This window comes from Serratia sp. AKBS12, from assembly GCF_024793895.1.
In the GTDB taxonomy this organism is placed as follows: domain Bacteria; phylum Pseudomonadota; class Gammaproteobacteria; order Enterobacterales; family Enterobacteriaceae; genus Serratia_F.
Window position 1 is genome coordinate 1,891,629 of the sequence record NZ_JANUSB010000015.1, and the last position, 115,343, is coordinate 2,006,971.

Sequence of the window (115,343 nt, forward strand, 5' to 3'; positions counted from 1 at the left end):
ACGTCGGGGCGATCGAGATAATAGGTAATGTGTCGGAAGCCTTCGGCTTCACACTGGGTACACAAGGCCTCACCAGACAGATACAACCCTTCCAGCGCGCTGTTTTTTGCCGGATGAATATCGTTGACGATAGTCATGGTGAATTGCTCTGGAAGCTCGTCAATATGCAGTTGGTTATCCTGAATGCGGTAGGCGCTCCACGGCTGCCCATCGATCTGCAGGCTCACCAGCGTCAGATCTTCCCCGTCCAGTACCAGTGACGCACCGGCCGCACCCTGGCGCTTGAGCTGACTAACGGCGGTCACGCGCGTGGTTTCCGCATGCAGTTCAAAGTCCAGATCAATGTCGGTAATGGTGTAATCCGGCGCGCGATAATCGTGGCGATACTTCGCCTGTGGCTGTTGTGTCATACAAACCCTTTGACGTCTCAGTGAGTTACAGGTGGCGGGCCGACGCCTGGCCGCTCGGCGTGGCGGCAGCGGCGTACGGGAGCCCCGCGGGCCCGATTGTGAATAAACTGTATCACAGCCACAAAAAAAACCCAGAGACGACCCGCGGTGGCAAGCAGAAATTAGAAGCGGATCATCATTCATCATCCGCCAGCCAGCGGTGTCATCGGCACTCTGCGCAATATGCAGCATTTAATGTCGCAATGATGACGGTGCCAGAGCCCCCCGCAACGGCATGGCAGCGATGTTGCGTCTCAGCACAAAAAATGCCGCGCCGGTAAGGCGGATAAAATCAGTTGTTTAAAATAATTAACCTTATAATTTCTATCGCTAATTCGACTAAGTTCCTCACTTTATTGGTTTATCTGGCTTTTACTTTTGCTGCTGCGGCGGCGTGCCCGGCAAGCGCACGTTTAATCCTCGACCCTGTGCGGTAATTTATGGTGTGATGGCGCTTCAATAACAGGATAATCCGGGTATACTCCTCGCTCTTTTGTGAGCATACCCCATGACGCAAGCAGCTTCGCGACAGCGGGCGGATCCTCAAAGGCACGGCTCAGGCCGTGACCAGGGTAAACGCAGCGATCGCCTCTCTTCTCTATATAGAGAGATAGCGTTTGAAACATGATGGGTATATCCAGATTTGGACACGCGCCTGACGAGGATGCTGTAACGCGCTATGACTCAATACGCCTCCCCGATTTTGACATCACTGCTTGATACTGATGCCTACAAGCTTCATATGCAGCAAGCAGTGTTCCATCGCTATCCCGCGATCACCGTCGCGGCGGAGTTCCGCTGCCGCGGAGACGAGCTGCTGGGTGAATATGCCGACGAGATCCGTGCGCAAGTCGCGCTGATGAGCCAGTTGGCACTGACCGATGCCGAATACCAGTATCTGTCCGGTTTGCCGTTTTTCCGCCAGGATTATCTAAACTGGCTGCGCAACTTCCGCTATGACCCGCAGCAGGTCAGCATTGATGACCGCGATGGACACCTGCAAATCCGTATTGCCGGGCCATGGCGTGAAGTGATCATGTGGGAAGTTCCCTTGCTGGCGGTAATAAGCGAAGTAGTGCATCGTCACCGCTCCCCGCAGGTGACGCCGGACGAGGCGGTCGTGCAATTGCGTGCCAAGCTGGCACAGTTCAAGCAGCTGGCCGGTGATCTGGACATCTCCCGGTTCAAACTGATGGACTTTGGTACCCGCCGGCGCTTCTCGCAAGAGGTACAGCAGACGATCGTCAGTACGTTAAAACAGGAATTTCCTTATCTCGTCGGCACCAGTAACTACGATTTGGCGCACCGGCTAGACCTGACGCCGGTCGGTACCCAGGCGCACGAATGGTTCCAGGCGCATCAGCAGATCAGCCCGGTGCTGGCCAATAGCCAACGCGCTGCGCTGCAAGCCTGGCTGGATGAATACCCGGATCAGCTGGGCGTTGCGCTCACCGACTGCATCACCATGGACGCTTTCCTGCGCGATTTCGGTCCGCAGTTTGCCGAACGCTATCAGGGGCTGCGCCACGACTCGGGCGATCCGTTTGAATGGGGCGAAAAAGCCATCGCCCATTACCAGAAGCTCGGCATCGATCCGATGCGTAAAACGCTGGTGTTTTCCGATAATCTGGATTTGAACAAAGCGCTGGCGCTGTATCGCCACTTTTATCAGCGCATCAATCTGGTGTTCGGCATCGGCACCCGCCTCACCTGCGATATTCCCGACGTCAAGCCGTTGAATATCGTCATCAAACTGGTGGAGTGTAAAGGCAAACCGGTCGCCAAGCTGTCTGACAGCCCGGGCAAGACCATTTGCCAGGACCAGGCGTTTGTCAAGGCACTGCGCAAGGCCTTTGACTTGCCGCTGGTGAAAAAGGCCAGTTGAAGTACCGCCGGCTGACCCCGTCACGCCGGCTTTTTCCTGCTTCTTTAGTCACTGCATCAACGCCATCGCCGAAGTGCAAGAAATGTTGCACCAATCTGGTGATTTCTGCTTGTGCTCTGCACCGCGGCAAGTAACATAGTCTCATCCCCATTTTCTTGGGTGGTAAGCTATTTCTTCATCAAATCAATTAAAGAGAGAAATCTATGAGCGTAGTGCCTGTATGCGACGTGCTGCAAGGGCGTGCTGCGGTTGACAGTGAAGTCACCGTGCGCGGCTGGGTACGTACCCGGAGAGATTCTAAAGCTGGTATCTCCTTCCTCGCCGTTTATGACGGCTCCTGCTTTGATCCGTTACAGGCCGTCGTTAATAATTCTCTGCCGAATTATCAGGATGAAGTGTTGCACCTGACGACCGGTTGTTCGGTTGAAGTGACCGGCAAGGTAGTGGCCTCCCCTGGCGAAGGCCAGAGCTTTGAGCTGCAAGCGACCGCCATCAAGGTGGTCGGCTGGGTGGACGATCCGGATACCTATCCAATGGCTGCCAAGCGTCACAGCATTGAGTATCTGCGCGAAGTGGCCCACCTGCGCCCACGCACCAACCTGATCGGCGCAGTCGCACGCGTACGCCATACGCTGGCGCAGGCGATCCATCGTTTCTTCCATGAAAACGGCTATTTTTGGGTATCCACGCCGCTGATTACCGCGTCCGATACCGAAGGTGCCGGCGAAATGTTCCGCGTCTCCACGCTGGATCTGGAAAACCTGCCGCGCGACGATAAGGGCGCTGTCGACTTCAGCCAGGACTTCTTCGGTAAAGAGGCCTTCCTGACCGTTTCCGGCCAGTTGAACGGCGAAACCTACGCCTGTGCGTTGTCAAAAGTTTACACTTTCGGCCCAACTTTCCGTGCGGAAAACTCCAACACCAGCCGTCACCTGGCCGAGTTCTGGATGATTGAACCGGAAGTGGCCTTCGCCTCGCTGGATGACGTCGCCGGCCTGGCGGAAAGCATGCTGAAGTATGTCTTCCAGGCCGTGCTTGATGAACGTGCCGATGATATGCAGTTCTTTGCAGAGCGGGTAGATAAAGACGCGGTTGAACGTCTGAAACGCTTTGTTACCTCTGATTTTGCCCAGGTTGATTACACCGACGCCGTCGAGATCCTGCTGGCGTCCGGTCAAACCTTTGAAAACCCGGTGTCCTGGGGCATTGATCTGTCATCTGAACACGAGCGTTATCTGGCCGAGAAACACTTCAAGGCACCGGTAGTGGTCAAGAATTATCCGAAGGACATCAAGGCCTTCTATATGCGTATGAACGAAGACGGCAAAACCGTCGCGGCGATGGATGTTCTGGCACCGGGAATCGGCGAAATCATCGGCGGATCGCAGCGTGAAGAACGCCTTGACGTGCTCGATCAGCGTCTGGAAGAGATGGGTCTGAACAAGGAAGACTACTGGTGGTATCGCGATCTCCGCCGTTACGGCACCGTTCCGCACTCCGGTTTCGGCCTCGGTTTTGAACGTTTAATCGCCTATGTGACCGGCGTGCAGAACGTTCGTGATGTGATTCCATTCCCGCGCACGCCACGAAACGCCAGCTTCTAATTAACGACGCTAAACAGTTTCGACACCATTTTGTTACAAAACAAAGGCCAGCATCGCTGGCCTTTCGCATTTTTTATTATTGACCTGCGTCACAAAGTTCCCTTTCATTAATATTTAGTTACACATTGTTTCCCATTGAAACCTGATTACGATATTAGTAGCATTTTCGTTCTAGATTAACCCGACGGTGAATGGAACACTGCGTGCAGACACAGGACGACACCAATCTATCAACAATAGTTCCAAAAGAATTATTGGCGGCAGTGGCAAGGTGTCCGAATAACACCAATGAGGGTAATAATGATGAAGCGCAACATTCTTGCAGTGGTAATTCCAGCTCTGTTGGCTGCTGGTGCAGCAAACGCAGCTGAGATCTATAACAAAGACGGCAACAAGCTGGATCTGTACGGTAAAGTTGACGGCCTGCACTACTTCTCTGACAGCAAAGGCGACGACGGCGACCAATCTTACGTTCGTTTCGGCTTCAAAGGTGAAACCCAGATTACTGACCAACTGACCGGTTACGGCCAGTGGGAATACAACGTGCAAGCTAACCACGCTGAATCTCAAGGCACCGAAGGCACCAAGACTCGTCTGGGCTTCGCAGGTCTGAAATTCGCTGATTACGGTTCATTCGATTACGGCCGTAACTACGGCGTTCTGTATGACGTAGAAGGCTGGACCGATATGCTGCCAGAGTTCGGCGGCGATACTTACACCGTTACCGACAACTTTATGACCGGCCGTACCAACGGCGTTGCGACTTATCGTAACAACAACTTCTTCGGTCTGGTTGACGGCTTGAACTTTGCTGCTCAGTACCAGGGCAAAAACGAAAACGACGGTCGCGCGCTGAAGAAACAAAACGGCGACGGTTGGGGCCTGTCTTCTACCTATGACATCCTGGATTCCGGCGTGAGCGTGGGTGCGGCATACGCATCTTCCGACCGTACCGATGCCCAGACCCGCAACTCTACCGCTGGCGGCGACAAGGCTGATGCATGGACCGTGGGCGCGAAATACGACGCCAACAACGTGTACCTGGCAGCCATGTACTCTGAAACCCGTAACATGACTCCTTACGGCGAAGCGTCCAACGCCATCGCTAACAAAACCCAGAACTTCGAAGTCACCGCACAGTACCAGTTCGACTTCGGTCTGCGTCCAGAAGTGTCTTACCTGCAGTCCAAAGGCAAGCAACTGGCTGGCCGTTCTGCTAACAACGCAACCTTCAATGGCGGCGATGCGGATCTGGTTAAATACGTTTCTGTAGGTACCACCTACTACTTCAACAAAAACATGTCTACCTACGTTGATTACAAAATCAACCTGCTGGACGACAACGAATTCACCAAAGCCAACGCCATCTCTACCGACGACGTTGTTGCTGTTGGTCTGGTTTACCAGTTCTAATTCGTTACTCGCTTAACGGCGGTTCGCTGCCGGACAAGTTAATAAAACAGGGCTTCGGCCCTGTTTTTGTTTTCCGCCCTCCGGTTAAATTTTTATCCTGCCTGAAAGCCTTTTTGCGTCATTTTTTGTGCTGAATATGCGCCCATCACAAGATCGAGGTGTTTTTCTCGCAAACGGTTGGCAAAGCGCATAACTGGCGCTACCCTGATGCCTCTGACTGCTTAACTCTAAGCCATGGAAGCATCTGACATGTTTGAAAAGATCACCGCTGCACCAGCCGATCCCATTCTGGGTTTGACCGATATTTTCCGCGCGGACGCCCGTCCGAACAAAATCAACCTGGGTATCGGCGTCTATAAAGATGAAACTGGTAAAACGCCAGTGCTGACCAGCGTGAAAAAAGCCGAGCAATACCTGCTGGAAAACGAAACCACCAAGAATTATCTCGGCATTGAAGGTATCCCGGCGTTCGCCACCTGCACGCAGGAACTGCTGTTCGGCAAAGGCAGCGCCATCATCACCGACAAGCGTGCGCGCACCGCGCAAACGCCAGGCGGCACCGGTGGTCTGCGCGTTGCCGGTGACTTTATCGCCAACCAGACCAGCGCCAAGCGCGTCTGGATCAGCAACCCAAGCTGGCCAAACCACAAAAACGTATTCAGCGCTGCCGGTCTGGAAGTGCTGGAATATGATTATTATGATGCCGACAACCATGCGCTGAACTTTGACGGTCTGGTCAATAGCCTGAAACAGGCACAGGCCGGTGACGTCGTGGTGTTCCACGGCTGCTGTCACAACCCGACCGGCATCGATCCAACGCCGGAACAATGGAGCCAGTTGGCCGAGCTTTCCGCCGCCAATGGCTGGCTGCCGCTGTTCGACTTCGCCTACCAGGGCTTTGCCAACGGGTTGGAAGAAGACGCCCAGGGCCTGCGTATTTTTGCGGCCAAGCATCAGGAACTGATCGTCGCCAGCTCTTACTCTAAGAACTTCGGCCTGTATAACGAACGCGTAGGCGCCTGCACCGTCGTCGCTGCGGATGCCGACACCGCCGATCGTGCCTTTAGCCAGGTGAAAGCGGCAATTCGCGCCAACTACTCCAACCCGCCGTCACACGGCGCTGCGGTGGTGGCGACCATCCTGAGCAATGAGGCACTGCGCGCCATCTGGGAGCAGGAACTGACCGACATGCGTCAACGCATCCATCGCATGCGCCAGCTGTTCGTCAATACCCTGCAGGAAAAAGGCGCAGAGCAGGATTTCAGCTTTATCATCAACCAGAACGGCATGTTCTCGTTCAGCGGCCTGACCAAAGAACAGGTGCTACGTTTGCGCGATGAGTTTGGCGTGTACGCGGTAAACTCCGGTCGCGTCAACGTGGCGGGCATGACGCCAGACAACATGGCGCCACTGTGTGAAGCCATCGTCGCCGTGCTGTAATCGCCGGCCGACAACTAAAAAGGGGCGCAAATGCGCCCCTTTGGTTTTTCTGCCGCTAGCAGATTACCAGACTGCCGGTTCCTCACGCAGGAACGGGTTATGCAGACGCTCCTGACCGAAGGTCGACATGGGTCCATGGCCGGGAATAAACGCCATGTCGTCGCCCTGCGGCAGTAATTTGTCATGGATGGCGTTGATCAGTGCCTGGTGGTCGCCACGAGGGAAATCCGTGCGCCCCACTCCGCCGTTGAACAGCACATCGCCCACCAGCGCCAGACGAGTGCGATCGTTGATGAAAACGATATGCCCCGGCGTATGCCCCGGGCAATGCAGTACCTTCAGCGTCATTGCACCGACCTGCACCGTATCGCCTTCCGCCAGCCAGCGGGTTGGCGTAAGCGGCGCACACTCTTCCAGCCCAAACATGCGGCTTTGCGCCGGCAAGCCGTCGAGCCAGAAGGCGTCTTCCTTGTCAGGGCCGTAGATCGGCACCTGATAGTGCTCGGCCAGCTCCGCCGCAGCGCCAACGTGGTCAAGATGGCCATGGGTCAGCAGAATTTGCGTCAGCGTCACGCCGGCTTCCGCCACCGCCGCCTGCAGTTTTTCCGCTTCGCCGCCGGGATCGACCAGCGCTGCCTGACGTGTCTCATCACACCAGATCAGCGTACAGTTCTGGCTAAATGCGGTAACGGGAATAATTTTATAGTTCATAAAGCTCCAACAACCACGGCGCCGAACCTGCCGGCCGGCGCGTCAATCAGCGTACTGAATGATTACCAGGTCCGAGCCGGGCCGGTATCAATGTGTACAAAGTTGCTACGTGGGTAATATCCTACACCACCCGCACGCATTTTTAACGCGGCTTTGCGGATATTACTCAGTTGGATGCCTTCGATATGGAAATCCATCGCCTGCCCTTTGGTATGGTAGCTGTGCTTGGCCACACCGCGGCTGTGCGAACGCAGTTCGTTATTGGTACCGAGCGAACGGTAACCGGAGACCAACTGAACCGGTTTGCTGGTGCCGAGCAGGCCCTGCAAACGATATAAATGATCGAACAGACGCGGGTCTATCGATTTCACTTTATTTGCACGGTAATCGCGGAAAAGATGATTTAGACGAGCCAGCTCTTCTTTATTATAACCTTTGCCATCAAAGAATTCGGCTTTAAGCGATTCTCCGGTATGCAGGTTATTTACTACCAGAATACGTGGGCGAGAAGTTGAAAGACTGGCAAATGCTTGCCCTGGGAGCAGCGCTATGCCCATGGCAGCCGTACCTAACGTTAACCACTTACGGCGGTGATGATCTATTTTGTCCATGTTTCTGTCAAACCCGGCAAGAATATCAAAAAAATATGCACAAAAAAGCGCACTGCCCGAACCATAACCGGCTACGCAGGCTGAGTCAACCCGTGATGTCCCGCGGTTTACCGGCGCCCAGGGATTGGGCGCCGGCCATATGGCCCGATATTCTGACCGTTATTTATTTATAATTACTGCATTTATTGCATTAATTTTTCGGCCTGAGCCAAAATTTGTGCGCCGGATCTCACGGTATTATCGTAATTGTAAATATCTGTACGGAATTGTGGCTTTCCATCATCAGAAACCCAGGCAGTTAAATAATACAATTTCACCGGGATATGCTGACGTACATTGACATAAGTAGTATTTCCCTGTTTCAGGGTTGAGGAAACACGACTATTGTTCCAACCGGCATCCTGCAACAGCATATTGGCCAGGTCAGAAGCCTTATTAACCCGCACACACCCCGAACTGAGCGCCCGGATATCCTTTTGGAACAGATTATGATTCGGCGTATCGTGCAGATAGATGGCATCCGAGCTGGGCATATTGAATTTGAAGCGCCCCAACGAGTTGGTAGCCCCTGGTGCCTGACGGATGCGATACGGGAAGTTGCGCGCTGAGACCATATTCCAGTCAATCATTGACGGATCAATCACTTCGGCATCGTTGCTCCAGCCGGAAAGCACGGTATAACCATGTTTGCGGAAATAGTTGGCGTCTCGCATCGCTTTCGGCACGATGTCTTCACGCACCAGCGTGGTCGGCACGTTCCACGGCGGGTTAACCACCACGTTGTTCAAAGCGCTGCTCATCATCGGTGTCTTGCGGCTGGGGCGGCCAACGATAACCCGCGACGACAGCACTTCATTGCCATTCTGGTAATAGGTCAGTGAATAATTGGGAATATTGACCATAATGCCGTTACTGACGCGCCCCGGCAGGATGCGCAGCCGCTGAATGTTCAATGCCAGCAGTGACGCTCGCATTTGCGGCGACACGTTCAGCCATTCGCGCGTTCGCACGCCGATGATCCCGTCGGCACTCAACCCCTGCCATTTCTGAAAGCGCTTCACCCCCTCGACCAGCTCGCCGGAATACAGGTTGTCAGCCATCGATGCCGCTGCGGGCGGTGGCTGCAATAGTGCGCTGTCAGTTGGCGTGGTGATATTGTCCACCGGGGCCGCCGATGGGCTGACCACCGTGCCGCGGTTCTCGCGCAGCGCTTCCTCATCAACGGATAAATCGTCATTCACCACCGGAGCGGCGGCGCGATTAACCACCGCCGGCTCCTGCGCAGGTAGACTGGCGGCCGGAACATCTATCATCATGCCGGTCCGCTGCAGGATTTCACGCAGCGCAGGGATATCGTTGCTGATCTCGCCCGGGCGCAGGCTCGGCCCATTGGCCAGTCGCGGCCAGGGGCGGTTATCGGCCAGCATGTCGCGCAGCGCTTGATGCATTTTGGCATATTGCGGGTGCTGTGGCGCCAGCGACTCAACGTACGCCTGTGCCTTGCCCTGCCGCACCGCTAACTGCCACTGGTTGATGACGGTACCCGGCGGTGTGGTCAGTTTGTACGGAATGTTACTGTATAACCAGTTGTTGCCGTTGGCGCCGATTGACGACACAAACTGCAGATAACCAAGCATGGCGTCAGACAGGATGATGTCCCGGCCCATATCGCTGATGGCCGGATCGGTCAATTGCCTGACCCATTGGGTAAACTGCGGCTGTATGCCAGAAATGGCCAGTTCCGCCAATTGCTGCTGAAACTGCTGCACCGCCTCGCGATCCTGCCACATTGGCTGCATCTGGTTGGCCGCATACAACGGCGCCAGGGTTGAAAGGTAGTGCGGCGTCACGCCGCCAGGCAACGCCGCAACCAGTTCGGAACGGCTTTGCGCGACCGACATGCTGGAGGACGCGGCGGACAACGCCGGCACAGTGGCCCATGCGGGTAACGACGCGGCAAAACTACCTGCAATTGCGCAACTCAGTGCCAGACGTCGTATTGTGCTTCCTTTTATAAGCAACATCCCTTGCCCCCTGTATGCTCACAAAAATACATCAAAGTTTACTGCTTAATCCAAGTATACAAACAGAAAGGCTGCTTTGCTCTCAGACAGCACAGAATTACTGTTTATTTCATTAAGCTAGCCGATGGTTGTCGGCGGCTAAAAACGCACTATCATCCTCGTACCGAAAAAAAATAGCCACCCCAAGGCGGCTATTTTCAGAGTTTTAAGGACGCTTTTGGCTTATGCCTGCGGCGCTGGTGCCGGGTTGGTCTCCACCGCCAGCGGTTCTGCGGCAAAGCCGCGCAAGCCAACCACGTGGACATGTTCCTGATTCTGGAACACCTTACGCACCAGTTTATAAGTGGTGCCTTTTTCCGGGCTGATATTTTCCGGCGCAGCGATAATCAGCTGCATTTCCAGGCGATCGCACAGCTCGAACAGCGTAGCAATGGATTTGGCATCCAGACGCGCGGCTTCATCCAGGAACAGCAAACGGCACGGCGAAATATCCTTGCCGCGCAGACGGCGTGATTCTTCTTCCCAGCTCTGAACCACCATCACCAGGATCGACATGCCGGTACCGATCGCTTCACCGGTAGACAAGGCGCCGCTTTCGGCCCGCAGCCAACCGTCGGAACCACGGAATACTTCGACTTCCAGCTCCAGGTAGTTACGGTAATCCAGCAGCTCTTCGCCGATGGTTTGCGGCGTGCGCTGGCCCATATCAATTTGCGGGTTCAGGCGCTGATACAGCTTGGCCAGCGCTTCGGAGAAGGTCAGCCGGTTGCTGTTGAACAGATCCTGGTGCTGTTCCTGCTGCTCGGACAGCACGTCCAGCAGCGTGGCGTGGGCTTCGCGCACGTTGACATTCAAACGTACGCTCTTCACCTGACCAAAGGATACCGCCTGCAAGCCCTGGTTGAGCATGCGGATGCGGTTCTGTTCACGCTGAATGGTTTTGCGAATGATGTTCGCCACGCTCTTGGAACTGATCGCCAGTTTTTGCTCGCGTGCCGTCAACTCTTCGGTCAGACGGCCCAGTTCGATTTCCATCTGTTCGATGGCTTCGACCGGATCGTCGGTACGGATGATGTCCTGACGAATACGCTCACGCAGGTGCTGATACACCGCGATGTAGAACTGGATTTTACGCTCCGGCCGCTTTGGATCTTCCGACAGACGCAGCACGTCGCGCAGATGTTCGTTGTCCGCAACCGCCAGACGCAGCGCACCCAGCGCCTTATCCGACATCGAGCGCAGTTCGTCGCCGTCCATGTAGGCCAGTTCACGGCGGTGCAGACGACGCTCAACGCCGTTGTCTTTCACCATGCGCATCACTGCGCACCAGCCGGCCTTGGCGGTCACCACCTGCTCACGCAACTGATGATAGTCGCGTTCCAGCTTGCGCAGTTTCTTCTGCAGACTGTCCATTTCCGCTTCACAGAAGGTCAGCTGTTTTTCCAGCTGGTTGCGACGTGCGCGGTTATTGCTCAGCGCAGCATGCAGCTCGTCGCGGCGCTGGCGCGCACGTGCTTCGGCGTTGGCATCGGCCTGTACGCCGATGTCGACCAGTTCCTGGCTCAGCTCTTTCAGCATGTCGCGTTTGGCGTCGTAGGAGCTTTTCAGCGACGCCAGTACCTGGCTGTACTGGGTAAACTGAGTCTGGTACTGGCGTAGTCGATCGCGGGCACGACTGCGCTCCGCCTCTGCCTGCTCCAGCCGCTGACGCAACTTGTCGTTAAGATCGTTGTTGGCATTCTGCATACCGGCCGAATCGGTGTAGCTGAAGTGCGCACGACGCTGAACCACTTCAGTCAGGGAAAACGCCTGCTGCTTGGCCTGACGCTGTACGCTTTGCGCCTGCTGGTAATCCTGCTGCAGCTGCTCGTGCTGTTCGGGATCGCTCTGCAATACCGACACCAGCGGTTCCAGCCTGGTCAGCGATACGCCATGCTGTTGCAGAAAACGCGCGGCGTCCTGCGCCTCCTCCAGCTCTTCGTGCAGCTCTTCCACCCGATCCTGCAAGGTGTCGTCATTAAGCAAGGAAACCAGTGGCGTCAGACGGTTCAACGCCGAAATGCCTTCTTTTGCCTGATCGTATTGCTGGCGCTGCTGCTGGTTCTGCGCTTCATGATTATTCAGCGCACGTTCGATTTCGTTGCGACGGCCGTTCAGCGTGCGTATTTCTGCTTCCGGATCGGCGTCAAACGCCACCGCCAGATGTGTGCCGATAAACCGGCTAAATGCCTGGTGAGAACGCTGGGTTTTCTGCACGTCGAATGACAGGTTGGCGTAACGCTCAGCCAACGATTCGCGCTCTGCGTGCAATACTTCCAGGCGCTGCTCACGCGCCGCGCGGCCAAACAAAGGCACTTCAGGGAAGCGGGAATAACGCCATTGGCGGTCGGCGATTTTCACCACCACCGCTTTTTCCTGTTCTTCAACGGCGAACACGCTGTCATCGAACGACTGTGGATCCCCCTCGATCAGATAGAGATCTTCCGGGCAATCCTCCAGCCCCTCCAGCATTTCGCGCACCAGCGACAGGTCCGGTACCACGATCGCGTGGCGTGACGGGCCGTATAGCGCCGAGAAGTACGGCGCATCGTCGATGGTCACATCGTCATAAATTTCAGACAGCAATACGCCGCCGAAGCGTTCTGCCAGGGTCACCAGACGCTGGTCTTCCGCGCCGCTCGGCTGACTGAGTCGTTCGATTTGCGCGTCGATCTCGCGTTTGCGGGCAGCCACTTCATCACGCTCAACCGTGGTTTCACGTTCGCGTTCCAGCAACTGCTGCATGTACTCGGTAACCTGCTGGCTGCTTTCCAGCGGCTCACCGCTCTGCTCGCTCAACTGACCCAGTGAATCCTGCGCCGCCAGCCATATCGGCGCGCGCGCGGTCAATTCTTTGATACGCTGTTGGATCTGCTCCAGTTCCTGGCGCATTTCCATCCGCCGTTCGCCGGCTTCGCTGACGTTCAGCGACAGCGACTCCAGTCGCTTTTCCAGCTCTTGCTGCAAGGCGTCAAGCTCGTCCGGCTGGTAATCCCGCCCCTGGCGCTTGCAGAACTCCTGCAACAAGCGTTCGGCGTCCTGCTGCGAACGCAGGCGCTGCTCCAGTTCGCTCAGGCGCAGGCGCAGCGGTTGTACCCGTTCCGCCTGATGCTGCTGCGAAGGCCAGTCGCGCAACAGCTCGCGCGCGGTTTGCCAGGCTTCGCTGCGGCTGACTTCACCGGCGATCTTGCACACCAGTTGATAGGCCTGCTCGAACTGGCTGTGGGCGGCATCGGCCACGCTCAGCTTCTGCTCCAGCTTCAGCAAGGCGTCGGTTGCCTCCTGCTCGCGCGCCTGGAAGGTTTCCAGCCACTGCTCGGCGTTTTCAGCGCTCAGTTCCGGCAACTGGCACAGCGCACGTGCGCGCTCCAGCGCCTGTAACGCCTGCTGGTACTGGATGGCACGCGTTTGCTGCACGTCCAGTGCCTGCTGGTAATCGGCCAGTTGACTCTTCAGTTCGTCCACTTCCAGCTCGGCCGCTTCGGCCCGCGCTTCGTTTTCTGCCTGCTGTTCGCTGGCTTCCGCCACCACTTCGTTCTGTTCTTCCAGCCGGTAGGTCAGTTCTTCCAGATCGGCCTCGTAACGCGCGATCTTTTCCTGCTGGCGCATGGCGGTCTGCACCAGGTTCAGGTGATCGCTGGCTGCCTGATAGTCGGTTTCCAGATCCGATTCGGCACCGCTTTGCTCAGCCAGCTCCCGTGCCATTTCCACGTGGCGATACTGCTCGGCAGCCAGCTGCTTGCGGCTACCGAACAAATCGTTGCGCAGCACCAACGCGCCATCCAGATGGATGCGTCGTTCATTGGCGTGACGCATATAGTCCGCCGCCACGTAGGATGTCGCTTCTGAAATCAGGTGCTTAAACAGGTCACGGTCGGACTGGGTGACGCGAATCGCTTCCAGCGTCATGCGGTTTTCACGCAATGCGGCTTCCATATCCTGAAACGCCTTGCGCACGCCGCTGTTTTCCGGCAACAGATAATCACGCAGCGAGCGGGTAATGGCGCTGGAAATCCCGCCATACAGCGAGGCTTCGATCAGACGATAGAATTTGCTGCGGTCCGCCGAGGAACGCAGACGTTTCGGGATCACGCCCAGGTCAAACATCAGCGAGTGATAGTCGGTGATCGAGTTGAACTGTTTGAACTGCACCCCTTCCATCTCTTCGACGCGTTCTTTCAACTCTTGCAGTGACAGCACTCGCGCCTGACGCTCACCCACCGTCTGGGTCAGAATTTCGGTCGGCTGGACCGCCGTCGGCAGGCCCTGGATGGTGAACGGTTTGATGTCGACCTTACGATCGCGGCCGGCAACCTGTTGTAAACGAACGCCCACCACCACCCGCTGGTGACGCGAGTTAACCACGTCGAGGGTGGAATAACACACCCCGGCACGCAGCTTGCCGTGTAGACCCTTGTCGCGCGAACCGCTGGTGGCGCCAGCTTCGGTGGTATTACGAAAGTGCAGCAGCGTCAAATCCGGGATGAGCGCCGTAACAAACGCCGCCATGGTGGTGGATTTACCGGCGCCGTTGCCGCCGGAAAGCGTGGTGACCAATTCATCCAGATCAAAAGTGCGGGCGAAGAAACCGTTCCAGTTAATCAGCGTCAGTGAGCGAAATTTACCGCGTTCAATCATTCCTGTTCATCCTCTGCACTGTCCGGGGTGTGGTCCGTCGATGGGTCTTCGCTGTCCGGTTCGTCATTCAGCAGCAGGCTATTTTCGACCGGCATCGCTTCGCCGTCACGGATCATGCGCAGCTGCGCTTCACGTGGATCGTCGCCGCTGCGCACGTCCGCGCCAAAGCGGAACACCGCTTCAGTGATACGGAATTTGCTACTGTCACCGCCCATGAAATAGACCATGCCCAAGCGACGCAGGCGGTTCAGCGAGGTGCGCACTTTTTCATGCAGTTTCTGGCGGTCCAGATCAGAGCCGGTTGAACGCTGATTGACGAACTTCAGCAGTTTATTTTCATCCGCCAGACTCAGCAGCTCATCATACAGTTCCTGGTGGCTGAAAATACCTTCATGCGCCAGGCGTTCTGGGCTCAGATAGAGATAACAGAGTATCTTGCCCACCATCATGTCCAGCTCGGACAGTACCGAACGCGGGATCAGCGTGGTGGAACGCGGTCGCAGGTAGAAGAACCCTTCCGGCGCGCGGATCAGCTCCACGCTGTAACGAGCGTAAAATACTTCCAGTTCGTCCTGAAAATCCATTAAGAAAGCGTGGTTGTCCAGCTCATCGATGCCGATATGACGCCCCGCACGCAGTTGGCTGTCGAGCGCCGGGAACAGCGCGTTAGACAATGCCTTGGCCAGTTTCACTGGCATGATGTGTTCAATATTTGTCGATGACATGGGCCTGTACCTTGGCTCCGTAATCATTGATTGCCTGCCATTGCGCCGGCAACCCTGAAAAATCAGCTTCAGCCACACCAAGGCGCACAGCCTGGTCGACCACTAAGCGTGCTACGTCAAAATGACGCGCACGCGGATATTGCGCCAGATAATCGCGCATTACCGCCCCTAAATTGAGCGGCAACTGTTGTTCCTGATAAACCTTCAGCGCCTGTTCGATCATCGCTGCCAGCTGTTCACGGATCTCGCTGAACTCTTCGAACTCCAGATCCGGTGGCAGCTCGCCGGTCACTTCGTCACTGCGCAGCGCCAGCTCTTCATCGCGCATGTCCAGCAGGCGATCGGCATTGGCGTGCGTCAGCGCCCACGGATTGTCGAAGTAATTCTGCACCGATTGGCGCAGACGCTGGGCAAATACGCGGTTTTTATCCATGTCGATCGCGGTACGGATAAACTTGTGCACATGGCGGTCATAGCCGATCCACAGGTCGATCGCCTGCTGACCCCAACTGATAATACGATCCAGTTTGCTTTGCAGATCAAACACCAGCTTGTCGACGAAACCAAGTTCCATCTCGCCCAGCGTGGCGTCCTGAATGCGCAACAGATTGGCTTGCAACTTGTCCCCCGCCGCTTCCAGCGTATCCTGCAATTCGCGCAGCGTGCCGGAGGTTTCCGACAGCAGCATTTCGCAACTGGAGATCGCGGCACGCCAGTCCTGGTTAAGCAGCGCGGCGATATCTTCCTTCACCCCCTGCTGCTGTTCATCCATCACCCGCTGGGTCATGTCGATACTGTCAAAGATTTCTGCCACCGAATATTTCAGCGGCGCAAACACGTTGCGGTGCCAGTGGAAATCATCCCCGCCTTCTTCGGCGGCATCGGCGGCTCGCTTCAATTCCTGCGCCACGATCGACAGCTGCATCGACAGACGCAAGGTAGAGAACTCGCGCTGGCGGATATAGTAATCGGTGATACCGATACCAAGCGGCGTCAGGCGGTAGATGGCATTGCCATCCGCCAGTTCGCTGGTAAACCGGTTCAACAGGCGCTGGCGCACCATGTCGTTGATCGCATTGTTGGCGCGGATCGCCACCGTTTCGTGCGTCTGTTCAAACCCTTTGCTGACATGGCGAAATGCATCAACCAGCTCACCTTCGCTCATCTCGCCGTCCAGTCGCTCGCCGTTCAACGTGGCGATGGCGAGCAGAAACGCAAGACGCTCCGTAGGGAGCGAAATAGAGAAATCATTTTTCCGTGCCCAGGCGACCAGTTCGGGTACAGTCTGGGAAAATTCACTCATAGTTCGTCCTTCAGGTTTGGTTTATGCGCCATGACGTGAATATAACGCCCCAAACTCACATACGGCTCCTGCCGGCAATAGTGTTGTTCAAGCGCCAGTAATTCTTCAAATTTCTGTGTCTGCAACTGCCTGCTCTGCAGATAATCGTGGAACACCCGCACGCCGGTCTTGCCGCCGATGCGCATCCCCAGACTCTCCAGCCAGCCGTAAACCTGCGGCGGGCTGTGCGGGTATTGTGGCGACAACGAGCGCTTGCGCCGGCGTCTGACTTCCGGGTTGACCAGCTGAAAGTTACCCAATACCACATTGCGCATCAATAGGCCGTTGGCATTGAAAAACATCAGCGACAGCGCGCCACCGGGCAGCAGACAGTCATACAACGCCTTTAATGCCGCCTGCGGCTCGGCAATCCATTCAAGCACAGCATGGAACAATACCAGATCGACCGGCTGTTCCAAATGTTGGCCGATCTCCTGAGCCGAACTTTGTATGAATTGCATGTTGTGGCTCACACCTTTTTGCTCGGCCAACTGCGCCGCGCGCTGGATCATCTCACCAGAAAGATCGCACAACAACACCTGATGTCCTAATTCTGCCAATTGACAGGCCATATGACCCTCGCCGCCACCGGCGTCAAGGATACGCAACGGCCGCTGCGGCAACTGCGCCAGCAACGCGGTCAGATCCTGCCACACCACCGCCTGGCGAATCTTTCCTTTGGTGGTGCCGTAAATGTTACGCGCAAACTTTTCAGCAATATCGTCAAAATTGCGATCGTGCATTGGACAACGGCTCCGCTGATGTTCTTTTGGCGTGGGACAACGCACCCGCCCATTCAAACCTGCTATTTTGGCACAGACTGGCATAGAATAAATCTTCTTGCGGCCTGATTGCGCCCGGATGTCGTTTTTTCGCCCAAAAGGACCCTGTTTCCGATGCTGTTTACCCTGAAAAAGTTCATCGGCTCCATTTTGATGCCATTGCCCGCGCTCCTGCTGCTGATGGCTCTGGCCTTATTGCTGCTGTGGTTTACCCGTTGGCAGAAAAGCGCCAAAGCGATCCTTAGCCTGAGCTGGCTGTTTTTGCTGCTTTTCAGTCTGCAACCGGTGGCCGATCGGCTGTTGCGGCCTATTGAATCAGAATATGTTACCTATAACGGTAATGACCCGGTGAATTATATCGTGGTTTTGGGGGGAGGTTATACTTTCAATCCGCAATGGGCGCCGAGCTCCAATCTGATTGGTAACAGTTTGCCACGCGTTACCGAAGGGGTGCGGCTCTACCTGAACCATCCGGGAGCAAAAATGGTGTTTACCGGCGCGCGCGGCGCCAATACCCTCAGCAACGCGGAAACCGCGGCACGGGTTGCCGCCAGCCTTGGCGTGCCACGCAGCGATATGGTGGTGCTTGATCGACCGCTCGACACCGAACAGGAAGCGGCGCAGGTAGCACAACTGGTCGGCAAACAGCGGTTTATTCTGGTGACCTCCGCCAATCATCTGCCACGTGCGATGCGTTTCTTTGAAGCACAGGGATTGCAGCCGATCCCGGCGCCGGCCAATCAGTTGGCGATCGCCTCACCGCTCAACGTCTGGGATCGGGTCATGCCTTCGGCCATGTTCCTTGGACACAGCGAGCGCGCCTGGTATGAAACCCTCGGCGGCCTATGGCAGCGATTAAAGGGGCAGGATGCAGCCCCAGTGGCGGAGCAAGGCTCGTCAGTCGGCCAGCCACGGCATTAACTGCTGCGACGCAACGTCAAACTGCTGCCGATCCAGTTTACCGGTGTGAATCATGCGGCCAACCGCTTCCCAGATGACGTACAACCAACGCCGAGACAGGAAGGATTCCGCCACCGGCGCCCGCCGTAGGTAATGGAACAGCAGCTGGCTGGGCATCCCCGCCTCGCATAGTCTGAACAGATCATATTCACGCGGCGCCCACAGCATCATGCCGGGATTAATCATTGCCAGCAGTTGATCGGTTTTGACGTCCTTGAGCATGCTGCGCAGCGACAGATTGCCGTGTACCAGCACGCAGGGATCGTCAAAACCGACGAAGAAATGGGTCAATGATTCACGCGTGCGGTACAGTAATCGGCGATCTGCCATGGTAAGCAGGCGGGAATCCTGGTTATTGAGAGTTGACCACAGCACCTCGACCCGTTGCTGATACCAGCAGAACCAGTCATTTTCCTGCGTGCTGTCAACGGTGCCTACGCAACCGTGGCTGTCGATGCGGTGCCAGGCCAGCATGCCGTCGACGATCTGCTCCATCAGCATATGCCAACGATCCGGCGTGCGGCTAGGCGCTTCAACGGCAACGCCGCGCAAGCGCTCAATCAGCAATACCTCAGAGTATGGCGCCTGTTGGGTGTAAATCACGCCGAAAACTGCCGGCAAACGCACGTCGCCTTCCCTTGCCAGCATCGACAGCTTGTAGGCCTCCTGCTGGGCAATGCCCGCGCAGACAAAGCTCTTCGCCATCAGCGGGATCGCATGCCCTTGTCGATCGTACAGCGAATACAGGTGTGCATAAGGCTGCTCACTGACACGTTCCAGCCGACTGACTGGCTCACCCAGTACCTTGCTCAGTTCGGCACGTAACTGTTCCACTTAGGCTAAACCTCACGAAAATCGTAGAGAACGCCTGACATCATCGAACGATGAACGGGAAAATTCCTCAACGCAGATCAATAAAACGGGGATAATGCAGGGGGAACAGCCGTCGGCACGGGCGTACCGACGGCGTTGGGCACCACGACTTAGCGCTGCAGGCTGTCGCGCACCCGTTGTAAATCGTCCGGCGTATCGACGCCAACGCTTGGAATGGCCTTGGCCACCGCGACGTGGATCTTTTCGCCGTACCACAGCACTCGTAGCTGCTCCAACAGTTCGATCTGTTCTAACGGGCTCGGCGCCCAACTGACATAGCGGCGTACAAACCCGGCGCGGTAGGCATAAATACCAATATGACGCAGCAAGCTGTCGCCGATCTGCTCCCTGGTCTGGGCAAAACGCTCACGATCCCACGGGATGGTGGCCCGCGAAAAGTACAGCGCGTACCCTTTTTCGTCCATTACCACCTTGACCGCATTGGGATTAAAGGCCTCTTCCGCCGTTTCAATCGGTACCGCCAGGGTCGCCATGCCGGCGCTGCTGCTGGCCAGGTTTTCGGCCACCTGTCGTACAATCACCGGTGGGATCAGCGGCTCGTCACCCTGTACGTTGACGATGATCTGCTCGTCGGCAAAACCGTAATGCTCGATCACTTCCGCAAGGCGTTCGGTACCGGAATGATGATCCGGGCTGGTCATGCAGACTTCGCCGCCGGCAACTTCTACCGCGCGGGCAACGTCTGGGTGATCGGTGGCAACAATCACGCGTGCGGCGCCGGATTCACGCGCACGTTCCATCACGTGTACCACCATCGGTTTACCGTGGATATCTGCCAACGGCTTGCCCGGTAAACGGCTGGATGCATAACGAGCAGGAATGATAGCGATAAAACTCATGCGTGTTTCTCGTCCAGTGGTAACGTACGCGCCTCATTTTCCAGCAGCACCGGGATACCGTCGCGAAGCGGATAGGCCAGACCGTCCAGCTTACACACCAGCTCCTGATTTTCTTTATTGAAGTACAACTTTCCGTTGCAGACCGGGCAGGCAACGATTTCGAGTAAACGGTGATCCATGCTTCCTCCATGCGGGGAATGTGACATCAGGAAAGTGCAACAGAATAGCATATCGTCCAGCGGCAGGTTAATCATCGGTGATGTAACTGCTGCTCTTTTCCACAAGCAGATTTTACGGTTGTGTTGGGCACCGTATCGGTGTAAATTATGTGATCTGCATCACATAATTAATGTTGTACCTGCAAATGATGAAACGCATTCACAAAATCATCGCCCTGTTTGCCCATTTCAGCAACTGAGGCTCGGCTTGTAACGAACGGCGCTGTCACTCGTTTTACCCCCCTATAACAACGTCGTTCGTTATCCCACTTCCCAACCGCTGCCCCATTCGCCACGAACCGAAGCCGGTATATTCCCCAGCGTAACACGGGTAGCGCCATGCCATTTGGCCATCCGCTCAATCGCCTGAAAAACATCCTGACAGCGCTGCCGCCCCATACGTACCCGTGGTTCGGTATGAAAACTGATGACTTCAAACTCCGCTTTGCGACGGTGCATTTTTGCATCGATGCGACCAATCAACTCGCCACGCTGCAGCACCGGTAACGTGAAATAGCCATATTGCCGTTTTTCCTTCGGCGTATAGCATTCAAGCCGGTACTCAAAATTGAACAGCTCCTGTGCGCGGCGGCGATCCCACACCACCGGGTCGAATGGCGACAATAGCGTGGTGACGCTAGATTTTAATTTACCCTGCTGCGCCAGCGCCAATTGCTCCGCCAGCGAATGGTGCACATAGCATGTGCCGTCGAGCCCACGGACCTGTACTGGCATGATTTTGTCAGCTCGCGTCAAACGATCCAGCAATTTTTGCGGCGACACGCGCTTCAGACGATAGTAATCCGCCAGCCACTCCGGCTTGAAAATGCCCAGGTAACGGCAGCTGCGTGTCAGCATCTCCTCACGAGCCGCCGCCTCAGGCAGTGCCTGCGTAGCGTCGTGCCAATCCGGCAATAGACGTTCAGTGAGATCGTAAACGCGGTGAAAATTACGGCGCTCGGCTACCATCAGCCTGCCGGCGGTAAACAAAATCTCCAGATGACGTTTTTCCGGTTTCCAATCCCACCAGCCGTTGCTACCCTTTTTTTCGGCATTGAAATCGGCTGAACGCACCGGGCCATGCTCCGCCACGTATGCCAGCAAATCATCAATTGCGCTCTGATGTTCGTCGACCCAGGCTTGAGAATATTTCCAGCCCATACCTTGCGGATCCAGCATGCGGTGGCGCAATAACGCAAAATCTTCAATCGGCAGAAAACAGGCTTCGTGCGCCCAATATTCAAACAACTGACGCCCCGCCAACGCCTGCTCCAGCCACTCTGGAGGATAGGCGCCCAATCGACTGAACAGCACCAGATACGGGCTGCGCGCGACCACGCTAATGGTATCGATCTGCAATAATCCCATGCGCCGAATGGCGGCAATCACATCGTCAGGTTTGGCTTTGCGTTTGCTGGGAACCAGCAATCCCTGAGCGGCAAGATGCAGCGAACGGGCGGCGGCGAGTGAAATTATCGGTATTGGCATGCGAACATCCAGGTGATTGAGCAATCGCCTGATGATAGTGGAATTTTGGGGATTTTTCTTCGCCAGTGCTTGGGGGTGGCGACACCGGCACTGGCGAGGAAGGAATGCCTTAGAACACGATAACGTCTGCGGCTGACAGCCCGTGGGAGCTGCGGTAGATCGAGAACTCGACGTTCTGACCTTCGTTTAACGATTTATTTTTGGTATTGGCGATAGCACGACGGCTAACATAAATTTCGTCACTACCATCAACCGGAGAAATAACGCCATAGCCTTGGGCTTGGTCAAACCATTTCACGCGGCCCATTTTTAATACAGTATTTTTAAACATAGATTCTATCCTTTTTACTTGAGCATCCATGACAACGTCATTTTTATTATTGTCGGGACGCTACCAGCCCATCCTAAAGTTTTTCGTAACAAACCTCTCGTGAGCAAAAATTAAAAAACCCGCACTACGGCGGGCTTGGTGTACTTAATATCTTCCGCAGGGAGGGGCGTCAATGGCCACTCCCGGTTGTATTAAGAACGTTTACGCTATTCCCTGTTATTACAGGGCAACAACGTTGGCGGCAGCCGGCCCGCGCGGGCTGTCCTGGATGGTGTACTCGACACGCTGGCCTTCAGCCAGAGTCTTGAAACCGTCGGTCATGATTGCGGAGAAGTGTACGAATACGTCTTTACCGCCGTCGTGTTGCTCAATGAAACCAAAACCTTTGCTCTCGTTGAACCACTTAACTTGACCAGTCTTCTTAGACATTACTTTTACCTTTAAATATATTTACAAAATCTGCCATAAGGCAATGGTGGCCGTTTTCAGAAACATTACTTATGGGAGATACTTAGAAGGTTCGTCTTTGAAGCGGAATCGAAAGATAACGACTTTGAAGGAACTGCATAACTCAACATCTAAATCTGAACTCGAACATAAATAGGTCTGTATCACAGGCCGACCTGCATTTACTCATAAAACAACGGTAAGCACAAGGGGTTTATCAGGCCATTTTTAATTTAATCGGCAGTTTAATTTTATCACAATGATTGTATTGAATTTATTTTTAAAAAATCTTGCCATTGGCAAGCCTTCTCCGCTTCTAGATACCCATACGTACCATGAAGATTCCGCAAATGAGAGCTAACGCATAAAAATCTAATATGTTTGAGTTGGTTATAACAAAACCATGGTCAGATAGCTAAACTTGGGTTGAAAACAAGGCAGCCGGCCGCCAGGCCAGTACGATCGCCGAAAATAATAATTTCAGATTATGCTGAATTAAGGAGCTATGCGCATGACCGCCCAGCAGTTCATCTCACCAAATGAAATCCGTGCCAAATTCTCGCATGCCATGTCTGATATGTATCAAAAGGAAGTGCCTTTATACGGCGAGCTACTTGAGCTGGTTGCCGAAACCAACCGGGAACGGCTGAGTAATGACGCCGAATTGGCGCATCAGTTGCAAATTACCGGTGAGGTTGAGCGGTTGGCAATGGAACGTCATGGCGCCATTCGGGTTGGTACCGCCAACGAATTGGCTACCCTGAGGCGACTGTTTAACGTTATGGGCATGGCGCCGGTCGGTTATTACGATCTGGCCGTTGCTGGCGTACCCGTGCATTCCACCGCATTTCGAGCGGTGCATGAAAAAGATCTGCAAACCAGTCCGTTTCGCGTATTTACTTCACTGTTGCGTCTGGAATTGATTGAACAACCCGAACTGCGCGCATTGGCCGAACGCTTATTGGCCCGCCGCCGTATTTTCACCGAGCGAGCTCTTGAGCTCATTACCCTGCATGAAGCGCAAGGCGGGCTTGACCACGCGCAAGCGAGCGAGTTTATCGAACAGGCGCTGGAAACCTTCCGTTGGCACCATCAGGCAACCGTCAGCGCAGCCGAGTATCAGCAACTGCACGACCAGCACCGGTTAATCGCCGACGTGGTGGCCTTTAAAGGGCCACATATCAACCACCTGACGCCACGTACGCTGGACATTGACCGCGTGCAAGACGGCATGCCAAAACGCGGTATTACGCCAAAGGCGGTCATTGAAGGCCCGCCCCGGCGTAATTGCCCGATCCTGTTACGACAAACCAGCTTCAAGGCGCTTGAAGAGCAGGTAGCGTTTGTCGAACACGACGGCACAACGGTTGCCGGCCACCACACTGCGCGCTTTGGAGAAATTGAACAACGCGGCGTCGCGCTGACGCCGAAAGGGCGAGCGCTGTACGACCGCTTGCTGCAAGCTACCAACGATGCCTTGCAGGCTGCGCCAAGCGAGAAAAATGCCGATCGGTATAACCAGTTATTACAGGAATACTTCCAAGCGTTTCCCGATGATTATGCCTCCCTGCGTGAACAGCAGTTGGCATGGTTTCGCTACTTCCCCACCGAGTGCGGATTGGCGGCCAAGGAGGGTCTGGACAAGCACTGCTCGCTTGAACAGCTGATCGCGCAAGATTATGTGCGTTTCCAACCGCTGGTATACGAGGATTTTCTGCCGGTCAGCGCGGCAGGCATTTTCCAATCAAACCTGGGAGACAACCAGCAGGCACATTATAATGCAGCGTCGAGCCGCTCGGCCTTTGAACTCGCGCTGGGTGCGCAAGTGATCGATGAATTGACGTTATATCAGCAAACGCAGCAGCGATCTGTACAGGCCTGCGCGCAAGCGTTGGGACTTGCCACGCTGGCGCTGTAAATTACTTTTTCAGCAAGGCTTCAATACGCTGCAACAGGGTATTTGCCTGCTCGTTCGGCAACACGGCATCGACGGGCAAATACCACCAATCCGCTTGCGCAAAACTACGGCATTTAACCGCGTCTTTCTCGGTCATCAACAGGGGTTGCCCCTGCGGAGTCAGCTCGGACAGCTGTGCAAGGTCATATTGCTGATGGTCGGCAAACGCCACCTCCCGCTCAACGTTCACCCGCAGGTTCTCAAGCGTGGCAAAAAAGCGCGGTGGATGACCGATACCGGCCATCGCCACCACCCGTGGCAATTGTTCTGCTGCCAGGCGCTGACCGCTGACCATATTTACCGCTTCGCGCGCCTGGAGCCGCATGGCGATTTCCCCCGGCTGCGCTACACCGCCGTTGGCGATGCAGGCATCCACCGTGTCCAACCGCCCGGCACGCTCACGCATTGGCCCGGCCGGCAGCCACCAGCCGTTGCCAAAACGACGCACACCGTCAATCACCACCAGCTCGAAATCACGCTGCAACGCATAGTGCTGCAAACCATCATCGGTGATCACCAGATCGAGATCGTGCTGCTGTAGCAAAGCCTGTACCGCAGCGGCGCGTTTCGGCGCAATCGCCACCGGGGCGCCGGTACGCTGGTAAATCAGCACAGGTTCGTCACCGGCCTGCTGCGTTGTGGTTTGTGCATCCAGCAACAGCGGGTAGATAGGTGATTTCCCGCCGTAACCACGTGATACCACCCCGACCCGATAGCCACGCGACTGCAATTGTTCAACCAGCCAGATCACCATCGGCGTCTTGCCATTACCGCCGGCGGTCAGATTACCGACCACCACCACCGGCACTGGCGCACGCCAGCTTTTACGCCAGCCAAGACGATAACTGAGCCGGATGAGCACGCTCACCAGGCCATACAGCCAGGAGAGCGGCAACAGCAAAAGATAGAGCAGCGAACTGCCTGACCAGATGCGATCGATCATTATTCACCAAACTGCATACGATGCAGTTGCGCATAGGCGCCTTGTTTGGCGATCAACTCATTATGTTCGCCACGCTCTACGATACGCCCGTCTTCCACCACCAGAATTTCATCGGCTTTTTCGATGGTAGACAGACGGTGTGCGATCACCAGAGAAGTACGGTCTTTTTGCAACTCATCCAGCGCAGCCTGGATAGCGCGCTCAGATTCGGTGTCGAGTGCCGAGGTCGCTTCATCAAGGATCAGGATTGGACAATCGCGCAGCAATGCGCGAGCAATGGCAATTCGTTGACGCTGGCCACCGGAAAGCATCACACCGTTTTCACCGATCACCGTATCCAGGCCATTGTCCATTTTTTCGATGAAATCCATCGCATAGGCCATGCGCGCTGCCTTTTCGATTTCTTCACGGCTATAACGATCTTCGCGCGCATAAGCGATATTGTTGGCGATGGTGTCATTGAACAAATGCACATTTTGCGACACCAGTGCCACCTGATCGCGCAGCGAGGCCAAGGTATATTCTCGCAGATCGTGGCCATCCATCAGGATTTCACCCTGCTGAATATCATAGAAACGCGTCAGGAGATTGGCGATGGTCGACTTGCCCGAACCGGAACGTCCAACCAGTGCCACCGTTTTGCCCTCTGAAATGCTCAGATTGATATCACGCAGCGCTGGCGTTTCCTTGCCGGGGTAGCAGAAGGTTACGTTGCGGAATTCAATATCGCCTTTAGCGCGTTGTACTTCGCGCGTACCGGTGTCTTTCTCCTGCTCCATATCCAGAATGGAGAACAGCGTCTGACAGGCAGCCATACCGCGCTGGAACTGCGCGTTGACGTTGGTTAATGACTTCAGCGGACGCATCAGGGCAATCATCGACGAGAACACCACGGTGATGGTACCGGCGGTCAGCGTTTCCATTACGCTTGGGAAACTGGCGGCAAACAGCACAAACGCCAACGCCAGCGACGCAATCAGCTGAATGATCGGATCGGAAATCGACGAGGCGGAAACCAGTTTCATACCTTGTTGACGCATGCGATTGCTGACGGAATTGAAGCGCTCGGTTTCCACCTGCTGCCCACCGAAGATAAGCACTTCTTTGTGCCCTTTCAGCATTTGTTCAGCGCTGGTGGTAACCTGCCCCATGGTATTTTGCATATTCTTGCTGATATTGCGAAAACGCTTCGATACCATCCGGATGGCAAACGACACAATCGGCGCCAGAATAATCAGAATCACCGACAGCTGCCAGCTGTAGTAGAACATCATGATGAACAGGCCGATAATCGAGGCCCCTTCACGCACTACGGTCACCAGAACACTGGATGATGACGAGGCGACCTGCTCGGAATCATAGGTAATGCGCGACAGCAAGGTACCGGTCGATTGCTGATCGAAAAACGCCACCGGCATGCGCATCATGTGGCCGAACAGACGGCGGCGCATTTGCATCACCACCATGCCCGATACCCAGGAAATACAGTAACTGGAAACGAAGCTGGTTATGCCGCGCATCAGCATCAGGCCAATCACGACCAGTGGCATCCAGAGCAGAACGCTGCTGTCGGTTTTACCAAAACCATCATCCAAAAGAGGTTTCAGCAAGGACAACATCAATGTGTCCCCGGCTGCGTTCAGAATCAACGCGATGGCGGCCACAATCAGCCCTGACTTGAAAGGTGTGATCATCGGCCACAGTCGACGAAAGGTCTGCGTGGTCGAGAGATCTTTATCATTCATCATGCAAATACCAGCATTGGAAGAAATAGCGGCCCATTTTACTCATTATCCCTCTCTACGCCAAACCGCTGATGGTACCAACGGGGCATTAATTGTTCTCGAAAGCCATTAATTTGCCAATCATTGACGAAAAAAAGCACGCTGAGCTGTCCGGAACGCGACGTATCATGCCAACGGATGTTGTTTTTCCGGTAACGACCGATGATTTTTTCTGCGGGTAAGCGCCAAACATTATAGCGAGAAGCCGAAGCCAACGCCGCTTTCGGTGCCACCGCCCGTAAAAAAGACGGCGTTGACGAGGTTTTGCTGCCATGATGCGGCACCTGCAACAAGGTGGTGGGCAAGTTGGCCCGCTGGCGCAGCAGCGCCGCTTCTCCTTTGGCTTCCAGATCGCCGGTAAGCAAAACGCTGTGCCGCCCGTCATCCAGGCGAATAACGCAAGAATCATCATTGGCGGCATAATTCACCCGCCGTGGTGGCCACAGCGCCTTGATGCGCAACCCCTGCCATTGCCACTGCTGCCCCTGTATACATGGCAAGTGTCCAGCATCGCTCAGCGGTGAGTGAACACTGGCTTGCGGGAATGCCTGCAGCAACTCCGGCAACCCACCGATATGATCCAGATGACTATGGCTGATAAAGATATGTTCCAGTTGCAAGCCTCGCCAGCGCAAATACGGCAATATGATACGCTGTGCGGCGCTGCCGGTACTCCAACGATTGCCGCTATCATAGATGACGGCCTTGCCATTGCGCTCGATTACCACTGCCAGGCCATGCCCCACGTCCAGCATATCAAGCCGCCAACGGTGTTCCGCCGGACGCTCGCGCCACAACAGGCATGCGAGAACTAGCGCAGCGCCCCCCGCCGGGTAACTGCGCCACCAGCCGAAACGCCACGCCGCCACGCTCAACCACCCCAGCACGCTGAACTGCATCAGCCCCGAACTGATGCGTACCCACCCCTGCTCCAGCCAGCACAGTGGCCAAAGCGCCCAAACCAGCGTTTGATTGGCTGCCAACCATAAAGACTCGCCCAGCATCGGCACATTGTTCAACACCACAGCGGTAAGAATCAGCGGTACCGACAGTAACGAAACGATCGGTACAGCCCATAGGTTCGCCGGCAGCGAGGTCCAGGACACCCCTTGAAACAGGCCAAACTGCATTGGCAGCAGTAATAGTGTCATCCCCAGTTGGATGTGCAGCCAGCGTAACGGTGCCCAATACCAGACCGCGCTAAAGCGCCGGGGTAGCGGTGCCCATTCGAACCAGAAAATCAGCGCGGCAACCGCCAGTGCCGACAGCCAAAAGCTGTCGGATAATATAGCCAGCGGATCGCTCAACAGGAGCAGACAAATACACCACAGCCACACCTGCCAGGAGGAGCAGCATATGCCGCGCATGCGTAATATTACCCACAGCGTCAAGGCGATCGCAGCGCGCAACGCCGGCGGATGACCGCCGGCCAACCAGGCGTACCCCAACGCCGCACCTGTGCCAATCACCAACGGCAAACGGTAGCCAATCCAGCGCCCAGGCAGTAAAGCCTGCCATAAACGCGCCAGTCCCCAGATCATCATAGCGGCCAGAGAAATATGCAGGCCTGAAATCGCCATCAAATGAGCGATACCGGTTTTCAGTAGTCGTTCACGCACCTGTTGAGCAACCTGCGCCCGTTCACCAAAGGCCAGCGCCAGCATGGTGCCTCGATGTTCCAGGGCGCCGATGCGTCGCTCTACCGCGGTGATGATGCGTTGCCGCAAGCCACACTGCCCATCAAGCGGCCTGGCGGCGTGAATGTAACCGGTCAGTGGCTGGCGTCGGGCGATCGCCCAACGCTGGCTATCGAATCCTCCCTGATTGAGGTTGGCGTGTACCGGCCTGAAACCAACCCTCAGCAGCCATCGCTGGCCGGCGCACCAGTCAGGCGTTTTCAAACGGGCATTGAATGACAGCGCGGGAAAAATCCAGCGTTGGCCAACCTGCTCAATCCTGAAAAGAATTTTGGCCGGTTCGCTACCCGTCAGTTTAACGCTGCTGACGGTTGCGACTACCTCAACGGTTTTTTCGCTGAGAGTGGTAATCTGCTGCATGACGACGTTTGCGCTCCAGCACGCAAATACCAGCCCACAAAGCGCCCATGCCATCGTTTGGCATAACGCGCTGCTGGTTTGTCGCCATAACCAAACCATCAGCGTCGCCAATCCCAACAGAATTGGCCAGGTGGGCAATTGCGGCATAAACAAGATCGGCAACATGCCGGCCACCACGGCGATGGCGGCAATATCCATTGACAGTCTGATAGGTTTCTCCCAGACAAAAGGTGGCTATAACCGGATGTTACGTCGGGGCGACCTGGTGTGCTGGGGGATAAAACCTACCGCGGAATACGGTGCGCAAACTGTTAGCTGACGGCGTGGCTTGCACCAGGAAAATGCTTGCTGTGTCGCATAACCAACGGCGCGACAATGATAGGTGACCGAAAAGGCAGGGATAAATTACAGCTAAAAAAAAACGGCGCCCAAAGGCACCGTTTTATTTTTTACAAGCAACAACTCTATGGTCAATCAGACATCAGCCATAGATATTGGCGCGGTCACGTAACTCTTTACCTGGTTTAAAGTGAGGGACGTACTTGCCATCCAGTTCAACCTTGTCACCGGTTTTTGGGTTACGACCTACGCGCGGAGCACGGTAGTGAAGAGAAAAACTGCCGAATCCGCGGATCTCGATGCGCTCGCCATCGGCCAATGTCGCAGCCATATGCTCAAGCATCTCTTTCACTGCATCCTCAACGGCTTTCGCCGGGATATGAGATTGCTGGCCAGCAAGTCTTTCAATAAGTTCAGACTTGGTCATTGTTCCTCCAAGCTTTGCAGCTAAACTACCGTATCAGGGCGGTCAGAGACCGCCCCACCGTCATTACTCGCCTTTAGCCGCTTTGAAGGCTTCAGCCATAGCGTTGGAGAAGTTGCTTTCTTCCTGTTTGTTGTTAACAGTAGCGATAGCATCTTTCTCGTCAGCTTCGTCCTTAGCACGTACGGACAGGCTTACAACGCGGTTCTTACGGTCAACACCGGTGAATTTGGCTTCAACGTCGTCGCCTACGTTCAGAACCAGAGTTGCATCTTCAACACGGTCGCGAGAGGCTTCAGATGCACGCAGGTAACCTTCTACGCCGCCTGCTAATTCAACTGTAGCACCTTTAGCGTCAACTGCGGTGACTTTACCAGTAACAATAGTACCTTTCTTGTTCATAGACAGGTAGTTATTGAACGGGTCTTCAGCCAGTTGCTTCACGCCCAGGGAGATACGCTCGCGCTCTGCGTCAACTTGCAGAACCACAGCTGCGATTTCGTCGCCTTTCTTGTATTCACGAACTGCTTCTTCGCCTGCAACGTTCCAGGAGATGTCAGACAGGTGAACCAGGCCGTCGATGCCGCCGTCCAGGCCGATGAAGATACCGAAGTCAGTGATAGACTTGATTTTACCTTCAACGCGGTCGCCCTTGTTGTGGGTTTCTGCGAACTGCTGCCATGGGTTGGATTTGCACTGCTTCAGGCCCAGGGAGATACGACGACGTTCTTCATCGATGTCCAGAACCATAACTTCCACTACGTCGCCCACGTTAACAACTTTGGACGGATGGATGTTTTTGTTGGTCCAATCCATTTCAGAAACGTGTACCAGACCTTCAACGCCTTCTTCGATTTCTACGAAGCAGCCGTAATCAGTCAGGTTGGTAACACGACCAGTCAGCTTGGTGCCTTCTGGGTAACGCTTCGCGATAGCAACCCATGGATCTTCGCCCAGTTGTTTCAGGCCCAGGGAAACACGAGTACGTTCGCGGTCGAACTTCAGCACTTTAACAGTGATTTCATCGCCCACATTGACGATTTCGCTTGGGTGCTTAACGCGTTTCCAAGCCATGTCAGTGATGTGCAACAGGCCGTCAACGCCGCCCAGATCAACGAATGCACCGTAGTCAGTGAGGTTCTTGACGATACCTTTGACTTCCATGCCTTCCTGCAGGTTTTCCAGCAGTTGATCGCGCTCTGCGCTGTTCTCGGACTCGATGACTGCACGACGAGAAACAACAACGTTGTTGCGTTTCTGATCCAGCTTGATGACTTTGAACTCAAGCTCTTTGCCTTCAAGGTGCAGCGTGTCGCGTACCGGACGCACATCTACCAGAGAGCCTGGCAGGAACGCGCGGATGCCGTTCAGCTCAACAGTGAAGCCACCTTTGACTTTGCCGTTGATAACACCGGTAACAGTTTCAGCGTCTTCGTAAGCTTTTTCCAGCGTGATCCAAGCTTCGTGACGTTTAGCTTTCTCACGGGACAGCAGGGTTTCACCGAAGCCGTCTTCTACTGCATCCAGAGCAACGTCAACTTCGTCGCCAACCTGGATTTCCAGTTCGCCCTGGGCGTTTTTGAATTGCTCAGTCGGGATGGCAGACTCGGACTTCAGACCGGCGTCAACCAGTACGATGTCTTTGTCGATAGCAACTACAACGCCACGAACGATGGAACCCGGGCGGGTTTCGATTGTTTTCAGGGATTCTTCAAAGAGTTGAGCGAAAGATTCAGTCATGTTGTTAATCTTCAGGGTTCTTTAGTTTAACGTCCATTTAGCGTCCCGCCGAATGGGGTTGTTTAACATACCCGGCCATTGGCTCCATGCCGACTGGGTTTAGGTTACAGGGGTAAAATTTTACCCGATATATCATGATACTGCTATGTCAATTCGATGACAAATTTGGCAAAAAGCCAAAAACGCCGCCGCGCTTATTGCTGCGGCAACGCCAAAACTTTATGCGCATATGCCAGCACACGCTGGATGACTTCGTCAATCGACATGCTGGTCGAATCCAGCACAAGGGCATCGGAAGCCGGCACCAGAGGCGCAATAGGCCGATTACGGTCACGGTCATCCCGTTCCTTTATCTCGGCTAAAAGACGTTCAAAGTTAACATTAAAGCCCTTTTCCTGCAACTGAAGCATGCGGCGGTGTGCGCGTTCTTCCGAACTGGCGTCAAGGAAAATCTTGACCGGCGCGTCGGGAAACACCACCGTGCCCATATCGCGGCCGTCGGCAATCAGGCCTGGCGCCTCGCGGAATGCCCGCTGGCGACGCAGCAGCGCCTCGCGCACCCGCGGAAAAGCGGCTGCCTGAGACGCGGTATTGCCTACGGTTTCGGTGCGGATTTCATTGCTGACATCCTCACCTTCCAAAATCACTTGCAGCTTGCCGTTTTCAGCAACAAAACGGACGTCGAGATGTGCGGCCAGCGGGACCAGCGCTTCTTCTGACGTGATATCAACCTGATGATGCAGCGCAGCCAGAGCCAGCACGCGATAGATTGCGCCGGAATCCAGCAAACGCCAGCCAAGGGATTCGGCCAATGCCTGGCACAAGGTGCCTTTGCCTGCGCCACCTGGTCCATCAACGGTTATCACCGGGGCTGTAGCCGTCATTTCTCTCTCCTTCGGGTAAAAAACCTCACAGGGACTCACCTGCCGCCAGCATTGCGGCAACGGCAAAATATACGCGTCCCTGCCGTCCAGCCCAATCGGGGCGGATTCGGTGGCGTATTATACGCGGGTATAGGATCAACTGTTACCCTGCATATCTCCGGTTGGCGAAAATAAGGCCACTGATGGGCAAAAAGTATAGAAGAAACAGGAAATTTGATGGATAAAAATAATAAAGGCCCGTTCAAGGGCCTTTATCAAACAGGATCCATTACGCCAATTGACTGATGCGCGCCAACTGATCGAAATAGTCGGGGAAGGTCTTGGCAGTGCATTTCGGATCAAGAATGGTCACCGGAGTGTCGGACAGCGCCACCAGCGAGAAGCACATCGCCATGCGGTGATCGTTATAGGTGCCGATTTCCGCAAACTGCAATTTGGCTGGCGGCACCACGTGAATGTAGTCTTCGCCTTCGTCGACCGTCGCGCCAACCTTGCGCAGTTCGGTGGCCATCGCCGCCAGACGGTCGGTTTCCTTTACCCGCCAGTTGTAGATATTGCGCAGCGTGGTTGGGCCGTTGGCAAACAACGCGGCAGTAGCGATGGTCATTGCGGCATCCGGGATATGGTTCATGTCCATATCTATGCCATTCAGCTCACCACGGCGACATTCGATGAAATCATCACCCCAGGTAATATGCGCACCCATTTTCGCCAGCACATCGGCAAATTTGGTATCGCCCTGCACGCTGTGGGTACCAATACCGGTTACGCGCACCGTACCGCCCTTGATCGCCGCCGCCGCCAGAAAATACGAGGCCGAAGACGCATCGCCTTCTACCAGGTAATCGCCCGGTGACACGTAGGTTTGCTGCCCACCAATGTGGAACACGCGATAATTCTCATGGCTGATCTCAACCCCGAAGGTGCGCATCAGGTGCAGCGTGATGTCGATATACGGTTTGGATACCAGCTCGCCCTTGATATGAATATGCGTATCCTGCTCAGCCAGCGGTGCGGTCATCAGCAGCGCGGTGAGGAACTGGCTGGAAACGCTGCCGTCGACGCTAACGTTGCCGCCGCTGAAGCCGCCACGCAGTCGTACCGGCGGATAGTCGGTCTGTTCCAGATAGTCGATTTGCGCGCCGCCCTGACGCAAGGCGTCAACCAGGTGGCCGATTGGCCGCTCTTTCATGCGCGGTTCACCGGTCAGCACCACCTCGCCGTTGCCCAGGCACAATGCCGCAGCCAGCGGACGCATGGCGGTGCCGGCATTGCCAAGGAACAGCTCCAGCGGCTGTTTGGCCACCAGCGGCCCGGCGACGCCGTCGACCGTACAAACGGTGCGATCGGCAGACAGCTGATAGCTTACCCCCAACGCCTGTAACGCGTTCAGCATGTGCCGCACGTCATCGCTGTCCAGCAGGTTGGTCAGCCGGGTAGTGCCCGCCGCCAGCGCCGCCAGCAGCAGAGCCCGGTTGGAAACGCTCTTGGAGCCGGGTAAGTTGACGGTGCCATTGACCAAAGCAACCGGTTGTAACGTCAGGGAATCCACCATGTGAACAAAACTCTCCAAATCTGATAAACGAAACGGCTCCGGGGATCATGCCGGAGCCGCTTTATTGCAACAACAGCCAACCTCGCCCACTATCAGGGGCGTCGATGCTCAACCATGGCGGCGTTCAAAGTCCACCATAAAATCAGTCAATGTTTGCACGCCAGCCAGCGGCATCGCATTGTAAATAGAGGCGCGCATGCCGCCGACCACGCGGTGACCTTTCAGCGCCTGCAAGCCAATGGCTTCGGCTTCGCTGAGGAACAGCGAGTCCAACGCCGCGTCGGCCAGTTGGAACGGCACGTTCATCCACGAGCGGTTGGCACTCGCCACCTGACTACGATAAAAGTCGGAACCGTCGATAGTGGCGTACAGCAGATCGGCTTTGGCCCGATTGCGTTTTTCCATCTCGACCAGCCCACCCTGTTCCTTCAGCCACTTGAACACCAGACCGGAAAGATACCAGGCGAACGTCGGCGGCGTGTTGAACATCGAGTCGTTTTCGGCCAATACGGTGTAATCAAGAATGGAAGGGACTTCACGACGCGCCTTGCCCAGCAGATCGTCACGCACGATCACCAGCGTCAGTCCGGCCGGACCAATATTCTTCTGCGCGCCGGCATAAATTACGCCGAAGCGGCTAACATCCAGCGGACGGGAAAGAATGGTCGATGAATAATCGCCGATCACCACTTTGTCGCCGAAGTTTGGCGTTTCATCGATGGCAACGCCGTCGATGGTTTCATTTGGGCAATAGTGAACGTAAGCCGCGTCATCGCTGAGCTGCCACTGGCTCATCGGCGCAATGGCGCGCAGGCCGTCAACGGTGGTTTTAACGTCAATCACGTTTGGCGAACAGTACTTTTTCGCTTCGTTGATCGCGCTGTGCGCCCAATAACCGCCGTCAATGTAATCGGCGGTTGTCTGCTCGCCGAGCAGGTTCAACGGCAGCGCGGCGAATTGCGCACGCGCGCCGCCGTGGCAAAACAGGACTTTATAGTTGGAGGGGACTTTCAGCAGGTCGCGCAGATCCTGTTCGGATTGCTCGGCCACCGCGATGAACTCTTTACTGCGGTGACTGATTTCCATCACCGATGTACCGAGGCCGTGCCAGTTGCACAGTTCCTGTTCCGCGCGACGCAAAACTTCCACCGGCAGCATAGCCGGGCCAGAACTAAAATTATAAACCTGAGTCATTTCCCCTCACCACATTCACTATTTCGCCAATCAGCTTGGCTAACCGAAATACACCCCTGGCCGGATAATGTGATATCCAGCACATCGGTTTTATCACTCGCGCCCCCCCGCTGCAACGCTTATTCGCCCGACGGCGGGAAACAGCCTACACCGGCGGTAACAGCCTCTGCCATACGATGACCATTTTCTGCGATAAAACGCTATGACGCCGGCCAATTCAGCGGCTTATCACGGTTTTTTATGCTGTATTCAGCCAACTCGTCGATGAGAAAGTGCGGCGATCCAGCGGTCGTTCTTACAGCGAGGACATTGATGCTGTTGCGTACTGAGCAACGGTGCAATCATGCCACAAATACTGCACGCGAAATCGCCGTCCTGCTCAACCCGATTGACGGCGGTCACGCACTGCGATGGCAACACCGGCAAACCGGGCCGAACCTGGTCAGGCTCGTAAAAATAGACCGAAATGCCGCCATTGACTTCCAGGATCGCCAGCCGCACCTGTCCCAGGTGCTCGACGCCGGCCTGTCGCAGCTCCATAAAGAATTCGTCATGGGTGATGTTCTCCTGGCTCATGGTATCCCAGGCGAATACCCCTTCGTCGACCAGTATCAGCGCCCGCCCCTCCATCCAGTCTTGCACTTTGCGGTGGCGGTCCATCAGAAAAGTAGAAACCCGGTATAGCACCATGATACTGACAAATACCGTCAGCACCGGCAACAACGGTACGTCATGATAGAAGGTCACGTCTCCGGCGGCGGACCCCAACGTCAGGATAATCAGCACTTCAAACAGTGACATCTGCCGGACGCCACGGCGTCCCGACATTTTTAGAAACAGGAACACCAGCAGAAAGGTAAACAGGCTACGCGCCGCCACCTCCGCCAGAAACGCCACGGATGTTTCATCAAACGCCATACGCTTGATATCGAACGCACGCATGCGGACCACTCCTCCAGCAACAAAGATGCCTTATAGCTTAGCCGTTGCGTTGACATTGAGAGATGCACGCCCTGACAGAGCGCGCTCCAGTTCTCAATATTGGTTAAACAGTTGCTGTATCCGGCTGGCGTCTTTGGTCTGCGTCAGCGCCAGCTGCAACAAAACGCGCGCTTTTTGCGGATTGAGCGCACCGGCAGCAACAAAACCGTATTTTGCATCATCGACTTCTGCATCTTCGGTGGTGGCTCCCCCCGGCACCCGAGAGGCACGTACTACCGCCACGCCGTGGTGCGCCGCGCTCGCCAGCGTGTCGAAGACGGTTTTATACAGGTTACCGTTACCCACGCCGGCGCTGATAATCCCCTGATAACCTTCGGCGATCAACGCCTTGGCCGGCGCATCGGACGCGTTGGCATAGTTGTAGATGATGCCGACCTTTGGCAGGGTATCCAGCTTGCTGACGTCAAATGGCGTCGCGGTGGTGTGTTTACGCTGCGGCGTGCGCTGGTAATCAATTTTCCCGTTGTGGATGTAACCCAACGGACCAAAGTTCGGCGACTGGAAAGTTTGCACCGCAGTGGTGCTGGTTTTGGTCGCGTCGCGGGCATCCAGCACCGTTTCATTCATGGCCACCAGCACTCCCCGGTTGGCGGATTGCGGATCGGCGGCCGTCAGCACCGCGTTATACAGATTGAACGGGCCATCGGCGCTCATCGCCGTTGCCGGGCGCATCGCGCCGACCATCACCACCGGCTTGTCACACTTCACCGTCAAATCGAGAAAATACGCGGTTTCTTCCAGCGTATCGGTACCGTGCGTGATGACAAAGCCATCGGTCTTGGCGCAGTCGGCGTTGATTTTCTTTGCCAGCGTTAGCCACACCTGGTCATTCATGTCCTGTGAGCCAATGCTGACCAGCTGTTCCCCCTGCACATTCGCCAACTGTTTCAACTGCGGCACCGCACTCAGCAGGGCATCAATGCCCAGCTTCCCGGCGGTATAACTGGACTGGGTCGCTGATTTGCCACCGCCGGCAATGGTGCCGCCGGTGGCCAGAATGGTAATCGACGGCAATGCCAGCGCCGCCCCGCTAAATCCGGCCAACAGCCCCGCCAGCACGCTGATTTTCATTGATTTCATTCGCTTTCTCCATGATGAATAATGCGCTGGATTATCACCTTTGCCACGATGAAAACTGTGAGCCCCCCGGCGCTTTAGGAATACATGGAGCTGGCAGACAAAAACCCGTATCATTGCGCGTTTTTGGTACGCTCAAAAAGTGAAGACAATGACGCAGACTTTTATCCCCGGTAAAGACGCGGCGCTGGAAGATTCCATCAGCCGTTTCCAACAGAAATTAAGCGATCTGGGTTTCAATATCGAAGAAGCTTCCTGGCTTAATCCGGTTCCACACGTTTGGTCGGTGCATATTCGCGATCGCGATTGCCCGCTGTGCTTCACCAACGGCAAAGGCGCCAGCAAAAAAGCCGCGCTGGCTTCCGCTTTGGGCGAATATTTCGAACGCTTGTCGACCAACTATTTCTTTGCCGACTTCTACCTGGGCAAGCAGATCGCCGAGGGTGATTTCGTGCATTATCCCAACGAGAAGTGGTTCCCGATCCCGGCGGATGATTCACTGCCGGCCGGTATCCTCGATCAGCGACTGCATGCGTTCTACAATCCTGAACAGGAAGTGCGCGCCAGCGAACTGATCGACCTGCAATCCGGCAACGGCGATCGCGGTATCTGTGCATTGCCGTTCACTCGCCAGTCCGACCAGGAAACGGTGTATATCCCGATGAACATCATCGGCAATCTGTACGTTTCCAATGGCATGTCGGCCGGCAACACCGCCAACGAGGCGCGTGTGCAAGGCCTGTCGGAAGTGTTCGAGCGCTATGTCAAAAACCGCATCATCGCCGAGTCGATCAGCCTGCCGGAGATCCCGGCCGAGGTGCTGAACCGCTATCCGGGGGTGGTCGAGGCCATCGCCAAGCTGGAAGAAGAAGGTTTCCCGATCCTGTCCTATGATGCTTCGCTGGGCGGCGACTACCCGGTGATCTGCGTGGTGTTGTTCAACCCGGCCAACGGTACCTGCTTTGCCTCGTTCGGTGCCCATCCCGATTTCGGCGTAGCGCTGGAACGCACCGTGACCGAGCTGTTGCAGGGCCGCAGCCTGAAGGATCTCGACGTGTTCACTGCGCCGACCTTCGATGATGAAGAAGTGGCCGAACACGCCAACCTCGAAACACACTTTATCGACTCCAGCGGCCTGATTTCCTGGGATATGTTCAAGCAGGATGCGGATTATCCCTTCGTTGACTGGAGCTTTAGCGGCAGTACCCAGCAGGAATTCGCGACCCTGATGGACATCTTCAAGAAAGAAGACGCGGAAGTGTACATCGCCGACTATGAGCATCTGGGCGTCTACGCCTGCCGCATCATCGTACCGGGGATGTCCGACATTTATCCGGCCGAGGATCTGCTGCTGGCCAACAACAGCATGGGTGCACATCTGCGCGAGCTGCTGCTGGCGTTGCCGGACAGCGACTGGGCACCGGAAGAATATCTGGCGCTGCTCGAACGTCTGGATGACGAAGGGCTGGATGATTTTACCCGCGTACGCGAACTGCTGGGCATTGCCTCCGGTAAGGACAACGCCTGGCACACGCTGCGTGTCGGTGAGTTGAAGTCGATGCTGGCGCTGGCCGGCGGCGATATGGAGCAGGCGCTAATCTGGACCGAATGGACGCAGGACTTTAACGCCTCGGTGCTCAGCCCACAGCGCAGCAACTATTACCGCTGTCTGCAAACGCTGCTGCTGCTCGCGCAGGAGCCAGATCGCGATCCGGCACAGTATTACGGTGCCTTTGTAAAGATGTACGGCCAGGAAACCGTTGATGCCGCCTCCGCAGCCATCAGCGGCGAAGCACGTTTTAACGGTCTGTTCGCCGTCGACGGCGATCTGCAGGCACTGCCGGCACATCAGGCGCTGTTGGCTGCCTACGAAAAATTGCAGCAGGCAAAACGTCGCCATTGGGCAAAAGCCTAACCAGCAGTCAGGCACCGACGGCGCGACCGGCGGTGCCCATCAATCGAGCCAGGATAAATACCACATGTTGCCGAGAAATCGGCGCATTTTTCATCGGTTGGCCATCTGCGGTACGCAGGCAAATTCCGCCGTTCGCAATGGCTGCGAAAAAGTTAAATCAAGGTTAATAAGCTGGTAACATTTCACCCTGCGACGGCGAAATAAATACAAAAAATTAACCATTAAAACAACCTCCCCTCCTCTTTATTCAAAAAATATTGCAAAGTTTAAAAAATATTTTTTATATTAAAAACAGATAGTTACGATCATTTTTGTCGAGTTTTTGGCGTTTCAAACCAGTCTACCTTGGCCCAACATGATCCAAATCAACTTTTACCGCATACCGCTTTGCTAGTATCTCATTGCGTTGTTATAACCCTTTTGAGCGAGAGCTAGCGTGAAAGCAGACAACCCTTTCGATCTGTTATTACCTGCCGCAACGGCGAAAGTCGCCGAAGATGCGGGCGTATATAAAGCGACCAAGCAGCCGCTAAAAACGTTTTATCTGGCTATTACCGCCGGCGTATTCATTTCAATTGCCTTTGTCTTCTATATCACCGCTACCACCGGCACCGCAGCAGTGCCCTTCGGCCTGGCCAAACTGGTCGGCGGTATCTGCTTCTCACTGGGATTGATGCTGGTGGTGGTCTGCGGCGCAGACCTGTTCACGTCCACCGTTCTCACCGTGATTGCCAAGGCCAGCGGCCGCATTACCTGGCGCCAATTGGCAACCAACTGGCTTAATGTCTATATTGGTAACCTGATCGGCGCGCTGTTCTTCGTCGCCCTGATGTGGTGTTCCGGCGAATATATGACGGCCAACGGCCTGTGGGGGTTGAACGTGTTGCAGACTGCCGATCACAAACTCCACCACACTTTTGTTGAAGCCGTATCACTCGGCATCCTGGCTAATCTGATGGTCTGCCTTGCGGTGTGGATGAGCTACTCCGGCCGCAGCCTGATGGACAAAATGTTCGCCATGGTACTGCCAGTCGCCATGTTCGTCGCCAGCGGTTTTGAGCACAGTATCGCCAACATGTTCATGATCCCGATGGGTATCGTAATCAAGCATCTCGCGGCGCCGGAGTTCTGGCAGGCCGTAGGAGCAACGCCCGAGCAATTCGCTCACCTGACCGTAAGCAATTTCATCATCGACAACCTGATTCCTGTCACCCTCGGCAATATCATTGGTGGCGGTCTGCTGGTTGGGTTGACTTACTGGGTAATATATCTGCGTGGTGATCGGCAGCACTGAGCCGCTATCGCAACGCCGGGTTCGAAATCCACAATTAGAAGGTAGGTGTACAATGACCGAACTTAACCAAAAGTTAGCCCAGGCCTGGGAAGGTTTCAGCAAAGGCGACTGGCAGAACGAAGTCAACGTCCGTGACTTCATCCAGAAAAACTACACGCCTTATGAAGGTGACGAATCGTTCCTGGCCGGCGCCACTCAAGCCACTACCACCCTGTGGGACCAGGTCATGGAAGGGATCAAACTGGAGAACCGCACTCATGCGCCGGTTGATTTCGACACCAACGTCGCCTCTACCATCATTTCTCACGACGCGGGCTACATCAACAAGAATTTGGAAACCATCGTTGGTTTGCAGACCGAAGCTCCGCTGAAACGTGCGCTAATTCCGTTTGGCGGCATCAAAATGGTTGAGGGTTCCTGCAAGGTCTATGGCCGCGAACTGGATCCACAGTTGAAAAAGGTATTCACCGAATACCGCAAAACCCATAACCAGGGCGTGTTCGATGTTTATACCAAAGACATTCTGAACTGCCGTAAATCCGGCGTACTGACCGGTTTGCCAGATGCCTATGGCCGTGGCCGCATCATCGGCGACTATCGCCGCGTAGCGCTGTACGGTATCGACTATCTGATGGCTGACAAGCTGAACCAGTTCAAGTCGCTGCAAGACAAACTGGAAAACGGCGAAGACCTGGAAATGACCATCCAGCTGCGCGAGGAAATTGCCGAGCAGCACCGTGCTCTGGGTCAAATCAAAGAAATGGCCGCCAAATACGGCTGCGACATTTCCCGCCCGGCCATCACCGCACAGGAAGCCGTACAGTGGACCTATTTCGGCTACCTGGCCGCGGTAAAATCCCAGAACGGCGCAGCCATGTCCTTTGGCCGCGTATCCACCTTCCTCGATGTCTACATCGAACGCGATCTCAAAGCCGGCAAACTGACCGAAGAGCAGGCACAGGAGCTGATTGACCACCTGGTGATGAAGCTGCGCATGGTGCGTTTCCTGCGTACCCCGGAATATGACGAACTGTTCTCCGGCGACCCAATCTGGGCCACCGAATCGCTGGCAGGTATGGGCGTTGACGGCCGTACGCTGGTCACCAAAAACAGCTTCCGCTTCCTGAACACCCTGTACACCATGGGGCCGTCGCCAGAACCTAACATGACCATTCTGTGGTCAGAAAAACTGCCGTTGAACTTCAAGAAATACGCGGCGAAGGTGTCTATCGATACCTCTTCCGTACAGTATGAAAACGATGACCTGATGCGTCCGGACTTCAACAACGATGACTACGCCATCGCCTGTTGCGTCAGCCCAATGGTGGTCGGCAAGCAAATGCAGTTCTTTGGTGCGCGCGCCAACCTGGCTAAAACCATGCTGTATGCCATCAACGGCGGCGTTGATGAAAAACTGAAAATGCAGGTTGGTCCAAAAGAAGCACCAATGATGGATGAGGTGCTGGACTATGACAAAGTCATGGATCGCATGGATCACTTTATGGACTGGTTGGCAAAACAGTACGTGACCGCGTTGAACATCATTCACTACATGCACGACAAGTACAGCTATGAAGCTGCGCTGATGGCTCTGCATGACCGTGACGTTTACCGCACCATGGCCTGTGGTATCGCCGGCCTGTCGGTCGCTGCCGATTCTCTGTCAGCCATCAAGTACGCCAAAGTCTCTACCATCCGTGACGAAGACGGCCTGGCCGTGGACTTTAAAATCGAAGGCGAGTATCCGCAATTCGGTAACAACGACGCCCGCGTCGATGACATTGCCTGCGATCTGGTAGAACGTTTCATGAAGAAAATTCAGAAACTGCGTACCTACCGCAATGCAGTGCCAACCCAGTCGGTACTGACCATTACCTCCAACGTGGTATATGGTAAGAAAACCGGTAACACGCCAGACGGTCGCCGCGCCGGCGCGCCATTCGGTCCTGGTGCCAACCCAATGCACGGCCGCGATCAGAAAGGCGCAGTGGCCTCGCTGACCTCCGTTGCCAAACTGCCGTTTGCCTACGCCAAAGACGGTATCTCGTATACCTTCTCCATCGTACCTAACGCATTGGGTAAGGATGACAACGTGCGTAAAGCCAACCTGGCGGGCCTGATGGACGGTTACTTCCACCATGAAGCGTCAATCGAAGGTGGCCAGCATCTGAACGTTAACGTCATGAACCGCGAAATGCTGTTGGAAGCCATGGAAGATCCTGAGAAATATCCTCAGTTGACCATCCGCGTCTCCGGCTATGCCGTTCGCTTCAACTCGCTGACCAAAGAGCAGCAACAAGACGTGATTACCCGTACCTTCACTCAGTCGATGTAATCCTCTGCCTGGCCGGGTGGATACCCCCTCTCGGCCAGACGATTGCTTACCGGGGCCGGATTTTCCGGCCTTTTTAACACACCATGCTCGCCCCTGACTCCGCAGAGTCTGTTTTGCCAGCGGTCTATAATCGATGGATATCCGGCAAAACAGTTATCCGGCAAACAGCCGGCCGACAGGTATCGTTCCACTCCGGCACTCGGGCACCGCCCTGCTGCCGCATCGCTGATCCCTGTCGACCACTACATGCCTACTTTTTAGACTGCGCCTGACAGTCAATTTTGGAGAAACCCCTGCAATGTCCGTGAAAGGTCGTATCCACTCATTCGAATCCTGTGGCACCGTTGATGGTCCAGGGATCCGCTTTATCGTATTCTTTCAGGGCTGCCTGATGCGCTGCCTTTACTGCCATAACCGCGACACCTGGGATACGCACGGCGGCAAGGAAGTCACCGTTGAAGAACTGATGAAGGACACCGTGTCCTATCGTCATTTTATGAACGCTTCCGGCGGCGGCGTTACCGCGTCCGGTGGTGAAGCCATTTTGCAGGCCGAATTCGTGCGCGACTGGTTCCGCGCCTGTCATCAGGAAGGTATCAATACCTGCCTGGACACCAACGGGTTTGTGCGTCGTTACGATCCGGTGATTGACGAATTGCTGGACACCACCGATCTGGTGATGCTCGATCTCAAGCAAATGAATGACGATATTCATCAGAATCTGGTTGGGGTATCCAATCACCGCACGCTGGAATTTGCGCGCTATCTGGCGAAACGCAATCAACGCACCTGGATCCGCTACGTGGTAGTGCCAGGCTGGTCAGACGATGACCGGTCTGCCCATTTGCTGGGCGAATTCACCAAAGACATGGCCAACATCGAAAAAATCGAGCTGCTGCCCTACCATGAGCTGGGTAAACACAAATGGGTGGCGATGGGTGAAGAGTACAAATTGGACGGCGTGCATCCGCCAAAAGCGGATACCATGGATCGCGTAAAGGGGATCCTGGAGAGTTACGGTCACACCGTAATGTATTAATTTCTCAAACAGGATCAAAAAACCCGGTGCCATTGCTCCGGGTTTTTTAGTTTCAGGCGGCAGCCAGCGGCGTGTGATGGCGATCCGGCCTCTTCAGCAGCATCATCAGATATACCAGCGCCACGGCCGCAATCATCACAAACAGCAGACGGTCGGAATAGTTCTGCATCAGCATCGCCGTCATGGATGGCCCCACCAGACTGCCGATGGTGTAACTCATCAACAGCGCCTGGTTCATCGCCACCAGCTCATGCGGCATCGCCTTCTCACAGGCCCAGGACATCGCCACCGGATACAGGGTGAAACCGGCACAGCCGAGGATAAACAGAGACGGTGCCATCGCGTAGTTGCCCAGCATCGCCACGCTGGCCAGAATCACCACGAAGACCTGAATACGCAACACCAGCAACCGACCGTAGCGATCGGCCATGCGCCCGACCGGCCACTGCCCGACGATGCCGGAGCTGACCAGCAATGCCATCCAGTAACCGACGTTGGCATCACTAAAACCCTGATGCGACAAATACAACGGCATTAACCCATACAGAGAACCGAGTACAATGCCGGAAATAATGCAACCATTGATGCCAAGACGTGCGCTGCGGCGCTTCAGCATCGGCCAGACCGCCGCTTGCTGCGGTTCATCTTCCGTACGGTTAACCCGCGCAAACAACATCGGCAGCATGGCGGTGATCACCAAGGCGGTGACCCAAGGCAATACGCTGAGCAACTGGGTAGGCAGCATGCTCAGCAGCAGTTGGCCCAGCACCGTACCAAGGTAATACACCATCATATAGGCAGCCAACAGCTGGCCGCGATTGCTCAGGTTGCCGCTGCGCAGCAAGGCACTTTCAACGATAACCCAAATCCAGGAACACCCTACGCCGGCAAAGAAACGCCAGCCCATCCAGCTCCAGAAATCCAGGGAAAGCGCCATACCGGCGGTTGCAACGGCAAAAACCAGACAGGCAAGATGATAACTACGGGTGAAACCAATACGCTTGATCAGTTTACCTGCTACCAGGGTGCCCGCCAGATTGCCGGTAAAATAAGCAGAACCTATCATCCCGACTTGCCAGGTTGACAATTGAGCATGATTTAACCAAAGGGGAACTAAAGTATTTAAAACAGCAATTGAAACCGTAAGCAACAATAAGCCACAGAGCAGGAGTAGCACTGGGCGAGAATATGCGGACATAGTGAATGGGGACCGAACACGCAATGAGAATGCGCGCATCATGCCACTGGCGATAAAAAAGTCAATCAGCTAATCAATGACGACAGCACAATATGTTTATTAAATTTCTGGTGTCTCGTTCACAGGCTGGTTGGCAGGCGTTTTTCGCCGGTGGGCACCAGCAAAATATGACCATGAAAGCAGGACAATTTGCACAGGCCGCAACCATTGCATTGCCGATCGTCGCACTGCCACTGCCCTTCGCCGTGGACCGTCTGGTTGAATGACAACGCCCGTTGCGGACAGCTGATGGCACACATCCGGCAGCTGTCACGCAGCCCCAGGCAGCTCGCACTGATTTGTGGCCGCAGGGTAGTGTCGCCTGGCATGCCGGCGCGTAACGCGCCGGTCTGGCAAGCCGAGGTGCATTTCAGGCAATGATCGCACTCGGTAAACTCAACGTTGAGCACTACCTTGCCCTGCTGCACCGTCAATAACCCATACGGACAGGCGTCACTACAGTCACCGCAGCCGTTGCAGGCCGCGCAGAACAGCGCCTCGGGCAACGCTTGCGGTGGACGTGCGCTGGGCGGTAGCGCGCCCGGCGTGGGGGTAATCCCCGGCTGCCTGGCGCGCGCGACCCAACCGGTGAACAGCCGCCGACGCTGGCTGCCTTCAGCACTCAGGGGCTGTTCACTTTTCATCAGAAATACAGCTCCAGTTCGGCTACCGGCTCGCTGCATTCTTGCGCCCATGCGCTCAGCGTATTTTGCGCCAACTGCGCCAGTCCCAGATAGAACGGATGGGCAGCATGCTGTTCCAGCAAGCTCAGAAAACGTGGCGCCCAAGGCAACAGATGCTGGGCCAATAACTCCTGCAACAACCTGCCCTGTTGTTCTTCCGCCAGCCAGGCGGCCATCATCAGCAAGGTGCCAAGATGATCTTCCGGTTCGTTCTGTTCGCGTTGCGTATCAATACCATTGTTTCTCAACCACTTACGTAGCCGCAACGTAGAATCACCGAACAATACGCTCTCTTTATCCAGATAGACCGAGCCCCACGGCGGTGCCGGCAAGGCATAGGGTCCGACAAATAATCGTTGATAGGCCTCGGAAAGCGTCTCTGGCTGTTGATCCTTAATGCCTTCGGCTATCAGTTGCGCCGCAGCCTGGTTCTCACCATAAGGCCACTCCGTCAGCCAGGCCGGGTCTGCCATCGTTGCCAGCAAGGCGCGGCATTCATCACTCTCAGGCGGCGCATACAGCAATACGCCCAGCACACGGCCGGTTAACGCAATATTATCAAGCTTCATAAGCATCAGATTTCCATCAGGGCACCGTCAGTCGCCAACGTCCACACCGTTTTTTGCCGGACCGCCAACGGTCACGCCGCTGCTGCCGCAAAACGATGTAAAATCCAGTGGCGCAAACGGCACCCATAGTCAATATTAGCCTGCCACCGCCATACCGACGGTCATGTGCAGGCCGTAAAATACACCGCGGCCAATCAGTTCCCCGGCCACCACCAGTACCAAGCCGAGCGCTAACGCCGCCACGCTCGCGTTACCACGGCGTAACTGCGGGCAGATCCAGCAACCAAGCCCCAACGCCAGCAGTACCAAACGCCAGACCATTAACTGGCCATACTGCGGAATCAATGCTGACGCCTGCTGGACCGAACTGCTGATGGTCGCCAATTCACCACCCTGCATCATCGCTGCGCCCAGGCCGATCAGCAGGGCAACCACGCTGATAACCATCAGCGTGTTACGCCAGGCCAACGTCAGCCCGGCTGCCTGCAACAGCAGCATGCCCAGCATCGGCCCAGTGATAAACACCGTCAGGAAGAAGCCGAGCGTAGTGTAACCGTTATACCAGGTCGGCACCGTATCTATCTGATAGACCCGCGTCATGGCATAGACAAACAGCAGGCCCAGCAACATGGTCAGCCCCAGCCACAGCTTGCCCAGCGCTGGCGGCATCTTGTGCAATACCGCCAGCAGCCAGTAAATGCCACCCACGGCAAAGAACAGCGAACCGCTGGCAATTTCATTGCTCAACGCCGAAGCGCCCACGCGATTGAGCGAGTTAAACGCCCGCAGCGGCGAGCCGAGGTGCAGAACGGAAGCAACAAAGGCAAGCCCCATCAATAGCCATAGAAAGAACATCGAACGATGCAGCGCCTGCGTTTCGCGCTCGGTCAGTTGCCCTTTAATCAGCGCCAATCCCATCACCAGCACGCCCCCCACCACGCATTGGCCTAATACCGTAAACAGCATCAGCGGCCATTCATGCCATCCCATACCCATGTCAAACCTCCTTCGGATTGGCCAGATGACCAGTAGTGTCGCCGGTTGGCCGACTGTTGGCGTTCGGTTTGAGCACAATGCTCGGCTTAGTGAAATGTGCCGCCGGCAGCGGAGCAACCTGCGCTAACTGACCATGCTGTTGGCGCAATTCGTCAATCGGACCAAAGTCCAGCGCACGCAGGGGACAGGACTCTACGCAAATCGGTTTCCTGCCGTCCGCCACCCGCTGATAGCAACCATCACACTTGGTCATATGCCCTTTGGCGGCGTTGTACTGCGGCGCGCCATAGGGGCAGGCCATATGGCAATATCGGCAACCAATGCAGACCTCTTCATTGACGACCACAAAGCCGTCATCGCGCTTGTGCATCGCCCCAGTCGGACACACTTGGGTACAAGCCGGTTGTTCACAATGGTTGCAGGCAATCGACAGGTAATAGGCAAAGACATTTTGCTGCCAGCCGTCCCCATCCTGCTGCCAATCGCCACCGGCATATTCATAAATACGGCGGAAGCTGACGTCAGGCGTCAGGTTTTTATAATCTTTGCATGCCAACTCGCAGGTTTTGCAGCCGGTGCAACGACTTGAATCAATAAAAAATCCGTATTGCGTAGTCATCAGCGACTCCTTAAACCTTGGCAACCTGTACCAGGTTGGTATGTGACGGGTTACCCTTCGCCAGTGGCGATGGCCGCTGGCTGGTCAGTACGTTAATGCTGCCGGCGTGATCGACACGGCTGCCATCCGGGGAATACCAGGCACCTTCACCCAGCGCCACCACCCCCGGTCGCATGCGCGGCGTGACCTTGGCATTAATCCGCACTTCACCACGCTGGTTGAAGACACGAATCAGATCGCCGTGGTTGATGCCACGTTGTTTGGCATCCAGCGGGTTGATCCACATTTCCTGGCGGCAGGCCGCTTGCAATACGTCGACATTGCCATAGGTGGAATGAGTGCGCGCCTTGTAGTGAAAACCGGTCAATTGCAGCGGATATTGGCCGGCCAACGGATCGTCGTAATTCTCGAAACCGGCGGCATAGACCGGCAAGGGGTGAATCACGTCGTCCTTGGCCAATTCCCAGTTGGCGGCCAGTTCGGCCAGTGCCGCAGAGTAGATTTCAATCTTGCCCGACGGCGTAGTCAGTGGATTAGCCAGCGGATCGGCACGGAAAGCGCGGTAGGCAACATGATGACCGTCCGGATCGCGTTGCTTGTAAATCCCCTGAGTCAGAAACTGTTCAAAGCTCGGCAACCCCGGGATCCTGTCGCGCGATTGTTGATACAGATGGCGCAGCCACTGTTCCTGGCTGCGCCCTTCGGTGAATGGTTGCTCAACCCCCATACGTTTGGCGAGCTCGCTGGTGATGTCATAAATGGTCTTGCATTCAAAACGCGGTTTGATTGCCTGATTGGCGAAAATCACATATCCCATATTGCCGCTGGAGGCATCCAGACAGAAATCCATCTGTTCTGACGCGGTGCAATCCGGCAGGATCAGGTCGGCATATTTCGCCGAAGAAGTCATGTGGTTATCAATTACCACGATCATTTCGCACTGTTGTTCATCCTGCAAAATGTCATGGGTACGGTTAATATCCGAATGCTGATTGATCAGGCAGTTACCAGCGTAGTTCCAGATGAACTTGATCGGCACATCCAGCTTGTCCTTACCACGCACCCCATCCCGTTTGGCGGTCATTTCCGGGCCACGCCAGATAGCATCGGTCCACAAGAACATCGAAATACTGGTTTTTACCGGATTTTCCAGCGTCGGCATTCGGACAAACGGCAGGCTGTACGACCCTTCTCGCGCACCGCTGTTCCCGCCGTTAATCCCCACGTTGCCGGTCAGGATCGCCAGCATGGCGATGGCACGAGTGGTGATTTCTCCGTTGGCATGGCGCTGCGGCCCCCACCCCTGACAGATATAAGCCGGTTTGCTGCTGCCGATCTCACGTGCCAGCTTGATGATGCGCGCTGCTGGAATACCGGTGATCTTTTCCGCCCAGGCAGGGGTTTTCTCGATGCCGTCGTCGCCCTGCCCCAGAATATAAGCCTTGTAATGGCCATTGGCCGGCGCACCGGCGGGCAAGGTTTTTTCATCGTAACCAACGCAATAGGTGTCCAGAAACGGCTGGTCGACCAGCTTTTCGCCGATCAACACGTGCGCCATACCGGCGACCAGTGCCGCATCAGTTCCTGGACGGATCGGGATCCATTCATCCTCACGGCCAGCAGCGGTATCGGTATATCTGGGATCAATGACAATCAGCCGCGCATTAGAGCGTTCGCGCGCCTGCTCCAGCAGATAAGTCACCCCGCCGCCGCTCATACGGGTTTCGCCGGGATTATTGCCGAACATCACCACCAGCTTGCTGTTTTCTATGTCGGTCGGGCTATTGCCGTCGGCCCAACCGCCGTAGGTGTAGTTGAGACCTGCGGCAATCTGTGCCGAACTGTAATCGCCATAGTGATTTAAATAACCGCCGCAGCAATTCATCAGCCGGGCGATCAGCGTCGCGCCCGGCGGCCATGAGCGGGTCATGGTGCCACCCAGGGTGCCGGTACCATAATTAAGGTAAATCGCTTCGTTGCCGTAATCGCGAATGATCCGCTGGAGGTTGTCGCTAACGCGCGCGAAGGCTTCCTCCCAACTGATGCGCTTGAATTTACCCTCCCCGCGCCTGCCGACCCGCAGCATCGGATACTTCAGTCGGTCTGGGTTATACACTCGACGCCGCATCGAGCGGCCGCGCAGACAGGCGCGCACCTGATGCAGTCCTTCATATTCATCGCTGCCGGTGTTATCGGTTTCGACGTAACAAATTTCACCGTCCGCCACATGCATGCGCAGCGGGCAACGGCTGCCACAGTTAACGGTGCACGCACTCCAGACAATCTGCTCATCGGGTTGAGAGCTTGTCGGCGCATTCGCGGCGTCCTGCGCCACCGCTCGACGCGTGAACGGCAGTGTAATGCCGCCAGCCATCAGTGCCAGACTGCCAATGGCGGTATTCTTCACCAATTTGCGCCTGGTGCACGCAAAACCGGACCGGGCTGGTGTTTCTTTTTCACTCATAATGATATCGCTCTGGGTTGCTTCAATTCGCCGCACTGCCAAGCTGCGGCAACAATAATTGCAAAAATGGGCGTCAACCCTCGGTTACAGCTTCTCGATTTGAATCAGATTGGTATGCTGCGGATTGCCTTTTGCCAGTGGCGAAGGCCGGTGAGTGGTCAGGGTGTTCATACAGGCGCCATGATCGATACGGTCGCCCTTCATGTTGGCCTGATGCCAGGCCCCCTGGCCCATGGCGACCACCCCGGGCATGATGCGTGGCGTCACTTTGGCGGCCACGCGTATCTCGCCGCGCTGGTTGAATACCCGCACCATATCGCCTTGCGCGATATTACGCGTTTGCGCATCCAGCGGGTTGATCCACACCTCCTGCCGGCAGGCAGCCTGCAACACATCAATGTTGGCGTAGGTAGAATGGGTGCGTGCCTTATAATGGAAACCAAACATTTGCAGCGGATAGTCCTGTCGCAGCGGATCGTCCCAACCTTCAAAGGTTGAAGCGTAAACCGGTAACGGACTGATGGTTTCGTCGGGTTGCAGTTGCCAACTACCGGCAATTTCGGCCAACCGGGCGGAATAGATTTCAATCTTGCCGGAGGGTGTTTTGAGCGGGTGGGTCTGTGGATCCTGGCGGAACTGCTGATAGGCAACAAAATGGCCGGCCGGATCTTTGCGCTTATAAATTCCCATCTGACGCAGCGCTTCATAGGACGGCAGTTGCGGATCGCGCGCCTGCATTTTGGCATACAGGTAGCGTAGCCATTGTTCCTGCGTGCGCCCTTCGGTGAATTTCTGATACACCTCCGGCCCCAGACGACGCGCTATTTCACTCATCACGGTATAAATTGGCTTGCGTTCAAACTTGGCGGAGGTGGCGGGCTGAATGAATATCAGATATCCCATATTGCCGGCATAGTCGTTGGGAATAATATCTTCCTGTTCGACGGTCATCAGATCAGGCAGTAGGATATCGGCGTATTTCGCCGAATCCGTCATAAAGTTTTCCAACACCACAATCATTTCGCACCGACCGTCATCCTGCAAAATTTCATGGGTTTTATTGATGTCCGAATGCTGATTGGTAAGGGTATTGCCAGCATAGTTCCAGATGAACTTGATAGGCACACCCAGCTTGTCCGCACCGCGCACGCCGTCGCCTGTAGCGGTCATGTCCTGCCCGCGCATGATGGCATCGGTCCAGCTAAAACAGGATATTTGCGTCTTAACCGGGTTTTCCAGTACCGGCATACGTTCGATAGTGATGGTATAGGTAGACTCGCGCGCGCCGCTATTGCCGCCGTTTATACCGACGTTACCGGTTAAAATAGGCAACATGGCGATGGCCCGTGCGGTCAACTCGCCGTTGGCCTGGCGCTGTGGCCCCCATCCCTGGGAGATATAAGCCGGCTTGGCGCTGCCAACCTCTCGCGCCAGCTTGATGATGCGTTCAGCAGGAATACCGGTGATCTTTTCCGCCCAGGCAGGGGTCTTTTCAATGCCGTCATCCCCCTGACCAAGGATGTAAGCTTTGTAATGACCGTTGGCTGGCGCACCGGCGGGCAAGGTTTTTTCATCATAGCCAACGCAATAGGTATCCAGAAACGGTTGATCGACCAGGTTTTCGCCGATCAACACGTGCGCCATGCCGGCAACCAACGCGGCGTCGGTACCCGGACGAATCGGGATCCATTCATCCTCACGGCCAGCAGCGGTATCGGTATAGCGGGGATCTATAACGATCATCCGCGCGTTGGAACGTTCGCGCGCCTGTTCCAGATAATAGGTGATGCCACCGCCGCTCATCCGGGTTTCAGCCGGATTATTACCGAACAGCACGACCAACTTGCTGTTTTCGATATCCGAGGTGCTGTTGCCCAGGTTACTGCCGTAGGTATATGGCATGGCGCAGGCGATCTGCGCGGTGCTGTAGGTGCCGTAATGGCTGAGAAAACCGCCGTAGCAGTTCATCAAGCGCGCCACCAGCGAGGCATAGGGGGATGAACGGGTGATATTGCCGCCGACGATGCCGGAAGTATAATTGATATAAACCGCTTTGTTGCCATAGCTGGCAACGATACGTTGCAGGTTGCTGACAATCTCGCTGTAAGCCTGCTCCCAGCTGATGCGTTTGAATTTGCCTTCGCCGCGTTTACCTACGCGCTTCATCGGGTAGTTGAGTCGTTCAGGGTGGTTCATACGACGCCGAATGGAACGGCCACGCAAACAGGCGCGAACCTGATGGTCACCATAACTGTCGGTACCGGTATTATCCGTTTCCACCCAGTAGACTTCGTCGTCACGCACATGCAGACGCAACGCACAACGGCTGCCGCAGTTAACCGAACACGCCCCCCACACCACTTTGTCCTCGACGGTTTTTTCCGCCGCATGACTGGCCTTTTCCGCCAGCACCCGACGGCTAAATGGCAATGATATGCCACCGGCGGCCAGTGCCAGCCCTGCCATCGAGCCGGTTTTCACCAATGTCCGACGACTGATTTCTCTGGTCAGCACTCTCGTTTTAGTTTCCGACATACGCTCACTCCAAATTTACCCCAACCCTGGGGAATGCCTTGTCTGATGATGCAGAGATGGCTGGAGGAGTGCTGAGAATGCGTCTGTAATTTTATTGCAACGAAATACCCCCTCCATAACGAGGGATATTACCCAGAAATGAGTAGCAAACTTTGTTTGCTATCAATAAAGCGGGAAAGATTTGCCGGCAGCAGGACTTTCACCCGAACCGTCAGCGCCGAGTGAAAAAAAAAGCGCCCTAAGGCGCTTTTAGTGGGATCGATAGTTTATTAACCAATGTATTCCAGACCGCCCATGTACGGACGCAATACCTCAGGCACCTGGATACGACCATCGGCTTGCTGATAGTTTTCCAGCACTGCCACCAGGGTACGGCCAACCGCCAAACCGGAACCGTTCAGGGTATGCACCAGTCGCGGTTTTTTCTCGGTTTTATTACGGCAGCGCGCCTGCATGCGACGCGCCTGGAAATCCCACATGTTGGAACATGAGGAGATCTCACGGTAGGTGTTTTGCGCCGGCAGCCATACTTCCAAATCGTAGGTTTTGCTGGAACCAAAGCCCATATCGCCGGTGCACAGCAGCACCTTGCGGTATGGCAGGTTCAACAGCTGCAACACTTTCTCGGCATGACCGGTCAGTTCTTCCAGTGCATCCATCGAGTCTTCCGGACGCACAATCTGCACCATCTCGACTTTATCGAACTGGTGCATACGGATCAGCCCACGGGTATCACGCCCATAGGAGCCGGCTTCGGAACGGAAGCAAGGCGTATGCGCGGTCATTTTTAACGGCAGGGATTCTTCTTCCAGGATTTCGTCGCGTACCAGGTTGGTCAGCGGAACTTCTGCTGTCGGGATCAGCGCATAATTGCTGCTGTCGGATTCTTCTTCCAGCGGCTTGGTGTGGAACAGATCTTCACCAAACTTCGGCAATTGCCCAGTACCGTACAGCGTCGCGTGGTTGACCAGATACGGTACGTAGGTTTCCAGGTAACCGTGCTGTTCAGTGTGCAGATCCAGCATAAACTGCGCCAGCGCACGGTGCATGCGGGCTATCTGCCCTTTCATCACCACAAAGCGCGCGCCAGTCAGCTTGACCGCCGAGGCAAAGTCAAGACCGCCGGCCATTTCGCCCAGCTCTACGTGATCGCGCACGCTGAAATCATACTGCCGTGGTTCGCCCCAGCGGCTGACTTCCTGGTTTTCGCTCTCGTCTTTGCCGTTCGGCACAGAATCATCCGGCAGATTAGGCAATGCCAGCGCGTAGTCGCGGATTTCACTTTGCAGCTTGTCCAGCTCCGCCTTGGCGGCATCCAGCTTTTCACCCAGATCGTTAACTTCGCGACGCAGCGGCTCAATGTCTTCCCCGCGCGCTTTCGCCGCGCCGATGGATTTCGATCGGGAGTTACGTTCTGCTTGCAGCGTTTCGGTTGCTACCTGCAACACCTTGCGGCGTTCTTCTTGTGAACGCAGCAAATCCAGATCGAGTTTAAAGCCTCTGCGAGCCAGTTTTTCGGCGACTGCGTCTAGCTCGTTACGCAGCAGATTGGGATCGAGCATGCTAATCCTGTGCTTGTTGTTATTGAAAGAAAATTTGTCGTTCTATGCCGCTAATGAAAAGCCGCATAAAGGAAGAATGGTACCTGCTAACCTTACCGCAACGGCAACGCTAGCGGTAGCGTTTTGTCTGGCTATTTTGATCCTGCTCAGCGAGCCATGCCAACTTTTCGCCGATTTTACCTTCCAGACCGCGCGCGGTCGGTTGATAGTAGCGCGTATTGGCCATTTCAGGCGGGAAATAATTCTCGCCGGCAGCGTACGCATTGGGTTCATCGTGCGCGTAGCGGTATTCCGCACCCAGGCCCATTTCTTTCATCAACTTGGTCGGCGCGTTACGCAGGTGTTCCGGCACATCGTAGTCGGCCATCTCTTTGGCATCGCGCATGGCTGCCTTAAAGGCGGTATATACCGCGTTGCTTTTCGGTGCACAGGCCAGATAGACGATAGCCTGGGCGATCGCCCGCTCGCCTTCTGCCGGGCCGACGCGGGTGAAGCAATCCCAGGCGGCAATCGCCACCTGCATGCCGCGTGGATCGGCGTTGCCGACGTCTTCCGACGCAATCGCCAGCAGGCGGCGTGCCACATAGAGCGGATCGCCGCCGGCGGTAATGATGCGCGCATACCAGTACAGGGCCGCGTCCGGTGCCGAGCCGCGTACCGATTTATGCAGAGCAGAAATCAGATCGTAATAACGGTCGCCTTTATTATCAAAGCGCGCGCTGCGTTCACCGGAAACTTCTTTCAGCAGTTCCGCCGTCAGCACCCGCTGGCCCCGATCGTTGACCTCCGCCATGTCTGCCATCATTTCCAGGCTGTTTAGCGCACGGCGAGCGTCACCGCCGACCAGTTCCGACAACATGCGCCGGGTCTCTTCTGGCAAGACGATATTCTGGTCGCCAAAACCACGGCTGCTGTCGTTCATCGCCTGGTCCAGCACCTGGCTGATATCATCGGCGGTCAACGCTTTCAGCAAATAGACGCGCGCACGCGACAATAACGCCGAATTCAGTTCGAAGGACGGGTTTTCCGTGGTGGCACCGATAAAGGTGATGGTACCGTCTTCAATGTGCGGCAGAAAGGCATCCTGCTGACTCTTGTTGAAGCGGTGTACTTCGTCGACGAACAGAATAGTGCGGCGCCCCGCATCGCGGTTCTGCCGCGCGCGCTCGATTGCCTCGCGGATCTCCTTGATGCCAGAGGTCACGGCAGAGATGCGCTCTACATCGGCCTGGCCATAACGGCCAATCAGTTCTGCCAACGTCGTTTTCCCGGTACCGGGCGGCCCCCATAGAATCATCGAATGCAATTGCCCGGCCTCAATGGCCCGCGGCAACGGTTTGCCCGGCGCCAGCAGATGCTGTTGACCGATGTACTGCGCCAACGTTGTTGGCCGCATACGCGCAGCCAACGGTTGGAATTCATTATGGGAAAAGTCGAGCGACAGATTATTACTCACGCAAACCTCACTGGCGCTGGTCGTCCAGCGTCACCCCCTTCGGCGGGGTAAATTTGAATTTGCCGGCGTCAACTGCGGTATTCTGCTGGCTTTTCAACGCATAAGCGCTACGCTGGCCGTCTTGTTCTACCGCCGCAAAGCTCTTGATGGTCCCGCTATTGGTCACTGAAATCGCAAACTGCTTCAGGTTACCGCTGCTGGACTTCGGCGTCAGTTCAAAATCATCGCCTTTCTGTTTGATGTTGTACTGCTTCCAGTCACTTGGGCTGTTGCGGGTGATCAACATGAACGGCGTATTACCGGTGGCGCTTTTCAGCCATGTTGCCGTAACCTGCTCGACAAAGGGATTATAGAACCACAGCGTTTCACCGTCGGAAACCAGCACGCTTTCATCCGGCGAGGTCATGTGCCAGTTAAACAGATTTGGGCGCTTGACCCAGAGTTCGCCTTCACCCTGCTGCACCGCCGAACCATCGCCGCCGGTCACGGTCTGGGTAAAGCTGGCGTGGAAACTGTTCACTTTCGCCAGGCGGGTCTGCAGATCCTGTGCGGCATCGGCCAGCACAGAAGTAGAAGCGAACCCGGACAGCAGACAACAGGCAACTAACAGTTTTTTCATTATTCCAGATACCTTATTCAATGCGTTTACCGCAGGGTAAGCCCATGCGGATAAAATGACCCGTAACGCCTCCACTCTACCGAATGCCGGCAGGCGGCAAAACGGTCAATATTCCGAGAAGGCGCGGTTTTACGCTTCTTTGCACAAGGGCCGCAGAGCGGCCCTTTATGAGTTTCAACGATTAGTCAGCAATCATTCATGCCGTGGCGGTGCCAGCACCTCACGGTTGCCGTTGTGGCCCTGTTCACTGACGATGCCCTGCGCTTCCATCTGTTCGATGATACGCGCCGCGCGGTTATAACCAATACGGAACTGGCGTTGTACGCCGGAGATAGAGGCGCGACGTTTGTCGACCACAAACTCCACCGCCTGATCGAACAGCGGATCCAGCTCTTCATCACCATCGATACCGCCCCCGGCACCGCCTTCGCCATCGTCACCGGCGCTGAGGATACCTTCTTTATATTGGGGCCGCTCACGCGCTTTCCAATCCTTGACCACCGCATGCACTTCCTGATCGCGCACAAAGGCGCCGTGCACACGCACCGGAATGGAAGAGTTGGGCGCCAGGTACAGCATGTCACCCATCCCCAGCAAGGATTCGGCACCGCCCTGATCGAGAATGGTGCGCGAGTCAATCTTGCTCGACACGGTAAAGGCGATACGCGTCGGAATGTTGGCTTTGATCAACCCGGTAATAACGTCCACCGAAGGACGCTGGGTCGCCAGCACCAGATGAATACCGGCCGCACGCGCTTTCTGCGCCAGACGGGCAATCAGCTCTTCGACCTTCTTGCCGACCGTCATGATCAGATCGGCAAATTCGTCGACCATTACCACGATGTATGGTTCTTTCTCCAGTACCGGCGGCGTGATGTCCATGCTGTCGCTCGGCTTCCAGAATGGATCCGGGATTGGCCGCCCCATCGCTTCGGCCTGATCGACGCGCTCGTTGTAGCCGGCGATATTACGCACGCCCAGTGCGGACATCAGCTTGTAACGACGCTCCATTTCGGCGACGCACCAGCGCAAGGCATTGGCGGCGTCCTTCATGTCGGTAACCACATCGGTCAACAGATGCGGAATGCCTTCATAGACCGACAGCTCGAGCATTTTCGGGTCGATCATGATAAAGCGCACTTCCTTCGGCGTGGCTTTATACAGGATGCTGAGGATCATGGCGTTAACGCCCACCGACTTACCGGAGCCGGTAGTACCGGCCACCAGCAGGTGAGGCATTTTGCCCAGATCCGCCACCACCGGCTCGCCGGAAATATCCTTGCCCAGCACGATTGACAGCGGCGACGGATTATCACGGAACGCCGGACAATCGAGCACTTCACGCAGATATACCGTCTGGCGCTTGGCATTCGGCAGTTCCAGGCCAACATAAGGTTTGCCGGGTATGACTTCCACCACGCGGACTGCCGGCGTCGACAACGAACGTGCCAGGTCGCGTGACAGGTTGGAGATGCGTGCAGCCTTCACCCCTGGTGCCAAATCCAGTTCAAAGCGGGTAATTACCGGCCCAGGTAGAATATCGACCACGTCGGCCTTCACGCGGTAATCCGCCAGGCTGGCTTCAACCAGACGCGCCTTTTGCTCGAGTGCGAACGAGTCCACCGGCTCGACTTCTTTTGGCGCCTCGGTCAGCAGATCCAGCGTTGGCAACGGCGTGGTAGGTTTTTGCAACGGTTGATCGTTACGCATCAGGAACGGGTGGATCAGGCTATCCATGGCCGGCTGCTGCGGCGTGGCAGGTTGCGCCGGCGGCTGATAGGCCTGTTGCTGAGCCTGCGGTTGCTGCTGTTGATAGGCTTGCTGCGCAGGTTGCTGTGGCTGAGCCTGATAAGGTTGCGATTGCGGTTGTTGCTGCCCGTAATGTGGCGGTTGTTCCGCTGGTTGTACTGCGGCAGGCTGCACCGGCGGCTGATAGGACTGCTGTTGCGGCTGCTGATAAGGCTGCTGCGCAGATTGTTGCGGCTGAGCCTGATAGGCCTGCTGCTGCGGCTGAACCTGATGAGGCTGCTGCTCGGGCTGCCCCGCTTCCGCCTGCGGCGAAAGGGTAAACAGCGGCTCGCTCGGGCCATTATCAACCAGATCGTCAATCGGCGAGAAGCTGAACGCATTGCTGGTATCAACCGGACGTGATGCCGGCTCGGCTTGCGGCTGCGACGTTTCGGCGTAACGCGCCTGCTGCTGTTGCGCAAATGCCTGACGCAGCGCGGCCTCTTGCAACGCCTCTTCATCATCCTGCGGAAGTTGCTCGCCATAGCGCTGGCTTTGTTGCTCGGCGAATGCCTGACGCAGTGCGGCCTCTTGCAGCGCCTCATCGTCCTGCGGGTTCACGCTGGCAGCAGGTTGAGGCGCTTCGTCGCGGCTGCGCTGTTCCTGTTCGGCCATTCGCTGCGAAGGCAGCTTGATACCATAGGAAGCCAGTTCGCGGCGCGTCGGGATACGCACCGGGTTTGGCCGAGGCAGTTCAGGGCCTATACCCTGTTTTACCTGCGCGCCGGCGTCGCTGGTAGCGCTGAATGCCGGCATAAAGGTATTGGCGGCAACGCTGGCTGCGGCGGCAGTAGCAGCATTGGCGGCAGCGTCAACCTGCGGCTTGCCGTCAGCCGGCGAAGCAGCGACGCCGTTGCTCGCCTCAACCTCGGCGCTGTCGCGCTGCGCCGCAGAGAAATCAAACGGCGATGACTCACGCGGTGCGGCCGGTGCAGTTTGCCAGTCGCCCAGCCGCGGCTCATCGTCATCCTGATAGGGATCAACCTGGCGCGGCGTTTTCGGCGTTGGCGTTTCTTCTGGGATTTCAAAAGAATACAACGGTGGCAGCGCGTTGTCCGGCTGGACGCTCATTGGCTGCTGGCTGACCGATGCCGGCGCCTGTGGCGCAGCAGTCACCGCCGCAGCGGTCGGCACCGCCGGCGAGACCGTAGGCGCCGCTACCGTGGTGGCAACCTGAGGCGCAACCTCGGCAACGGCGGTTTGTTCATCGTCGGTGGCACGCAGAGTATCAAGCGGATCCGCCGCCTGCGGCGCGCTTTCGGTTACGGAAGGCGCAGAGAACAGCACGTCGTCGCTGTCGCTGGCGTTGGCGTTGGCGGCAGTCGCGGTAAGCGTTGGCGCAGCTTTGCTGCCTGCAGATTCCGGCTCATCGACATAGCGATCGTCATCGTCATGATAACCCTCGTCACGGCGCGAGCGGTTGGTCATAAAGGTAGCCACGCCCAGCACCGCACCGCCGATCTTCTCGGCTATCACCAGCCAGGACCAGCCGGTGAACAGCGTCAGGCCGGCCGCCCATATGCACAGCAAAGCCAAAGTAGCGCCAATGCCATTGAACCAGGGGAGCATGGCGTTGCTCAGCAGACTGCCGATCACGCCGCCCGAGGCGAAGTAATAGAGATCATCGACGTTGAGCGCCGCCAGTCCACACGAGGTGAGTACTAGCGCCAATGTGCCGATCAGGCGCAGTGAAAGCGCAAAATAGTCAATATAATCACCGCTGTCGCGCTGGCGATATGCTACCCAGCACAGGATGATCATGATCGGTGGTATCGCGTAGGCGAGCACCCCGAAGGTGAAGAACAGTGTATCGGCCAGCCAGGCCCCTACGCCACCGCCCAGATTATGAATCGGCTCATGCCATGCGGTCTGTGACCAGCTCGGATCAGATGGATTGAAACTGACCAGCGCAGCCATGAGGTAAACGGCAAAAATCGCTACCACAATCAACACAGCCTCCAGCAACCGGCGGCCACTGCTGAGTTTCTTTAGGGTAACTTCTTTATCTTCTGTGTATTCCTGGCTCAAGAAAGGCTCTCCAGGTTCCTGTTAGCGGATAACGTAACAGCGCCGAGAAGCTTCCCCGGCGCCGAAACTGTATGAATAAACAGGAGTGTAACGAATTTTATCAGGTTTTGCACCTGCACCTTACCGTGTTTTGATAACCAGACGGTTACTCTGTTTCACTTCTTCCATAACCACGTAGGTACGGGTGTCATTTACCCCCGGCAGACGCAGCAGCGTTTCGCCGAGCAGTTTACGGTAAGCCGACATATCTGGTACACGGGTTTTCAACAGGTAGTCGAAATCGCCAGACACCAGATGACACTCCTGAATCTCTTCAAGCTTCTGAACTGCCGAATTGAATTGCTCAAATACGTCTGGCGCGCCACGGTTCAAGGTGATTTCTACAAAAACCAGCAGCGATGCATCCAGATAATGTGGATTAAGCAATGCGGTATAACCATGAATGAAACCCTGACGCTCGAGGCGGCGCACACGTTCCAAACACGGCGTTGGGGATAACCCCACGCGCTTTGAAAGCTCAACGTTCGAAATGCGGCCATCCTTTTGCAGTTCATTCAGGATGTTGCGATCGATACGGTCAAGATCTTTACCCGGGCGTTTCTTATTGTCTGCCATTCTTATTGTCTCTCTTATTTTCTTCCCTGCACTTGCCACACCCTAGCCAACGTCAATGTGTTAAGGGCTCGTTCCAAGCGAAGACCCGATGCCTGTTGTTTGCCGCCGATTTCGACTGGAAACCGACTGCGTTAGTGCTTCTTCACTACCATCTTTTCCCGTTGTACAGCCTGTCTGTCAAACCCTGTGCGCGGGGATAATTTCTTCTTCCTATGATGTTTTCGCAAATGCGCAGCGGATTGTCAAAGTAAAAGAAGCAAAATCAGAAGAACGTACCGTTAAGAAAAGTCAGCGCCCCATTTTTGGTTATGAATCGCTGGTGGAAAAAGCATGGCAGATAGCGGCATAAACCCGGCAAAAATGTGAATTTTCATTCATTGCCGTTTATTCTTTCCGCAACCGCTCATATAAATTAAATTGCTGTGTTTTGCTCTGCCTTCGCCGACAACTTATTAATTAATAGGCAATAGCTATCAAACAAATCGTTAACAACATCCGCTGGTGCTTTTTTTACTGTCGCATTTTCCCTACAATCGGTTCCATTGTCCGCCATTGTGGGAAAAGAGGTCATTCATGGGCACGGCTAAACATAGCAAGTTATTGATTTTGGGCTCTGGCCCAGCGGGCTACACCGCGGCAGTGTATGCGGCGCGCGCAAACCTGAATCCGGTGTTGATTACCGGCATGGAACAGGGCGGTCAACTGACCACCACCACCGAAGTGGAGAACTGGCCGGGCGATGCGGAAGGCCTGACCGGCCCCGTGCTGATGGAGCGCATGCGCGAGCACGCAGAAAAATTCCAGACCGAAATCATTTTTGATCATATCAACAGCGTAGATTTGCAGAATCGTCCATTCCGCCTGGTTGGCGACAGCGGTGAATACACCTGCGATGCGCTGATCATCGCCACCGGCGCCTCCGCCCGCTACCTCGGCCTGCCAAGCGAAGAGGCATTCAAGGGCAAAGGGGTTTCCGCCTGCGCCACCTGTGACGGTTTCTTCTATCGCAACCAGAAGGTCGCCGTAGTCGGCGGCGGCAATACCGCCGTGGAAGAAGCGCTGTATTTGTCCAATATCGCCGCAGAAGTGCATCTGATTCACCGTCGCGACAGTTTCCGTTCCGAGAAGATCCTGATTGACCGGTTAATGGAAAAAGTGAACAACGGCAATATCGTGCTGCACACCGACCATACCCTGGACGAAGTGCTGGGCGATGAGATGGGCGTAACCGGTGTGCGCATTCGCAGCACCCAGCGCGAGGGGAGTACCAGCGATCTGGCGGTTGCCGGCGTGTTTATCGCCATCGGCCACAGCCCGAACACCGGTATCTTCGGCGGCCAGCTGGAATTGGAAAACGGCTACATCAAGGTACAGTCCGGCATCCACGGCAATGCCACCCAAACCAGCATTCCTGGTGTGTTTGCCGCTGGAGACGTGATGGATCATATCTATCGCCAGGCGATTACCTCTGCCGGTACCGGCTGCATGGCGGCACTGGATGCGGAACGCTATCTTGACGGCATCGCTCAGGCTGAAGTGCTGTAACCCTTCCAGTCCTTACCGATATTGACAAATAAGGCGGCCCTTGGGTCGCCTTATTGCTTTTCAGTCTGCGCAGTGACGAGGTAACATTGACCCTCACTTGTGCGCTTCCGGTTGAAGCAAACACTTTTTTTAACAGTATGTTAACCAAGCCTGTGATCACAGGCGTCGGCGACGCAGACACTCCTGATGAAAAAAACCAGACAGCACCAGCTCACCCAATGGCTTAAGACGCAGAGCGCTTTGGCAAAGCGTTGGTTACGCCTTTCCATGTTACTCGGATTGTTCAGTGGCATATTGATTGTCGCACAGGCCTGGCTACTGGCCGCCCTGCTCCATGCTCTGATCGTCGAACACACGCCGCGCGATCGGCTGACCCTGTGGTTTATCGGGCTGGCTGCCACCTTCGCACTGCGGGCACTGCTGAGCTGGCTGCGCGAACGCGTGGGCTTCCTTTGCGGCCAGGCGATCCGCCAACGGCTACGCCAGCAGGTACTGGACAAACTCCAACGGCTGGGGCCTGCATGGGTTCAGGGCAAACCGGCCGGCAGCTGGGCGTCGATCATCATCGAGCAAATCGAGGATATGCAGGATTATTATTCGCGTTATCTGCCGCAAATGTACCTGGCGGTATTCATCCCGTTACTGATTTTAATCACCGTACTGCCAATCAACTGGGCCGCCGGGCTGATTCTGCTGGTCACCGCACCGTTGATTCCGCTGTTTATGGCGTTGGTCGGTATGGGCGCCGCCGATGCCAATCGCCGCAATTTCGTGGCGTTAGCACGCCTGAGCGGCAATTTCCTCGATCGTCTGCGCGGTCTGGACACCTTACGCCTGTTCCACCGCGGACAGGCAGAAACCGACCATATCGCCAACGCCTCCGAGGACTTCCGTCGTCGCACCATGGAAGTACTGCGCATGGCCTTTCTTTCTTCGGCAGTGCTGGAATTTTTCGCTTCCCTGTCGATCGCCGTGGTCGCGGTCTATTTTGGTTTCTCGTATCTGGGCGAGTTGAATTTTGGCAGTTACGGCACCGGCGTCACGCTGTTTGCCGGCTTTCTGGTGCTGATTCTGGCGCCGGAATTCTTCCAGCCGCTGCGCGATTTGGGCACGTTCTATCACGCCAAGGCTCAGGCGGTGGGGGCAGCAGAAACGCTGGAAACCTTCCTCAGCGCCGAAGGTGACGAGATCGGTAACGGCACGCTGACGTTGAATGAGCAAGATGCGCTCACGCTGACCGCCGAGCAGTTGGAAATCCTGTCGCCGCAAGGCGCGCTACTGGCCGGGCCTTTGAACTTCACCCTGCCGGCCAACCAGCGTATTGCCCTGGTGGGGTTGAGCGGTGCGGGTAAAAGTTCACTGCTGAATCTGCTGCTCGGCTTCCTGCCCTATCGCGGCTCGCTGCGCATCAATGGCATCGAATTGCGCGATCTGGACGCGGAAGGCTGGCGACAACGGCTCGGCTGGGTCGGGCAAAATCCCCATCTGCCGGCACAGACGCTGCGTGACAACATTTTGCTGGGCAATACGCAGGCCGATGAACAACAACTGCAACAGGCGGTAGAACAGGCTTATGTCAATGAGTTCCTGCCACAGTTGCCTGATGGCCTGGCGACGGTTCTGGGCGATGGTGCGGCGCGGCTGTCGGTCGGCCAGGCGCAGCGCGTTGCGGTGGCTCGGGCGCTGCTCAGTCCGCGTCAACTATTGTTGCTCGACGAGCCTGCCGCCAGCCTGGATGCCCACAGCGAACGGCTGGTGATGCAGGCACTCAATGCCGCTTCCCGTCGACAAACCACTTTGCTGGTCACCCACCAGTTGGAAGATACCGAAGACTTCGACCAAATTTGGGTAATGGATAACGGGCAGATCGTCCAGCAAGGCGATTACGCCACGCTGAGCGCCCAACCCGGGCTGTTCGCCACCTTGATCGCACACCGCAGCGGGGAGCTATAATCATGCGCATTTTGCTGCCGTTTCTGGCGTTGTATCGCCGCCATGCCTTGCTGATGACGCTGGGTGTTGTGCTGGCCATCGTCACTCTGCTGGCCAGCATTAGCCTGCTGGCGCTGTCCGGCTGGTTCCTTGCCGCCTCGGCGTTGGCCGGGCTGGCCGGATTGTATACTTTCAACTACATGCTGCCGGCCGCCGGCGTGCGCGGCGCGGCGATTTTCCGCACCGCCGGGCGCTATGCCGAACGGCTGGTCAGCCATGACGCCACCTTCCGCGTGCTGTCGCATCTGCGGGTATTCACCTTTAAAAAGATTCTGCCGCTGTCACCGGGCGGCATGGCCCGTTTTCGCCAGGCGGAGCTGCTGAACCGACTGGTAGCGGACGTTGATACGCTCGATCATCTGTATCTGCGGGTGATTTCGCCGTTGGTGAGCGCCGCGGTGGTGATCGCCGTAGTGACCTTCGGCCTGAGTTTTATCGACCCTGCGCTGGCATTGATGCTAGGCGGCATTCTGCTGTTGCTGCTGTTACTGGTACCGCCGCTGTTTTATCGCCTCGGCAAACCTATTGGCGGCGAACTGACCGCCTTGCGCAGCCAGTATCGCACCGATCTCACCGCCTGGCTGCAAGGCCAGGCTGAACTGGTGGTATTCGGCGCGGTGCAGCGTTTCCGCACGGCGTTGTCGGCAACCGAACGCCATTGGCAACGTCGTCAATGGCAACAGGCCTCGCTGGGCGGCAAGGCGCAGGCATTGATGATCCTGGCCAGCGGCGTGACCGTGCCCCTGCTGCTGTGGCTGGCCGCCAGCGGCGTGGGCGGCAACAGCCAACCCGGCGCGCTGATTGCCTTGTTCGTCTTCACTGCGCTGGCCTCTTTTGAAGCATTGATGCCGGTGGCCGCCGCCTTTCAGCACCTGGGCCAGGTCATCGCTTCCGCTACCCGCGTCAAGCAGTTGATCGATCGGCAGCCAGAGGTGATCTTCCCGGGCCACGGGCCGCAGGTAACCGACAGTGCCGCACTAAGCCTGCAACAGCTCTGCTTCAGCTACCCGGAGCAGCCGCAGCCGGTGCTGCACAACGTGGCGCTGCAGGTGGCAGCCGGCGAGCACATCGCCCTGCTGGGACGAACAGGCTGTGGCAAATCAACGCTGCTGCAACTGCTGACCCGCGCCTGGAACGCCGACAGCGGAGAAATATTGCTGAACGGCCTGCCGTTGGCCAGTTACGCTGAGGACACGCTGCGCGCCATGACCAGCGTCGTCAGCCAGCGTGTGCACGTGTTCAGCAGCACCCTGCGTGAAAACCTGCTGCTGGCGGCACCAAACGCAGACGATGCCACGCTGAAAACGCTGCTGGAACAGGTAGGTCTCGGGAAACTGCTGGAGAACGACGGCTTGAACGCCTGGCTGGGCGAAGGCGGTCGTCAGCTTTCCGGTGGCGAGCAACGCCGCCTGGGGGTCGCCCGTGCGCTGCTGCACCCGGCACCGTTACTGTTGCTTGATGAGCCGACCGAAGGTCTGGATGCAGAAACCGAGCAGCAGATCCTGGCATTGCTGCGCCAGCATTGCCAGGGCAGGACGCTGATTCTGGTCACCCATCGCCTATACGGACTGGAGCATATGGACCGCATCTGCGTGATGGACGGTGGGCAGATTGTTGAACAGGGCGATCATGACACCCTGCTGCGGCTGCAAGGGCGCTATGCCCAATTCCGTCAACGTATCTGATTCGCGCTGTACAGGCCGTTAAGGAGATTTATGCGTATCGTCAAGCTCTCGTCGCATTCACTGGCGTTCCCTTCGCCAGAGGCCGCGCTGCGCGATCCCAATGGACTGTTGGCCATCGGTGGCGATTTGAGCGCACCGCGCCTGTTGGCGGCCTATCAGCGCGGTATCTTCCCCTGGTATTCGCCGGGGGAGGCAATTCTGTGGTGGTCGCCGGACCCGCGTGCGGTGCTGTTTCCTGCCGAACGCCACCTCAGCCGCAGTTTCAAGCGTTTCCTGCGCGGCAATCCTTTTCGCATTACTCTGAACCATAACTTTTCCGCCGTGATCGCCGCCTGCGCCGAACGGCCGCTCGAAGGTACCTGGATAGGCCCGGAAGTTCAGCATGCCTATATCCAGTTGCACCAGCTCGGCCATGCGCATTCGGTTGAAGTATGGCAAGGCGAGCAACTGGTCGGTGGCATGTACGGCGTGGCGCAGGGGGCGTTGTTTTGCGGTGAATCGATGTTCAGCCGCACAGACAACGCCTCGAAATGCGCATTGATGGCCTTTTGCCAGCATTTTTCAGCTTTCGGCGGTGAATTGATTGACTGTCAGGTGCTTAACGCGCACACTTCCCGGCTTGGCGCACGCGAAATCCCTCGCCGCCAATTTTTGCAGCAGCTCAGTTACCTTCAGCGCCGGACCTTAGCCTCGGAGTGCTGGGTGCCGCAAGCGTTACCCCCACAGCAGGTTGAACCACCCTCCCCAACAAACTAATTTTGCGGAAACGGTGCAATGTTCACCGACACTTCTTTACATAATGTGGGTTTTTCGGCATTATCTTGCCGGTTAAAAACTAAGGTAGTTACACCTAGAGGATTCGATGGCCAAAGAAGACAATATTGAAATGCAGGGCACCGTTCTTGATACGCTGCCGAACACCATGTTCCGCGTTGAATTGGAAAACGGGCACGTGGTAACCGCTCATATCTCCGGTAAAATGCGTAAAAACTATATCCGCATCCTGACGGGCGACAAAGTCACTGTAGAGCTGACCCCGTACGACCTGAGCAAAGGCCGCATTGTCTTCCGTAGCCGTTAATCGGCTAACCGGTCGCCAGTTGCTGGCGACACCGAGGATGTAAATCCCTCCGGAGCCCTTTCCGTTTATCCCCGCCGCAACGTTCAAAACCCCGTTGTCCGTGCGTAGGTAAACTGAGAGGGCTCGCCTATTTGTGCCATACGCGAATTTCACGCGTAAAAAAAGCGATGCCAAAGCATCGCTTTTTGTTATTTAAACCGGCAGCAATCAATGCACGCCTTCGTCCGCCTTGCGTTTTTGCGCACTGAGGAAATGGTAGGTCAGCTTTTGGGTTTCTTTGTCCAGCTCGACCTTCACCGATCCCCCATCCACCAGCGAACCGAACAGCAATTCGTTGGCCAGCGGTTTCTTCAGGTTTTCCTGCATCACACGCGCCATCGGACGAGCGCCCATCGCACGATCGTAGCCCTTCACCGACAGCCAGTCGCGCGCGTCGTCGCTGACTTCCAGCGATACGCCCTTCGCATCCAGCTGCGCCTGCAGTTCGACGATAAACTTGTCGACAACCTGCTGGATAACCGCTGTGGACAGATGGTTGAACCAGATAATGTTGTCCAGACGGTTACGGAATTCCGGCGTGAACACTTTCTTGATTTCCTCCATCGCATCGGTGCTGTTGTCCTGCTCGATCAGGCCAATCGACTTGCGTTCGGTCTCACGCACGCCGGCGTTGGTCGTCATCACCAGGATCACGTTGCGGAAATCCGCCTTGCGGCCGTTGTTATCGGTCAGCGTCCCGTTGTCCATCACCTGCAGCAGCAGGTTGAACACGTCCGGATGCGCCTTTTCGATTTCATCCAGCAGCACCACCGAATGTGGATGCTTGATGACTGCATCGGTCAGCAAACCGCCCTGATCGTAACCGACGTAGCCCGGAGGCGCACCAATCAAGCGGCTGACGGTATGCCGTTCCATATATTCGGACATGTCAAAGCGCAGCAGCTCAATGTCCAGCGCCTTCGCCAATTGCACCGTGACTTCGGTTTTGCCGACGCCGGTCGGTCCGGCAAACAGGAACGAACCGACCGGTTTGCGTTCGTGGCCCAGGCCTGCGCGGCTCATCTTGATCGCTTCGGTTAACGCCTCTATCGCCGGATCCTGGCCAAACACCAGCATTTTCAGACGATCGCCCAGGTTTTTCAGCACGTCGCGATCGCTTGCCGAAACGGTTTTCTCCGGGATACGCGCGATACGCGCCACCACAGATTCAATGTCCGCCACGTTAACGGTTTTCTTGCGCTTGCTGACCGGCATCAGACGGCTACGCGCGCCGGCTTCGTCGATCACGTCAATCGCCTTGTCCGGCAAATGACGATCGTTGATGTACTTCACCGACAGCTCAACCGCCGCCCTCACCGCTTTGGCGGTGTAACGCACATCGTGGTGTGCTTCGTATTTGGTCTTCAGACCATTGATGATCTGGACGGTTTCTTCCGCCGTCGGCTCGGTAATGTCGATTTTCTGGAAACGACGAGCCAGGGCCCGGTCCTTTTCGAAAATATTGCTGAATTCCTGATAGGTGGTCGAACCGATCACCCGAATCTTGCCGCTCGACAACAGCGGTTTGATCAGGTTGGCGGCGTCGACCTGCCCACCGGAGGCGGCACCGGCGCCGATGATGGTATGGATTTCGTCAATAAACAGAATACTGTTCTGATCCTGTTCCAACTGCTTGAGCAGCGCCTTGAAACGTTTTTCGAAGTCGCCGCGGTATTTGGTACCGGCCAACAGCGAACCGATATCCAGTGAATACAGCGTACAATCGGCCATTACTTCCGGCACGTCGCCCTGCACGATACGCCACGCCAGGCCCTCGGCGATGGCGGTTTTACCGACGCCTGATTCCCCTACCAGCAGCGGGTTGTTCTTACGGCGGCGGCACAGTACCTGAATCGCGCGTTCCAGCTCGCGGTCGCGGCCAATCAGCGGATCGATCCCGCCCACGCGGGCCAGCTGATTGAGGTTGGTGGTGAAGTTCTCCATACGGTCTTCCCCTCCGGACTGCTCTTCGTTTACCGGGTTCTCCGCGTTCGGTGCCTGGCCCGGCTCGTCTTTACGTGTGCCATGAGAAATGAAGTTCACCACGTCAAGACGGCTGACGTCGTGTTTGCGCAGCAGGTAAGCTGCCTGTGATTCCTGCTCGCTGAAAATTGCCACCAGCACGTTAGCGCCGGAAACTTCACTGCGGCCGGAAGATTGCACATGGAAGACCGCACGCTGGAGTACGCGCTGGAAGCTGAGCGTCGGCTGTGTGTCGCGCTCTTCTTCGCTGGCGGGCAGCGTTGGCGTGGTCTGTTCGATAAAGGCTTCCAGTTCCTGACGCAATGCCGCCAGATCCACCGTACATGCCTCGAGCGCTTCACGCGCGGCAGGGTTGCTGAGTAACGCCAGCAACAGGTGCTCCACGGTCATAAACTCGTGTCTGTGCTCACGCGCCCTGGCGAAAGCCATGTTGAGACTGAGTTCCAGTTCTTGATTGAGCATAAGCACCTCCCCAATAAATCGCCTGTTCAGGCTTTTTCCAGCGTACAAAGCAACGGATGCTCGTTCTCCCTTGCGTACCGGTTCACATGGACGACTTTGGTCTCCGCCACCTCGGCGGTGAATACTCCGCAAATCGCCTTGCCTTGATAGTGGACCGTGAGCATCAGTTGCGTTGCGCGTTCAATATCATAAGAAAAGAACTTTTGCAGAACGTCAATCACAAATTCCATCGGTGTGTAATCGTCGTTGTTAAGTATAACTTTATACATTGACGGCGGTTTTACCGCATCGATTTGTTTTTCTTCGGCCAAGTGTTCAAAATTTAGCCAGTCGTTGTTATTGCCCATTGCTGCTCGTCTTCTCTTGTGTACCCTCAGATATGGGGTCGCGTTCGGGTTATTCAAACGGGGATTGATACTATTTTATCATCTTCGATCGCATTGTGCCGCTGCGAGGCCGTCGCTGAAATCACTGATATTTTGTTACCAAAGCATGTCAATAGCGTTACCTGCTTCAAACTTTGATGAACTGCTGCCGCTCGACAAAAGCCGATCGCTTGACGTGATGATCATTTGCTCTAGAGTGTAAATTCGTGAGCTGTTGGTCTTTTAACCACTGCGCGCTCACCAGAAATCAGTTATTCATCTCACTTAAAATAGCGTTGCGAGGGATGTAGAAGCATGGAGACGGGTACTGTTAAATGGTTCAACAACGCCAAGGGGTTCGGTTTTATCTGTCCTGAAGGCGGCGGCGAAGATATTTTCGCACATTATTCGACAATCAAGATGGATGGCTACAGAACGTTGAAAGCGGGCCAACAAGTCAGGTTTGACGTACACCAAGGCCCCAAAGGAAACCATGCGAGTCTTATTGTGCCCCTGGAAAGTGAGGCGCTGGCCTGAACGTTTCCCGCAGAAGCAGTCGTTGTGCAATGCCATGTTAAAAATGCCAGCCGCCGTATGACTGGCATTTTTATTTACTCTATTACTCGCGCGCCAATGCGTCAATCGGGTTCAGACGCGCAGCGTTACGCGCCGGCAGATAGCCAAACACCACGCCAATGCCGGTCGAACAGACAAACGCGCTCACCAGCGCCGCCGGCGGGAAGCTTATCTGCCAGCCAGGCAGCACCAATTGCACCAGCAGCCCGATGGCTAACGACAGCATGATCCCCAGCGCCCCGCCCACCAGACACACCAATACCGCTTCGATCAGGAACTGTTGCAACACGTCGCCGGAACGGGCGCCAACCGCCATGCGGATACCGATTTCACGCGTGCGCTCAGTGACCGATACCAGCATGATATTCATCACTCCAATACCGCCTACCACCAGCGAGATCACCGCCACCAGCGTCAGGAACAGTTGCAGCGTGCGAGTGGTCTTCTCTGCGGTTTGCACCAGGCTGTCCATGTTGTAGGTGAAGAAGTCTTTTTTACCGTGCCGCAGCGTCAGCAGACGCGTCAACTGCTGCTCGGCTTCCTGGCTGTTGTAGCCCTCGCGTATGCGCACGGTGATCGAATCAAAATAGGCGTTGCCCATCAGGCGGTTGGCCATGGTGCTGTACGGTATCCAGATGCTGAGCGTTTTGCTACTGCCAAACATCGACTGTTTTTGCTGCGCCACGCCCACCACCGTCGCCGGCATATTACCAATCAGAATGACTTCGCCGATGACATTACGGCTATGCGGGAACAGCCTACGCCGGGTATTGTCGTCGATCACGGCGATCTGCGCCTGCGATTGCAGCTGCAGCGCGTCAATCCCCGTCCCCTGGCTGAAACCCATGCCGTAAACGCGGAAATATTGTTCGCTGACGCCGTTGACGTTGGCCGCCACGTCAACGTTGCCAAAGCGCAGCCGCATGCTGCTGCCGATGGATGGCGACAGCGCACTGACGTACGGCTGTTCGCGTAGCGCATCGAGATCGTCATACTTCAGCGATTGGCGGTAGGTGGGATCGTCATCGCCGAAATCCTTGCCGGGATAGATATCAACGGTGTTGGTGCCGATGGATTTGATATCCGCCAGCACCATTTGTTTGGCTGCGTCGCCAATCACCAGGATCGACACCACCGACGCGATGCCGATGATGATACCGAGCATGGTCAGCGCGGTACGCATCTTGTTGGCCGCCATCGCGCGCCAGGCCATCACCAGCGCCTCGCGAAACCGCCCGCCAATCTGCTGCCAGGAAGGTGCCGGCGTGGCGAGCTCCAGCGCTTTGGCCTGCGGCCGTTCTGCCGACACCGGCCGGGAGTCGGCAATGATTTCGCCATCGCGGATTTCGATGATCCGTTCCGCCTGCTGCGCCACCGCCGGATCATGGGTCACGATGATCACCGTATGTCCCTGCTCGCGCAGCTGCTTGAGGATTGCCATCACCTCTTCGCCGGAGTGACTATCGAGCGCGCCGGTCGGCTCATCCGCCAGTATCACCTGCCCGCCGTTCATCAAGGCACGGGCGATACTGACACGCTGTTGCTGACCGCCGGAAAGCTGGCTTGGCCGATAGTCGACGCGCTCCGCCAGCCCCAGCCGCCGCAACAGCGCCTCCGCCCGCTCGCGGCGCGCCGCCTTGCCCAGTCCGGCATACACCGCCGGCACCTCGACATTGTGCGAGGCGCTGAGGTGCGGCAGCAAATGATAACGCTGGAAGATAAAACCGAAGTGCTCGCGCCGCAACGCCGCCAGCGCATCGCCGTCAAGAGTAGCGACATCCTGCCCGGCTACCCGATAGGTACCGGCGCTCGGCTGGTCCAGACAACCAAGAATATTCATCAGGGTGGACTTACCGGAGCCGGAAGCGCCCATAATCGCCACCATTTCACCGGCGTCGATGCTCAGCGACACATCCTTCAGCACGTCCACCGTCTGCTCGCCGGATTGATAGCTGCGTCGAATGCCGTGAAGTTCCAACAAGCTGGCCATCAGTTGGCCTCCGCGCCGCCGCGGCTGACGATCACCTCATCCCCCACGCCCAATCCCTTCAGGATCTGCACATCGACGTTGTTGCGCATACCGATGGTTACTTCACGCTTTTCTTCTTTGCCCTGTCGCAGCAGCGCGACGGAATAGCGGTTATCGGCGATCTGTTCGCCCAGTGCCGCCAGCGGAATTACCGTGGCCTGGCTGACGCCGCCAAGCTGGATATGTACCTGTGCAGTCATCTGCAGGCGCAACAGCCCCTGCGGGTTCGGCACTTCAAATCGCGCATAGTAGAAGATGGCGTTGTTGACCTTCTCCGGCGTGGGTTGAATATCCTTTAGCACGCCGTCAAAGCGTTTGCTCGGATCGCCAAGCACGGTAAACCAGGCTTTCTGCCCTGGCCGCAGATGGATGACGTCCGCCTCTGATACCTGCGCCTTCACCAGCATGGTACTGAGGTCTGCCAGCGTCAGAATGTTCGGCGCCTGCTGCGCCGCAATCACCGTCTGGCCCTGCAGCGTGGTGATTTGCACCACGTCGCCATCCATCGGCGCCTCAATACGGGTATACGCCAGGTTGATTTTCGCGGTATCCAGACTGGCCTGATTCTTGGCGATCTGCGCCCGGGTGGTTTCTACCTGCGCCTTTTTTACCGCCAGTTCGGTGGCGTATTTGTCCAGATCCTGACGTGATACCGCCTGAAGCCGGGCCAATTCGCGGTTACGCTGCAAGGTCACCGCCGCCAGTTGCTGTTCGGCCTGCGCCTGATTCAGTTGCGCGTGCAGTTCACGCAGCGTTGCTTCGCTTTCACGAATGCTGTTTTGCGCCTGTTGCGGATCGATGATCCCCAGCAGCTGTCCTTTCTTCACCTTGTCGCCGATTTCAACGGTCAGGCTTTCCAGCTGACCACTGACCTGTGCGCCAACGTCGACCTTGCGCACCGCATCCAGTTGCCCTGTCGCCAGAACATTCTGTTGCAGGTCACGCTTGGCAACCTTGACCGTTTTGAAATTCACCGCCGCCGGATGGCTGACTCGCCAATAAAACAGCGCCGCCACGATTGCCAGTAAGGCAACGACCAGCACCCAGCGTCGTTTACGTCCTTTAAACCACATCGATATATATTCCTGTCTATGACCAGTTGGCGCTACCCACGCTGGCAGCGGGGGCTAAATTACCATGACCACAGCCTAATAACTAAACCTAAGCTCAACGTTACGCACGACCGTCCTCCTTCAGCCCCCGGTATTGAACTCTCGTTTAGTGACTGCTTGATGAAATGTGCGCATTCAATACCGCCAAGGATCACATCATGTCACAGCTCAGCTATCCACTCGTATCCACTCGGCCGCTCAATGGCCTGCAACTGATGCTTTCGCTGATCAACGGCTCGCTGGCACCGAGCCAGGCCTGGCACAAGACCGCATTCCGTCTCAAGTTTATCAGCCGTTCGCTGCTGCACTGGCGCACCACCTGCGGTCTAATGAATACACTGGCCAGCAACCCGCTACGAGAAGATATCTTGCGTGCCCAGCCCAACCTGCCGTGCAAGCTGCACCGGCCGTATCTGGCAGCGAACATGACTCAGCTAGAAGGCCTGTTCGCACTGCGCGATCACTACGATCTGATCGCCCAGCGCATGCCGATGAAACTGCGTATCGGTCACCTCGCTCCACAGCCGATGGTCATCGCCAGCGCCAGCGATAGAAACGGCGAACGCATCACGCTGGAACTGGCGGCGATTGATAAATTGAATAAAGAAGGAGAGGCGACGCTGTTGCTGCGCAACGCCGGCGGCGTGATGCTGGCGGAAATCACCTTTACCCTGATGCATTTTCAGCAGCAACCGACGCTGTTCATTGGCGGTCTGCAAGGCGCGAACCATGGGGTGCCGCACGCGGAAATCCAGCAAACCACCAAGGCCTGTCACGGGTTGTTCCCAAAACGCCTGGTGCTGGAAGGCGTGGGACATCTGGCACGTCATTTAGGCATCCAGCAATTGGTTGCGGTCGGCAACGGCACCCATATTTACCAGAACTGGCGTTATAAAAGTAAAAAGCGCGACAAACTGCATGCCGATTACGATCTGTTTTGGCTGTCGATGGGCGGCAAGCCGCTGGCCAATGGCTATTTTCTGCTGCCGGAGCGTATTGCACGCAAGCCGCTGACGGAGATTGCCAGCAAAAAGCGCGCCGAATACCGCCGTCGCTACCAGTTACTTGATGAGTTGGAGCTTACGCTGGCAACGCACTTTGCTCGCTAAACCCGGCGCACAAATTTAATCGGCCCGGCCGCGTGCCAGCCAAACCACCCGCGAAAACATTTTCTTCAGCAGTGGCGGCACCGAATCGGTGCCCCACTCGCCGGCCTGCAACGCAACCTCAATCGCCAAATCCGGTTTTGAGGAGTGGTGCACCGCTTTCAGAATCACCTTGCGCATCGGCACCTGCGCGTTAATCGGCACCGACGCTACGCGGTGATATACCGGACTGAACCCTTCCTTGTACATGAAATGTTCCATGTCCATCGCCGGCAAGGCGGTCAGGCGATCGCGCTCGATATCGCCATGCTGCTCCAGCACGCTGCGCACGGTGTTGGCGTATTTTTTACCAGCTTCATCGCCATCCACCAGCGCATGCCACTGGATACCCATGCGGCGAGCAAACTTCAGCAACGGCTTCAGACCGCACTGGGCAAACTCGATCACCCGTACGCCCTCGGTTTCAAAATGATAGCCGCATTGACGCGCCAGTTCGTTCAGCAGCCAGACTTCGGTTTCCCCTTCTACCAGCAGCCAGCAACGGGCAAACAGCGATGACGGCCGATTGAAACGGATATGGAAGGCAATGCGCCGGGCATCCTCGGCACCAAGCCCCTGCGGGCCAAGGCGGTAGGTGGCGACCCGGCCGGACTCGCGCACCAGTCGGCAAACCTGATCGACCGGCACCAGCGACACCAGTTCGCTGGAATTGGTGGTGGTAATGCGCTGCAACGGCAATTGGTTGAGCAATCCCCAGGCGACCGACAGCATGATCGGGTGCAAACGGGTTTCCGGATCTTCCACCAACAGCAAGGGCCGCGCGTGCGGCTCCAGCGCCACATTGCCCTTGGCCTGCAATAAGGTGGAAAACATCCCCAACAGTATCAGTCGCATGCTGCGGCTGTTCGGTTCGGCAACCATCCGATTGATGCTGTCAAGCGAGCGCCATGCCTGTTGTTCCTGCTGCTGACGGCGGCGGCGCGGCCCGCTGACCTGAGCCCCCTGCTCGGCAAAATAGTGCTCCAACAGTTGCTGCATCGCCGCCAGCCCCTGGCGCAACTCGCCGTTGGTCAGTTTTTGCGGATTACGCACCAGCTCTCGCGTTAGCTGATTCAATTGTTCGGTCATCGCCTGATGGTCGACCGGTAGGCGCTGGTGGTGCGTGTCGTTACGCAGACGACGAATAAAGCGCGCATCGCGCAGCCGCAGCACCGGGTGGATACGAATAAGGGCGTGCACCAGTTGATCGATATGGTGCAATTGCAACGGGTTGCCTTCGGCATCCAGGAAACCACGCCAGGTACACACCGTATCATCATCGGCCAGCTCGCCCTCGCAGCGGTAATGAATACGGTTCAACCCATCACTTCCCTTGATCCACAACGGCGACAGATGGCGATAGCGTGGCAGGTGGGCATGGCCAACATCCTTTTCACAGAAGGTGAAGATGATTTGCAGATGCCGCTCCTTCGCCGCCTCATCCCCCGGTGGAAAATGGAAGTCATGGGTTTCAAAGCGATAGAGAGCCTGTTCCGGTGCCAGCAATAATGTCAACGCATCCAGCAGACTGGATTTCCCCCAGGCGTTTTCCCCCAGCAGCAGCGTATTGTCATCCAGCGTCAGCGACAGTCGATTAATGCCACGGAAACCTACAATCTCAACCCGTTCTAAGTACATCCGTCGCCTCCCGTGCGAACCATCACCGTCCCGAATGGGGTGACCTCCAGAGCATGGTCAAAAAACCCGTTGCAGGTCAAGCAGACAAGTATAAATCTGCCGCTTTACTCCGTGACGGCTTTTGGTTAGCGTGTTGGCCTCGCCTTACCCCAATTCAAGGAAGATAGTTCCATTATGTATTCCGGTCTGCTGATTATTCTATTACCGCTGATTATCGGTTATCTGATCCCGTTGCGCAGTAAAACGCTCATCCAGCGTATTAACCGGCTATTGAGCTGGATGGTGTACGTCATTCTGTTTTTTATGGGGATCAGCCTGGCGTTCCTGGAGAATCTCAGCAGTAATCTGCTACTGATCCTGCAGTACACCACAGTATTCGTTCTGTGTATCTTTTGCGCCAACCTGCTGGCGCTGTACCTGCTGGAACGCAATCACCCCTGGCACAACAACCATAAACAGGAAAAGCTGCCGTCGCGACTGCATATGGCGCTGGAATCTCTCAAGCTCTGCGGCGTAGTGCTAGGTGGTTTCGCCCTTGGGTTGACGCAGTGGTCGTGGTTCGAGCACGCCGCCACCGGCAGTGAATACGCGTTGATCTTCCTGCTGTTGCTGGTGGGGATCCAACTGCGCAACAGCGGCATGACGTTGCGGCAGATAGCGATCAATCGCCGCGGCATGCTGGTCGGCATGGCGGTGGCCCTCAGCGCATTGGCCGGCGGCGCGCTGGCGGCGCTGCTGCTGGGCCTGCCGTTCAAAACCGGTCTGGCAATGGCATCGGGGTTCGGCTGGTATTCGCTGTCCGGCATCCTGATCGCCGACGCCTACGGCCCGGTGCTTGGCAGCACGGCGTTCTTCAACGATCTGGCGCGCGAGCTGGTGGCGATCATGCTGATCCCCACGTTGGTCCGTCGCAGCCGTTCAACCGCCCTCGGCCTGTGTGGCGCCACCTCGATGGATTTCACCCTGCCGGTTCTGCAACGCAGCGGCGGACTGGAAATGGTGCCGCCTGCCATCGTGCACGGCTTCCTGCTTAGCCTGCTGGCGCCGGTGCTGATCGCTTTGTTTTCATAATGGTTATCGGGGGGCCGCCCCCGAAATAATTCCCATCCTCAGCCAATTTTGCGCTAAATCAAATTTGCTCCACATTGCCAGACAAAAGACTTCTTCAGCACCGGTTGTCGATCTATGCTTTTAAACAAGCATTTAAAATGCAACTTTAAAAGGAAACGACTATGTTCTGCGTGCAATGTGAACAAACCATCCGAACCCCTGCCGGCAACGGCTGCTCTTACGCACAGGGGATGTGCGGCAAAACGGCGGAAACCTCCGATCTGCAGGATCTGCTGGTGGCCGCGCTACAAGGGCTTTCCGCCTGGGCATTACAGGCTCGTGCCCTGGGGATTGTCGATCATGACGTCGACAGCTTCGCCCCACGCGCCTTTTTCGCTACCCTGACCAACGTCAACTTCGATTCAGAACGCATCATTGGCTATGCGCGTGAAACCATTGCCCTACGTGATACATTGGCGGCTCGCTGTCGTCTGCTGGACGCCTCGGCGCAGGTCGATCACCCTCTGGCATCGCTACAACTGGCCGGCAACGATATCGGCACGTTACTGCAACAGGCCGCCCAGTTCGCCCTGGACGCCGACAAGGCCGAGGTCGGCGATGATATTCACGGTTTGCGCATGCTGTGTCTCTATGGCCTGAAAGGCGCCGCCGCCTATATGGAGCACGCACACGTGCTGGGTCAGTTCGACCCGCAGATTTATGCCGAATACCACGCCTTTATGGCCTGGCTCGGTACCCAGCCGCGCGATCTCGATACCTTGCTGAATAACGCGATGGGCATCGGCAAGATGAACTTCAACGTAATGGCGATCCTCGATCGTGGCGAAACCCAGGCTTACGGCGATCCGCAGCCCAGTGCGGTCAACGTGCGTCCGGTCGCCGGCAAGGCGATCCTGATTTCCGGCCACGATCTGAAAGATCTGCGCATGCTGCTTGAACAAACCGAAGGACAAGGCGTCAACGTCTATACCCACGGTGAAATGCTGCCGGCACATGGCTATCCGCAACTGAAAAAATTCAAACACCTGGTGGGCAACTACGGCAGCGGCTGGCAAAACCAGCAGGTGGAGTTCGCCAAGTTCCCCGGTCCGATCGTGATGACCTCCAACTGCATTATCGATCCCGACGTCGGCAACTATGGCGATCGCATCTGGACGCGCAGCATCGTCGGCTGGCCTGGCGTCAATCATCTGGAAGGCGATGACTTCTCGGCCATCATTCAGCAGGCCCAGAGCATGCCTGGCTTCCCGTACAGTGAAATCGAACATCTGATCACCGTCGGTTTCGGCCGCCAGACGTTACTCAATGCGGCCGATACGGTGATCGATCTGGTCAGCCGGAAAAAACTGCGTCACGTATTCCTGGTGGGTGGGTGTGACGGCAGCCGCGGCGAGCGCAGCTACTATACCGACTTTGCCCGCGCCGTACCGTCTGACTGCCTGATCATGACGCTGGCCTGCGGTAAGTATCGTTTTAACAAGCTGGATTTCGGCACGCTGGAAGGCCTGCCGCGTCTGCTGGACGTCGGCCAGTGCAATGATGCCTACGCCGCCATCATGCTGGCGGTGAAACTGGCCGACACGCTGGGCTGCTCGGTGAACGATCTGCCCTTGAGCCTGGTGTTGTCCTGGTTTGAGCAAAAGGCGATTGTGATTTTGCTGACATTACTGTCGCTGGGGGTGAAAAACATCTTTACCGGTCCGACCGCGCCGGGGTTCCTGACCGACAACCTGTTGGCGATCCTCAACCAAAAATTCGGCATGCGTCCGATCACCAGCGTTGAGCAGGATCTGCACACCATTCTCGGCTGATGCCATTATTTCCCGGGGCTGCCTAAGGGCGCCCCGTATGTTTTGAGGTGCCTTATGACCCAACCCAGCCCACTTTGCTCAAACCGCATGCAGGTACATTCGATCCAGCAGGAAACCGCCGACGTCTGGACCCTTAACCTGATAAACCATGATTTTTACCCCTATCAACCTGGCCAGTTCGCACTGGTCAGTATTGATAACAGCAATGAAACGCTGCGTGCCTATACTCTCTCGTCCTCACCCGGCCTGAGTCGCTTTATCAGCATCAGCGTACGCCGCCTGCCGGGGGGCGTCGGCTCACGTTGGCTGACCCAGGCGGTCAGACCCGGCAATACGCTGTGGCTGTCCGACGCACAAGGCGAATTCAGTTGCCAGCAGCACCCGAGCGATCGCTATCTGATGCTGGCCGCCGGCTGTGGCGTAACGCCAATCATGTCAATGTGCCGCTGGCTGACGGTCAACCGCCCACGGTGCGATGTGCAGGTGATCTACAGCGTGCGCCAGCCGAGCGAGGTGATTTTCGCCGATCAATGGCCGCAGCTATGCGCCGCGCACCCGCAGTTGCAACTGACGCTGATGGCCGAACATGAAGCCCGCCCCGGCTTTCTCAGCGGGCGCATCAACGCCCAACTGCTGCAACAGACCGTGCCGGACATCGCGCAACGCACCGTTATGACCTGCGGTCCAGCGCCGTACATGGCGCAGGTTGAGCAACTGTGCCGCCAACTTGGTGTCCCCGCTGCCCAGTTCCACCAGGAGCAATTCCATACGCCGACGCCCGGCGACGCTGACAGCGAAACTACGCTGGCGCTGCGCATTGGCCAACCGCTGCGTGAATTCCGCGTACCGGTCGGCAGCACGCTACTGGCGGCGCTGGAGATGCATAACCTGCCGGTGACCGCCGCCTGCCGCGCCGGTGTGTGCGGTTCATGCAAAACCCGCGTGCTGTCCGGTGATTACACCACCTCCAGCAGTATGACGCTGACGCCGAACGAGATTGCCCAAGGCTACGTGCTAGCCTGTAGCTGTCAGTTGCAAGGTGACGTCACCCTCGCCTAAACGTTCGATGCCTTATCCCCCGCCGATAAGGCATTTATTGGTACGACCATTACCCCATCGCCGGCTAGGGTTATTTCTGGTCAGGTGTTCTTTACCTTTCCTGACGCCAACGACGCACGGCTGTAAGCTATGCTTGCAGTTGTTCTGCACGCATCTCACCGGAATGAGCCGCGTGTTTTCACCTGATGGGGGAACCATGAAGCAAACAGTAGCCACTTTGATCGCCAAAACCCTGGACCGGGCTGGCGTAAAACGGATCTGGGGTGTTACCGGCGACTCGTTGAACGGCCTCAGCGACAGCCTGCATCGCATGGGCACCATTGAATGGCTCGGCACGCGACACGAAGAAGTCGCCGCCTTCGCCGCCGGCGCCGAAGCGCAATTGACTGGCGAACTGGCGGTGTGCGCCGGCTCCTGTGGCCCGGGCAATCTGCACCTGATAAATGGCCTGTTCGACTGTCATCGCAATCACGTGCCTGTACTGGCGATTGCCGCCCACATCCCGTCCAGCGAAATCGGCAGCGGCTATTTTCAGGAAACCCACCCACAGGAACTGTTCCGCGAATGCAGCCACTACTGCGAGCTGGTGTCCAATCCGGAACAGTTGCCGCGGGTGCTGGAAATCGCCATGCGCAAGGCGATTCTCAACCGCGGTGTGTCGGTGATCGTGCTACCGGGAGACGTGGCGCTTCGCATGGCGCCGGAAGATGCCGACATCGTCTGGCAAACCCCGCGCCTGCCGCTGGTACAACCGCCGATGAGCGAACTGAACGCGCTGGCGGAAACGCTCAACGGTGCCAAAAACATTACCCTGATGTGCGGCAGCGGCTGTGCCGGTGCGCATGACGAAGTGGTCAAGCTGGCGGAACTGCTGCAGGCGCCAATCGTGCATGCGCTGCGTGGCAAGGAGCACATTGAATGGGACAACCCCTACAGCGTCGGCATGACCGGGCTGATTGGCTTCTCTTCCGGCTATCATGCGATGATGAACGCCGATACGCTGCTACTGCTCGGCACCCAGTTCCCCTACCGGGCATTTTATCCGACCGGCGCCAATATCATTCAGATTGATATCAATCCGGGCAGTATCGGCGCCCACTGTCCGGTCAATACCGCGTTGGTCGGCGATATCAAAACCACGCTGGCCGCGCTGCTGCCACAGTTGGATCCGAAGAGCGACCGCAAATTCCTCGACAAGGCGCTGGCGCACTATCGCGAGGCGCGCAAGGATCTTGATGGCCTGGCAACCTGTAATGACGATCAACCGATCCACCCGCAATATCTGGCCCAGCAAATCAGCCACTATGCCAGCGATGACGCGATCTTTAGCTGCGACGTCGGTACGCCGACGGTTTGGGCTGCCCGTTACCTGAAGATGAACGGCAAACGGCGGCTACTGGGTTCGTTCAACCACGGCTCAATGGCCAATGCCATGCCGCAGGCCATCGGCGCGCAGGCCACCGCGCCGGATAAGCAAGTGATTGCCCTGTGCGGCGACGGCGGATTCACCATGCTGATGGGCGATTTCCTGTCACTGGCGCAGCTGGCACTGCCGGTCAAGGTAGTGGTGTTCAATAACAGCGTGCTGGGCTTTGTGGCGATGGAAATGAAAGCCGGCGGCTACCTGACCGACGGCACCGATCTGCATAACCCGGACTTTGCGGCGATCGCCAACGCCGCCGGCATCAAGGGCATCCGTGTGGAAAAGGCCTCCGAGCTGGATGCTGCGCTACAGACCATGCTGGCACACCCCGGTCCGGCGCTGCTGGACGTGGTAACCGCCAAGCAGGAACTGGCAATGCCACCGCAGATCAAGTTCGAGCAGGCCAAGGGCTTCAGCCTGTATATGCTGCGCGCGATCATCAACGGGCGCGGCGATGAAGTGGTCGAATTGGCCAAAACCAACTGGCTGCGTTAACGCCCATGGGTGTGGCATTAGCCGCACCCAGTTTTCCCTTTCTCCGTTTGCCATTGCGGTTATGATGGAACAATAACCTCCATATTCAGAATAAGGGATGCCGATGCTTATTGATTTACGTAGTGATACCGTGACCCGCCCCAGCGCCGCGATGCGCGCTGCCATGAGCAATGCCGAGGTCGGTGATGACGTCTATGGCGATGACCCAACGGTTAATGCCTTACAGGCCGAAGCGGTGCGCCTGTCGGGCAAGCAGGCGGCGCTGTTTCTGCCCAGCGGCACCCAGGCCAATCTGGTGGCGTTGCTGAGCCACTGCCAGCGCGGCGAGGAGTACATCGTCGGTCAGCAGGCGCACAACTATAAATACGAAGCCGGCGGCGCTGCGGTGCTGGGCAGCATCCAGCCTCAGCCGATAGAAGCCGACGCCGACGGTACCCTGCCGCTAACGGCCGTCGCCGCTGCTATCAAACCCGACGATATTCACTTCGCCCGCACCCGACTGCTGAGCCTGGAAAACACCATCAGCGGCAAGGTGCTGCCACTGACATATCTGAAACAGGCGTGGGAGTTCAGCCGCGAGCGCCAGCTGGCGCTGCACATCGACGGCGCGCGCATTTTCAACGCGGCGGTGGCGCTCAATGTGCCGCTGCAAGAGATCGTGCAATACTGCGATACCTTTACCCTTTGCCTGTCGAAAGGTCTGGGCGCGCCGGTGGGATCGCTGCTGTGCGGCAGCAGTGAGTTTATTCAGCGCGCCAACCGTTGGCGTAAAATGACCGGCGGCGGTCTACGGCAGGCGGGGATTCTGGCGGCGGCAGGGCTATATGCGCTGGAACACAACGTCGAGCGGCTGCGGGAAGACCACGACAATGCCAAGTGGCTGGAACAGCAGTTGCGCGATATCGGCCTGGAGATCGTCGAACCCGGTGCCCAGACCAACGTGCTGTACCTGCGCCAACCGGCAGAACAGGCGGCCAAACTGGGCGCGTGGATGCGCGAGCGCGGCGTGTTGCTGAGCAGCGGTCCGTTAACCCGGCTTATCACCCACCTCGACCTCAGCCGGCAGGATTTGCAGCAGGTGGTCAATCTGTGGCGTGAGTTCCTGCAACAGCAACGATAGACGCAAATACCGCCCTGACCAGTGCAGGGCGGCCGGTTCAGCCACCGATCGCCTGCACAAACCGTTGGGTGATCTGTTGCGGCCGGGTAATCGCCCCGCCAACCACTACTGCGTGGGCGCCCAGAGCCAGGCAGCGCGCCGCCATGGCTGGCGTTTCCACATTGCCTTCGGCAATCACCGGGCGCCCTACCGCCGCCAGCACCTGACGCAAAAAGCAAAAATCATCCTGCGCCAGCTTTTGACCACGCGTTTGCGCGGTATAGCCGTGCAAAGTGGTGCCTATGCAGTCAAAGCCGAGCGTATCGGCATTGACTGCCTCCGCCAGCGTGGCGATATCCGCCATCAGCAACAGCTGCGGGTATTTGCTGCGGATGGCTTGCACCAGCGCAGCCAACGGCAACGTTCCCGGCCTTGGATGCGCCGTCGCATCCAGGGCGATCATCTGCGGTGACAGGCACATCAGCTCGTCGACTTCCCGCAGGGTCGGCGTGATATATACCGCGCTGTCGGCATAATCACGTTTAATGATGCCGATTACCGGCAGCAAGACCGCACGCATGATCGCCTTTAGATCCTCAACGCCGTTGGCGCGAATTGCCGCCGCGCCGCCGGCTTCAGCCGCGACCGCCATACGCGACATAATATAATCGCTATGCAGTGGTTCGCCCTCCAGCGCCTGACATGACACCACCAATTTCCCTTTGATCTGCTGCAACATGGAAACCGTCATAAATCCAATAACTCCTCTACTTCGTTTTTGATGATGGTAACGTGTGGACCATAGATCACCTGAACGCCGTTGCCGCGCACGATCACCGCCCGGGCGCCGCTGGCTTTCAACTCGGCCTGGTTGACGTGTCGCCCGTGCTTGAGCGTGACGCGCAGCCGAGTGGCGCAACAGTCGAGATCGACCACATTATCCCTACCCCCCAGCGCTGCCAGGATCTGCTGCGCGCGGGCCGAGGCGGACTGCACCGTTTCGCTGACTGTGTCGTCAGCGCGCCCCGGTGTTTTGAAATTGAAGCGCACAATCAGAAAGCGGAACGTACAGTAATACAGCAGGAACCACGGTACGCCGACCAAAGGTACCCACATCCAGTTGGTTTTCGCTTCACCCTGCAACACGCCGAACAGAATGAAATCGATAAAGCCGCCGGAGAAGGTCTGGCCAATGGTAATCTGCAGCATATGCGCCAGCATAAAAGCCAGTCCGTCAAATACCGCGTGCACCACGTACAGCGCCGGCGCAATAAACAGGAAGGAAAACTCGATCGGTTCAGTAATGCCGGTCAGAAAAGAGGTCAATGCTGCCGACAGCAGCAAGCCCCCCACCCGCTTACGGTTTTCCGGTTTGGCGGTTTGATACATCGCCAGACAGGCTCCGAGCAGACCAAACATCATGGTGATAAATCGGCCAGACATAAAACGCGCGGTGCCGAGGTAAAACTGCTGGGTGGTCGGATCGGCGAGCTGGGCAAAGAAGATACGCTGGGTGCCTTCAACCAGTTGCCCCTGAATCACCTCGCTGCCGCCGAGCGCGGTGGTCCAGAACGGCAGATAAAAAATGTGATGCAGGCCAAACGGGCCTAGCATGCGCAACACAAAGCCGTAGATAAAGGTGCCCAGATAGCCGGTGGCCTCTACCAGCCCACCCAGGCCAAAGATAAGCTGCTGAACGTGCGGCCAGATCGCGGTCATCAGCGCCCCGACTGCCATTGCCGCCAGCGAACTGATAATCGGGATAAAGCGTGAACCACCAAAAAATCCGAGGAACTGCGGCAGCGCAATCTTGTTGTAGCGATTATGCAGATACCAGGTCACCAGACCGATCGTCACGCCGCCAAACACGCCGGTTTCCAGTGTCTGGACGCCAAGGATCATCCCTTGGCCGACTGCACCAGGGTTTTCGACCGCCAGCGTGCCGTTGATTTTTAGCAACGCATTGATGGTAGCGTTCATCACCAGATAGGCAATCAGCGAAGCCAGGCCGGCGGTGCCCTTGTCTCTTTTGGCCAGCCCCACCGCCACGCCGACGGCAAACAGCACCGCCAGATTGGCAAAGACGATCGATCCGGCGCTGGCCATCACGCTGAACACGCCTTGCAGCCAGCCGATATTCAAAAACGGATAGGCTTCAACGGTATTGGGATTGGAAAGCGCCCCGCCGATGCCCAACAACAGCCCGGCGGCTGGCAGCACGGCGATCGGCAACATAAACGATTTACCGAAAAGCTGGGCTTTTTCAAACCAGCTTTTCGACGATGTTTCCCCGATTGATGACATAAAGTTTCCCCATTTATATTTTTTATTGATGAAAATTTTTACCACAAATAAAATTAATAAATGAAAATTTTAATCACAAAGAGGATCGTCGTCACAAAGCGGGGAATTCAGTGGCGGGCGACAACCCCTTTCCGTCACAATAGAACCAGACCGAATCAAAAGGGTAACGTGATGAATAGCGGAAATTTGTTGTTGCGGCTGCGACAAGATTTGGCTGGGTACAGCCCGACGCTGCACAAACTGGGGAATTATGTCATCGAGCAACCGTCCAGGGTGCTCTACTTCACGATTACCGAACTGGCACGCGAGAGCGCTACCAGCGAAGCCAGCGTTACGCGACTATGTCGCCACCTGGGGTGCAAGGGATATACCGAATTCAAGATGGCACTGGCACTGTGCGTGCAGCAAGGTGTACAGGAGCCAGCCAGCGAGCTGAGCATCAGCGAATCACTGGTGGAAGAAAGCGTGCAGGCGTTGCGCGATACCGGAGCGCTGCTCGATCGACAGGCCTTGCAGCAGTCGGCACTGGCGCTGCATCAGGCCCGCTCGATACAGATTTACGGCGTCGCCGCCAGCGCGATTATCGGCGATTTTCTGCAGTATAAACTGCTGCGTCTCGGCAAGCCGGCACTGCTGTTTAGCGATATGCATCGGGCGGCGATGAATGCCGCATCGCTGGCGGAAAACGACGTGGCGATAGCCATTTCCAGTTCCGGCTCCACCAAAGACATTCTGCATGCGGTGACCCTGGCGAAGCAACGCCATGCTCAGGTGATCGTCATCAGCAATAACCAGCGCAGCCCGCTGGCCAAACTGGCCAATATTCTGCTGGTGGCCGCCAAGCCAGAGGGACCGCTGAACGCCGGCGCACTGCCGGCCAAGGTCGGGGCGATGTTGCTGGTAGAGTTAATGGCGTCGGAGCTGGCGCAACGTGATGTCGCCTATGTGCAGTCGGTACAAACCACTGCCAGCGCCACGCTGCCACTGTTGCTGTAGTCAGCGATACGGGCGGCTACAGGAAACGACCATAAACCGCGTACCATAGGGCCGCTATCGCGGCCACGTTCAGCACCACGCTGAGTATGAACCAGGTTTTGAACGGCTGTTTGCTGGTTTTATGACGAAACAGTTGCTGGCCGCATAATGCGCCAGGCCAACCGCCGACGACGCCATACGCCAACAGCGTCAACTCCGGCACCCGTCGCCAGGCGTTGATCGCCGCCAGCTTGTCCACACCGTAGAGAGCCAGCGTCAGCAGATTCACCAGCAGCATCCACATCCACAGCGGATGCAGGAAAAACCAACTGGCAGCAAACGCCAGCGCCAACAACAGATAACACACCAGGTTCAATCGCATAGCAAAGCCCGCATAAAGAGACGGCGCGTAGTGTGACGCCGTGCGGCCATCGTTGCAACCACCCATTATCCTTACAAAAAGTGCATTTATACCGCAAAGTTGGCATGCTAGGTTAGGCTGTATTTACCGTTATCTGTTGCATAAGGTCGTGCTGATGATCCCCCAACGCATCCTGGTGCTTGGCGCCAGTGGTTATATCGGGCAAAACTTGATCCCCCATCTGGCGGCACAGGGGCATGCTATCACCGCCGCCGCTCGCCGGATCGAATGGTTGCAGCAGCAACGTTGGCCGCAGGTCGATTGCCGTTATGTCGATGTGTACCAAGCGGAAACGCTGGCGGCCGCGCTGTGGGACACCGATGTGTTGTATTACCTGATCCACGGCATGGGTGATGGCGACGACTTTATCGAAAAAGAGCGTCAGGCCGCCGAAAACGTGCGTGATGCCCTACGCAATTCCAACGTCAAGCAGGTGATTTTTCTCGGCGCGTTGCAGCCGGCAGGGGAAAGCTCGCCGCATTTGCTGGCGCGCAAGTTGACCGGCGAGATCCTGCGCCAGAGTGGCATTCCGGTCACCGAGCTGCGCGCCAGTATCATCGTCGGGCCAGGTTCGGCGGCGTTCGAAATCATGCGCGACATGGTTTACAACCTGCCGATCCTCACACCGCCGCGCTGGGTGCGTTCCAAATCTTCGCCGGTCGCTCTGGAAAATCTGCTGGTCTATCTGGCAGAACTGCTGCACCACCCGGCCGACGAAAGCCGTATCTTCGACGTCGCCGGGCCGGAATACATCAGCTATCAAACCCTGTTCGAGCGTTTCATCACCATCAGCGGAAAAAAACGCTGGCTGATCCCCATTCCGCTGCCAACGCGTTTTATTTCGGTGTGGTTTATCAGCATGGTCACCTCGGTGCCGACCTCGATTGCCCGCGCGCTGATCCAGGGGTTGAATCACGATCTGCCCGCCAACGGTGCGCCACTGCAAGCGTTGATTCCGCAGCGCCTAACCACCTTTGACGATGCGGTCAGCGAAACGCTGCGTCGTGAAGACGAAGTGGTCGACTCCGCCGACTGGGGTTATGACCCGCAGGCTCGCGCCCGCTGGCGCCCCGGTTACGGCTTTTATCCCAAACAGGCCGGTTGCGCGCTGGATACCCAGGCTTCCAGCGCTGCACTGTGGCACGTGGTGCAGCAGTTGGGCGGTAAAGAGGGGTATTTTTATGCCAATATCCTGTGGCAGATCCGCGCCCGGATGGACGACATGATCGGTAACGGCGTTGTGTACGGCCGTCCGCCACGGGACACGTTGGCAGTGGGGGACGTGGTTGACGGCTGGAAAGTGATCACCATCAAGCCGGAACGCCAGATGGCGTTGCTGTTTGGCATGAAGGCGCCGGGTTTGGGCCGTCTGGTATTCAGTATCAAGGATCACGGTAATCGGCGTACCCTGGACGTGCGTGCCTGGTGGCACCCGGCCGGTTTCAGCGGGCTGCTGTACTGGTTCGCCATGATGCCGGCGCATCTGTTTATTTTCCGCGGCATGGCGAAACGCATTGCACGGCTTGCCGAGCAATACGACCACCGTTTGCCGTAGGCAATGCTCAATTGTCGATCAACCGCACAGTTTGCCGCTGTGGATAGGCCCTTTCCGATTGCATAGCGCATGAAATCACGAAAGAATGGCACCTTATTTGCTGGGACGCGAAAACTGCGCTCAGCCCTCTGATTTTTGGTGAGAATAGAGTTCGTTATGAAGGTATTGGTCACCGGCGCAACCAGTGGGTTAGGCCGTAACGCCGTTGAATATCTCCGCCGTCAGGGCATTAAAGTGCGCGCTACCGGTCGTAATCAGGCCATGGGCAGCCTGCTGGAGAAAATGGGCGCCGAATTCATTCAAGCCGATCTCACCAATCTGGTGTCTTCACAGGCTAAAGCGATGTTGGCCGAAGTGGACGTGCTGTGGCACTGTTCCAGTTTTACCTCTCCATGGGGTACCGAAGAAGCCTTCGAACTGGCCAACGTACGCGCCACTCGCCGCCTGGGAGAATGGGCGGCGGCGTATGGCGTTGCCCAGTTTATCCATATCTCTTCACCGGCGATCTATTTTGATTATCATCACCATCGCAACGTCACCGAAGAGTTCCGCCCGGTGCGCTACGCCAACGAATTTGCCCGCAGCAAGGCCGCCGGCGAGCAGGTGATTCAGCAACTGGCAATGTCCAACCCTCAGACCCACTTCAGCATTCTGCGCCCGCAGGGTCTGTTCGGCCCGCACGATAAAGTGATGCTGCCGCGCCTGCTGCATATGATCAAACACTATGGCAACCTGCTTCTGCCCCGCGGCGGCGCGGCACTGGTGGATATGACCTATCTGGAAAATGCGGTGCATGCCATGTGGCTGGCGACACAAAAGGAGAACACACCGTCCGGGCGCGCCTACAACATTACTAATCAGCAGGCGCGCCCACTACGAACGGTCGTGCAGCAGTTGATTGATGAATTGGGCATGAAGTGTCGCATTCGCTCAGTGCCCTACCCGATGCTCGACATGATGGCCCGTGGTATGGAAAAGCTGGGCAGCAAAAGCGAAAAGGAACCGGTATTGACCCACTACGGCGTGGCAAAGCTCAATTTCGACCTGACGCTGGACACCACGCGCGCGCAGCAGGAACTGAACTACCGGCCGGTTGTGTCGCTGGACGAAGGCATAGCTCGTACCGCCCGCTGGTTAAAAGATCACGGCAAGCTGCACGGCCTGTGATCAGCGCGACGCCGGGTACTTCTGTAATAAGGCATCGATAATCGCCTCAGTTTCCGCATCCGGCTCACCGCGATAATCGCCGGGCCGGAAATGCATCTGAAACGCCGCCAGCAGGTTCTTCTGCTGTTGCACATCCCATCTGTCATCGAGCATATAACCGTAGCGCGCCAGCTTTGCCAGCAGTGGCGGCATCGGCACCGGCGCGTGCGGGTTGCGCCCCGCCAGATAATGTTGCACCACGCCCGGATCCGGCCAGGCGCCAACCCCGGCCTGTGCCAATTGCCGCCAGGGAAAGAGCGGCCCAGGATCCTGTTTGCGCTGCGGGGCAATATCACTGTGCCCCACCACATCCACAGGTTGTATGCCGTAGCGAGCAATAATGTCGCGGGCAAGCTCGGTCAACAGTGCGATTTGCTGCGGCGTGTAAGGCTGCCAGGATTGTGACAGTAACCGACGCTGATAACCACGGTTGACAATTTCGATGCCGATCGAGGTGTCGTTCAGGCCGCTGCGGCCGCGCCACTGGCTGGCACCGGCGTGCCAGGCACGCATCTGCTCGGGTACCAGTTGATACGCCAACGGCTTGCCGCTCTGCACAGGCGGCTGCGCCGGCAGCAGATAATGGGCGCTGACGTGTTCGTCAGTCAGAGTCTTGAGCGAAGAGTGAAAATCTTCGGCGGTGTAATGCATTACCAGAAAACGAATGCGTTGATCGGCACCCTGGGCCTGATGAAGGGTTTCCAGCCGATAGCCGCCGTGGTCGACGACGGTATTCTGCGATTGGCCTTGGCAACCCGCCAGCAACCCGATAGCGGCAATCCATAACCACTTGCTCACACGCCCTCCTGGTTTGTCATGCGGCCCGGCGTAATCCCGGGCCTCGCGGGATTAACGCGCGACTTTGACCGCCGTACCGCTGACCGTCACCATCAGCATACTGGCGTCTTTACCGACGGTTTCATAATCAATATCAATACCTACTACCGCATTGGCCCCCAGTTCCTGCGCCTGTTCCTGCAGCTCCTGGAATGCCAGTTGACGCGCCTTGCGCAGCTCTTTTTCGTACGCACCGGAACGGCCGCCGACGATGTCACGTACGCCGGCAAAAAAATCACGGAAGATGTTGGCGCCGAGGATCGCCTCGCCGGTGACAACGCCGCAATATTCGCTAATGGTGAATCCTTCCAGAGTCGGGGTTGTGGAAAGCTGCATGGTAATCTCCTTGATATATGCCTTAATCGCTTTACTCTGACCACCAGTTTAGCATTATGTTCTGCCGCACGTCGCGGGCGCTACCGCGCGGCGGGACAGGCTGGCGTTAACGGTACAGCGGCAGATTGCCGGTCAGCGCGTTGATTTTCTTTTTCGGCCCGATCAGGCCGATCGCCACCAGCTCGATTTGCTCGCTGGCAACCGCCGCAATCCGCTCACGGTAGTCGTCATAGGTTTTGCATGATTGCGCCAACGCGCTGAACGGCATGCAATAAATCTCGTCATCGTGCTCGGTACGGGACAGCAGCGCCAGCAGCACGGCCCCCGGCGCACGCAAGATAGGCAACGGTACCGAAATCACGCCGGGGTAATTGACTCCGTCCTGGCTGGCAACATCCGACCCCACCAGGTTTTCCACCGTTTTGCCAAAGCCGATACCTATCACGCTCACCGCATTCATTGACAGCCCCACAGCCAGATCCTGATCGACAATAATGGCGCACTTGTGCACCGCCGCATCAAACTTCATTTTTACTCCTTAAATAAATTAATCAAACTGCATAGCTATTCGCGTCGACAACGCGAAAACGACCGAGGATTATTATGCCAGTCTCCTTGGGGTGAAAGTGACCTATATGACTTGCAACACCGGCCAAGTTGGGTAGGATTAACCAATTTACAGCCGTATAGAGAAATAAAATGAATAAAAGCAACTTGGATCCGGCAGAGATAAAAATTCTTGCCGCCTTGCAACAGGATGCGCGCGTCACAAACCAGACATTAGCCGAACAAATAGGTATCTCAGCCTCCCCGTGCTGGCGCAAAGTGCGCAAACTGGAAGATGACGCCGTGATCCAGGGATATCGCGCGGTGTTGGATCGCCGCAAGATTGGGCTGGGTGTGATGGTCTTCATACGCGTCAGCATTGACAGCCACAGCGCAGCCGAAGCGCTGAAGTTCGAACAGCAAGTCGGCGATTTGGACGACGTGGTAGCCTGCTACAGCATCGGTGGCGATGCAGACTTTCTGTTGCAAGTGGTGGCGAGGGATCTGGACACCTACGCCGAGTTCGCCATGTCGGTGATTCGCCGTCTGCCCGGCATCAAGGAAATGCAAAGCATGTTCGTGCTGAAGGAAATCAAACCGTTCGTGGCATTCCCAATCAAACAGCCGACGCAGCGTTAAACCTGAAAGTGCAGCATCTGTTAAAACCTGTCGGGTATTTTGGTGGTAAAGTTTTCTGCGTATAAACTGTAAGTTGTCGATCTTCAAGAAACATCACATAAGGTAATGAGATGAAAACAAAAACGATTGCGGCGGTTTTACCTTTAGCCCTGGCGTTAAGTGCGTGTACCACCGTTGAGCCGGCCTATAAGGATATTGGCACCCGCACCGGCGCGTGCATCGAAGGCGGCCCGAGCCAGGTGGCACAGAAGTTTTACGATCTGCGCATCGAGCAGGGTAGCCTCACTCTACCGGACGCCAATCGTCTGGCCCAGTTCCAGCCATACCTGAGCAAAGTGCTGTATCAGGATCTGCTCAGTGCCAACCAGAACGCGGGGCGCCAACCGGCAGCAGGCGATTTGCTGACCGGTAATGCCGAAGGCGCCACCAGCGCCAAGGTGGCCAGTTCCTCCACCATTCCCAATACCGACGCCAAGAATATTCCACTACGCGTCCAACTGAGCTATCAGAAAGACGGCGGCAGTGCCAAAAGTTGGCAAAACGAAGTGTTGATGGTGCGTGAAGGCAGTTGCTGGGTGGTTGATGACGTTCGTTATATGAACGTGCCAGCGCATGCCGCCAGCGGCACCCTGCGCCAGATCCTGGAAAATCGTTAATTTTACCACCGGCTGCCGATCCCTTATTCGGCAGCCCGTTCACCATATTGATTCCGCTGTTTTTTTAAACGAACAAACAAATTTCGCTAGCCATCTCACACAGCGCGCGACAAAACCAGCTATCTGGCGTGCAGTACGATATGTTGTGCTATTCTTTTATTATCCCGCTGCGCAGTAATAAATTTTAACTCACAAAGATTGCATAAGTATTCTGTGGAAGTTAACATTCGCGGCATCAATGTCTATTCAATTCCGGCGCATGAGCATTCAACTAAAAGAGATAAACTGCTTTTACGGCGCGCATCAGGCGCTGTTTAACATCACGCTGGATTGTCCAGCAGGAGAAACCCTGGTGCTGCTTGGTCCAAGCGGCGCCGGCAAAAGTTCATTGCTACGGGTGCTGAACCTGCTGGAAATGCCGCGTTCCGGCCATTTGCAGATCGCCGGCAATCAGTTCGACTTCAAGCAGGCTCCGGGCGAAAAAGCCATTCGCGAACTGCGGCAAAATGTCGGCATGGTATTCCAGCAGTACAACCTGTGGCCGCACCTCACCGTGGTACAAAACCTGATCGAGGCGCCCTGTCGCGTACTGGGCCTGAGCAAGGCGCAGGCGATGGCGCGTGCCGACAAGCTGCTGACGCGTCTGCGCCTCACCGATTTTGCCGATCGCTTCCCATTGCACCTGTCCGGTGGCCAGCAACAGCGCGTGGCGATCGCGCGTGCGCTGATGATGGAGCCACAGGTGCTGCTGTTCGACGAGCCTACCGCTGCGCTGGACCCCGAAATTACCGCGCAAATCGTCAGCATCATTCGCGAACTGGCCGGCACCGGCATCACCCAGGTGATCGTAACCCACGAAGTGGAAGTGGCGCGCAAGACCGCCAGCCGCGTGGTGTACATGGAAAACGGCCGGGTAGTGGAACAGGGCGACGCCAGCCATTTTGCCCAGCCGCAGACCAGCGAGTTTGCCAACTATTTATCACATTGATTATTACACCAGTTGTTTTTAGGGGAGTTTGCGATGAAAAAACTAATAATTGCCGCCGTTTTGGCCGGCATCAGCGTTTCCGCCGCCGCAGCCGAGACGATTCGTTTCGCTACCGAAGCCTCTTATCCGCCGTTTGAGTTCGTTGGCGCCGATAACAAGATCCAGGGGTTTGACGTTGATCTGGCCAATGCGATGTGTAAAGAGATGCAGGCCACCTGTACCTTCACCAATCAGGCGTTCGACAGCCTGATCCCCAGCCTGAAGTTCAAGCGTTTCGACGCCGTGATGGCCGGTATGGACATTACCCCCGAGCGCGAAAAACAGGTGCTGTTCACCAAACCTTACTACGACAACTCAGCGCTGTTCATCGCGCAGAAAGGCAAAGTGGCCGACGTGGCCAGCTTGAAGGGCAAGAAGGTCGGCGTGCAGAATGGCACCACGCACCAGAAATTCCTGACTGACAAGCACCCGGAAATCACCACCGTACCTTACGATAGCTATCAGAACGCGATCCTCGATCTGAAAAACGGTCGCGTCGATGCCGTCTTCGGTGACACCGCCGTGGTCAATGAATGGCTGAAACAGAACGACGCACTGGCCGCCGTCGGCGATAAGGTGACCGATAAGGGGTACTTCGGTACCGGCCTGGGCATCGCCGTTCGCCAGAAAAACACCGATCTGCAGGGCAAGTTCAATGCGGCACTGGACAAGATCAAACAGGATGGGACCTACGAAGCCATCTATAAAAAATGGTTTCAGCAGTAATCAACCTCAATGAATGAATTTCAACCTTTAGCAAGTGCCGCCGGGATGACCGTCGGCCTTGCGGTGTGCGCACTGGCGCTTGGCCTGATCCTGGCGATGCTGTTTGCCGTCTGGGAGTCGGCACGCTGGAAAGTAGTCAGTTGGCTGGGCACCGCCTGGGTCACGCTGCTGCGCGGCCTGCCGGAAATTCTGGTAGTGCTGTTTATTTACTTCGGTTCGTCGCAACTGCTGCTGATCTTGTCCGATGGTTTTACGCTCAATCTCGGCCTGTTCAAGCTGCCGATCCAGATTGACATCGAAAGCTTCGAGGTCAGCCCGTTCCTGTGTGGTGTGATCGCACTGGCGCTGCTGTATTCGGCCTATGCATCGCAAACGCTGCGCGGCGCGCTGAAGGCGGTGCCGCAGGGGCAATGGGAATCGGGCCAGGCGCTTGGGCTGAGCAAGGCGGCGATTTTCTTCCGTTTGATCATGCCGCAGATGTGGCGTCATGCGCTGCCGGGGCTAGGCAATCAGTGGCTGGTACTGCTGAAGGACACCGCCCTGGTGTCGCTGATCAGCGTGAACGATTTGATGCTGCAAACCAAAAGCATTGCCACTCGCACCCAGGAACCCTTTACCTGGTATGTGATTGCCGCCGCGATTTACCTGCTGGTCACGCTGTTGAGCCAGTATGTAATCAAGCGCATCGAACTGCGTACCACACGTTTTGAGCGAGGGCCGGTCTGATGCTGGAATATTTACCGGAAATCGCCAAAGGGCTGCACACCAGCCTGACGCTGACGATGGCCGCGCTGGTGGTCGCGCTGATCCTGTCGCTGCTGCTGACGGTGATCCTGACGCTGAAAACCCCGGTGCTGACGCCGTTGGTGAAAATCTATATCACCCTGTTTACCGGCACGCCGCTGTTGGTGCAGATTTTCCTGATCTACTACGGCCCCGGCCAGTTCCCGACGATCCGCGATTACCCATGGTTATGGAGCCTGCTGTCGCAACCGTGGCTGTGCGCCATGATTGCGCTGGCGCTCAATAGCGCCGCCTACACCACCCAGCTGTTCTACGGTGCGGTACGGGCGATCCCGGCCGGCCAATGGCAATCTTGCGAAGCGCTCGGCATGTCACGCCGCCAGACTCTGCGCATCTTGCTGCCCTTCGCCTTTAAACGCGCCCTGTCATCGTATTCCAACGAGGTAGTACTGGTGTTTAAGAGTACCTCGCTGGCATACACCATTACGCTGATGGAAGTGATGGGCTACAGCCAGTTGATGTATGGACGCACCTACGACGTGATGGTTTTCGCCGCCGCTGGTCTGGTCTACCTGATCGTCAATGGCCTGCTGACGCTGCTGATGCGTCTGGTGGAACGCCGCGCGCTGGCGTTTGAACACCGTAACTGAACCTGTATTGTCCAGGCCCTGCGTCCTGCAGGGCCTACCCTTTCTTAGTGATTTAACTTTTAATCATTTTTATTGCATATTAATTCACTCGATGGCATGGTTATCTACGGCACCATCAGCGGCAACCCACCGCATTTCGTCAGAAAAATCAAACGATGGCCGCATAATGACAACCAAATTTGCAGACAGGAGTTTTCGCATGAAAAAATTATTAGTCGCGGCGGCGGTGCTGGCCGGAATGAGCTTCAGCGTGCAGGCTGCCGAGACGCTTCGCTTCGCCTCCTCCGCCACCTATCCACCGTTTGAATCATTGGATGCCAACAATCAAATCGTCGGGTTTGATATCGATCTGGCCAAAGCGTTGTGCAAACAGATGCAGACTGATTGTACCTTCACCAACCAGGCGTTCGACAGCCTGATTGCGGCATTGAAGTTCAAAAAATACGATGCGGTGATTTCCGGCATGGACATCACACCAGAGCGTAGCAAGCAGGTCAGCTTTACCCAGCCGTACTATGCCAACTCGGCGATTGTCATCGCGCAAAAGGGCAAATACGCAACACTGGCAGATTTGAAAGGCAAAAAAGTGGGGATGGAAAACGGCACCACTCACCAGAAATACATGCAGGACAAGCATCCCGAGATTAACACCGTTGCCTACGACAGCTATCAGAATGCCATTCTGGAACTGAAGAACGGCCGGGTTGACGGCGTGTTCGGCGACACCGCGGTGGTCAACGAATGGTTGAAGAGCAACCCGAACCTGGCGCCGGTTGGCGAACACATTACCGATGCGCAGTACTTCGGCACCGGGCTGGGCATTGCGGTGCGCCCGGACAATCAGGCATTGCTGGCCAAACTGAACGCCGCGCTGGCAGCCATCAAGGCTGACGGCACTTATAAGGCCATCAACGATAAGTGGTTCCCGCAGTAATTCGTTCCAGGGCGTAGCACATTGTTGCGCCCCGGGTCTGGCCCCGCTTAATCGCGCACCAGCAGGGTCAGCACTTCATAATGCGCGGTATGCGGGAACATGTCGAACAGCTGTACGCGCTCGATACGGTAGTCCGGCAGCATCGCCAGATCTTTTGCCATACTCTGCGCGTTACAGCTTGAATACAGAATATAGTCCGGCGCCATACGGTGCAGATAGTCGCACAACGCCTGGCCGATCCCGCGTCTGGGTGGGTTCACCAGCACCAGCTGCGGCACCTCGCCTTCGGCGGTGGCGAAATGGGTGGAATCCAACGCCTGGAATTCAACTTGCCGTAACCCCAGCGCCGCCGCCGATTGACGTGCGCAGGCGATAGCTTCGGCATTGATTTCAATACCGGTGAGGCGGGTTTGAGGGCTGGCACAGTGCAGACCAAAGCCACCGACGCCGCAAAACAGATCCCACATGCTGTCAATAGCCAGCGCCTGCACCCAGTCACGCGCGGTAGCATACAGATCGGCCGCCACCTGCGGGTTGGTTTGGAAGAAGCTTTGCGGACGAATATACAGCGGCACCTGATTAAACCGCTCCTCCAGCGCCTGTCGCTCGGTCAGCGGGATTTCCCGCTCGCCTTCCAGGATAGCCATATGCACCGGCTGAATATTGGCGGAAATCACCGTCGCCTGCGGCAAACGTTGCTGCAACCAAGGCAAAGCGGCACGCAGCTGTGCCAATTTGCTTTCCGAGCGCAAGACAAATCGCAGCATTACCTCGCCGTTCAGCGTGCTTTCGGTCAATAACAGATACTTTAGCTCGCCGCGTTTACGGGCGACGTTGTACGGTGTCAAACCGGCGCGCGCGATAAACGTTTTCAATAGCGTCAACATCGGCGCGAAACTGGCGGGATACAGTGGGCAGGCGCATAAATCCACCGGCGTGCCGTCGCGGTGCAGCATACCCAACAGCGGGCGCTCTACGCTGCCGCTGACCACCATTTTGGCTTTATTACGAAATGCGCCCTGTTGCCCAGCGGCGGGTGCCAGCCATTGCGCCACCTGACGGCCGGCCAGCAGCGTTTGCAGGTGATGCTGTTTGTCAGCCAGTTGCTGCGGATAAGGCTTTTCCAGCCACTGGCAGGAACGACAGCTGCCCGCCGTGTACAACGCGCAATGCATAAGATACCTTCATCTTTTTAACTACAGGCACAATTGAGGGCGCAGAGTTTAGCACTCAGCGACGGGCGGCGAAATAGCGTCGGCTGGCGGCGGGCAGGAACAACAGAGCCAAAATCACCGCGTCGGGGATTTTTTCGAGCATCAGGGTATGCAGGATTTGACTGCTGGTTTCACCGTCAACGGTAAATACTTCCGGTAAAAAACTGCCGATGGTTGCCAACAGCAAATAACCGACCACCACCGTCTGGCATAGCACATAGCCCCAGCGCCCCCAGTTGCGACCGCGCATCACGGCAAAGCCACAATAGATTTGCAGGCACAGCATTAAAATCCCCGCCAGAAAGATCAGCGTAGAATCCCAGGCCTGCGCACTGGTACTGACAAACTCTCGTGTGCCGGACACGCCCAGTTCCCCCAGCAGCAACAGCACGCTGACGCATTTAATCGCCACCATAGCGCTACCGGCAACCATCACCGCCACCGGTGCATCAGATGGCGCCTTCATTGTTCCCTGCCTGCTTCTCAACATGTCTGACATATCCGCGTTCCGAAACGAAATGCCGCCGGGCGGCGGCTTATAAAGTCAGTAAATCATTTATTGTGAGAATATAATTGCAAAAAATAGCAGGTTTACAGGCAATCAGCTACGGGCGGCCTTTTGCAAATCGCGCGATCGCTGTTTTTCCGAGCGCGCCATCCACCACCAGGCGATCAGGCCGATAACGCCCACCACCAACAGAATCAGACTCGCCAATGCGTTGATTTCCGGGTTTACCCCCATGCGCACGCTAGAGAACACCAGCATCGGCAAGGTGGTCGAGCCGGGTCCCGCAACGAAGCTGGCAATCACCAGATCGTCCAGCGACAGCGTAAACGCCAGCATCCAGCCGGAGATCAGCGCCGGCGCAATCATCGGCAGGGTGATCACAAAGAACACTTTCAATGGCGTGGCACCAAGATCCATGGCCGCCTCTTCGATTGACCGATCCAGCTCGCGCAAACGGGAGCTAATCACCACCGAGACATAGGCAGTACAAAAAGTCACGTGCGCAAGCCAGATAGTGAACATGCCGCGCTCCGACGGCCAGCCAAAGGCATGGCCCATCGCCACAAACAGCAACAGCAGTGATAACCCGGTGATCACATCGGGCATCACCAGCGGTGCAGTTAGCATAAAGGCAAAACCGGTCGACCCGCGGAAACGGCCGAAACGCACCATTACCACGGCGGCTATGGTGCCAAGTATCACCGCCGCCGTCGCCGAGGCGGCGGCAATGGTCAGGCTCAGTCCCACTGCGCCAATCATCGCCGAATCATGGAATAATTCGCTATACCAGCGGGTCGACCAGCCTGCCCACACCGTTACCAGCTTCGAACTGTTGAACGAATAGATCACCAGCATCAGCATCGGCGCGTACAGGAAGGTAAAGCCCAGCGCCAGAATCACCCGGCGCCATGGCGATCGCACTACCGGCAAGTTGTTCATCCCTGCCCTCCCATTTCTTTGTTCTGGTGTTTGTGGAACCAGAGTATCGGCAAAATCAGCAGCAACAGCATCACGATCGCTACCGACGAAGCCACCGGCCAATCGCGGTTATTGAAGAATTCCTGCCACAGCACGCGACCGATCATGATGCTGTCCGGCCCGCCGAGCAGTTCCGGAATAACGAACTCCCCCACCGCAGGAATAAACACCAGCATCGACCCGGCGATAATGCCGCCGCGCGTCAGCGGAACAATCACGCTGAAGAAGGTCTTCAGCGGCCGCGCCCCGAGGTCCAGCGAGGCCTCGACCAGTGAGTAATCCAGCCGTATCAATGCGGTATAAATCGGCAGCACCATAAATGGCAGGTAGGAATAGACGATGCCGATATACACCGCCAGATTGGTATGCAGAATCACCAGCGGTTGATCGATAACCCCGAGCCACAGCAGGAAATTGTTCAAAATGCCGTTGTTCTTCAGGATCCCCATCCAGGCATACACCCGGATCAGAAACGAGGTCCATGAAGGCAGGATCACCAGCAGCAACAAAATGTTGCGCGTGGACGGTTTGCTGTGCGCCACCGCCCAGGCCAGCGGATAGCCGATCGCCAGACAGCATAGCGTGGAGACCGCGGCGATCTGCAAGGATTGCAGATAGGCCTCGATATACAGTGGATCTTCGGTAAGTTGCAGATAATTGGCGAAGTTCAGCGCAATCTGCAATTGCCCGTCCGCCCAGCTAACCAGATCGGTATAAGGAGGAATGGCGCGCGCCATTTCCGCCAGGCTGATTTTAAATACGATCAGGAACGGCAGTAAAAACAGCAAGATCAACCACAGGTAAGGCAGCGCGATCGCCAATTTTCGGCCATGGGCCATGCGCAGGCGGCGGAAGAACGCTTCCAGTGGCCCAGGCGAGCGGATCGCAGGCTGCGACGGCGTACCTTCAGAAAACAGTGTCATAACGGAATCCTCACCGACGGCCTACACCGTCAACACTACGCAACTGTCGGTTTCCCAACACAGGCGCACTTCGTCACCCCAGGTCGGCATTCCTTTGCGGAAACGGTGTCCGTTCTGCAGTTGAGCGCTGATAATCTGGCCGCTGAGCAGCTTTACATGATAGATCGACAGATCGCCCAGATAGGCGATATGCACCACCTCTCCCAGCGCAAAGTTGCAGCCGTCCTGCGGCACCTCGTCACACAACATGATTTTTTCCGGCCGCAGCGCCACCTGAATCGGCACACCATCCACCACCGATGCGTCAGGATCGACCTTGATCGCATGGCGCAGCCCCGGACTTTGCAGGATCAGCGCCTCGTCCTGACGTTCCTGCAATACGCAGTCAAAGACGTTGACCGAACCGATAAATTCCGCACTGAAGCGGCTGTTCGGATGTTCGTATATTTCTTCCGGTTCGCCTATCTGCACAAATTTTCCGCGGTTCATGATGGCGATACGTCCCGCCATGGTCATTGCTTCTTCCTGATCGTGGGTGACCATCACGCAGGTAACGCCCACCCGCTCCAGAATATCCACCACTTCCAGCTGCATCCGATCGCGCAGCTTTTTATCCAGCGCCCCCATCGGTTCATCCAACAGCAGCAGTTTTGGCCGCTTGGCCAGGCTACGCGCCAGTGCCACACGCTGGCGCTGGCCACCGGACAGCTGATGCGGCTTACGCTTGGCGTATTCCTGCATATGCACCAGCGACAGCATTTCCGCCACCCGTTCATTGATTGCGGCACGTGGCATTTTGTCCTGTTTCAGACCGAAGGCGATGTTTTGCTCCACCGTCATGTGCGGGAACAACGCGTAAGACTGAAACATCATATTGACCGGGCGTTGATAGGGTGGCACCAGCGCCAGATCCTGCCCATCCAGCATGATCTGCCCCCTGGTCGGCTGTTCAAAGCCGGCCAGCATGCGCAACAGCGTCGACTTGCCGCAACCCGACGGGCCAAGCAGGGCAAATATCTCGCCTTTGTAGATGGTCAGGCTGACATCTTCCACGGCGTTTTGGCCGTCGAAGGTTTTGGTCAGGTTGCGAATTTCCAGCAGAGGGGTAAAAACCTTCTGCGTTTTGGCTTGAGGACGGGGGATCGCGTCGTTCAATCGGGGTGTTCTCCGGTGCTAAGGCAGGTCAAAAACCACGGCAAACCCCGTGGCACTAAAATGGCAAGGCAGGCGGTCTATGCCGCATGCCTTGCGTCGCCTATCGTCGAGGATTAACGATCCTGGCGCCGACAATAATCATTTACCGCTTTTAACTTTAGTCCAGGCGCGGGTGATGACGCGATCAAGCTTTGGTTCCTGTACCTTCAGCGTGAACATTTTGGCGCGTACCTCTGCCGGCGGATAGATGCCCGGGTTATCGCGCACCTCGGCATTTACCAACGGCGTAGCTGCCGCGTTGCCGCTGGCGTAATAGACGTGGTTGCTGATGTCGGCAATGATTTCCGGCTTCATCAGGAAGTTAAGAAACTGGTAGGCTTCATTCTTGTTTTTGGCGTCGGCCGGCATGGCGAAGACGTCAAAGAACGCCAGCGCGCCCTCCTTCGGAATGCTGTACGCCACGTTAACGCCATTTTTGGCATCCTTGGCGCGATTGGACGCCTGCATGACGTCACCCGCCCAGCCGATCGCCACGCAGATATCGCCGTTGGCCAGATCGTTTATGTACTGAGAGGAATGGAAATAACGTACGTTCGGCCGCAGTTTCAGCAGCAGATCTGTCGCCGGGCCGGTGTAATCCTTGGCATCGCTGCTGTTCGGGTCCTTGCCAAGGTAGTTCAGCACGGTGGCAAACACTTCGCTTGGCGCATCAAGGAAGGAAACGCCGCAGCTTTTCAGCTTCTCGAGGTTTTCCGGCTTCAGTACCAGATCCCAACTGTTGACCGGTGCATCTTTACCCAGCGCGGCCTTGACCTTGTCGACGTTATAGCCGATGCCGGTAGTGGCCCACAGGTAAGGAATGGCGTATTTGTTATCCGGATCGTGTTTGGCCACCAGCTTCAGCAATTCGGGATCGAGATTTTTGTAGTTGGGCAATTTACTTTTATCCAGCGGCTGGAATACGCCGGCAGACAGTTGGCGCTCCAGGAAGCTGGCCGACGGAACCACCAGATCAAAACCGGTGCTGCCCGCCATCAGTTTGCCTTCCAGCACTTCGTTGGAGTCAAAGACGTCATACACCACCTTGATGCCGGTTTCCTTCTGAAATTTCGCCAGGGTGTCCGGCGCTATATAGTCAGACCAGTTATAGACATGCAGGGTTTTTTCTTCTGCCGACGCGGCCACGCTTGTCGCCATCAATAAACCGGCAACAACGCCCGACAACCACTTTTTACGTTGGGTGACCATCCGTAACTTCCTCCAAAACAAAGGGTGAATTTGTATCCCAGAATGATACAAAACCGGTCCTGCCCGCATGCAATCGTTGCAATGGGAAATGCATGCCTATGCAATTGATTACCTGGCGCTTTATTGATTGACAGCCTGTATGGTCACAAGGTGATGTACCGACCCGTTGGCAGCATCAGCAGCATAACCGCTGCGCAGGTATCGCACCATACGCTAGAGTAAAAAACGCCTTTTATCGATTTTTTATGCATTTTTCTCTATGTTGATACGCCATTAACGGCATAAACGGCGAGAAATATCTGGCTACAGTGGGTAAAACGCAGAATAAATTATGGCGGAGGAATAGTGGGCGACATGCCGTTTGGGCTACGGCATGTCAGTATTCAGCGGGGATCAGTGCAGCATTGTCTGGCGGGCGGTGCCAGCGTTGTTGTCTTCTTCATCGCCCATAAACAGCAGATCGTTCGCCCTGGCTTCCAGGATCACCATCGAAATCTGCTCTTCGCCCTGCTGCATAAAGTGGGCAAACTGTTCCAGCGTCACGCCGACCGCAATGCTCAGTGCCTGGCAGACGATCAGTTTCGGCAGGTTGTCATCCTGAACGTCGACAAACGCCTTGATGGTCAGTGAGCTGGCGTTGATTTGGCTGAGATCGGCCACCAGCGGGATCAGAGCCGTTGGCTTGACCTCTGCCAGCGCGGAAAACAGGATGACGTCATCGACCAGATCAACCTTGGCGTCAAACACGCCGTCGAAATTTTGCATGTGCGGCAGGTGCAGCGCCTGGCAGGAATCACATTCAAAAAATGAGATGCCCAGTTGATCCAGCCAACGTCGTAATAACGCCAAATCAGGGACGATGAGTGAATCCATACGGTACCAGCCTCACAAGGTTCATAAATGCGAAAAGGCGCATAGCTTACGGAATATTCATCCGCGATGCCACGATCAATGCGGCTTAATTCGCTAATGCAATCATTATGAGCGAGAAATTGTTGCCATGCCGGGCGCTGAACGGCAAAAATGCTCGCCGGGTGGCGGGTTAGCCCCCCGATTTAAGCCGAAAGCCCGGCCGGGCACGCCGCTCGATATAATCGATCATCATACCGGCAATATCCAGGCCAGTGGTGGTTTCCACCCCTTCCAGCCCCGGCGAGGCATTCACTTCCATCACCAGTGGCCCGCGTTCGGCGCGTAGAATATCCACTCCGGCAATATCCAAACCCAGCGTTGCCGCCGCTTTCACCGCTACCGCCCGTTCCTTGGCGGTGATAACCACCTTGCTGGCCGTGCCGCCACGGTGCAGGTTGGAACGAAACTCCCCCGGTTTGGCCTGCCGTTCAATGGCCGCCACCACGCGCCCGCCGATCACCAGGCAGCGAATATCCCGCCCCTGCGCTTCGCGCACATACTCTTGTACCAGAATGTGCGCGTTCAGGCCGCGAAAGGCATCAATCACGCTTTCTGCCGCCTGACGCGTTTCGGCCAGTACCACACCAATACCCTGCGTGCCTTCCACCAGTTTGACCACCAGCGGAGCACCGCCAACCAGCGCGATCAAATCGTCGGTATCGTCGGGGGAATGGGCAAAGCCGGTGATCGGCAGATCGAGGCCCTGGCGCGCCAGCAGTTGCAGCGAACGCAGTTTGTCGCGAGCGCGAATGATGGCGACGGACTCGTTAAGCGGATAGCTGCCAAGCAGCTCAAACTGACGCAGCACCGCAGTGCCATAGAAGGTGATCGCCGAGCCGATACGCGGGATAACCGCATCGTAACGATCTAACTGGCGACCGCGATAGTGGATGGTCGGCGCCGCCGGATTGATATTCATGTAGCAGGAGAGCGGATCGATCACTTCAATCGTATGCCCGCGCTCCTCTGCCGCTGTGCGTAGCCGTTTGCACGAATACAGCGATCCATCGCGCGAAAGAATGGCAATTTTCAACGTATTACCCCCAAACGGGCAACTCCCGACGGCACAACGCTCAGTCGCGCGACGGGCGGTCTTTTTTATCTTCCGGCGATGCTTTCCGCCGATCGTTTTCTGGCGGTAAACCGCCGTGCATCAACGGGCCGAACCCCTGCACCACACGCCAGACCAAAAACGCCGCGGCCGGTACCATCAGCGCCACGCCAAGAAAAATCATGCCAACCGCAGCGGTTTGCGACCCCAGCCAGCCCGGCAGCTGAACATAGTCATGAATGCTCAGATACGCCAGTATCAGCATCACCATGCCCAAGCCTTCCAACGCCAATACCGGGCGTGGTAAATCGCCGAATGAACGCATATTGCTCCCTCCTGTCATGCTGCGCACAGTGTAGTGAATTCCCGGCGCTGACAACAGCGCCAGATGACCAATAGGTGGCGTAAATCAGATTAACAGGTAAATCCTGCTTTTTTTTATCGGCCTCTACGGGCATAGTAAGCGCCATTGCACCTGAAGTGATGCGTTGGCTGAGGTCTTTTTTGACTGACGGGATGTCGTTACAACAGCGATAATAGATTGAATAAACGAGGAGTATTTCATGTTTGCAGTAATCTTCGGGCGTCCGGGCTGTCCATATTGTGTCCGTGCTAAAGAACTGGCAGAAAAACTGACTGAAGAGCGCGATGATTTCAACTTCCGTTATGTTGATATCCACGCTGAAGGCATCACCAAGGCCGATCTGGAAAAAACCGTCGGCAAACCGGTTGAAACGGTACCGCAGATTTTCCTCGATCAGCAGCACATTGGCGGCTGCACCGACTTTGAAGCCTATGCCAAAGAAAACCTGAATCTGTTCCAATAAGTTGCTATAGAACAGTAAAAAGGCGCCTCAGGCGCCTTTTTTAATGCCTTCGCGACGGCAAACATGGCTGCAGTAGCGTACGCACCATCAGAAACAGCATGGCGCCAAATGCGCACCAAAACACCGCGCTGATGCCATAAGCCAGTTCCTGCCAGAACGAATACGGCGGTGCCAGCCAAAAATAGCGCATCAACAGACATAACGGCAACGCATACAACGCACCGCGCAACGGCGCCAGCAGACGTTTGGAGATGGACAGGTAACTGCCGATAACCCCGGGGATCAGAAACAGCAACAAACCGGTCTTCCCTTGATGGTGGTCGGCAATATCGCTCTGCTGGCAAAAAAATACCACGCCAAACAGCAAAAAACTGCCAACTACCCCTAGCCAATCGCGATAACCCGCCATAGGTTTACCTCCCTTGCAAAAACAACTGCGGCCAGACCGCAGAAATCGGAACCCACAGCCGGCAAAAACAGTGCGCAGCTGGACTTTTTCCTTGGCTAAAAGAGAGTTAAAGGCAGAAAGGCGTGCAGGATAGCCGCTTTATGCTGGCTGTCGTGCGTCAGAGCGTCTAGAATAAGCCCCGCCGATCGAGGGATCGCGTTATCTTCGCTGATTGGTTTTTTATCGTAATCTATCCCTATATCCCATGGCTGAATTTATCCTTTATAGTCAGCCATATCAAGCACTTACTGGTAAACAATAAGTTATCCTCCGTGAACATAAACGTCGCTAGTTTGTTAAACGGTAACTACATTCTGTTACTGTTTGTGGTACTCGCCCTGGGGCTCTGCCTCGGTAAACTTCGCTTGGGTTCCGTCCAACTCGGTAACTCCATTGGGGTTTTAGTGGTTTCGTTGTTGCTCGGCCAACAACATTTCGCGATTAACACCGAAGCGCTAAGCCTGGGCTTTATGCTGTTTATTTTCTGCGTCGGGGTAGAAGCTGGACCCAACTTTTTCTCGATTTTCTTCCGCGACGGCAAAAACTATCTGATGTTGGCGCTGGTGATGGTCGGCTCTGCCATGGTGCTGGCAATCGGCCTTGGTAAGCTGTTCCACTGGGATATCGGCCTGACCGCCGGCATGCTCGCCGGTTCGATGACCTCAACGCCGGTTTTGGTCGGCGCCGGCGACACGCTGCGTAACACCATTACCAATGGCCCGGCGCTGCTTTCCGCGCAGGATCACCTCAGCCTGGGCTACGCCCTCACCTATCTGATCGGTCTGGTCAGCCTGATTTTCGGCGCGCGTTATCTGCCGAAACTGCAACATCAGGACTTGCCGACCTCTGCTCAGCAAATCGCCCGGGAACGCGGCCTGGATACCGACAGCCAGCGCAAGGTTTATCTGCCGGTGATCCGCGCCTACCGCGTCGGGCCGGAGCTGGTGGCCTGGGCTGATGGCAAGAATCTACGTGAACTGGGTATCTATCGCCAGACCGGGTGTTATATCGAGCGCATTCGCCGCAACGGCATCCTGGCGAACCCGGATGGTGATGCGGTACTGCAAGTGGGCGATGAGATTTCGCTGGTCGGCTATCCGGACGCTCATGCACGCCTGGATCCCAGCTTCCGTAACGGCAAGGAAGTGTTCGACCGCGACCTGCTGGATATGCGCATCGTCACCGAAGAGATCGTGGTCAAAAACAGTAATGCGGTCGGCAAACGCCTTAGCCAGTTAAAGCTGACCGACCACGGCTGCTTTCTCAACCGCGTGATCCGCAGCCAGATCGAAATGCCGATTGACGACAGCATTGTGCTGAACAAAGGCGATGTGCTGCAGGTGAGCGGCGATGCCCGCCGAGTGAAGAGCGTGGCAGAAAAAATCGGCTTTATCTCGATTCACAGCCAGGTCACCGATCTGCTGGCGTTCTGCGCCTTCTTCATTATCGGCCTGCTGATTGGCCAGATAACCATTCAGTTCAGCAATTTCTCGTTCGGCATCGGCAACGCCGCCGGGCTACTGATGTCTGGCATCATGCTGGGCTTTCTGCGAGCCAACCACCCTACCTTCGGCTATATCCCGCAGGGCGCGTTGAATATGGTCAAAGAGTTCGGGTTAATGGTGTTTATGGCCGGGGTCGGCCTGAGCGCCGGCGCCGGTATTGGCCACGGTCTGGGCGCCGTTGGTGGGCAGATGCTGATTTCCGGCCTGATTGTCAGTCTGGTGCCGGTGGTGGTTTGCTTCCTCTTCGGTGCCTACGTGCTGCGCATGAACCGCGCGCTGCTGTTCGGTGCCATCATGGGTGCCCGTACCTGCGCACCGGCGATGGAAATCATCAGCGACACCGCACGCAGCAATATTCCCGCTCTGGGCTACGCCGGCACCTATGCCATCGCTAACGTATTGTTAACCTTGGCGGGTTCATTAATCGTGGTGCTATGGCCGGGAATTCTCAGCTGACAGTTAAGAAAAAGAAATGGGTTAACGCAAAATATTTTTGAAATTTTTGTCATCAGGCAGAACTTTTTGCCTGGGGGGCAGTCTGAATTAGTGCCACTGCTTTTCTTTGATGTCCCCATTTTGTGGAGCCCGATAATCCCGCCTTTTTAGGTTCAAGATTATCGGGTTTTTTGTTGCCTGAAAAAATACCATTTCAATATAAAACAATGACAACCACTAAATCTCGCAAGGGCGCAAAGTGGCGACAGCCATTTTGCCGGTTCGGGGAAAAGCAATCCGCTTCGTGCGCTATCAACCGCCAAACGAATAAGCAAAAAGCCGCCATACTTGAACTGACCTCTTAAAGTTGAACGGTTTATCAGGCGGCTATCTGAGCCTGGGTTCGGTACCCTACCGGACGCTGACCTTTTAGTTTCTATTTTATTCTTTCATGATTGTAATATTTGATTCACACGGCCTGACAATACGCCTCACCCTACCGGACACGGCAATGGTTTTTGGCGACGGGGGATCGCCTGATGCAGCTGGACAGGTTGCATAACGGTAAGGCTCCTGTTCGGCGTGAAAGAAGGGACAGCGCACAGGCTTCTGACTTACCTGCGCTGGCGGTATCCAGATCGGGGGAGTATGGGTATTTCTCCGCCTTCAACGAAGAACGGCACCCCGAGTCATTTAAATCGATATGTTGTGATTAATGCAGGTCATTAATCCGTGCTCAGGATGCTAATACCAGCATGAAGTCTTGTAATCAGCAAAAGCGGCTCTTTGGACCATGTGTGGCAAGTAGAGAAACAGCTGATGTTTACTTTCCCCTGAAAACAGCGCGGCAGGCAACTGAAGAAAAAGCTCCCCCCTGGCACCGGTTCCCCCTCTAACATTTTTTTACCCACATACCGCCCGGCGAGCGGCTATGCCCGGGAAATCCAGGCGGCAAAATTGGTCCACGCACGCTATACCGCGCTTGCTATTTGAACAAATGTAATTAATTGTCGAAAAAAGTAATTAAACAGTCAGCTTTTGAAAATAGTAATGATAATTATTTTCATTATCAGGCAATGAAATTATCTTACGACCCATGGATGCTTTTTAAACAACAAGGGAAGTTTGATAATGCGTATAAAACTAACAATTTCATCTCTGTTACCCGGGCTTTTGCTCACCAGCATAGCAGCTCAGGCTGAAGACGTTATGGTCGTCACCGCCTCCGGATATGAGAAAAAAATCACCAATGCCGCCGCCAGCGTTTCCGTCATCTCCCAACAAGAGCTTCAGGCCAACAAATACAACGATCTTGGCGAAGCACTCCGCGCCGTTGAAGGAGTAGACGTTGAAAGCAGCACCGGCAAAACCGGCGGGCTGGAAATCAGTATTCGCGGTATGCCAGCAAGCTATACCCTGATTCTGATCGACGGTGTACGCCAGAACGGTAGCAGTGACGTTACGCCAAACGGCTTTTCCGCGATGAACACCAGCTTTATGCCTCCCCTCACGGCAATTGAACGCATTGAGGTGATCCGCGGGCCTATGTCTACCCTTTATGGCTCAGATGCCATCGGTGGTGTGGTCAATATTATTACTAAGCAAAGCAGCGATATCTGGAGCACATCGATCAATACCGGCATCAATTTGCAAGAGAGCCGCAGGTGGGGAAACAGCACGGTGGCCAACTTCTGGTCAAGTGGCCCGCTGGTACCTGAGCTCCTGGATATGCAAGTTCGCGGCAGTACGACTCAGCGCCAGGGTTCCAGCATCACCTCATTAAACGACACGGCCGTTACCCGGGTGCCGTACCCAACAGAGGCAGAAAACTATAATTTTGGCACGCGCCTGGATTTGAAAACCGGCGGCAGTGACACAATCTGGCTGGATTTCGATACCGCCAGCCAGCGCTACAACAATAACGATGGTCAGCTTGGCAGCCTGACCGGCGGGTATGACAAAACCCTACGCTACCAGCGCCAGAAGGTCACGCTGGGCCATAATACGACACTGCCGATCGGTATCTGGAAATCGACTCTCAGCTGGAATGAAACCACCAACAAAGGCCGGCAGTTGGCGGCCGCATCGCTCACACCCGCTAAAGCCTCGCTGGCAGGTAACCCCCGCGAACTCAAGAATACCAACGTTATTATTGATTCTCTCCTGTTAACCCCGCTGGGGGATGCACACCTGCTGACGCTTGGCGGGGAGTTCTGGGATGCCAAAATGAAAGATGGGGTGGTCCTAGCGAATTCCGGTAAGTCCTTCCACCAAAAAAGCTGGTCTGCCTATGCGGAAGATGAATGGCGGATCGTGGAACCACTGGCACTGACCGCCGGCACACGTTATGAGCATCATGAGGTCTTTGGGGGCCATCTTAGCCCGCGCGCCTATCTGGTCTGGAATATGGCGGATGACTGGACGCTTAAAGGCGGGGTAACAACCGGGTATAAAGCACCGTCTCTCAGCCAGCTGCACAGCGGTATCAGCGGTGTCACCGGTCAGGGAACGATTAATTCGGTTGGTAACCCAGACCTGAAACCGGAGAAAAGCACCAGTTTTGAAGCCGGGCTGTATTATGAAAACAACGCGGGATTAAACGCTAACATTACCGGCTTCTACACTGATTATCGCAGCAAGATTGTCAGTTACGCTATCGACGACCATACCCGAAGCTACACCAACAGCGGAAAAGCCCGTACCGATGGTATCGAGTTCGCGACGTCATTCCCGCTTTGGTCCGATATCTGGAATTTGTCCCTGAATTACACCTATACTCGCAGCGAACAGCAGGATGGGGATAACAAAGGTGCGCCGTTAGGCAACACGCCAAAACACGTAGCGAATACCCGTCTCAGCTGGCAGGCTACAGAGACGATGAATGCCTGGCTTAACGCGCGTTACCGCGGTGCGACACCACGCTTTACACAAAACTATCAGAATCTGAGTGTTGTACAGAAGAAGGTCTACGACGATCGGGGTGCTAACCTGAAAGCCTGGGCCGTGCTCGATATGGGTCTGTCTTATAAAGTGACTGATGCGCTGACGCTGAATACGGCGGTGAACAACCTGCTCAATAAAGACTTCAGCGATGTCACCCAGTATAGAGCGGGTCGCTCGACGACCTACGCTGGCGACTATTTCCAGACTGCACAGTCCACAACCGGTTCCGTCTTGCCGAAGCGTAATTACTGGCTGGGCTTAAATTATCAATTCTAACCGCCTTCCTCTCAGTTCCTTATGTAAACAGGGAACTGTCTGGATAATGCCGTGGCGGAAAGCTTCTTCGGCACGCTGAAATCGGAATGTTTTTACCTGAGGAAGTACAGCAGCGTGGCAGAACTCAGGAAAGCGGTGGACAGGTATATCCACTATTACAACCATGAACGGATAAAAATGAAGTTAAAGGCCCTGAGCCCGGTGGAATACCGGGCCCAGGCAATATAATTTGTATCTGTGATAATAACCGTCCAGGTTTATGGGGTCAGTTCAATTTCGGGCGGGGATATAAAGGGGGCTAATCAGGGGTTTTCTGCGAGGCAACATACGCTTTCAGAGTTTCGATTGTTGCGCCGCCAGCACTACAGGCGAAATAGGCGCGTGACCAGAGCACTCCACTATTACTTGCCTTGCGTAAATTTGTGTTCAGAATGCGCACTCGGCGACTGCTGATCGACTTCAGGTTGTTCACCAGCACGCTTACCGCCAGTTTTGGCGGGTAGGCGACCAGTAGGTGAACATGGTCTGCTTCACCATCCATCTCCAGGATCTCTATTTCCAGCTTTTCCGCTGCCGATATGAACGCCTCGCGTATTTGCTGGAGCATCATGCCGTCGAAAATCTTACGGCGGTATTTCGTCGTAAAGATAAGGTGTACTACCCGCTTACTGATACTGTGTCTGCGGGAGAGGTATCCCTCAAATTCTTCATGCACAATCTCATTCAAAATATTACATTGACTGCATTCTAGCCATGAGCGCTGAAAATGAAAAGAGCGACTAAAGTACGCATTTATCCCGACGCGGAACAGACGGCATTCTTAAATGCGCAGTTTGGCGCGGTGCGTTTTGCGTACAATAAAGCCCTGCATATCAGCCGCTATATGTATCAGCATCGCGGTGTATCTCTAAAGGCAGCACGGGACATAAAGCCCCTTCTCTGGCTATAGCCAATAAATCCCGTCGTTACGGCTGGCTTAAAGAGTACGATTCACTGGCATTGCAGCAAGCCGTGATTAATCTGGATAAAGCATTCGCCAACTTTTTAACAAGAAACTCAGAGCCAAAAAGCCGACGTTTAAGAGCAAGCGCGGTAAACAATCAAGTTAGCAGTCACCATGACGTTGTGTCGGAGTTTAATGGCCTCCAGTGTCTTTTTTTCCTGCTCACTGTGCCCTATTTTCTTATACCAGCCCGCTAATTTTCTTAAGTCGGGTACACTCACCTTCTCATTAGGATCATAGGCATCCAACTGAGACATATATTGGGTCATCAGCGAAATACATTTTCTGGCCCATTCCCCTTCAGCAGCAGATCCCGCCGTTACATGAGGGCGACGAGGAAGACGTGGTCGCATCGGTTTTGTTGCTTCTGGTGCAGACTCATCAACATAGGTAAATTTGATAGCATGCACGGAACGGCCTATCTTCACCGGTTCCCAAACCACCGAGATATCTGTCGAGGCATTGATGCGATCGAGAGAGGGTTGCAGCAGTTTTTGCCTGAAGTCCCGATAATCCTGATATTTGCCTTGCAGATTAGCCTTTTCGCGCATCCATTTGACCTCAAGAGTGACTTCGATGGTCCCCTGACTCCTATACCGAGTCAGGTTACGCGCCTTCACCAGCCAGCTGTAAAGACGGATCGAGAAAGGTGTATCCAGCCTGGTCAGGTTTATGAAGTCCAATTTGGTAAAGCTTTCTTTGAGCTCAAATAGATAGGGGGCAACATCCTGTCCAAAACGTAGTACCACTGCACTATGGTCATCATTGTTGACATACTCAAGACGCGAAAACCAGGAAAGTTGAACAGTTCTGACTTTTCCATTCCTATCTTCTTTGTAGATTGTCACCGGTTTTTTCATCAAGCTGTCAGCCGCATCGCGTAATTGGCGGTGTCTACTGGTCGGGTTGACGCCGTAAATACGTTGATAATCACGAGGATAGAGCGTGTACAACATATCCGGTTGCGGCTTTCTACTATCAATTTGCGCAAGAGCAAGGTTCAGAAGACGCATTTCGTCCAGAGTTACACCATAGGCGCCTTCAAGAAGATCATTCCCCTGCACTACAGTCAATGTGTCATGTTTCATTCTTCCTATCCATAATGTGGAAAATATATAAACTATTCCCCATTTGTGATGGGAGAGTAAATCATCATCACATCGTGATTTATGATATTACTCACAACAAGCTTATCTGCAGCAGGAAATGTCTCCACCTGTATTCCTGGCGACAGTGTCAGGGTTCACAGTGACATCAAGACAGCACTGATGCACTTTTACTGCAAACAAACAGGAAAAATGTCCACTTAAAGGATTGTCTCCCAAACATTTTCTCCTTCCATTTATCCAGAAGGGTGTGGAGTAGCGACAAGGGACAAAACAGCTTGTATACATAATAAGCTATCACTATGGCAAATTACCTGAACATGAAATCACTCCACCCTTCTTGGTTACCAAGCAGGTAATTCCTCCACTTTTACTTGCCGCGTGAACAAGAGCGGACTTACTGATGACGTCAATTCATACAGGAAAACACTCCACATAATCATTGAAGAAACAGGAAATTCTTCCACTTTCATTTGTTACTTCACCCACCACATCCAATAGCTCTCGTGCTTAACAACAGGAAATGTATCCAACTTTACTCACTGTCAAGTACATAAAATCATTCCATCTATCACTCATTTGTATCAGGAAATATTTCCACCTACCCCGGCTGCTAGACAGGAAATTACTCCACGGATGGAAGTAAACTGTTGTACAGTAATGCAAGTTGCAACAGAAAAAACCTCCACCTATGTGTAACGGCTCGCAATCGAAATCCCTTCGACTCGCAATCAATGCAAATTTCGGCTCACATTAAGTGATAATGGGCTCGCATTTGCCCTGCCCGGCTCGCAATCCATTCCACCCGGCTCAAAATAACTGCAAATAAACTTTGTCATATCGGCAAACCGACCGCAGCATCCCGTTTACTCCGTTTATGGTCATGGTCATGGTCATGGTCATGGTCATGGTCATGGTCATGGTCATGGTCATGGTCAGGCCACTGAAAAGGCGCTTTAAAAAATTTCCTGATCGTGAACCAGCTATTGATTTACCATAATTAAGGCCATCAACTCGAAACGTTCACGACCCGCTGGGATGATCTATATTTAAAGCGTCAAACATCCTTCAGGTGAATTTTATGATGTCCTCTAA

Annotated in this window: 96 protein-coding genes and 2 pseudogenes (2 of these 98 cut by a window edge); 39 read left to right on the top strand and 59 right to left on the bottom strand. The window is 55.8% G+C overall.

All coding sequences use genetic code 11. The annotated features are described in order from the left end of the window. Positions 1–410, bottom strand: partial view of an aminopeptidase N gene (gene pepN, locus NYE85_RS18790; RefSeq protein ID WP_259006207.1) — the 5' end (the start) only. Its footprint begins 2,206 nt before the window's first position; 410 of the gene's 2,616 nt are visible here — the first part of the coding sequence; its start codon is at positions 408–410; the stop codon falls past the left edge of the window. A 718-nt stretch (positions 411–1,128) separates the two neighbouring features. Between pepN and pncB the strand changes: the two genes are divergently transcribed. The 4 genes from pncB to NYE85_RS18810 all read left to right on the top strand — a co-directional run bounded on the left by pncB (position 1,129) and on the right by NYE85_RS18810 (position 6,791). Further along, positions 1,129–2,334: a nicotinate phosphoribosyltransferase gene (gene pncB, locus NYE85_RS18795; protein WP_259006208.1), complete on the top strand. Its 1,206-nt coding sequence runs from the start codon at positions 1,129–1,131 to the stop codon at positions 2,332–2,334. 203 nt (positions 2,335–2,537) lie between these two features. Further along, complete coding sequence (asnS, locus tag NYE85_RS18800) at positions 2,538–3,938, top strand: asparagine--tRNA ligase (RefSeq protein ID WP_259006209.1); 1,401 nt, start codon at positions 2,538–2,540, stop codon at positions 3,936–3,938. Between the two features lie 300 nt (positions 3,939–4,238). Further along, positions 4,239–5,351 carry a porin OmpC gene (gene ompC, locus NYE85_RS18805; RefSeq protein ID WP_309600874.1) on the top strand — a complete coding sequence of 371 codons (1,113 nt, stop codon included), beginning with the start codon at positions 4,239–4,241 and terminating at the stop codon, positions 5,349–5,351. Positions 5,352–5,600: 249 nt separating this feature from the next. Further along, complete coding sequence (locus NYE85_RS18810) at positions 5,601–6,791, top strand: amino acid aminotransferase (protein WP_259006210.1); 1,191 nt, start codon at positions 5,601–5,603, stop codon at positions 6,789–6,791. 63 nt (positions 6,792–6,854) lie between these two features. Here the strand turns inward: NYE85_RS18810 and NYE85_RS18815 are convergent, their stop codons facing one another. From NYE85_RS18815 to cmoM, 7 genes are all read right to left on the bottom strand, one after another. Next, the gene (locus tag NYE85_RS18815; protein WP_259006211.1) at positions 6,855–7,502 is read right to left on the bottom strand and encodes an MBL fold metallo-hydrolase; all 648 of its coding nucleotides are present in this window, start codon (positions 7,500–7,502) and stop codon (positions 6,855–6,857) included. 62 nt (positions 7,503–7,564) lie between these two features. After that, entirely contained in the window at positions 7,565–8,113 is a 549-nt protein-coding gene (locus tag NYE85_RS18820; RefSeq protein ID WP_004964757.1) for a YcbK family protein, read from the bottom strand. 182 nt (positions 8,114–8,295) lie between these two features. After that, positions 8,296–10,137, bottom strand: a complete 1,842-nt coding sequence (gene ldtD / locus NYE85_RS18825; RefSeq protein ID WP_259006212.1) for a L,D-transpeptidase — start codon at positions 10,135–10,137, stop codon at positions 8,296–8,298. A gap of 222 nt (positions 10,138–10,359) precedes the next feature. Further along, the gene (mukB, locus tag NYE85_RS18830) at positions 10,360–14,814 is read right to left on the bottom strand and encodes a chromosome partition protein MukB (RefSeq protein WP_259006213.1); all 4,455 of its coding nucleotides are present in this window, start codon (positions 14,812–14,814) and stop codon (positions 10,360–10,362) included. After that, on the bottom strand, positions 14,811–15,539 hold the full coding sequence (mukE, locus tag NYE85_RS18835) for a chromosome partition protein MukE (protein WP_259006214.1): 729 nt from the start codon (positions 15,537–15,539) through the stop codon (positions 14,811–14,813). The genes mukB and mukE overlap by 4 nt, the downstream gene beginning before the upstream one ends. After that, entirely contained in the window at positions 15,520–16,842 is a 1,323-nt protein-coding gene (gene mukF, locus NYE85_RS18840; protein WP_259006215.1) for a chromosome partition protein MukF, read from the bottom strand. The genes mukE and mukF overlap by 20 nt, the downstream gene beginning before the upstream one ends. Beyond that, positions 16,839–17,624 (bottom strand): tRNA uridine 5-oxyacetic acid(34) methyltransferase CmoM, encoded by a 786-nt coding sequence (gene cmoM, locus NYE85_RS18845; protein ID WP_259006216.1) that lies wholly within the window; start codon positions 17,622–17,624, stop codon positions 16,839–16,841. Before cmoM ends, mukF begins: the two co-directional genes overlap by 4 nt. Positions 17,625–17,777: 153 nt before the next feature. On the opposite strand from cmoM, the gene elyC reads away from it, so the two are divergent. Continuing rightward, on the top strand, positions 17,778–18,584 hold the full coding sequence (gene elyC / locus NYE85_RS18850; protein WP_259006217.1) for an envelope biogenesis factor ElyC: 807 nt from the start codon (positions 17,778–17,780) through the stop codon (positions 18,582–18,584). Here the strand turns inward: elyC and NYE85_RS18855 are convergent. From NYE85_RS18855 to NYE85_RS18880, 6 genes are all read right to left on the bottom strand, one after another. Beyond that, positions 18,561–19,457 (bottom strand): YcbJ family phosphotransferase, encoded by an 897-nt coding sequence (locus NYE85_RS18855; RefSeq protein WP_259006218.1) that lies wholly within the window; start codon positions 19,455–19,457, stop codon positions 18,561–18,563. The two genes, elyC and NYE85_RS18855, sit on opposite strands and share 24 nt — an antisense overlap. Positions 19,458–19,606: 149 nt before the next feature. Next, the gene (kdsB, locus tag NYE85_RS18860; protein WP_259006219.1) at positions 19,607–20,356 is read right to left on the bottom strand and encodes a 3-deoxy-manno-octulosonate cytidylyltransferase; all 750 of its coding nucleotides are present in this window, start codon (positions 20,354–20,356) and stop codon (positions 19,607–19,609) included. Beyond that, positions 20,353–20,535, bottom strand: a complete 183-nt coding sequence (locus NYE85_RS18865; RefSeq protein ID WP_039992255.1) for a Trm112 family protein — start codon at positions 20,533–20,535, stop codon at positions 20,353–20,355. Before NYE85_RS18865 ends, kdsB begins: the two co-directional genes overlap by 4 nt. Positions 20,536–20,835: 300 nt before the next feature. Then, the gene (locus NYE85_RS18870) at positions 20,836–22,062 is read right to left on the bottom strand and encodes a winged helix-turn-helix domain-containing protein (protein ID WP_259006220.1); all 1,227 of its coding nucleotides are present in this window, start codon (positions 22,060–22,062) and stop codon (positions 20,836–20,838) included. A 109-nt stretch (positions 22,063–22,171) separates the two neighbouring features. Then, positions 22,172–22,393 (bottom strand): cold-shock protein, encoded by a 222-nt coding sequence (locus NYE85_RS18875; RefSeq protein WP_259006221.1) that lies wholly within the window; start codon positions 22,391–22,393, stop codon positions 22,172–22,174. A 219-nt stretch (positions 22,394–22,612) separates the two neighbouring features. Further along, positions 22,613–22,822: a cold shock domain-containing protein gene (locus NYE85_RS18880; RefSeq protein WP_004928244.1), complete on the bottom strand. Its 210-nt coding sequence runs from the start codon at positions 22,820–22,822 to the stop codon at positions 22,613–22,615. 529 nt (positions 22,823–23,351) lie between these two features. Between NYE85_RS18880 and NYE85_RS18885 the strand changes: the two genes are divergently transcribed. After that, on the top strand, positions 23,352–24,758 hold the full coding sequence (locus NYE85_RS18885; protein WP_259006222.1) for a VOC family protein: 1,407 nt from the start codon (positions 23,352–23,354) through the stop codon (positions 24,756–24,758). A gap of 1 nt (position 24,759) precedes the next feature. Here NYE85_RS18885 and lpxK read toward each other — a convergent pair whose 3' ends face one another. The 10 genes from lpxK to ansB form a co-directional block, all read right to left on the bottom strand. Beyond that, on the bottom strand, positions 24,760–25,740 hold the full coding sequence (lpxK, locus tag NYE85_RS18890; RefSeq protein ID WP_259006223.1) for a tetraacyldisaccharide 4'-kinase: 981 nt from the start codon (positions 25,738–25,740) through the stop codon (positions 24,760–24,762). Further along, positions 25,740–27,488 carry a lipid A ABC transporter ATP-binding protein/permease MsbA gene (gene msbA, locus NYE85_RS18895; protein WP_259006224.1) on the bottom strand — a complete coding sequence of 583 codons (1,749 nt, stop codon included), beginning with the start codon at positions 27,486–27,488 and terminating at the stop codon, positions 25,740–25,742. The genes lpxK and msbA overlap by 1 nt, the downstream gene beginning before the upstream one ends. Before the next feature lie 35 nt (positions 27,489–27,523). Then, a complete protein-coding gene (locus tag NYE85_RS18900) occupies positions 27,524–29,779 on the bottom strand; it encodes a ComEC family protein (RefSeq protein ID WP_259006225.1) in 2,256 nt (751 codons plus the stop codon). A gap of 283 nt (positions 29,780–30,062) precedes the next feature. Continuing rightward, entirely contained in the window at positions 30,063–30,347 is a 285-nt protein-coding gene (gene ihfB, locus NYE85_RS18905) for an integration host factor subunit beta (RefSeq protein WP_015671760.1), read from the bottom strand. A 63-nt stretch (positions 30,348–30,410) separates the two neighbouring features. Further along, on the bottom strand, positions 30,411–32,084 hold the full coding sequence (gene rpsA / locus NYE85_RS18910; RefSeq protein WP_259006226.1) for a 30S ribosomal protein S1: 1,674 nt from the start codon (positions 32,082–32,084) through the stop codon (positions 30,411–30,413). Between the two features lie 194 nt (positions 32,085–32,278). Continuing rightward, positions 32,279–32,968, bottom strand: coding sequence for a (d)CMP kinase (gene cmk, locus NYE85_RS18915; protein ID WP_259006227.1), 690 nt, complete (start codon positions 32,966–32,968; stop codon positions 32,279–32,281). Positions 32,969–33,236: 268 nt separating this feature from the next. Continuing rightward, complete coding sequence (gene aroA / locus NYE85_RS18920) at positions 33,237–34,523, bottom strand: 3-phosphoshikimate 1-carboxyvinyltransferase (protein ID WP_259006228.1); 1,287 nt, start codon at positions 34,521–34,523, stop codon at positions 33,237–33,239. A 108-nt stretch (positions 34,524–34,631) separates the two neighbouring features. Continuing rightward, positions 34,632–35,717, bottom strand: coding sequence for a 3-phosphoserine/phosphohydroxythreonine transaminase (gene serC / locus NYE85_RS18925; RefSeq protein WP_259006229.1), 1,086 nt, complete (start codon positions 35,715–35,717; stop codon positions 34,632–34,634). A gap of 249 nt (positions 35,718–35,966) precedes the next feature. Further along, positions 35,967–36,659 carry a DUF421 domain-containing protein gene (locus tag NYE85_RS18930; RefSeq protein WP_259006230.1) on the bottom strand — a complete coding sequence of 231 codons (693 nt, stop codon included), beginning with the start codon at positions 36,657–36,659 and terminating at the stop codon, positions 35,967–35,969. 93 nt (positions 36,660–36,752) lie between these two features. Next, complete coding sequence (gene ansB, locus NYE85_RS18935; protein WP_259006231.1) at positions 36,753–37,799, bottom strand: L-asparaginase 2; 1,047 nt, start codon at positions 37,797–37,799, stop codon at positions 36,753–36,755. Between the two features lie 148 nt (positions 37,800–37,947). On the opposite strand from ansB, the gene ycaO reads away from it, so the two are divergent. The 4 genes from ycaO (at position 37,948) to pflA (ending at position 44,379) form a co-directional block, all read left to right on the top strand. Beyond that, positions 37,948–39,711, top strand: coding sequence for a 30S ribosomal protein S12 methylthiotransferase accessory factor YcaO (ycaO, locus tag NYE85_RS18940; RefSeq protein ID WP_259006232.1), 1,764 nt, complete (start codon positions 37,948–37,950; stop codon positions 39,709–39,711). A gap of 436 nt (positions 39,712–40,147) precedes the next feature. After that, on the top strand, positions 40,148–41,005 hold the full coding sequence (focA, locus tag NYE85_RS18945) for a formate transporter FocA (RefSeq protein WP_259006233.1): 858 nt from the start codon (positions 40,148–40,150) through the stop codon (positions 41,003–41,005). A 52-nt stretch (positions 41,006–41,057) separates the two neighbouring features. Next, a complete protein-coding gene (gene pflB / locus NYE85_RS18950; RefSeq protein ID WP_259006234.1) occupies positions 41,058–43,340 on the top strand; it encodes a formate C-acetyltransferase in 2,283 nt (760 codons plus the stop codon). Between the two features lie 298 nt (positions 43,341–43,638). Continuing rightward, positions 43,639–44,379: a pyruvate formate lyase 1-activating protein gene (pflA, locus tag NYE85_RS18955; RefSeq protein ID WP_004964954.1), complete on the top strand. Its 741-nt coding sequence runs from the start codon at positions 43,639–43,641 to the stop codon at positions 44,377–44,379. A 52-nt stretch (positions 44,380–44,431) separates the two neighbouring features. Here the strand turns inward: pflA and NYE85_RS18960 are convergent, their stop codons facing one another. The 12 genes from NYE85_RS18960 to lrp all read right to left on the bottom strand — a co-directional run bounded on the left by NYE85_RS18960 (position 44,432) and on the right by lrp (position 61,550). Next, a complete protein-coding gene (locus NYE85_RS18960) occupies positions 44,432–45,577 on the bottom strand; it encodes an MFS transporter (RefSeq protein ID WP_259006235.1) in 1,146 nt (381 codons plus the stop codon). A gap of 119 nt (positions 45,578–45,696) precedes the next feature. Beyond that, positions 45,697–46,260, bottom strand: a complete 564-nt coding sequence (locus NYE85_RS18965; RefSeq protein ID WP_259006236.1) for a 4Fe-4S dicluster domain-containing protein — start codon at positions 46,258–46,260, stop codon at positions 45,697–45,699. Next, positions 46,260–46,868: a Tat proofreading chaperone DmsD gene (gene dmsD, locus NYE85_RS18970; protein ID WP_259006237.1), complete on the bottom strand. Its 609-nt coding sequence runs from the start codon at positions 46,866–46,868 to the stop codon at positions 46,260–46,262. The genes NYE85_RS18965 and dmsD overlap by 1 nt, the downstream gene beginning before the upstream one ends. A 135-nt stretch (positions 46,869–47,003) precedes the next feature. Then, positions 47,004–47,864: a dimethyl sulfoxide reductase anchor subunit gene (locus tag NYE85_RS18975; RefSeq protein ID WP_259006238.1), complete on the bottom strand. Its 861-nt coding sequence runs from the start codon at positions 47,862–47,864 to the stop codon at positions 47,004–47,006. 1 nt (position 47,865) lies between these two features. Further along, on the bottom strand, positions 47,866–48,483 hold the full coding sequence (locus tag NYE85_RS18980; RefSeq protein WP_259006239.1) for a DMSO/selenate family reductase complex B subunit: 618 nt from the start codon (positions 48,481–48,483) through the stop codon (positions 47,866–47,868). 10 nt (positions 48,484–48,493) lie between these two features. Beyond that, a complete protein-coding gene (gene dmsA / locus NYE85_RS18985; RefSeq protein WP_259006240.1) occupies positions 48,494–50,947 on the bottom strand; it encodes a dimethylsulfoxide reductase subunit A in 2,454 nt (817 codons plus the stop codon). An 84-nt stretch (positions 50,948–51,031) separates the two neighbouring features. Continuing rightward, on the bottom strand, positions 51,032–53,482 hold the full coding sequence (gene ynfE, locus NYE85_RS18990) for a selenate/tellurate reductase subunit YnfE (protein WP_259006241.1): 2,451 nt from the start codon (positions 53,480–53,482) through the stop codon (positions 51,032–51,034). Between the two features lie 269 nt (positions 53,483–53,751). Continuing rightward, positions 53,752–55,044 (bottom strand): serine--tRNA ligase, encoded by a 1,293-nt coding sequence (serS, locus tag NYE85_RS18995; protein WP_259006242.1) that lies wholly within the window; start codon positions 55,042–55,044, stop codon positions 53,752–53,754. A gap of 109 nt (positions 55,045–55,153) precedes the next feature. Next, positions 55,154–56,440, bottom strand: a complete 1,287-nt coding sequence (locus NYE85_RS19000) for a replication-associated recombination protein A (RefSeq protein ID WP_259006378.1) — start codon at positions 56,438–56,440, stop codon at positions 55,154–55,156. Between the two features lie 67 nt (positions 56,441–56,507). Beyond that, complete coding sequence (gene lolA / locus NYE85_RS19005) at positions 56,508–57,119, bottom strand: outer membrane lipoprotein chaperone LolA (RefSeq protein ID WP_259006243.1); 612 nt, start codon at positions 57,117–57,119, stop codon at positions 56,508–56,510. 192 nt (positions 57,120–57,311) lie between these two features. Further along, complete coding sequence (locus NYE85_RS19010; protein WP_259006244.1) at positions 57,312–60,935, bottom strand: DNA translocase FtsK 4TM domain-containing protein; 3,624 nt, start codon at positions 60,933–60,935, stop codon at positions 57,312–57,314. 120 nt (positions 60,936–61,055) lie between these two features. Then, positions 61,056–61,550, bottom strand: coding sequence for a leucine-responsive transcriptional regulator Lrp (lrp, locus tag NYE85_RS19015; RefSeq protein ID WP_004928318.1), 495 nt, complete (start codon positions 61,548–61,550; stop codon positions 61,056–61,058). An 88-nt stretch (positions 61,551–61,638) separates the two neighbouring features. On the opposite strand from lrp, the gene NYE85_RS19020 reads away from it, so the two are divergent. The 6 genes from NYE85_RS19020 (at position 61,639) to infA (ending at position 67,853) form a co-directional block, all read left to right on the top strand. Next, positions 61,639–61,899, top strand: coding sequence for a hypothetical protein (locus tag NYE85_RS19020; RefSeq protein ID WP_259006245.1), 261 nt, complete (start codon positions 61,639–61,641; stop codon positions 61,897–61,899). Positions 61,900–62,123: 224 nt separating this feature from the next. Further along, positions 62,124–63,095, top strand: a complete 972-nt coding sequence (gene trxB, locus NYE85_RS19025; RefSeq protein ID WP_259006246.1) for a thioredoxin-disulfide reductase — start codon at positions 62,124–62,126, stop codon at positions 63,093–63,095. A gap of 186 nt (positions 63,096–63,281) precedes the next feature. After that, positions 63,282–65,048, top strand: a complete 1,767-nt coding sequence (locus NYE85_RS19030) for a heme ABC transporter permease/ATP-binding protein CydD (RefSeq protein ID WP_259006247.1) — start codon at positions 63,282–63,284, stop codon at positions 65,046–65,048. 2 nt (positions 65,049–65,050) lie between these two features. Continuing rightward, entirely contained in the window at positions 65,051–66,772 is a 1,722-nt protein-coding gene (locus NYE85_RS19035; protein ID WP_259006248.1) for a heme ABC transporter ATP-binding protein/permease CydC, read from the top strand. Positions 66,773–66,802: 30 nt separating this feature from the next. Further along, complete coding sequence (gene aat, locus NYE85_RS19040; protein WP_259006249.1) at positions 66,803–67,528, top strand: leucyl/phenylalanyl-tRNA--protein transferase; 726 nt, start codon at positions 66,803–66,805, stop codon at positions 67,526–67,528. A 106-nt stretch (positions 67,529–67,634) separates the two neighbouring features. Then, positions 67,635–67,853, top strand: a complete 219-nt coding sequence (gene infA / locus NYE85_RS19045; protein WP_002211347.1) for a translation initiation factor IF-1 — start codon at positions 67,635–67,637, stop codon at positions 67,851–67,853. A 207-nt stretch (positions 67,854–68,060) separates the two neighbouring features. Here infA and clpA read toward each other — a convergent pair whose 3' ends face one another. Next, positions 68,061–70,337 carry an ATP-dependent Clp protease ATP-binding subunit ClpA gene (clpA, locus tag NYE85_RS19050; RefSeq protein WP_259006250.1) on the bottom strand — a complete coding sequence of 759 codons (2,277 nt, stop codon included), beginning with the start codon at positions 70,335–70,337 and terminating at the stop codon, positions 68,061–68,063. A 26-nt stretch (positions 70,338–70,363) separates the two neighbouring features. Continuing rightward, positions 70,364–70,684 (bottom strand): ATP-dependent Clp protease adapter ClpS, encoded by a 321-nt coding sequence (clpS, locus tag NYE85_RS19055; RefSeq protein ID WP_004928347.1) that lies wholly within the window; start codon positions 70,682–70,684, stop codon positions 70,364–70,366. Positions 70,685–71,017: 333 nt separating this feature from the next. Here clpS and cspD point away from each other — a divergent pair, with 333 nt between their 5' ends. After that, positions 71,018–71,239: a cold shock-like protein CspD gene (gene cspD, locus NYE85_RS19060; protein WP_004965007.1), complete on the top strand. Its 222-nt coding sequence runs from the start codon at positions 71,018–71,020 to the stop codon at positions 71,237–71,239. Between the two features lie 82 nt (positions 71,240–71,321). Here the strand turns inward: cspD and macB are convergent, their stop codons facing one another. Both macB and macA read right to left on the bottom strand, forming a co-directional pair. After that, on the bottom strand, positions 71,322–73,268 hold the full coding sequence (gene macB, locus NYE85_RS19065) for a macrolide ABC transporter ATP-binding protein/permease MacB (protein WP_259006251.1): 1,947 nt from the start codon (positions 73,266–73,268) through the stop codon (positions 71,322–71,324). Continuing rightward, on the bottom strand, positions 73,268–74,380 hold the full coding sequence (gene macA / locus NYE85_RS19070; RefSeq protein ID WP_259006252.1) for a macrolide transporter subunit MacA: 1,113 nt from the start codon (positions 74,378–74,380) through the stop codon (positions 73,268–73,270). The genes macB and macA overlap by 1 nt, the downstream gene beginning before the upstream one ends. A 197-nt stretch (positions 74,381–74,577) precedes the next feature. Here macA and NYE85_RS19075 point away from each other — a divergent pair, with 197 nt between their 5' ends. Further along, on the top strand, positions 74,578–75,528 hold the full coding sequence (locus NYE85_RS19075) for a VirK/YbjX family protein (RefSeq protein ID WP_259006253.1): 951 nt from the start codon (positions 74,578–74,580) through the stop codon (positions 75,526–75,528). A 15-nt stretch (positions 75,529–75,543) separates the two neighbouring features. Here NYE85_RS19075 and NYE85_RS19080 read toward each other — a convergent pair whose 3' ends face one another. Then, on the bottom strand, positions 75,544–77,202 hold the full coding sequence (locus NYE85_RS19080) for an ATP-dependent endonuclease (RefSeq protein ID WP_259006254.1): 1,659 nt from the start codon (positions 77,200–77,202) through the stop codon (positions 75,544–75,546). A gap of 174 nt (positions 77,203–77,376) precedes the next feature. Here NYE85_RS19080 and NYE85_RS19085 point away from each other — a divergent pair, with 174 nt between their 5' ends. The 5 genes from NYE85_RS19085 to ltaE all read left to right on the top strand — a co-directional run bounded on the left by NYE85_RS19085 (position 77,377) and on the right by ltaE (position 84,181). Then, entirely contained in the window at positions 77,377–78,273 is an 897-nt protein-coding gene (locus NYE85_RS19085) for a lysine exporter LysO family protein (RefSeq protein ID WP_259006255.1), read from the top strand. A gap of 161 nt (positions 78,274–78,434) precedes the next feature. Further along, the gene (gene hcp / locus NYE85_RS19090; RefSeq protein ID WP_259006256.1) at positions 78,435–80,084 is read left to right on the top strand and encodes a hydroxylamine reductase; all 1,650 of its coding nucleotides are present in this window, start codon (positions 78,435–78,437) and stop codon (positions 80,082–80,084) included. A 54-nt stretch (positions 80,085–80,138) separates the two neighbouring features. After that, positions 80,139–81,143, top strand: coding sequence for an NADH oxidoreductase (gene hcr / locus NYE85_RS19095; protein ID WP_259006257.1), 1,005 nt, complete (start codon positions 80,139–80,141; stop codon positions 81,141–81,143). A gap of 196 nt (positions 81,144–81,339) precedes the next feature. Next, positions 81,340–83,061 carry a ubiquinone-dependent pyruvate dehydrogenase gene (poxB, locus tag NYE85_RS19100; protein ID WP_259006258.1) on the top strand — a complete coding sequence of 574 codons (1,722 nt, stop codon included), beginning with the start codon at positions 81,340–81,342 and terminating at the stop codon, positions 83,059–83,061. Between the two features lie 103 nt (positions 83,062–83,164). Beyond that, positions 83,165–84,181 carry a low-specificity L-threonine aldolase gene (gene ltaE, locus NYE85_RS19105; RefSeq protein ID WP_259006259.1) on the top strand — a complete coding sequence of 339 codons (1,017 nt, stop codon included), beginning with the start codon at positions 83,165–83,167 and terminating at the stop codon, positions 84,179–84,181. Between the two features lie 37 nt (positions 84,182–84,218). Here the strand turns inward: ltaE and NYE85_RS19110 are convergent, their stop codons facing one another. Both NYE85_RS19110 and NYE85_RS19115 read right to left on the bottom strand, forming a co-directional pair. Next, on the bottom strand, positions 84,219–84,911 hold the full coding sequence (locus NYE85_RS19110) for an N-acetylmannosamine-6-phosphate 2-epimerase (RefSeq protein ID WP_259006260.1): 693 nt from the start codon (positions 84,909–84,911) through the stop codon (positions 84,219–84,221). Further along, on the bottom strand, positions 84,908–86,464 hold the full coding sequence (locus tag NYE85_RS19115; protein ID WP_259006261.1) for a PTS transporter subunit EIIC: 1,557 nt from the start codon (positions 86,462–86,464) through the stop codon (positions 84,908–84,910). The genes NYE85_RS19110 and NYE85_RS19115 overlap by 4 nt, the downstream gene beginning before the upstream one ends. Before the next feature lie 168 nt (positions 86,465–86,632). Between NYE85_RS19115 and NYE85_RS19120 the strand changes: the two genes are divergently transcribed. Further along, positions 86,633–87,460, top strand: a complete 828-nt coding sequence (locus NYE85_RS19120; RefSeq protein WP_259006262.1) for a MurR/RpiR family transcriptional regulator — start codon at positions 86,633–86,635, stop codon at positions 87,458–87,460. 16 nt (positions 87,461–87,476) lie between these two features. On the opposite strand, the gene NYE85_RS19125 is transcribed toward NYE85_RS19120, so the two are convergent. Beyond that, positions 87,477–87,821: a DUF1294 domain-containing protein gene (locus NYE85_RS19125; protein ID WP_259006263.1), complete on the bottom strand. Its 345-nt coding sequence runs from the start codon at positions 87,819–87,821 to the stop codon at positions 87,477–87,479. A gap of 154 nt (positions 87,822–87,975) precedes the next feature. On the opposite strand from NYE85_RS19125, the gene NYE85_RS19130 reads away from it, so the two are divergent. Beyond that, positions 87,976–89,415 carry an SDR family oxidoreductase gene (locus NYE85_RS19130; protein ID WP_259006264.1) on the top strand — a complete coding sequence of 480 codons (1,440 nt, stop codon included), beginning with the start codon at positions 87,976–87,978 and terminating at the stop codon, positions 89,413–89,415. A gap of 156 nt (positions 89,416–89,571) precedes the next feature. Further along, positions 89,572–90,582: an NAD(P)-dependent oxidoreductase gene (locus NYE85_RS19135; protein ID WP_259006265.1), complete on the top strand. Its 1,011-nt coding sequence runs from the start codon at positions 89,572–89,574 to the stop codon at positions 90,580–90,582. Here NYE85_RS19135 and NYE85_RS19140 read toward each other — a convergent pair whose 3' ends face one another. From NYE85_RS19140 to NYE85_RS19150, 3 genes are all read right to left on the bottom strand, one after another. Continuing rightward, positions 90,583–91,419 carry an N-acetylmuramoyl-L-alanine amidase gene (locus NYE85_RS19140; protein ID WP_259006266.1) on the bottom strand — a complete coding sequence of 279 codons (837 nt, stop codon included), beginning with the start codon at positions 91,417–91,419 and terminating at the stop codon, positions 90,583–90,585. 51 nt (positions 91,420–91,470) lie between these two features. Continuing rightward, positions 91,471–91,794 (bottom strand): heavy metal-binding domain-containing protein, encoded by a 324-nt coding sequence (locus NYE85_RS19145; RefSeq protein ID WP_259006267.1) that lies wholly within the window; start codon positions 91,792–91,794, stop codon positions 91,471–91,473. Between the two features lie 106 nt (positions 91,795–91,900). Next, the gene (locus NYE85_RS19150) at positions 91,901–92,323 is read right to left on the bottom strand and encodes a DUF2000 domain-containing protein (protein ID WP_259006268.1); all 423 of its coding nucleotides are present in this window, start codon (positions 92,321–92,323) and stop codon (positions 91,901–91,903) included. A 170-nt stretch (positions 92,324–92,493) separates the two neighbouring features. On the opposite strand from NYE85_RS19150, the gene NYE85_RS19155 reads away from it, so the two are divergent. The 7 genes from NYE85_RS19155 to artJ (NYE85_RS19185) all read left to right on the top strand — a co-directional run bounded on the left by NYE85_RS19155 (position 92,494) and on the right by artJ (NYE85_RS19185) (position 97,716). Beyond that, positions 92,494–92,979, top strand: a complete 486-nt coding sequence (locus NYE85_RS19155; protein ID WP_259006269.1) for an Lrp/AsnC family transcriptional regulator — start codon at positions 92,494–92,496, stop codon at positions 92,977–92,979. Positions 92,980–93,089: 110 nt separating this feature from the next. After that, positions 93,090–93,635, top strand: coding sequence for a lipoprotein (locus tag NYE85_RS19160; RefSeq protein ID WP_259006270.1), 546 nt, complete (start codon positions 93,090–93,092; stop codon positions 93,633–93,635). Positions 93,636–93,894: 259 nt separating this feature from the next. Next, complete coding sequence (gene artP, locus NYE85_RS19165) at positions 93,895–94,623, top strand: arginine ABC transporter ATP-binding protein ArtP (protein WP_259006271.1); 729 nt, start codon at positions 93,895–93,897, stop codon at positions 94,621–94,623. A 33-nt stretch (positions 94,624–94,656) separates the two neighbouring features. Then, positions 94,657–95,388, top strand: coding sequence for an arginine ABC transporter substrate-binding protein (artJ, locus tag NYE85_RS19170; protein ID WP_259006272.1), 732 nt, complete (start codon positions 94,657–94,659; stop codon positions 95,386–95,388). 9 nt (positions 95,389–95,397) lie between these two features. After that, the gene (gene artQ / locus NYE85_RS19175) at positions 95,398–96,114 is read left to right on the top strand and encodes an arginine ABC transporter permease ArtQ (RefSeq protein ID WP_259006273.1); all 717 of its coding nucleotides are present in this window, start codon (positions 95,398–95,400) and stop codon (positions 96,112–96,114) included. Then, positions 96,114–96,782 carry an arginine ABC transporter permease ArtM gene (gene artM, locus NYE85_RS19180; protein ID WP_259006274.1) on the top strand — a complete coding sequence of 223 codons (669 nt, stop codon included), beginning with the start codon at positions 96,114–96,116 and terminating at the stop codon, positions 96,780–96,782. The genes artQ and artM overlap by 1 nt, the downstream gene beginning before the upstream one ends. A gap of 199 nt (positions 96,783–96,981) precedes the next feature. Then, entirely contained in the window at positions 96,982–97,716 is a 735-nt protein-coding gene (gene artJ / locus NYE85_RS19185) for an arginine ABC transporter substrate-binding protein (RefSeq protein WP_259006275.1), read from the top strand. Between the two features lie 47 nt (positions 97,717–97,763). On the opposite strand, the gene rlmC is transcribed toward artJ (NYE85_RS19185), so the two are convergent. The 9 genes from rlmC to NYE85_RS19230 all read right to left on the bottom strand — a co-directional run bounded on the left by rlmC (position 97,764) and on the right by NYE85_RS19230 (position 106,030). Then, positions 97,764–98,891, bottom strand: coding sequence for a 23S rRNA (uracil(747)-C(5))-methyltransferase RlmC (rlmC, locus tag NYE85_RS19190; RefSeq protein WP_259006276.1), 1,128 nt, complete (start codon positions 98,889–98,891; stop codon positions 97,764–97,766). A 55-nt stretch (positions 98,892–98,946) separates the two neighbouring features. Continuing rightward, on the bottom strand, positions 98,947–99,429 hold the full coding sequence (locus NYE85_RS19195) for a YbjO family protein (protein ID WP_259006277.1): 483 nt from the start codon (positions 99,427–99,429) through the stop codon (positions 98,947–98,949). 102 nt (positions 99,430–99,531) lie between these two features. Next, positions 99,532–100,377 carry a putrescine ABC transporter permease PotI gene (gene potI / locus NYE85_RS19200; protein WP_198772767.1) on the bottom strand — a complete coding sequence of 282 codons (846 nt, stop codon included), beginning with the start codon at positions 100,375–100,377 and terminating at the stop codon, positions 99,532–99,534. Beyond that, positions 100,374–101,339: a putrescine ABC transporter permease PotH gene (gene potH / locus NYE85_RS19205; protein WP_259006278.1), complete on the bottom strand. Its 966-nt coding sequence runs from the start codon at positions 101,337–101,339 to the stop codon at positions 100,374–100,376. The genes potI and potH overlap by 4 nt, the downstream gene beginning before the upstream one ends. Before the next feature lie 21 nt (positions 101,340–101,360). Next, the gene (potG, locus tag NYE85_RS19210; protein WP_259006279.1) at positions 101,361–102,494 is read right to left on the bottom strand and encodes a putrescine ABC transporter ATP-binding subunit PotG; all 1,134 of its coding nucleotides are present in this window, start codon (positions 102,492–102,494) and stop codon (positions 101,361–101,363) included. 138 nt (positions 102,495–102,632) lie between these two features. Next, complete coding sequence (gene potF / locus NYE85_RS19215) at positions 102,633–103,742, bottom strand: spermidine/putrescine ABC transporter substrate-binding protein PotF (RefSeq protein ID WP_259006280.1); 1,110 nt, start codon at positions 103,740–103,742, stop codon at positions 102,633–102,635. Between the two features lie 393 nt (positions 103,743–104,135). Further along, entirely contained in the window at positions 104,136–104,615 is a 480-nt protein-coding gene (locus NYE85_RS19220) for a YbjN domain-containing protein (protein ID WP_259006281.1), read from the bottom strand. 169 nt (positions 104,616–104,784) lie between these two features. Then, positions 104,785–105,687, bottom strand: a complete 903-nt coding sequence (gene rimK / locus NYE85_RS19225) for a 30S ribosomal protein S6--L-glutamate ligase (RefSeq protein ID WP_259006282.1) — start codon at positions 105,685–105,687, stop codon at positions 104,785–104,787. 40 nt (positions 105,688–105,727) lie between these two features. Next, complete coding sequence (locus NYE85_RS19230) at positions 105,728–106,030, bottom strand: YbjC family protein (RefSeq protein ID WP_259006283.1); 303 nt, start codon at positions 106,028–106,030, stop codon at positions 105,728–105,730. A 238-nt stretch (positions 106,031–106,268) separates the two neighbouring features. On the opposite strand from NYE85_RS19230, the gene NYE85_RS19235 reads away from it, so the two are divergent. After that, on the top strand, positions 106,269–106,532 hold the full coding sequence (locus NYE85_RS19235; protein WP_004965081.1) for a GrxA family glutaredoxin: 264 nt from the start codon (positions 106,269–106,271) through the stop codon (positions 106,530–106,532). Between the two features lie 40 nt (positions 106,533–106,572). Here NYE85_RS19235 and ybjM read toward each other — a convergent pair whose 3' ends face one another. Further along, positions 106,573–106,941, bottom strand: coding sequence for an inner membrane protein YbjM (gene ybjM, locus NYE85_RS19240; protein ID WP_259006284.1), 369 nt, complete (start codon positions 106,939–106,941; stop codon positions 106,573–106,575). A 311-nt stretch (positions 106,942–107,252) separates the two neighbouring features. On the opposite strand from ybjM, the gene NYE85_RS19245 reads away from it, so the two are divergent. The 3 genes and pseudogenes from NYE85_RS19245 to NYE85_RS19255 form a co-directional block, all read left to right on the top strand. Continuing rightward, positions 107,253–108,941 carry an aspartate:alanine antiporter gene (locus NYE85_RS19245; protein WP_259006285.1) on the top strand — a complete coding sequence of 563 codons (1,689 nt, stop codon included), beginning with the start codon at positions 107,253–107,255 and terminating at the stop codon, positions 108,939–108,941. A 1,110-nt stretch (positions 108,942–110,051) separates the two neighbouring features. Beyond that, the gene (locus tag NYE85_RS19250; protein ID WP_259006286.1) at positions 110,052–112,139 is read left to right on the top strand and encodes a TonB-dependent receptor; all 2,088 of its coding nucleotides are present in this window, start codon (positions 110,052–110,054) and stop codon (positions 112,137–112,139) included. Between the two features lie 30 nt (positions 112,140–112,169). Next, positions 112,170–112,367, top strand: a pseudogene (locus NYE85_RS19255) (IS3 family transposase); the annotation flags it as partial. Positions 112,368–112,437: 70 nt separating this feature from the next. Here NYE85_RS19255 and tnpA read toward each other — a convergent pair. Beyond that, the gene (tnpA, locus tag NYE85_RS19260; RefSeq protein ID WP_259006379.1) at positions 112,438–112,857 is read right to left on the bottom strand and encodes an IS200/IS605 family transposase; all 420 of its coding nucleotides are present in this window, start codon (positions 112,855–112,857) and stop codon (positions 112,438–112,440) included. Between the two features lie 48 nt (positions 112,858–112,905). Here tnpA and NYE85_RS19265 point away from each other — a divergent pair. After that, positions 112,906–113,245: pseudogene (locus NYE85_RS19265) on the top strand (helix-turn-helix domain-containing protein); the annotation flags it as partial. On the opposite strand, the gene NYE85_RS19270 reads toward NYE85_RS19265, so the two are convergent. Continuing rightward, positions 113,217–114,230 carry a replication initiation protein gene (locus NYE85_RS19270; RefSeq protein ID WP_259006287.1) on the bottom strand — a complete coding sequence of 338 codons (1,014 nt, stop codon included), beginning with the start codon at positions 114,228–114,230 and terminating at the stop codon, positions 113,217–113,219. The pseudogene NYE85_RS19265 and the gene NYE85_RS19270 sit on opposite strands and share 29 nt — an antisense overlap. A gap of 1,099 nt (positions 114,231–115,329) precedes the next feature. On the opposite strand from NYE85_RS19270, the gene NYE85_RS19280 reads away from it, so the two are divergent. Then, on the top strand, positions 115,330–115,343 hold the 5' end (the start) of the coding sequence (locus tag NYE85_RS19280; RefSeq protein WP_259006288.1) for a M60 family metallopeptidase. It continues 2,293 nt past the right edge of the window; 14 of the gene's 2,307 nt are visible here — the first part of the coding sequence; it begins with the start codon at positions 115,330–115,332; the stop codon falls past the right edge of the window.

Bases quoted from the DNA above. Each gene is read 5' to 3' on its own strand.
- elyC (WP_259006217.1), top strand. From the start codon at position 17,778: ATGCTGTTTACCCTGAAAAAGTTCATCGGCTCCATTTTGATGCCATTG.
- NYE85_RS19110 (WP_259006260.1), bottom strand. From the start codon at position 84,911: ATGACGGTTTCCATGTTGCAGCAGATCAAAGGGAAATTGGTGGTGTCA.
- potH (WP_259006278.1), bottom strand. From the start codon at position 101,339: ATGACACTGTTTTCTGAAGGTACGCCGTCGCAGCCTGCGATCCGCTCG.
- NYE85_RS19250 (WP_259006286.1), top strand. From the start codon at position 110,052: ATGCGTATAAAACTAACAATTTCATCTCTGTTACCCGGGCTTTTGCTC.
- artM (WP_259006274.1), top strand. From the start codon at position 96,114: ATGCTGGAATATTTACCGGAAATCGCCAAAGGGCTGCACACCAGCCTG.
- ihfB (WP_015671760.1), bottom strand. From the start codon at position 30,347: ATGACCAAGTCTGAACTTATTGAAAGACTTGCTGGCCAGCAATCTCAT.
- NYE85_RS19230 (WP_259006283.1), bottom strand. From the start codon at position 106,030: ATGCGTTCATTCGGCGATTTACCACGCCCGGTATTGGCGTTGGAAGGC.
- NYE85_RS18960 (WP_259006235.1), bottom strand. From the start codon at position 45,577: ATGTCCGCATATTCTCGCCCAGTGCTACTCCTGCTCTGTGGCTTATTG.
- NYE85_RS19130 (WP_259006264.1), top strand. From the start codon at position 87,976: ATGATCCCCCAACGCATCCTGGTGCTTGGCGCCAGTGGTTATATCGGG.
- hcr (WP_259006257.1), top strand. From the start codon at position 80,139: ATGACCCAACCCAGCCCACTTTGCTCAAACCGCATGCAGGTACATTCG.
- pflB (WP_259006234.1), top strand. From the start codon at position 41,058: ATGACCGAACTTAACCAAAAGTTAGCCCAGGCCTGGGAAGGTTTCAGC.
- trxB (WP_259006246.1), top strand. From the start codon at position 62,124: ATGGGCACGGCTAAACATAGCAAGTTATTGATTTTGGGCTCTGGCCCA.
- cspD (WP_004965007.1), top strand. From the start codon at position 71,018: ATGGAGACGGGTACTGTTAAATGGTTCAACAACGCCAAGGGGTTCGGT.
- artJ (WP_259006272.1), top strand. From the start codon at position 94,657: ATGAAAAAACTAATAATTGCCGCCGTTTTGGCCGGCATCAGCGTTTCC.
- NYE85_RS19080 (WP_259006254.1), bottom strand. From the start codon at position 77,202: ATGTACTTAGAACGGGTTGAGATTGTAGGTTTCCGTGGCATTAATCGA.
- ldtD (WP_259006212.1), bottom strand. From the start codon at position 10,137: ATGTTGCTTATAAAAGGAAGCACAATACGACGTCTGGCACTGAGTTGC.
- NYE85_RS18900 (WP_259006225.1), bottom strand. From the start codon at position 29,779: ATGGATATTGCCGCCATCGCCGTGGTGGCCGGCATGTTGCCGATCTTG.
- artP (WP_259006271.1), top strand. From the start codon at position 93,895: ATGAGCATTCAACTAAAAGAGATAAACTGCTTTTACGGCGCGCATCAG.
- ompC (WP_309600874.1), top strand. From the start codon at position 4,239: ATGATGAAGCGCAACATTCTTGCAGTGGTAATTCCAGCTCTGTTGGCT.
- ltaE (WP_259006259.1), top strand. From the start codon at position 83,165: ATGCTTATTGATTTACGTAGTGATACCGTGACCCGCCCCAGCGCCGCG.
- NYE85_RS19075 (WP_259006253.1), top strand. From the start codon at position 74,578: ATGTCACAGCTCAGCTATCCACTCGTATCCACTCGGCCGCTCAATGGC.
- cmoM (WP_259006216.1), bottom strand. From the start codon at position 17,624: ATGCACGATCGCAATTTTGACGATATTGCTGAAAAGTTTGCGCGTAAC.
- NYE85_RS18885 (WP_259006222.1), top strand. From the start codon at position 23,352: ATGACCGCCCAGCAGTTCATCTCACCAAATGAAATCCGTGCCAAATTC.
- NYE85_RS19000 (WP_259006378.1), bottom strand. From the start codon at position 56,440: ATGCGGCCAACAACGTTGGCGCAGTACATCGGTCAACAGCATCTGCTG.
- pncB (WP_259006208.1), top strand. From the start codon at position 1,129: ATGACTCAATACGCCTCCCCGATTTTGACATCACTGCTTGATACTGAT.
- NYE85_RS19195 (WP_259006277.1), bottom strand. From the start codon at position 99,429: ATGTCAGACATGTTGAGAAGCAGGCAGGGAACAATGAAGGCGCCATCT.
- serS (WP_259006242.1), bottom strand. From the start codon at position 55,044: ATGCTCGATCCCAATCTGCTGCGTAACGAGCTAGACGCAGTCGCCGAA.
- NYE85_RS18820 (WP_004964757.1), bottom strand. From the start codon at position 8,113: ATGGACAAAATAGATCATCACCGCCGTAAGTGGTTAACGTTAGGTACG.
- mukF (WP_259006215.1), bottom strand. From the start codon at position 16,842: ATGAGTGAATTTTCCCAGACTGTACCCGAACTGGTCGCCTGGGCACGG.
- ynfE (WP_259006241.1), bottom strand. From the start codon at position 53,482: ATGTCGGAAACTAAAACGAGAGTGCTGACCAGAGAAATCAGTCGTCGG.
- dmsD (WP_259006237.1), bottom strand. From the start codon at position 46,868: ATGAAGCTTGATAATATTGCGTTAACCGGCCGTGTGCTGGGCGTATTG.
- NYE85_RS19135 (WP_259006265.1), top strand. From the start codon at position 89,572: ATGAAGGTATTGGTCACCGGCGCAACCAGTGGGTTAGGCCGTAACGCC.
- potI (WP_198772767.1), bottom strand. From the start codon at position 100,377: ATGAACAACTTGCCGGTAGTGCGATCGCCATGGCGCCGGGTGATTCTG.
- serC (WP_259006229.1), bottom strand. From the start codon at position 35,717: ATGACTCAGGTTTATAATTTTAGTTCTGGCCCGGCTATGCTGCCGGTG.
- artJ (WP_259006275.1), top strand. From the start codon at position 96,982: ATGAAAAAATTATTAGTCGCGGCGGCGGTGCTGGCCGGAATGAGCTTC.
- artQ (WP_259006273.1), top strand. From the start codon at position 95,398: ATGAATGAATTTCAACCTTTAGCAAGTGCCGCCGGGATGACCGTCGGC.
- NYE85_RS19085 (WP_259006255.1), top strand. From the start codon at position 77,377: ATGTATTCCGGTCTGCTGATTATTCTATTACCGCTGATTATCGGTTAT.
- NYE85_RS19235 (WP_004965081.1), top strand. From the start codon at position 106,269: ATGTTTGCAGTAATCTTCGGGCGTCCGGGCTGTCCATATTGTGTCCGT.
- NYE85_RS19030 (WP_259006247.1), top strand. From the start codon at position 63,282: ATGAAAAAAACCAGACAGCACCAGCTCACCCAATGGCTTAAGACGCAG.
- lolA (WP_259006243.1), bottom strand. From the start codon at position 57,119: ATGAAAAAACTGTTAGTTGCCTGTTGTCTGCTGTCCGGGTTCGCTTCT.
- asnS (WP_259006209.1), top strand. From the start codon at position 2,538: ATGAGCGTAGTGCCTGTATGCGACGTGCTGCAAGGGCGTGCTGCGGTT.
- infA (WP_002211347.1), top strand. From the start codon at position 67,635: ATGGCCAAAGAAGACAATATTGAAATGCAGGGCACCGTTCTTGATACG.
- potF (WP_259006280.1), bottom strand. From the start codon at position 103,742: ATGGTCACCCAACGTAAAAAGTGGTTGTCGGGCGTTGTTGCCGGTTTA.
- msbA (WP_259006224.1), bottom strand. From the start codon at position 27,488: ATGATGAATGATAAAGATCTCTCGACCACGCAGACCTTTCGTCGACTG.
- NYE85_RS19220 (WP_259006281.1), bottom strand. From the start codon at position 104,615: ATGGATTCACTCATCGTCCCTGATTTGGCGTTATTACGACGTTGGCTG.
- hcp (WP_259006256.1), top strand. From the start codon at position 78,435: ATGTTCTGCGTGCAATGTGAACAAACCATCCGAACCCCTGCCGGCAAC.
- ybjM (WP_259006284.1), bottom strand. From the start codon at position 106,941: ATGGCGGGTTATCGCGATTGGCTAGGGGTAGTTGGCAGTTTTTTGCTG.
- cmk (WP_259006227.1), bottom strand. From the start codon at position 32,968: ATGACGGCTACAGCCCCGGTGATAACCGTTGATGGACCAGGTGGCGCA.
- rlmC (WP_259006276.1), bottom strand. From the start codon at position 98,891: ATGCATTGCGCGTTGTACACGGCGGGCAGCTGTCGTTCCTGCCAGTGG.
- NYE85_RS19160 (WP_259006270.1), top strand. From the start codon at position 93,090: ATGAAAACAAAAACGATTGCGGCGGTTTTACCTTTAGCCCTGGCGTTA.
- dmsA (WP_259006240.1), bottom strand. From the start codon at position 50,947: ATGAGTGAAAAAGAAACACCAGCCCGGTCCGGTTTTGCGTGCACCAGG.
- mukB (WP_259006213.1), bottom strand. From the start codon at position 14,814: ATGATTGAACGCGGTAAATTTCGCTCACTGACGCTGATTAACTGGAAC.
- NYE85_RS18870 (WP_259006220.1), bottom strand. From the start codon at position 22,062: ATGCCAATACCGATAATTTCACTCGCCGCCGCCCGTTCGCTGCATCTT.
- poxB (WP_259006258.1), top strand. From the start codon at position 81,340: ATGAAGCAAACAGTAGCCACTTTGATCGCCAAAACCCTGGACCGGGCT.
- macA (WP_259006252.1), bottom strand. From the start codon at position 74,380: ATGTGGTTTAAAGGACGTAAACGACGCTGGGTGCTGGTCGTTGCCTTA.
- macB (WP_259006251.1), bottom strand. From the start codon at position 73,268: ATGGCCAGCTTGTTGGAACTTCACGGCATTCGACGCAGCTATCAATCC.
- NYE85_RS18930 (WP_259006230.1), bottom strand. From the start codon at position 36,659: ATGCGTGCGTTCGATATCAAGCGTATGGCGTTTGATGAAACATCCGTG.
- clpS (WP_004928347.1), bottom strand. From the start codon at position 70,684: ATGGGCAATAACAACGACTGGCTAAATTTTGAACACTTGGCCGAAGAA.
- NYE85_RS18880 (WP_004928244.1), bottom strand. From the start codon at position 22,822: ATGTCTAAGAAGACTGGTCAAGTTAAGTGGTTCAACGAGAGCAAAGGT.
- clpA (WP_259006250.1), bottom strand. From the start codon at position 70,337: ATGCTCAATCAAGAACTGGAACTCAGTCTCAACATGGCTTTCGCCAGG.
- rpsA (WP_259006226.1), bottom strand. From the start codon at position 32,084: ATGACTGAATCTTTCGCTCAACTCTTTGAAGAATCCCTGAAAACAATC.
- lpxK (WP_259006223.1), bottom strand. From the start codon at position 25,740: ATGATCGATCGCATCTGGTCAGGCAGTTCGCTGCTCTATCTTTTGCTG.
- NYE85_RS18965 (WP_259006236.1), bottom strand. From the start codon at position 46,260: ATGAAAAGTGAACAGCCCCTGAGTGCTGAAGGCAGCCAGCGTCGGCGG.
- NYE85_RS18815 (WP_259006211.1), bottom strand. From the start codon at position 7,502: ATGAACTATAAAATTATTCCCGTTACCGCATTTAGCCAGAACTGTACG.
- NYE85_RS18980 (WP_259006239.1), bottom strand. From the start codon at position 48,483: ATGACTACGCAATACGGATTTTTTATTGATTCAAGTCGTTGCACCGGC.
- aat (WP_259006249.1), top strand. From the start codon at position 66,803: ATGCGTATCGTCAAGCTCTCGTCGCATTCACTGGCGTTCCCTTCGCCA.
- NYE85_RS18875 (WP_259006221.1), bottom strand. From the start codon at position 22,393: ATGTTTAAAAATACTGTATTAAAAATGGGCCGCGTGAAATGGTTTGAC.
- NYE85_RS18975 (WP_259006238.1), bottom strand. From the start codon at position 47,864: ATGGGTATGGGATGGCATGAATGGCCGCTGATGCTGTTTACGGTATTA.
- NYE85_RS19035 (WP_259006248.1), top strand. From the start codon at position 65,051: ATGCGCATTTTGCTGCCGTTTCTGGCGTTGTATCGCCGCCATGCCTTG.
- pflA (WP_004964954.1), top strand. From the start codon at position 43,639: ATGTCCGTGAAAGGTCGTATCCACTCATTCGAATCCTGTGGCACCGTT.
- NYE85_RS19270 (WP_259006287.1), bottom strand. From the start codon at position 114,230: ATGAAACATGACACATTGACTGTAGTGCAGGGGAATGATCTTCTTGAA.
- NYE85_RS18810 (WP_259006210.1), top strand. From the start codon at position 5,601: ATGTTTGAAAAGATCACCGCTGCACCAGCCGATCCCATTCTGGGTTTG.
- ycaO (WP_259006232.1), top strand. From the start codon at position 37,948: ATGACGCAGACTTTTATCCCCGGTAAAGACGCGGCGCTGGAAGATTCC.
- NYE85_RS19020 (WP_259006245.1), top strand. From the start codon at position 61,639: ATGCCTGTTGTTTGCCGCCGATTTCGACTGGAAACCGACTGCGTTAGT.
- mukE (WP_259006214.1), bottom strand. From the start codon at position 15,539: ATGTCATCGACAAATATTGAACACATCATGCCAGTGAAACTGGCCAAG.
- NYE85_RS19150 (WP_259006268.1), bottom strand. From the start codon at position 92,323: ATGAAGTTTGATGCGGCGGTGCACAAGTGCGCCATTATTGTCGATCAG.
- kdsB (WP_259006219.1), bottom strand. From the start codon at position 20,356: ATGAGTTTTATCGCTATCATTCCTGCTCGTTATGCATCCAGCCGTTTA.
- NYE85_RS19115 (WP_259006261.1), bottom strand. From the start codon at position 86,464: ATGTCATCAATCGGGGAAACATCGTCGAAAAGCTGGTTTGAAAAAGCC.
- NYE85_RS19125 (WP_259006263.1), bottom strand. From the start codon at position 87,821: ATGCGATTGAACCTGGTGTGTTATCTGTTGTTGGCGCTGGCGTTTGCT.
- NYE85_RS19155 (WP_259006269.1), top strand. From the start codon at position 92,494: ATGAATAAAAGCAACTTGGATCCGGCAGAGATAAAAATTCTTGCCGCC.
- NYE85_RS18865 (WP_039992255.1), bottom strand. From the start codon at position 20,535: ATGGATCACCGTTTACTCGAAATCGTTGCCTGCCCGGTCTGCAACGGA.
- lrp (WP_004928318.1), bottom strand. From the start codon at position 61,550: ATGGCAGACAATAAGAAACGCCCGGGTAAAGATCTTGACCGTATCGAT.
- NYE85_RS19145 (WP_259006267.1), bottom strand. From the start codon at position 91,794: ATGCAGCTTTCCACAACCCCGACTCTGGAAGGATTCACCATTAGCGAA.
- aroA (WP_259006228.1), bottom strand. From the start codon at position 34,523: ATGGTGGATTCCCTGACGTTACAACCGGTTGCTTTGGTCAATGGCACC.
- ansB (WP_259006231.1), bottom strand. From the start codon at position 37,799: ATGAAATCAATGAAAATCAGCGTGCTGGCGGGGCTGTTGGCCGGATTT.